The sequence below is a fragment of the Wenzhouxiangella sp. YN9 genome (genome assembly GCF_056324165.1).
The window spans coordinates 56,174-171,516 of sequence record NZ_JBJNIP010000115.1 but is presented as its reverse complement, the minus strand read 5'-3'; the positions used below and the strand labels follow the sequence as shown (position 1 = coordinate 171,516).

96 protein-coding genes, 2 tRNA genes and 1 riboswitch (2 of these 99 running past the window's edge) are annotated in these 115,343 nt (G+C 64.3%); of the genes, 47 read left to right on the top strand and 51 right to left on the bottom strand.

All coding sequences use genetic code 11. The features are described 5' to 3' along the window. From ACEWQ0_RS12785 to ACEWQ0_RS12770, 4 genes are all read right to left on the bottom strand, one after another. Positions 1–1,175, bottom strand: the 5' portion of a protein-coding gene (locus ACEWQ0_RS12785; protein ID WP_476485519.1) for an SLC13 family permease. 664 nt of this gene lie to the left of the window's left edge; only the first 1,175 of its 1,839 coding nucleotides appear in the window; it begins with the start codon at positions 1,173–1,175; its stop codon lies off the left edge, out of view. A 100-nt stretch (positions 1,176–1,275) separates the two neighbouring features. Then, complete coding sequence (locus ACEWQ0_RS12780) at positions 1,276–3,660, bottom strand: serine/threonine protein kinase (protein ID WP_476485518.1); 2,385 nt, start codon at positions 3,658–3,660, stop codon at positions 1,276–1,278. A gap of 98 nt (positions 3,661–3,758) precedes the next feature. Continuing rightward, positions 3,759–5,567, bottom strand: coding sequence for a diguanylate cyclase (locus ACEWQ0_RS12775; protein ID WP_476485517.1), 1,809 nt, complete (start codon positions 5,565–5,567; stop codon positions 3,759–3,761). A 203-nt stretch (positions 5,568–5,770) separates the two neighbouring features. Beyond that, positions 5,771–5,847 (bottom strand) — tRNA-Arg (locus tag ACEWQ0_RS12770). Positions 5,848–5,966: 119 nt separating this feature from the next. Between ACEWQ0_RS12770 and ACEWQ0_RS12765 the strand changes: the two genes are divergently transcribed. Together ACEWQ0_RS12765 and ACEWQ0_RS12760 are read left to right on the top strand one after the other, a co-directional pair. Next, positions 5,967–6,380, top strand: coding sequence for a hypothetical protein (locus ACEWQ0_RS12765; protein ID WP_476485516.1), 414 nt, complete (start codon positions 5,967–5,969; stop codon positions 6,378–6,380). Positions 6,381–6,449: 69 nt separating this feature from the next. Then, positions 6,450–6,959, top strand: coding sequence for a c-type cytochrome (locus tag ACEWQ0_RS12760; protein ID WP_476481417.1), 510 nt, complete (start codon positions 6,450–6,452; stop codon positions 6,957–6,959). Here the strand turns inward: ACEWQ0_RS12760 and ACEWQ0_RS12755 are convergent. Further along, positions 6,935–7,543 carry an acyl carrier protein phosphodiesterase gene (locus tag ACEWQ0_RS12755; protein WP_476481418.1) on the bottom strand — a complete coding sequence of 203 codons (609 nt, stop codon included), beginning with the start codon at positions 7,541–7,543 and terminating at the stop codon, positions 6,935–6,937. The two genes, ACEWQ0_RS12760 and ACEWQ0_RS12755, sit on opposite strands and share 25 nt — an antisense overlap. Before the next feature lie 139 nt (positions 7,544–7,682). On the opposite strand from ACEWQ0_RS12755, the gene ACEWQ0_RS12750 reads away from it, so the two are divergent. Both ACEWQ0_RS12750 and zapE read left to right on the top strand, forming a co-directional pair. Next, complete coding sequence (locus tag ACEWQ0_RS12750; protein WP_476481419.1) at positions 7,683–8,342, top strand: alpha/beta hydrolase; 660 nt, start codon at positions 7,683–7,685, stop codon at positions 8,340–8,342. Positions 8,343–8,395: 53 nt separating this feature from the next. Then, positions 8,396–9,484, top strand: a complete 1,089-nt coding sequence (zapE, locus tag ACEWQ0_RS12745) for a cell division protein ZapE (RefSeq protein ID WP_476481420.1) — start codon at positions 8,396–8,398, stop codon at positions 9,482–9,484. A gap of 221 nt (positions 9,485–9,705) precedes the next feature. Here zapE and ACEWQ0_RS12740 read toward each other — a convergent pair whose 3' ends face one another. Beyond that, positions 9,706–10,257, bottom strand: a complete 552-nt coding sequence (locus ACEWQ0_RS12740; protein WP_476481421.1) for a TetR/AcrR family transcriptional regulator — start codon at positions 10,255–10,257, stop codon at positions 9,706–9,708. A gap of 162 nt (positions 10,258–10,419) precedes the next feature. Here ACEWQ0_RS12740 and ACEWQ0_RS12735 point away from each other — a divergent pair, with 162 nt between their 5' ends. From ACEWQ0_RS12735 to ACEWQ0_RS12725, 3 genes are all read left to right on the top strand, one after another. Then, a complete protein-coding gene (locus ACEWQ0_RS12735) occupies positions 10,420–11,298 on the top strand; it encodes an alpha/beta fold hydrolase (RefSeq protein WP_476481422.1) in 879 nt (292 codons plus the stop codon). Between the two features lies 1 nt (position 11,299). Then, entirely contained in the window at positions 11,300–13,783 is a 2,484-nt protein-coding gene (locus tag ACEWQ0_RS12730; RefSeq protein WP_476481423.1) for an acyl-CoA dehydrogenase, read from the top strand. A gap of 70 nt (positions 13,784–13,853) precedes the next feature. Beyond that, positions 13,854–14,078: riboswitch (cobalamin riboswitch) on the top strand. A gap of 114 nt (positions 14,079–14,192) precedes the next feature. After that, the gene (locus ACEWQ0_RS12725) at positions 14,193–15,971 is read left to right on the top strand and encodes a TonB-dependent receptor domain-containing protein (RefSeq protein WP_476485515.1); all 1,779 of its coding nucleotides are present in this window, start codon (positions 14,193–14,195) and stop codon (positions 15,969–15,971) included. 312 nt (positions 15,972–16,283) lie between these two features. Here the strand turns inward: ACEWQ0_RS12725 and ACEWQ0_RS12720 are convergent, their stop codons facing one another. The 5 genes from ACEWQ0_RS12720 to ACEWQ0_RS12700 form a co-directional block, all read right to left on the bottom strand. Next, a complete protein-coding gene (locus ACEWQ0_RS12720) occupies positions 16,284–17,093 on the bottom strand; it encodes an ABC transporter permease (RefSeq protein WP_476485514.1) in 810 nt (269 codons plus the stop codon). Next, positions 17,086–18,192 carry an ABC transporter substrate-binding protein gene (locus ACEWQ0_RS12715; RefSeq protein ID WP_476485587.1) on the bottom strand — a complete coding sequence of 369 codons (1,107 nt, stop codon included), beginning with the start codon at positions 18,190–18,192 and terminating at the stop codon, positions 17,086–17,088. Before ACEWQ0_RS12715 ends, ACEWQ0_RS12720 begins: the two co-directional genes overlap by 8 nt. A 120-nt stretch (positions 18,193–18,312) precedes the next feature. Then, on the bottom strand, positions 18,313–19,131 hold the full coding sequence (locus ACEWQ0_RS12710) for an ABC transporter ATP-binding protein (RefSeq protein WP_476481427.1): 819 nt from the start codon (positions 19,129–19,131) through the stop codon (positions 18,313–18,315). Positions 19,132–19,159: 28 nt separating this feature from the next. Continuing rightward, complete coding sequence (locus tag ACEWQ0_RS12705) at positions 19,160–20,266, bottom strand: acyl-CoA dehydrogenase family protein (RefSeq protein WP_476481428.1); 1,107 nt, start codon at positions 20,264–20,266, stop codon at positions 19,160–19,162. A gap of 12 nt (positions 20,267–20,278) precedes the next feature. After that, positions 20,279–20,827, bottom strand: a complete 549-nt coding sequence (locus ACEWQ0_RS12700) for a carboxymuconolactone decarboxylase family protein (RefSeq protein ID WP_476481429.1) — start codon at positions 20,825–20,827, stop codon at positions 20,279–20,281. A 274-nt stretch (positions 20,828–21,101) separates the two neighbouring features. Between ACEWQ0_RS12700 and ACEWQ0_RS12695 the strand changes: the two genes are divergently transcribed. Continuing rightward, on the top strand, positions 21,102–21,464 hold the full coding sequence (locus tag ACEWQ0_RS12695) for a SpoIIAA family protein (protein WP_476481430.1): 363 nt from the start codon (positions 21,102–21,104) through the stop codon (positions 21,462–21,464). 24 nt (positions 21,465–21,488) lie between these two features. Here the strand turns inward: ACEWQ0_RS12695 and sufT are convergent, their stop codons facing one another. The 3 genes from sufT to ACEWQ0_RS12680 all read right to left on the bottom strand — a co-directional run bounded on the left by sufT (position 21,489) and on the right by ACEWQ0_RS12680 (position 24,631). Continuing rightward, positions 21,489–22,040: a putative Fe-S cluster assembly protein SufT gene (gene sufT, locus ACEWQ0_RS12690; protein ID WP_476481431.1), complete on the bottom strand. Its 552-nt coding sequence runs from the start codon at positions 22,038–22,040 to the stop codon at positions 21,489–21,491. A gap of 222 nt (positions 22,041–22,262) precedes the next feature. Then, entirely contained in the window at positions 22,263–24,173 is a 1,911-nt protein-coding gene (locus tag ACEWQ0_RS12685; protein WP_476485513.1) for a M1 family metallopeptidase, read from the bottom strand. A 119-nt stretch (positions 24,174–24,292) separates the two neighbouring features. Beyond that, positions 24,293–24,631: a P-II family nitrogen regulator gene (locus ACEWQ0_RS12680; RefSeq protein ID WP_476481433.1), complete on the bottom strand. Its 339-nt coding sequence runs from the start codon at positions 24,629–24,631 to the stop codon at positions 24,293–24,295. Positions 24,632–24,812: 181 nt separating this feature from the next. Here ACEWQ0_RS12680 and ACEWQ0_RS12675 point away from each other — a divergent pair, with 181 nt between their 5' ends. Then, the gene (locus ACEWQ0_RS12675) at positions 24,813–25,049 is read left to right on the top strand and encodes an accessory factor UbiK family protein (RefSeq protein WP_476481434.1); all 237 of its coding nucleotides are present in this window, start codon (positions 24,813–24,815) and stop codon (positions 25,047–25,049) included. 766 nt (positions 25,050–25,815) lie between these two features. On the opposite strand, the gene ACEWQ0_RS12670 is transcribed toward ACEWQ0_RS12675, so the two are convergent. The 5 genes from ACEWQ0_RS12670 to gshB form a co-directional block, all read right to left on the bottom strand. Beyond that, positions 25,816–26,712: an aspartate carbamoyltransferase catalytic subunit gene (locus ACEWQ0_RS12670; RefSeq protein WP_476485512.1), complete on the bottom strand. Its 897-nt coding sequence runs from the start codon at positions 26,710–26,712 to the stop codon at positions 25,816–25,818. Continuing rightward, positions 26,709–27,146: a Holliday junction resolvase RuvX gene (ruvX, locus tag ACEWQ0_RS12665; protein WP_476481436.1), complete on the bottom strand. Its 438-nt coding sequence runs from the start codon at positions 27,144–27,146 to the stop codon at positions 26,709–26,711. The genes ACEWQ0_RS12670 and ruvX overlap by 4 nt, the downstream gene beginning before the upstream one ends. Further along, complete coding sequence (locus tag ACEWQ0_RS12660; RefSeq protein ID WP_476481437.1) at positions 27,139–27,702, bottom strand: YqgE/AlgH family protein; 564 nt, start codon at positions 27,700–27,702, stop codon at positions 27,139–27,141. The genes ruvX and ACEWQ0_RS12660 overlap by 8 nt, the downstream gene beginning before the upstream one ends. Positions 27,703–27,771: 69 nt before the next feature. Beyond that, the gene (locus ACEWQ0_RS12655; protein ID WP_476485511.1) at positions 27,772–28,641 is read right to left on the bottom strand and encodes an energy transducer TonB; all 870 of its coding nucleotides are present in this window, start codon (positions 28,639–28,641) and stop codon (positions 27,772–27,774) included. Next, positions 28,638–29,576 (bottom strand): glutathione synthase, encoded by a 939-nt coding sequence (gene gshB / locus ACEWQ0_RS12650; protein WP_476485510.1) that lies wholly within the window; start codon positions 29,574–29,576, stop codon positions 28,638–28,640. The genes ACEWQ0_RS12655 and gshB overlap by 4 nt, the downstream gene beginning before the upstream one ends. A gap of 186 nt (positions 29,577–29,762) precedes the next feature. On the opposite strand from gshB, the gene ACEWQ0_RS12645 reads away from it, so the two are divergent. The 5 genes from ACEWQ0_RS12645 to ACEWQ0_RS12625 all read left to right on the top strand — a co-directional run bounded on the left by ACEWQ0_RS12645 (position 29,763) and on the right by ACEWQ0_RS12625 (position 39,148). Beyond that, positions 29,763–30,194: a response regulator gene (locus tag ACEWQ0_RS12645; RefSeq protein WP_476481440.1), complete on the top strand. Its 432-nt coding sequence runs from the start codon at positions 29,763–29,765 to the stop codon at positions 30,192–30,194. A 31-nt stretch (positions 30,195–30,225) separates the two neighbouring features. Beyond that, positions 30,226–30,804 (top strand): chemotaxis protein CheW, encoded by a 579-nt coding sequence (locus ACEWQ0_RS12640; RefSeq protein ID WP_476481441.1) that lies wholly within the window; start codon positions 30,226–30,228, stop codon positions 30,802–30,804. A gap of 160 nt (positions 30,805–30,964) precedes the next feature. After that, positions 30,965–33,004, top strand: a complete 2,040-nt coding sequence (locus tag ACEWQ0_RS12635) for a methyl-accepting chemotaxis protein (protein WP_476481442.1) — start codon at positions 30,965–30,967, stop codon at positions 33,002–33,004. 97 nt (positions 33,005–33,101) lie between these two features. Beyond that, the gene (locus tag ACEWQ0_RS12630) at positions 33,102–38,666 is read left to right on the top strand and encodes a hybrid sensor histidine kinase/response regulator (protein ID WP_476485509.1); all 5,565 of its coding nucleotides are present in this window, start codon (positions 33,102–33,104) and stop codon (positions 38,664–38,666) included. An 8-nt stretch (positions 38,667–38,674) separates the two neighbouring features. Then, positions 38,675–39,148: a chemotaxis protein CheW gene (locus tag ACEWQ0_RS12625; protein WP_476481444.1), complete on the top strand. Its 474-nt coding sequence runs from the start codon at positions 38,675–38,677 to the stop codon at positions 39,146–39,148. A gap of 145 nt (positions 39,149–39,293) precedes the next feature. Here the strand turns inward: ACEWQ0_RS12625 and accC are convergent, their stop codons facing one another. The 6 genes from accC to cutA form a co-directional block, all read right to left on the bottom strand. Next, positions 39,294–40,640, bottom strand: a complete 1,347-nt coding sequence (gene accC / locus ACEWQ0_RS12620; RefSeq protein ID WP_476485508.1) for an acetyl-CoA carboxylase biotin carboxylase subunit — start codon at positions 40,638–40,640, stop codon at positions 39,294–39,296. Between the two features lie 6 nt (positions 40,641–40,646). Further along, a complete protein-coding gene (accB, locus tag ACEWQ0_RS12615; RefSeq protein WP_476481446.1) occupies positions 40,647–41,129 on the bottom strand; it encodes an acetyl-CoA carboxylase biotin carboxyl carrier protein in 483 nt (160 codons plus the stop codon). A gap of 3 nt (positions 41,130–41,132) precedes the next feature. Beyond that, positions 41,133–41,579, bottom strand: a complete 447-nt coding sequence (gene aroQ / locus ACEWQ0_RS12610) for a type II 3-dehydroquinate dehydratase (RefSeq protein WP_476481447.1) — start codon at positions 41,577–41,579, stop codon at positions 41,133–41,135. A 149-nt stretch (positions 41,580–41,728) separates the two neighbouring features. Further along, the gene (locus ACEWQ0_RS12605; RefSeq protein WP_476485507.1) at positions 41,729–42,268 is read right to left on the bottom strand and encodes a TlpA family protein disulfide reductase; all 540 of its coding nucleotides are present in this window, start codon (positions 42,266–42,268) and stop codon (positions 41,729–41,731) included. After that, on the bottom strand, positions 42,265–44,604 hold the full coding sequence (locus ACEWQ0_RS12600; protein ID WP_476485506.1) for a protein-disulfide reductase DsbD: 2,340 nt from the start codon (positions 44,602–44,604) through the stop codon (positions 42,265–42,267). Before ACEWQ0_RS12600 ends, ACEWQ0_RS12605 begins: the two co-directional genes overlap by 4 nt. Next, on the bottom strand, positions 44,580–44,900 hold the full coding sequence (gene cutA, locus ACEWQ0_RS12595) for a divalent-cation tolerance protein CutA (protein ID WP_476481450.1): 321 nt from the start codon (positions 44,898–44,900) through the stop codon (positions 44,580–44,582). The genes ACEWQ0_RS12600 and cutA overlap by 25 nt, the downstream gene beginning before the upstream one ends. Positions 44,901–45,178: 278 nt before the next feature. On the opposite strand from cutA, the gene groES reads away from it, so the two are divergent. From groES to nfi, 4 genes are all read left to right on the top strand, one after another. After that, the gene (gene groES / locus ACEWQ0_RS12590) at positions 45,179–45,469 is read left to right on the top strand and encodes a co-chaperone GroES (RefSeq protein ID WP_476481451.1); all 291 of its coding nucleotides are present in this window, start codon (positions 45,179–45,181) and stop codon (positions 45,467–45,469) included. A 59-nt stretch (positions 45,470–45,528) separates the two neighbouring features. Continuing rightward, entirely contained in the window at positions 45,529–47,184 is a 1,656-nt protein-coding gene (groL, locus tag ACEWQ0_RS12585; RefSeq protein ID WP_476485505.1) for a chaperonin GroEL, read from the top strand. A gap of 367 nt (positions 47,185–47,551) precedes the next feature. Further along, positions 47,552–50,110: a bifunctional [glutamate--ammonia ligase]-adenylyl-L-tyrosine phosphorylase/[glutamate--ammonia-ligase] adenylyltransferase gene (gene glnE / locus ACEWQ0_RS12580; protein ID WP_476485504.1), complete on the top strand. Its 2,559-nt coding sequence runs from the start codon at positions 47,552–47,554 to the stop codon at positions 50,108–50,110. Further along, positions 50,111–50,776 carry a deoxyribonuclease V gene (gene nfi, locus ACEWQ0_RS12575; RefSeq protein ID WP_476481454.1) on the top strand — a complete coding sequence of 222 codons (666 nt, stop codon included), beginning with the start codon at positions 50,111–50,113 and terminating at the stop codon, positions 50,774–50,776. A 101-nt stretch (positions 50,777–50,877) separates the two neighbouring features. Here nfi and gcvH read toward each other — a convergent pair whose 3' ends face one another. Next, positions 50,878–51,267, bottom strand: a complete 390-nt coding sequence (gene gcvH / locus ACEWQ0_RS12570; RefSeq protein ID WP_476485503.1) for a glycine cleavage system protein GcvH — start codon at positions 51,265–51,267, stop codon at positions 50,878–50,880. Then, a complete protein-coding gene (locus ACEWQ0_RS12565) occupies positions 51,264–51,752 on the bottom strand; it encodes a MerC domain-containing protein (protein WP_476481456.1) in 489 nt (162 codons plus the stop codon). The genes gcvH and ACEWQ0_RS12565 overlap by 4 nt, the downstream gene beginning before the upstream one ends. A gap of 141 nt (positions 51,753–51,893) precedes the next feature. On the opposite strand from ACEWQ0_RS12565, the gene mnmC1 reads away from it, so the two are divergent. Both mnmC1 and ACEWQ0_RS12555 read left to right on the top strand, forming a co-directional pair. After that, on the top strand, positions 51,894–53,783 hold the full coding sequence (gene mnmC1 / locus ACEWQ0_RS12560; protein ID WP_476485502.1) for an FAD-dependent 5-carboxymethylaminomethyl-2-thiouridine(34) oxidoreductase MnmC1: 1,890 nt from the start codon (positions 51,894–51,896) through the stop codon (positions 53,781–53,783). A gap of 34 nt (positions 53,784–53,817) precedes the next feature. Next, positions 53,818–54,015 carry a hypothetical protein gene (locus tag ACEWQ0_RS12555; protein ID WP_476485501.1) on the top strand — a complete coding sequence of 66 codons (198 nt, stop codon included), beginning with the start codon at positions 53,818–53,820 and terminating at the stop codon, positions 54,013–54,015. A 26-nt stretch (positions 54,016–54,041) separates the two neighbouring features. Here the strand turns inward: ACEWQ0_RS12555 and ACEWQ0_RS12550 are convergent. Next, positions 54,042–54,117: transfer RNA gene (locus ACEWQ0_RS12550), tRNA-Thr, on the bottom strand. 197 nt (positions 54,118–54,314) lie between these two features. Here ACEWQ0_RS12550 and ACEWQ0_RS12545 point away from each other — a divergent pair. The 4 genes from ACEWQ0_RS12545 to ACEWQ0_RS12530 are packed head-to-tail and all read left to right on the top strand — an operon-like array spanning position 54,315 to position 57,224. Continuing rightward, a complete protein-coding gene (locus ACEWQ0_RS12545) occupies positions 54,315–54,734 on the top strand; it encodes a YbaN family protein (RefSeq protein WP_476482200.1) in 420 nt (139 codons plus the stop codon). Beyond that, positions 54,716–55,921 carry an NnrS family protein gene (locus ACEWQ0_RS12540; protein ID WP_476485500.1) on the top strand — a complete coding sequence of 402 codons (1,206 nt, stop codon included), beginning with the start codon at positions 54,716–54,718 and terminating at the stop codon, positions 55,919–55,921. Before ACEWQ0_RS12545 ends, ACEWQ0_RS12540 begins: the two co-directional genes overlap by 19 nt. Positions 55,922–55,931: 10 nt before the next feature. After that, entirely contained in the window at positions 55,932–56,375 is a 444-nt protein-coding gene (locus tag ACEWQ0_RS12535) for an RrF2 family transcriptional regulator (protein ID WP_476482202.1), read from the top strand. Between the two features lie 57 nt (positions 56,376–56,432). Next, positions 56,433–57,224, top strand: coding sequence for a TatD family hydrolase (locus tag ACEWQ0_RS12530; protein ID WP_476482203.1), 792 nt, complete (start codon positions 56,433–56,435; stop codon positions 57,222–57,224). A gap of 72 nt (positions 57,225–57,296) precedes the next feature. Here ACEWQ0_RS12530 and ACEWQ0_RS12525 read toward each other — a convergent pair whose 3' ends face one another. From ACEWQ0_RS12525 to polA, 4 genes are all read right to left on the bottom strand, one after another. After that, entirely contained in the window at positions 57,297–58,424 is a 1,128-nt protein-coding gene (locus tag ACEWQ0_RS12525; RefSeq protein WP_476482204.1) for an acyl-CoA desaturase, read from the bottom strand. Positions 58,425–58,535: 111 nt separating this feature from the next. After that, entirely contained in the window at positions 58,536–58,913 is a 378-nt protein-coding gene (locus ACEWQ0_RS12520) for a DUF4870 domain-containing protein (protein ID WP_476485499.1), read from the bottom strand. Positions 58,914–59,072: 159 nt separating this feature from the next. Next, positions 59,073–60,431, bottom strand: coding sequence for a bifunctional UDP-N-acetylglucosamine diphosphorylase/glucosamine-1-phosphate N-acetyltransferase GlmU (gene glmU, locus ACEWQ0_RS12515; RefSeq protein ID WP_476482206.1), 1,359 nt, complete (start codon positions 60,429–60,431; stop codon positions 59,073–59,075). Positions 60,432–60,849: 418 nt separating this feature from the next. Continuing rightward, positions 60,850–63,537, bottom strand: a complete 2,688-nt coding sequence (polA, locus tag ACEWQ0_RS12510) for a DNA polymerase I (RefSeq protein ID WP_476485498.1) — start codon at positions 63,535–63,537, stop codon at positions 60,850–60,852. 90 nt (positions 63,538–63,627) lie between these two features. Between polA and ACEWQ0_RS12505 the strand changes: the two genes are divergently transcribed. Beyond that, a complete protein-coding gene (locus ACEWQ0_RS12505; RefSeq protein ID WP_476482208.1) occupies positions 63,628–64,035 on the top strand; it encodes a DUF2782 domain-containing protein in 408 nt (135 codons plus the stop codon). 7 nt (positions 64,036–64,042) lie between these two features. On the opposite strand, the gene rsmA is transcribed toward ACEWQ0_RS12505, so the two are convergent. The 5 genes from rsmA to ACEWQ0_RS12480 are packed head-to-tail and all read right to left on the bottom strand — an operon-like array spanning position 64,043 to position 70,462. Continuing rightward, positions 64,043–64,861, bottom strand: a complete 819-nt coding sequence (gene rsmA, locus ACEWQ0_RS12500) for a 16S rRNA (adenine(1518)-N(6)/adenine(1519)-N(6))-dimethyltransferase RsmA (RefSeq protein WP_476482209.1) — start codon at positions 64,859–64,861, stop codon at positions 64,043–64,045. Beyond that, complete coding sequence (gene pdxA / locus ACEWQ0_RS12495; RefSeq protein ID WP_476482210.1) at positions 64,842–65,822, bottom strand: 4-hydroxythreonine-4-phosphate dehydrogenase PdxA; 981 nt, start codon at positions 65,820–65,822, stop codon at positions 64,842–64,844. The genes rsmA and pdxA overlap by 20 nt, the downstream gene beginning before the upstream one ends. 11 nt (positions 65,823–65,833) lie before the next feature. Further along, entirely contained in the window at positions 65,834–67,147 is a 1,314-nt protein-coding gene (locus ACEWQ0_RS12490) for a peptidylprolyl isomerase (RefSeq protein WP_476482211.1), read from the bottom strand. A gap of 33 nt (positions 67,148–67,180) precedes the next feature. Beyond that, positions 67,181–69,349: an LPS-assembly protein LptD gene (locus ACEWQ0_RS12485; protein WP_476485497.1), complete on the bottom strand. Its 2,169-nt coding sequence runs from the start codon at positions 69,347–69,349 to the stop codon at positions 67,181–67,183. Positions 69,350–69,403: 54 nt separating this feature from the next. Next, the gene (locus tag ACEWQ0_RS12480; RefSeq protein WP_476482213.1) at positions 69,404–70,462 is read right to left on the bottom strand and encodes an aminopeptidase; all 1,059 of its coding nucleotides are present in this window, start codon (positions 70,460–70,462) and stop codon (positions 69,404–69,406) included. Between ACEWQ0_RS12480 and ACEWQ0_RS12475 the strand changes: the two genes are divergently transcribed. Beyond that, positions 70,434–71,171, top strand: a complete 738-nt coding sequence (locus ACEWQ0_RS12475; RefSeq protein ID WP_476482214.1) for a class I SAM-dependent methyltransferase — start codon at positions 70,434–70,436, stop codon at positions 71,169–71,171. The genes ACEWQ0_RS12480 and ACEWQ0_RS12475 overlap by 29 nt on opposite strands. Here ACEWQ0_RS12475 and ACEWQ0_RS12470 read toward each other — a convergent pair. Beyond that, the gene (locus ACEWQ0_RS12470; RefSeq protein ID WP_476482215.1) at positions 71,165–71,686 is read right to left on the bottom strand and encodes a GNAT family N-acetyltransferase; all 522 of its coding nucleotides are present in this window, start codon (positions 71,684–71,686) and stop codon (positions 71,165–71,167) included. The two genes, ACEWQ0_RS12475 and ACEWQ0_RS12470, sit on opposite strands and share 7 nt — an antisense overlap. Positions 71,687–71,930: 244 nt before the next feature. Here ACEWQ0_RS12470 and ACEWQ0_RS12465 point away from each other — a divergent pair, with 244 nt between their 5' ends. From ACEWQ0_RS12465 to ACEWQ0_RS12420, 10 genes are all read left to right on the top strand, one after another. Then, on the top strand, positions 71,931–72,932 hold the full coding sequence (locus ACEWQ0_RS12465) for a CsgG/HfaB family protein (protein WP_476485496.1): 1,002 nt from the start codon (positions 71,931–71,933) through the stop codon (positions 72,930–72,932). 457 nt (positions 72,933–73,389) lie between these two features. Beyond that, positions 73,390–74,814 carry an RNA polymerase factor sigma-54 gene (locus ACEWQ0_RS12460; RefSeq protein ID WP_476485495.1) on the top strand — a complete coding sequence of 475 codons (1,425 nt, stop codon included), beginning with the start codon at positions 73,390–73,392 and terminating at the stop codon, positions 74,812–74,814. A gap of 90 nt (positions 74,815–74,904) precedes the next feature. Then, entirely contained in the window at positions 74,905–75,225 is a 321-nt protein-coding gene (hpf, locus tag ACEWQ0_RS12455; protein WP_476482218.1) for a ribosome hibernation-promoting factor, HPF/YfiA family, read from the top strand. Positions 75,226–75,260: 35 nt separating this feature from the next. Continuing rightward, a complete protein-coding gene (locus ACEWQ0_RS12450) occupies positions 75,261–75,731 on the top strand; it encodes a PTS sugar transporter subunit IIA (RefSeq protein WP_476482219.1) in 471 nt (156 codons plus the stop codon). Continuing rightward, entirely contained in the window at positions 75,728–76,669 is a 942-nt protein-coding gene (gene hprK / locus ACEWQ0_RS12445) for an HPr(Ser) kinase/phosphatase (protein WP_476485494.1), read from the top strand. Before ACEWQ0_RS12450 ends, hprK begins: the two co-directional genes overlap by 4 nt. Continuing rightward, positions 76,666–77,526, top strand: a complete 861-nt coding sequence (gene rapZ, locus ACEWQ0_RS12440) for an RNase adapter RapZ (protein ID WP_476485493.1) — start codon at positions 76,666–76,668, stop codon at positions 77,524–77,526. Before hprK ends, rapZ begins: the two co-directional genes overlap by 4 nt. Next, a complete protein-coding gene (locus tag ACEWQ0_RS12435) occupies positions 77,523–77,900 on the top strand; it encodes a PTS sugar transporter subunit IIA (RefSeq protein WP_476482222.1) in 378 nt (125 codons plus the stop codon). Before rapZ ends, ACEWQ0_RS12435 begins: the two co-directional genes overlap by 4 nt. Beyond that, positions 77,897–78,166 (top strand): HPr family phosphocarrier protein, encoded by a 270-nt coding sequence (locus ACEWQ0_RS12430; protein WP_476482223.1) that lies wholly within the window; start codon positions 77,897–77,899, stop codon positions 78,164–78,166. The genes ACEWQ0_RS12435 and ACEWQ0_RS12430 overlap by 4 nt, the downstream gene beginning before the upstream one ends. After that, entirely contained in the window at positions 78,163–79,908 is a 1,746-nt protein-coding gene (ptsP, locus tag ACEWQ0_RS12425; RefSeq protein WP_476482224.1) for a phosphoenolpyruvate--protein phosphotransferase, read from the top strand. Before ACEWQ0_RS12430 ends, ptsP begins: the two co-directional genes overlap by 4 nt. Positions 79,909–79,914: 6 nt before the next feature. Then, positions 79,915–82,242 carry a glycosyltransferase gene (locus tag ACEWQ0_RS12420; protein WP_476485492.1) on the top strand — a complete coding sequence of 776 codons (2,328 nt, stop codon included), beginning with the start codon at positions 79,915–79,917 and terminating at the stop codon, positions 82,240–82,242. A gap of 595 nt (positions 82,243–82,837) precedes the next feature. Here the strand turns inward: ACEWQ0_RS12420 and tsaB are convergent. The 4 genes from tsaB to ACEWQ0_RS12400 all read right to left on the bottom strand — a co-directional run bounded on the left by tsaB (position 82,838) and on the right by ACEWQ0_RS12400 (position 88,331). Then, positions 82,838–83,494 (bottom strand): tRNA (adenosine(37)-N6)-threonylcarbamoyltransferase complex dimerization subunit type 1 TsaB, encoded by a 657-nt coding sequence (gene tsaB, locus ACEWQ0_RS12415; protein WP_476485491.1) that lies wholly within the window; start codon positions 83,492–83,494, stop codon positions 82,838–82,840. Continuing rightward, positions 83,491–85,398 carry an ATP-dependent DNA helicase gene (locus ACEWQ0_RS12410; RefSeq protein WP_476485490.1) on the bottom strand — a complete coding sequence of 636 codons (1,908 nt, stop codon included), beginning with the start codon at positions 85,396–85,398 and terminating at the stop codon, positions 83,491–83,493. Before ACEWQ0_RS12410 ends, tsaB begins: the two co-directional genes overlap by 4 nt. Before the next feature lie 31 nt (positions 85,399–85,429). Beyond that, positions 85,430–85,960 carry a tetratricopeptide repeat protein gene (locus tag ACEWQ0_RS12405; RefSeq protein WP_476485489.1) on the bottom strand — a complete coding sequence of 177 codons (531 nt, stop codon included), beginning with the start codon at positions 85,958–85,960 and terminating at the stop codon, positions 85,430–85,432. A gap of 79 nt (positions 85,961–86,039) precedes the next feature. Further along, positions 86,040–88,331 (bottom strand): transglycosylase domain-containing protein, encoded by a 2,292-nt coding sequence (locus tag ACEWQ0_RS12400; RefSeq protein WP_476485488.1) that lies wholly within the window; start codon positions 88,329–88,331, stop codon positions 86,040–86,042. Between the two features lie 143 nt (positions 88,332–88,474). On the opposite strand from ACEWQ0_RS12400, the gene ACEWQ0_RS12395 reads away from it, so the two are divergent. Continuing rightward, positions 88,475–92,872: a glycosyltransferase gene (locus ACEWQ0_RS12395; RefSeq protein WP_476485487.1), complete on the top strand. Its 4,398-nt coding sequence runs from the start codon at positions 88,475–88,477 to the stop codon at positions 92,870–92,872. A gap of 96 nt (positions 92,873–92,968) precedes the next feature. On the opposite strand, the gene ACEWQ0_RS12390 is transcribed toward ACEWQ0_RS12395, so the two are convergent. The 3 genes from ACEWQ0_RS12390 to hrpA all read right to left on the bottom strand — a co-directional run bounded on the left by ACEWQ0_RS12390 (position 92,969) and on the right by hrpA (position 101,152). Then, positions 92,969–95,128: a RelA/SpoT family protein gene (locus ACEWQ0_RS12390; RefSeq protein ID WP_476485486.1), complete on the bottom strand. Its 2,160-nt coding sequence runs from the start codon at positions 95,126–95,128 to the stop codon at positions 92,969–92,971. Between the two features lie 172 nt (positions 95,129–95,300). Beyond that, a complete protein-coding gene (locus ACEWQ0_RS12385) occupies positions 95,301–97,160 on the bottom strand; it encodes an Ig-like domain-containing protein (RefSeq protein WP_476485485.1) in 1,860 nt (619 codons plus the stop codon). A 137-nt stretch (positions 97,161–97,297) separates the two neighbouring features. Beyond that, positions 97,298–101,152, bottom strand: a complete 3,855-nt coding sequence (gene hrpA, locus ACEWQ0_RS12380; RefSeq protein WP_476485484.1) for an ATP-dependent RNA helicase HrpA — start codon at positions 101,150–101,152, stop codon at positions 97,298–97,300. Between the two features lie 312 nt (positions 101,153–101,464). Between hrpA and ACEWQ0_RS12375 the strand changes: the two genes are divergently transcribed. Then, positions 101,465–102,487 (top strand): threonine aldolase family protein, encoded by a 1,023-nt coding sequence (locus ACEWQ0_RS12375; protein WP_476482234.1) that lies wholly within the window; start codon positions 101,465–101,467, stop codon positions 102,485–102,487. 24 nt (positions 102,488–102,511) lie between these two features. Here ACEWQ0_RS12375 and ACEWQ0_RS12370 read toward each other — a convergent pair whose 3' ends face one another. Together ACEWQ0_RS12370 and ACEWQ0_RS12365 are read right to left on the bottom strand one after the other, a co-directional pair. Further along, positions 102,512–102,808: a type II toxin-antitoxin system RelE/ParE family toxin gene (locus ACEWQ0_RS12370; protein ID WP_476485483.1), complete on the bottom strand. Its 297-nt coding sequence runs from the start codon at positions 102,806–102,808 to the stop codon at positions 102,512–102,514. 4 nt (positions 102,809–102,812) lie between these two features. Further along, positions 102,813–103,064 (bottom strand): type II toxin-antitoxin system ParD family antitoxin, encoded by a 252-nt coding sequence (locus ACEWQ0_RS12365; RefSeq protein ID WP_476482236.1) that lies wholly within the window; start codon positions 103,062–103,064, stop codon positions 102,813–102,815. Between the two features lie 94 nt (positions 103,065–103,158). Between ACEWQ0_RS12365 and ACEWQ0_RS12360 the strand changes: the two genes are divergently transcribed. Further along, on the top strand, positions 103,159–104,019 hold the full coding sequence (locus tag ACEWQ0_RS12360) for an alpha/beta hydrolase family protein (protein ID WP_476482237.1): 861 nt from the start codon (positions 103,159–103,161) through the stop codon (positions 104,017–104,019). Here ACEWQ0_RS12360 and ACEWQ0_RS12355 read toward each other — a convergent pair. After that, positions 104,016–105,908, bottom strand: coding sequence for an acetyl-CoA hydrolase/transferase C-terminal domain-containing protein (locus ACEWQ0_RS12355; protein ID WP_476482238.1), 1,893 nt, complete (start codon positions 105,906–105,908; stop codon positions 104,016–104,018). The genes ACEWQ0_RS12360 and ACEWQ0_RS12355 overlap by 4 nt on opposite strands. Before the next feature lie 162 nt (positions 105,909–106,070). Here ACEWQ0_RS12355 and ACEWQ0_RS12350 point away from each other — a divergent pair, with 162 nt between their 5' ends. Next, the gene (locus ACEWQ0_RS12350; protein WP_476482239.1) at positions 106,071–106,433 is read left to right on the top strand and encodes a SirB2 family protein; all 363 of its coding nucleotides are present in this window, start codon (positions 106,071–106,073) and stop codon (positions 106,431–106,433) included. Positions 106,434–106,583: 150 nt separating this feature from the next. Here the strand turns inward: ACEWQ0_RS12350 and ACEWQ0_RS12345 are convergent, their stop codons facing one another. The 3 genes from ACEWQ0_RS12345 to ACEWQ0_RS12335 are packed head-to-tail and all read right to left on the bottom strand — an operon-like array spanning position 106,584 to position 109,116. Continuing rightward, positions 106,584–107,471: a hypothetical protein gene (locus ACEWQ0_RS12345; RefSeq protein WP_476482240.1), complete on the bottom strand. Its 888-nt coding sequence runs from the start codon at positions 107,469–107,471 to the stop codon at positions 106,584–106,586. Positions 107,472–107,516: 45 nt separating this feature from the next. Continuing rightward, positions 107,517–108,368: a DUF6502 family protein gene (locus ACEWQ0_RS12340; protein WP_476485482.1), complete on the bottom strand. Its 852-nt coding sequence runs from the start codon at positions 108,366–108,368 to the stop codon at positions 107,517–107,519. A gap of 1 nt (position 108,369) precedes the next feature. Continuing rightward, complete coding sequence (locus ACEWQ0_RS12335) at positions 108,370–109,116, bottom strand: EAL domain-containing protein (RefSeq protein ID WP_476482242.1); 747 nt, start codon at positions 109,114–109,116, stop codon at positions 108,370–108,372. A 204-nt stretch (positions 109,117–109,320) separates the two neighbouring features. On the opposite strand from ACEWQ0_RS12335, the gene ACEWQ0_RS12330 reads away from it, so the two are divergent. The 7 genes from ACEWQ0_RS12330 to ACEWQ0_RS12300 form a co-directional block, all read left to right on the top strand. Beyond that, complete coding sequence (locus tag ACEWQ0_RS12330) at positions 109,321–111,117, top strand: ABC transporter substrate-binding protein (RefSeq protein ID WP_476485481.1); 1,797 nt, start codon at positions 109,321–109,323, stop codon at positions 111,115–111,117. Positions 111,118–111,119: 2 nt separating this feature from the next. Continuing rightward, positions 111,120–112,076 carry an ABC transporter permease gene (locus tag ACEWQ0_RS12325; RefSeq protein WP_476485480.1) on the top strand — a complete coding sequence of 319 codons (957 nt, stop codon included), beginning with the start codon at positions 111,120–111,122 and terminating at the stop codon, positions 112,074–112,076. Further along, positions 112,073–112,966, top strand: coding sequence for an ABC transporter permease (locus tag ACEWQ0_RS12320; RefSeq protein ID WP_476482245.1), 894 nt, complete (start codon positions 112,073–112,075; stop codon positions 112,964–112,966). The genes ACEWQ0_RS12325 and ACEWQ0_RS12320 overlap by 4 nt, the downstream gene beginning before the upstream one ends. Positions 112,967–112,975: 9 nt before the next feature. Continuing rightward, positions 112,976–113,476 carry a hypothetical protein gene (locus tag ACEWQ0_RS12315; protein WP_476482246.1) on the top strand — a complete coding sequence of 167 codons (501 nt, stop codon included), beginning with the start codon at positions 112,976–112,978 and terminating at the stop codon, positions 113,474–113,476. A gap of 14 nt (positions 113,477–113,490) precedes the next feature. Further along, positions 113,491–114,522 (top strand): FAD:protein FMN transferase, encoded by a 1,032-nt coding sequence (locus ACEWQ0_RS12310; protein WP_476482247.1) that lies wholly within the window; start codon positions 113,491–113,493, stop codon positions 114,520–114,522. Between the two features lie 80 nt (positions 114,523–114,602). Beyond that, positions 114,603–114,977 (top strand): MAPEG family protein, encoded by a 375-nt coding sequence (locus ACEWQ0_RS12305; protein ID WP_476482248.1) that lies wholly within the window; start codon positions 114,603–114,605, stop codon positions 114,975–114,977. A 98-nt stretch (positions 114,978–115,075) separates the two neighbouring features. Continuing rightward, positions 115,076–115,343: the start of a YkvA family protein gene (locus ACEWQ0_RS12300; RefSeq protein ID WP_476482249.1), read on the top strand. 299 nt of this gene lie beyond the right edge of the window; the window shows 268 of its 567 coding nt (coding positions 1–268); the start codon lies at positions 115,076–115,078; its stop codon lies beyond the right edge, outside the window.

The following is a 115,343-nucleotide window of genomic DNA, read 5'->3' as shown; positions in this document are numbered from 1 at the left end:
TGGCTGACCAGACAGTCGCCTACCTGCAGCACCTCTTCGCGCAGATCCTCGGTAATGATCTCGTTGCGGCGGTTGATGGCCAGCACGGAAATACCGAAGCGCGAGCGCAGCTGCGCCTCACCGATGGTCTGGCCGATCAGGCGGGCGCCCGGCGGCACCACCACTTCCGAAATGCCGGCGCGGGTGGGATTGAACAGGTTGCCGAAAGTGCGCAGGCGTGGCTGCAGCCGCAGGTTGTTGGCCAGGGCGAATTCGCCCACCTGTTCACGCGTGCCCATCACACCGAGCACGGTTCCGACCCAGATCATTTCATCGGACGGCGGCGCCAGCCGCGGGCTGTCGGTATTCTGGATGGCCAGCATCAGCGGGGCACCGTCCAGGGTTTCGGCCTCGGCCATGCGCATGCCCACCAGCGGCGAATCCACGGTCACGAGCATTTCGTAGATGTCGCCCTCGAGGCCGTAGACTTCCTTGAAATAGCTCTTGGTGCGCGCCGGCGAGGCCGGCTTCTTCTCCCTGGGCCTGGGCAGCAGCGCGGCCCCGAAGACCAGAAAGTAAAGCAGTGTCGCCACCATCAGTGCCAGCCCGATCAGGGTGACGTCAAACAGCCCGAAAGGCTTGACCGCCTCCGCGCCCGGCGGCAGCGATCGATTCGACGTCTCGATCAGATCGTTTAGCAGAATCAACGGCGAAGAACCCACCATGGTCAGCGTGCCGCCGACAATCGTGGCAAAGCCCATCGGCATCAGCAGGCGCGACAGCGGCAGATCCAGGCGCGCAGAAATCCGGCTGACCACCGGCATGAACAGCACGGTGACCCCGACATTCTGCAAAAAACCCGAGGTTGCGCCCACCGTTGCCGAAAGCAGCGTTCGGATGCGCGACTCGCTCGGCCCGCCAAGCTTGACGATAAACGACGAGACCAGGTTCATGACTCCGGTTCGATCCAGGCCTGCGCCCAGAATCATGACCGCAATGATCGCAATCACCGCGTTGGAGGCAAAGCCGGAAAACAGCTGCTCGCCCGGCACCAGCCCCAGCAGGCCCACCAGTACCATCACGCAGATTGCCGCCACATCCAGCCGGACAAGCTCGGTGACAAACAGGAAAACGGTCAGCCCCAGCAGCACCAGTACCAGCACCATGTCGCCGCTGAGAGTCAGGCCGTTGTTCATTACGTGCGTTCTTCTCCGTGGAATGCAGTTGGGTGTTGCTCCGTGGCGTTTACCTTACCCGAAGGCCACCCGAATTGCGCGCATTGTCATCGCATTCAGCTCACCGGCCGCGCGTTTGTCCGCGCAAGCGCGCCAGTTCCTGCCTGAGCGCGGCAGCACGCTTGGCCCGACCCATGGCCGCATGCACCTCGGCCAGGGACTCCATGGCCTGCAAGCGCCGGAAAAAGTCCTCGCCCATCATCTCGCCGAGTCGATCAACGGCAATCTGCAGGTGCTCGCCGGCAGCGACCATGTCGCCGGCAGCCAGCTCGCTCTGGCCCAGGCCCAGATAGACCAGGCCGTGAAACAGATGCGACTCCGGAAAAACGCCGCCGCCGTCGAGCGCAAGCCGATGCATGGCCAGCGCCTGTTCAACGCGGCCAAGCTCGCGATAGACATTGCCCAGGTTGTAGGTAAAGGCAACCGACTGCGGATGATTCATCCCGTAGCGCTCGATCGCAAGCTCGCGGGCGCGCTCATAAAAAGGCAGTGATGCCTCGACCCGTTCAGCCCCGCCCTGCTGGCGGATCGCACCGGCCAGATTGCCGTAGACAACGATCATCTGCGGATGGTCCTTGCCGTACAGGCGCTGCCCCTCCTCAAGGCTCTCGCGCAACACTTGTTCGGCCTCGGCATAGCGCTCTTGCCTGAGCAGCAGCACGCCGCGGCTGTTGAGCAGACCGCTGAGCCGGCCCCGGGCGGCGGGGTCATCGCGTGCGCGAACGGCCGCCAGCGCCGCCTCCAGCCAGCGGTTGGCCTCGTCGAGTTCGTGCATCTCGGACCACGCCTGGCTCATTTGCGACAAGGCGGCGACATGAATGGCTTGCAGCTCCGGTGCCGGTTCAGAGCCGATTTGCGCCAGCACTTCGCGGTAGATTTCGATCGCCTCGCGGTAGCGCCCCTGGTCGTAGCGCAGGCTGCCCTGAATGGTTTTCAGGTTCAGCCAGTCTGCCGTGCTGTCCTGTTGGTGCGCAACGGCCAGGGCGTCGTCCAGCCGGGCCTCGGCCAGATCGAGCCGGGCCTCGCTGAGGTCGACCACGCTCAGCTCGGCGGCGGCATCCAGATAGATCGTCGGCGCCTGCCGGCGATCGATCAGCTCGAGCACGCGCTCGACGTGCGCGCGGGCGCGCTTGTTCTGACCGAGGCTGGCGTAGACCTTGCCGATGGTCAGCTCGATTTCCGCACGAATCCGGGGCTGGCCGGCCAGCTCGCTGCGCACGCGCTCGGCCGCATCGGCGAGCACGCGATCAAGTACCGGCGTCGGCTGACCGGCAGCAGTCTGCGGCTCGATCGAAGAAAGCATGCGCGTCGTGAAAGCTGCAATCTGCTCGGCCCGATCAGCCTGGGCACGCGCTTCGAGCAAGCCCCAGATCGCCACCACCAGCCCGGCCACCAGCGCCAGCGACACCAGCGAGGCCGCCGAGACCGCCAGGGCGTTGCGGGCCATGAACTTGCGCCAGCGATAGGCGCGCGTGGCCGGTACGGCCTCCACCACCTCATTGGCCAGATAGCGCCGCAGATCTCTGGCCAGTGCCGCCGCCGATTCGTAGCGATCATCACGGTCAGGCGCCAGCGCGCGGGCCAGAATCCAGCGCAGCTCGCGCGGCAGGTGGCCGGCCTCGGACAGAGCCGGCCCGGCAGGGTCGCGGGCCGAATTTCCGCTGACAGTCGAAGCAACCAGCCCCTTGCGGATGGCCGCGAGCGCTGAGGCGTGGTCGGCCGACGGCGGGCGCTGTCGGGTCAGAAGTTCGAACAGAAGAACGCCAAGCGAATAGACATCGGTACGTGTGTCAACTTGCGCGGCGGGCCCTGCGAGCATCTCAGGGCTCATGTAGCCGCGCGTACCGGCGCGATCAGTGGTATCCGAGCGCGAACGACCAGCCCGCTCGACGATGCCCGTGGCAACGCCAAAGTCGATGATCCGGGGCATGGAGGCATCGTCAACGCGAACAACCAGCACGTTGCCCGGCTTGATATCGCGGTGGATCACGCCCTGCTGGTGAGCATGCTGAACACCGCCACAGACCCGCACGAACAATTCCAGCCGCTGCTTCGTCGACAGCCCGTGGCGCTCGGCATGCTCGATGATGGGTTCACCGCGAACCCACTCCATCGCGAACCAGGGCCGTCCATCATCAGCAGTGCCGGCATCAAAAACCTGGGCAATGGCCGGATGATGCATACGCGCAAGCATCTGCCGCTCGACCTCGAACATCGCACCCCGCGTGCCGCCGGCACGACGCGCACACAACAGCTTCAGCGCCACATTGCGCTGTACCGGCTCGAGCTGCTCGGCCAGATACACTGTCCCCATGCCACCACGGCCGAGCTCCCGGAGCAGTCGATACGGCCCGATACGTTCCGGCATACCGTCGCCGGGTACGGCCGCACTTGCCTGACCCTCGACGACGGTTCGATCATCTTCCGGCGGTATTTGCCCGCTCATTGCGGAGCCCCTTGCTTGGACAACAGTACAGAGCTAGCACGCACTCTCACCTCAAACCCCAAAAGGCCAGAGATCCTGGCCTCACGGTCCCGACCGGCTCAAGCGATGACTTCTCCTGCCGACACCACCTGGTTCTTGCCGCGCGCCTTGCCAGCGTACATCGCATCATCAGCCCGTTTGATCAGTTCGGCAAGGCTTGCTCCAGGCTCTATTTCGGTAACGCCGAAAGTCAGGGTCATCAACAGTGGCCCCCCGTTGACCTGCGGCGGAGAATCGCCCAGCGCCCGGCGGAGTTTCTCGGACACGTGAAGCGCACCCTCTTCGCGCGTTCCAGTCAGCAGAAGCAAAAACTCTTCCCCACCCCAACGAGCTGCCAGATCGACGCTACGCAGGTGTCGCTGGACCACCCCAGCCACGTGCACAAGCACCTGGTCGCCCGCCTGGTGTCCCAGCGTGTCATTTATGCGCTTGAAGCTGTCAATATCCGCCAGGATCAATGACGCCGGTTCGTTGTGTTCATTGCGTCGGTGGATGGCACGGTTGATGTGCTCGGTCATGTCGCGGCGGTTGCCAAGGCCGGTCAGCGGATCCGTTCGGGCGGCCCTGTCAAGCGCATGCGATACTCGACGGCCGAGACGATAGCGGTTGTACACCAAGCCCAGTATCAGCAGTAATAGCACGACCAAAATGATCGAGGCAGTACTGATCAGCTGCTGCCGCCGGGCGCGCTGCTCGGAGACTTCAGTGCGCGCTCGCTGCAGCGCCAGCTCACGTTCGAGCTGCTCGGCGCGAAAAGCCTGCTGCAGCTGCTCCACGCGGGCAGCGAGATCCTCCTTCGCCTGGGCATCGCTGAGCAGAATGAGACGCTCCTGGGTACGAAAAGCCGACTCGAAGTCACCCTGATGCTGGTAGACGTCGATCCGCTGCCAGAGAATTGATTGAAGTGCGCTCAGACTGCCCCCGGGGATGATTGACTCAGCCTCGTCAAGCATCTCCAGCGCCCTCTCCGGGCGATCGAGCATGGTCATGGCCCGGGCGCCGGTCAGCAGGGACTTGACCACGCCATTGGTATCGCCCACTTCTCGCCGCAGTCTCAGCGATCGGCGGTGATGATCCAGAGCCTCCCGGACACGATCAAGATGAATCAGGGCCCGCGCGATATTGTCTTCGGCATAGGCAATGCCACGGCGGTTGCCGAGTCGCTCGAACAACCCGAGCGCGCGACGGTTGTATTCCAGATTGGCCTGATGCTCTTTCCGTGCGCGCTCGTGTTCACCGGCCCGGGAGTGATCCTCGGCAATACGCGCCGCCAGGGCACCGAGGTTGACCAGTGTGCCGGCCACGCCTTCCTTCCGGCCGATCTTCTCGAAGCCCGTCAACGCCTGCCGATGATACTCGCGTGCCTCTTCCCAGTTGCTCATGGAATTGTGCAGGTTGCCGATGTTGCCCGCTGCCCGGGCGGCGCCCAGGGCGTCGCCGGCAGCCTGGCTCTGTTCCAGCGCAACAAGGTAATGTTCCAGCGCGCGATCGAAGACACCGGCTTCCCAGTAGATGACGCCGGCCGTGCGGCGCACCGTAGCAACCTGGACAGGATCATCGATCCGGTCACTCAGGACGAGCGCGGTCTCCACGGCCTTGATTGCCGCATCAATTCGTCCCAGGATATGCAGATTGGACGCGACTGCGGAGTGAACCAGCGCACGCCCTCCAGGACATTGCAGCCCGACCTGATCCATCTGGCGCAGCAGCTCACGCCCCTGCTCCACACCGGCGGCAGCGTCATGATCGCGCATGGTGCGGATCGACTCGGCCTGCTCCAGAACCCCGGCGCAATCCAGGGCGCGGGCCGGAACGGCCTGCATCAAGCCGAACACCGGCAGGGCCACAAACAGGAATCTGAAAATCATGTCGCGAGTATAGCGACTTGATATCGGGATAAGAATGCCCAAGAGTGCGCTGCTCAGTGCCGCGCGGCAGGATGGCTGTCGCTGCGCTCCAGCGATTGTGCGCTGCGCGCACAATGCGAACCTGACTTGTCATGTGCCGCAGGTTCGAATGCGCCGTGGGCAGGACGGTGGCTGTTTGAGCGGAAACGGCTTCGATTGAAAACTGGCGCGCCCGGCAGGATTCGAACCTGCGGCCTTCGGCTTCGGAAACCGACACTCTATCCACCTGAGCTACGGGCGCGTGCAGCGCTTTATTGTAACCGAAAACCGCGATTTTTCTCACTCCGGGTCGCGTTACGGCCGCGCGCCGCGGCGTCGGGTACACTGGCGGCACGTCAGCATCCGGAAAACAGCTTGTTCATGCGCACTCCAGTCGCGGTCACCTCGGGCCTGGTCGTTGCGGTCATTCTGATCGAATCGATATCAGCGGGTCTGACCGTGCTGCTGCCGGCATCGACGCTGTATGTGCAGGCCGGCGACGGCTTTGTCCCCCCGGTGGTGTGGCCGCTGCTGCCGATACCGGCGCTGATCTGGCTTGTCGGCAGCCTGGCTGGCGGGACCATGGCGGCAGCAGCCGCACCGCAGGCAGCCTGGGGGCTGGCCGTGGGCGTCCTGCTGGCGCTGCCGGCCATACTGCTGGTGGGGCTGATCAGCCCGGGCAACTCCATGGCCCTGCTGGCCGGCGTGTTGCCCGTGGCCGGCGCAGCGGCCGGAACCGCCCTCAGCGTACGGCTGAGGCAGGCGCCTGCAAGCACCGCCAAACAGACGGTATAATCGCGTTTTTCCCGGGGTCCGTCATGCGGGCCGTATTGTATTTTCAGTCAATCGTGAGGTCCGTCCGGCGTGTCCGAGCAACATGATCGTCAATTCATCCAAACGTTCAGCGTGGTGGTGGCCGCGCTGACCGCTTTCATGGTGGTCATCATCATTCTGGCACTGGTGATTCACTACTACGCCTACGAGCCCGACCAGAGCACCGCGCGTCAGGCCGCGGTGGATGAGCGCCTGCAACCCGTAGCCGGCGTGTATGCCGGTGAAACCGGGCGCGCGGCCGCTCAGGCCGCGGCCGAAGAAGCCGCCGCCAGTGCCGAGGCCGAAGTCGCTTTCGACGGCTCGACCGACGGCCAGATGATCTACTCCCGGGTCTGCTCGACCTGCCACGACACCGGCGCGGCCGGAGCACCCAAGCTCGAAGCCGGCGACTGGAGCGACCGCCTGGACAAGGGTCGCGAGACGCTGCTGACGCACGCCATCGAGGGCTTCAACGCCATGCCGGCGCGCGGCGGCCGTTCGGATCTCAGTGATGAGCAGGTCACCGCCTCGGTTGACTACATGCTCGACCAGGTGCAGTAGAGCTGCTTGCGGTCTTCGCGGGCGCGGGCCTGAAGATCGGGAAACAACGTCAGAAACGCGGCTTCGATGGCGCGGTCGTGCGCATCGAGCAACCGGACCCCGGCGGCCAGCGGCCAGCGCCGCCCGTGGCGGTAAGCCAGTAGCGAGAACGTTTTTTCCAGCATGGCGCGCTCGCCGTAACGCTGCCACAGGCGCTGAGCGCGTGCCCAATGACTGAAACGCACCAGCCGCGGCGGCAGCTGCGCCTGATGACGAGCCAGCAGCTCGTCGATCTCGGCGGCCAGTTGTTTCAACCCGGTGGGCCCGAAGCGCGACCAGTGCCGGCTCAGCATGTAATCGAACAGCACATCGAAGATCACGCCGCCATAGCGACGCCACGGCGGCTCGAGACGCTCGAGCAGGCCGATGACTGCGGGATGGGCATCGCTGAAGGAATCGATCCGCCGGTGCAGCTCGACCCCTGCTGCCCAGCTGGGAGGCAGATCTTCCAGGGCCTGGCGTCCCTTGACGTGATCGCCCAGAAACGCTCCCAGGCGCAGGCCTTCATCAGAGCCGGCGAGCACCACATGGGCGAGATGATTCATGCCAGACGCGGAATGGACGGGTGAGTTATGATGATGCCCCCGCGGCGGGCACTCAGGCAAGTTTCAGCGGCACGTCCCGATCACTGAAATGGCGCTGTGGGGCCCGCAAACAGCGCTGGCAACTGTCAAGGACACCTCAATGGATACCAATCCGGGCGAGTTTCCGACCGAATCCGCCGAATTCTTCATCACCGGCCCGGCCGGCAGGATCGAGTGCCTGGCCGATGTGCCCGAAGCCGGCGAGGAACGCCCGGCCACAGCCATTCTCTGCCACCCGCACCCACAGCACGGCGGCACCCTGCGCAACAAGGTGGTGACCATCATGGAGCGCAGCCTGCGCGAGCTGGGGCTGCGTACCGTGCGCTTCAACTTTCGTGGCGTCGGCGACAGCGAAGGCGAGTTCGACGACGGCGAGGGCGAAGTCGACGACCTGTTGGCGGTGCTGGACTGGCTGCGCACGACCCGGCCCGACGACGACCTCTGGTTGGGCGGCTTTTCGTTCGGCTCCTACATTGCGCTGAAAGTCGCCCAGGATCAGCCGGTTCGCCAGCTGATTTCAATTGCACCGCCGGTCGAGCGCTACGGCTTTGCCGAGTTGCAGGCCCCCGACTGCCCGTGGCTGGTGGTGCAGGGCGACGAAGACGAGGTTGTCTCGCCCGAGGCGGTCTATGACTGGGCCGAAAAACTCGGACAGGACGCCAACCTGGTGGTCATGGAAGGCACCGGGCACTTCTTCCACCGCCGCCTGATGGACCTGCGCGGCCTGATCAAGAACCATGTCCGGCCCAACCTGCCCTGAGCGAGACGGCAGCGCAGCAATCAGCGTCACCCCCGGGGCACACTGAACAGCCAATGATTCAAGACGGTCCACTGGCCCGCTATCGGGCGCTCGTCGATGGCGGCGAGCTCAAGTCCGACGCCGCGCAGCAAGCCATTGCCCAGGCGCTGGAGCAGCGTCATGCGGCGTTGCTCGCGCGACCGGCACGCTGGATCGACCGGCGCCGCCGGCGCCATCGGCCGGTGCGCGGGCTTTATCTGCACGGCCGGGTCGGCCGCGGCAAGACGCTGCTGATGGACCTTTTCGCCGACAGCCTGAAAGCCACTGACGTCCCGGTCTGGCGCATCCACTTTCACCGCTTCATGGATCATGTCCACGCTGCGCTGCGCAAGCGAGATCGCCAGCGCGATCCCTTGCCGGCCATTGCCGGCGAGATCGCCACACGCTGTCGGGTGTTGTGCTTCGACGAATTCCATGTCAGCGACATCGCCGACGCCATGCTGCTGGGCGGCCTGCTCGAGACCCTGTTCGAACGCGGCCTGTGCCTGGTGGCAACCAGCAACACCGCCCCGCGCGAGCTGTATGCCGAGGGCCTGCAGCGCCGGCGCTTCATTCCCGCCATTGAAGCCATCGAGCGACACTGCGAGGTCGTTCACCTGCAGGCGGCCACCGATTACCGGCTGCGCGAACTGGTGCGCCAACAGATCTATTACCACCCCATCGACGATGAGGCCAGAGCCGCCATGCGCGAGCGCTTTGCCGCCCTGGCCCGCGGCGAGCGCGTCCAGACCCGCCCGCTCACGGTGCGCGGCCGGTCCATTCAACCGCTGCGCCGCGCCGGGCCGGTGGTCTGGTTCGACTTTCAGACCCTGTGCGAGGGCGCGCGCTCCAGCGGTGACTACATCGACCTGGCGCGGCGCTTCGACACCGTGTTCGTCAGTGAGGTGCCGGTCATGGTCGAGCGCGACAACGACGCCGCGCGGCGTTTCATTCACCTGGTCGACGAATGCTACGACCGCTCGGTCAAGCTGATCGTCTCCGCTGCAGCGCCGCCACAACAGCTCTACACCGGCGAGCAGCTCGCCGCCCCCTTCGAGCGCACCACCTCACGCCTGATCGAGATGCAGAGCCACGACTATCTGGAACGGGAACACCGACCGTGATGGTTGGCTGGTTGGCTGGTTGGCTGGTTGGCTGGTTGGCTGGTTGGCTGGTTGGCTGGTTAGCTGGTTAGCTGGTTAGCTGGTTAGCTGGTTAGCTGGTTAGCTGGTTAGCTGGTTAGCTGGTTAGCTGGTTCAGCAAGCATATCCGCCAATACCATCCTCGCGCGGCGAAGCCGCCCCGCAACGACATCAGACGTCGAACCAGCCAACCAGCAAACCCATCAGTCTTCGATCAAGGCCTCAATGACATGCTGCACATAACTATCGAACTCGGGCTCATCCTTGTCGGGCACCAGACCCTGGGCCTGGAGCTGCAGATAACCGACGTAAGAGGAATACATCAGATGGGCGCGGTGGCGGGCCGGGCATTCACCCAGACCCAGCTCTTCCAGGGCGGCGGCCAGATACTTGATGCGGCGCTCCGTTACCCGCCGCAGCACCGGCCCGATGGCGGGATGATCGGGGCTGGCGCAGAGGGCGGCATACACCCGGTGGGTGAGCGTCTGCCGACTGGTGCGCCAGACAAAATCGGCCAACCGTTCGGCCGGCGCACTGGCGGTACTCAACGACAGCTTCAGGTGCTGGCGATCCTGCCGCTCCCAGCGCTCGACCGCCCGCACCAACAGCTCGTCGCGGCCCGGAAAGTGCCAGTAGAAGCTTCCCTTGGTAATGCCCAGACGGCGCGCCAGGGGCTCGACCCGCAGTGCGGCCATCCCTTTTTCGGCAATCAGCGCCAATGCCGCCTGCTCCCAGTCAGCCGGCGTCAGGGGCAATTTGTCGCCCGTACTGCGATCTGTACTTGATTTGACCATGATGATCCGCGATGGTACCCCTTCCAGCGTTCGGAAGTGACCGCAAGCTCTTGTGTGCCGGCCAGACCGAACCAATATGACATTGCATTGACTAATGAACAGGGTAAACCCATACTCTGCCGTATGGAAGCTGTGCGTAAACTCAACGACGACATTCGCCGCCGCCAGATATGGACCGATGACGGCATCCGGCTGAGCCTGCGCTATTATGGCGACGACCGTGCGCCCTGTGTGCTCATGGCGCACGGCTTCGGCCAGACACAATACGCTTGGGAAAGTACCGGACGCCAGCTGGCCGCTGCCGGCTGGCAGGCGGTCAGCTATGACGCGCGCGGTCACGGTGAGAGCGATCGCGCACCCAGTGGCGAGTACGATTTCGAGCAGTTCATCGAAGACTTCCGCCGGGTGTGCGCATCCCTGCCCAACCGGCCAGCGGTCATCGGCGCCTCGATGGGCGGCCTCACGGCACTGCTTGCCCACTCGGAAAAACCCAAGGTGGATCTGGCCGCGCTGGTGCTGGTCGACATCGCGCCGCGCTGGGATGACAGCGGCGTGGAGGCCATGCTGGCGTTCATGCGCCAGAATCCCCGGGGTTTCGAAACCCTTGATGACGCCATCGAGGCCGTCGGTGGCTTCCTGCCGCACCGCAAGCGCAACGGTTCCAGCGACGGGCTGACGCGCAACCTGCGTCAGGGGCGCGACGGACGCTGGTACTGGCACTGGGATCCGGCCATGCTGGCGCTGGCCGAGAAGAGCAGCAACCTCCAGTCACGGCTCAAGTCGGCTTCGCGCAGACTCAAGATTCCCACTCTGCTGGTGGCCGGCGGCCAAAGCGAAATCATTGGCCAGGAACACATCGAAGAGTTTCTCAAGCTGGCACCGCACGCCGAGCAGGCCACCGTGGAAGAAGCCTCACACACGCTGGCCGGAGATCGCAACGACCATTTCATGGGCGCCGTCACGCCGTTCCTCAAGCGGCAGGCCACCCAGGGAGCAAGCTGATATGACCCTGTTTCTTTTCCTGCTAGCCCTGCTCGTTGCGGGGCTGGCCTGCGCCTATTTTCGTGCTTCGATCAACACCTGGGCCATCGTCACCGGCCTGGTGGGCCTGGGCTTCACCATTGCCGGCGAGCCCGGCTGGATCTCGCTGATCATCTTCTGGGTGCTGTTCATTCCCGTGGCCGCCGTGCTCGTCAACCGCGGCTGGCGGCGCGAGCTGCTCACCCGAGCAGCGATGGACGCCTTTGGCACCATGACCCCGCAGATTTCAGAAACCGAGCAGGCCGCCCTGGACGCCGGCACGGTCGGGTTCGAAGGCGAATTGTTCGCCGGCAATCCGCGCTGGAGCCGCTTTGTCAAGAAGCCGCTGCATGAGCTGAGCACCGAAGAACAGGCTTTCGTCGATGGGCCGGTGCAGGAGCTGTGCGACATGCTCGACGAATGGGAAAACACCCACTACCGCGCCGGCGTATCCGAACAGGCCTGGGACCATATGCGCAAGCACGGCTTCTTCGGCATGATCATTCCGAAGGAGTTCGGCGGCCTGGGCTTCTCGGCCACCGCCCACCGCGCCGTGCTCGAGAAAGTGGCCGGTGTGTCGCCGATGGTCGGCTCGATCGTGGCCGTACCCAACTCCCTGGGCCCGGCCGAACTGCTGCTGCACTACGGCAGCGACGAGCAGAAAAACCACTACCTCCCGCGCCTGGCCTCGGGCGAAGAAATTCCCTGTTTCGGCCTGACCAGCACGGTCGCCGGTTCAGATGCCACCTCGATTGCCGACTACGGGGTGGTCTGCAAGGGTAACTACAAGGGTGAGGAAGTCCTCGGCATCAAGCTCAACTTCGAAAAGCGCTACATCACGCTCGCCCCAGTAGCAACCGTGGTCGGCCTGGCCTTCCGTTTGTACGATCCCGACGGCCTGATTGGCGATCGCGAGGACATCGGCATTTCCGTGGCGCTCCTGCCGGCTGACACCGAGGGCGTTGACATCGGCCGGCGCCACATGCCGCTCAACGTGCCCTTCCCCAACGGCCCGATCCGCGGCAAGGACGTGTTCATACCGCTCGACCACCTGCTGGGCGGCGTCGAGCACGCCGGCAACGGCTGGCGCATGGTCATCGAGTCGCTGTCGGTCGGTCGCGCCATCTCGCTGCCGTCATCAACCTCCGGCGGCTCCAAGGCCGCGGCGCTGGTCACTGGCGCCTACGCGCGCATCCGCAAGCAGTTCAACCTGCCCATCGGCCGCTTTGAAGGTATCGAGGAGGCGCTGGCCCGCATTGCCGGCCACACCTATGCGATCAGCGCGCTGTCGCGCCAGACCGCCTCGGCCATCGACGATGGCGAGCGCCCGTCCGTACCCGGCGCCATTGCCAAATACCACGCCACCGAATACGGGCGCGACATTGTCAAGGATGCCATGGACATCCACGGCGGCAAGGGCATCATTCTGGGCCCGAAGAATTATCTGGGCCGCGCCTGGCAGGGCGCGCCGATCTGGATCACGGTCGAAGGCGCGAACATCCTCACGCGCTCGCTGATGATCTTCGGCCAGGGCGCCATCCGCTGCCATCCCTACGTGCTCAAGGAGCTCAAGGCGCTCGAGATCGAAGACGAAGACGAGCGCCTGATCGAATTCGACAAACTGCTGTTCAGCCATGTTGGCCATTCGATCTCGAACGCCGTGCGCGCGTTCGTGCTGGGCCTGAGCTTTGCCCGCTTTGCGGTCGTCCCCGGCGACCGGCGCACCCGCAAGTACTACCGCAAGCTCAGCCGCTACAGCGCCGCCTTTGCCTTCCTGGCGGATATCGCCATGCTCACTTACGGCGGCAAGCTGAAAATGAAGGAGAAAATCTCCGGACGGCTGGGCGACGCCCTGAGCCATCTCTACATCTGCTCGTCCATGCTGCGTCGCTTCGAACACGACGGCCGCCCGGCCGCCGATCAGCCGATCCTGGCCTGGGCCTTTCACGACGCCATCTTCAAGATTCAACAGGCCATGTACGGCGTGGTCGACAACTACCCCATGGCTTGGGCGCGCCCGTTTCTGCGCCTGATCATCTTCCCCTTCGGCCGTGTCGAGCGTCCGCCCAACGACCGCCTGGGGCACAAGGTCGCCGCGCTGCTGCTGTCACCATCCGAGACGCGCGACCGCCTGGCCCGCGGCATCTACAAGACCAATCGTGAAGGCCACTGGCTGGGCGTGCTCGAAGCACTGCTGCCGGATGTGATCGCAGCCGAACCGGTCGAGCGCAAGTTCTCCAAGGCGCTGCGGGCAGGCGAAATCGAGGGCTACACCTTCGAGCAGCAGCTCGAACAGGCTCGCGACAAGAAGCTGCTTGCCGACAAGGAGATCGAAGTGCTCACCGACCTGCGCAAGCGCGTCCTCGAAGTGATCAGCGTCGACGACTTCGATCTGGCCGAACTGCAGGCCGGCCTGACCGACAAGTGCGAGGCCATCCGCGACCAGCACGAAACCGACGCCAGCTGAGGCCTGCCAGTCCGCGTCACCGCTTACCGGCCCCACACCGGTGCCGGCACTGCGTTATAATCCTGATCGCCGGTCGGCGCTGCCGCCGGCTTTCTTTTTGCCAAATCGCAGTGAGTTTTCGGGAAGCCGGTGCAAGTCCGGAACTGCCCCCGCAACTGTAACCGGCATTGACGCGCAGGCGTTGATGTTGCTGGATAAATCCACTCCGCCGAAAGGAATGGGGGAAGGATCCAGCCTGGGCCCGCCACAGCCGGCCACCGGAAGTCAGGAGACCGGGCTCGCTGCATCAGTCTGAACTTCCGGGTTGCGGCGGGCGACCGGTGTCGACGACAGTCATTTTCCTTCGCTGTCGGTGGCGCTGCCCTGCCACCCACCCGGCTTGATGCGCGGGTGAGCGCAAGGAGCACACATGCAACGCACCACCTTGAGCGTGCTGGCGAGCGCCGGCATGCTGATCTCGAGCGGCCTTTCTGCCGCCGACTCAACCTTTGATGGCGATACCGTCCAGGTCACGGCGACGCGAACGCAGCAGTCGATCGACGCCTCTCTGGCGGCTGTTTCCGTGATCACTCGTGACGACATCGAGCGCATACAGGCGCCGGATCTGCTGGAGCTGCTGCGGCTTCAGGCCGGCATCGACGTCGCCCGCAGCGGCGGCCCCGGGGGGCAAACCAGCCTGTTCATGCGCGGGAGCAACTCCAACCACGTGCTCGTGCTCGTCGACGGCGTGCGCGTGAGCGCAGCGGGTTCAGGCGGCTTCACCTGGGAGATTCTCGATCCGTCCATCATCGAGCGCATCGAAATCGTGCGCGGGCCGCGCGCGGCGCGCTGGGGCTCGGACGCCATCGGGGGCGTCATTCAGATCTTCACCCGCCTGCCCGATGGCGGCGGCGCACGCGCCGCCTACGGTCGCTATGATGATCGACAGCTGGCCGCGCAGGTCGGCAACGGATTCATCGGCTTCAACGCTTCGGCTCGTCGCACCAACGGTTTCTCGGCCCAGAATCCCTCCGGCCCCTCCTATGACCCCGACAATGACGGTTTCGAAAACCTGAGCTTCAGCGCCCGCGGCGACCACCCGCTCGGTGACGGCCAGCTCAACTGGTCAGCGCGTGCCGCCAGCGGTGACGTCGAGTTTGATCAGGGCGAAACCGATTTCCTCAACTACGCCCTGAGCGGCAGCTACCGACGGGCCACCCGCGGCCCGTGGACGTGGGAAGGCTCGGCCGCCTTCTATCACGACAACATGGAAACCGATAACGGCTTCAGCATCGCAGACGCCGTCACCCGCCGTGTGCAGGCCGGCTTTCAGGCCGAACGCGGCGTCGGCAGCGGCACCTGGCTGCTCGGCGTCGATGCCTGGCAGGTCGATGGCGACACCGACGACTCATTCGACGAAAGCCGCGACAACGTCGGCATCTGGACCGGCCTGGACGGCGGCGACCGACAGCTTTCATGGGAGGCCGCCCTGCGCGCCGACCACGACAGCCAGTTCGGCTCGGCGCTGACCGGCAACCTGGCCGGCGGCTGGCGCTTCACCGAAAGCCTGCGGCTTTCGGCCAGCCTGGGCCGGGCCTTCCGCGCGCCGACCTTCAGCCAGCTGTACTCGCCCGGATTTGCCGGCCAGTACGCGGGCAACCCCGACCTTGACCCTGAAACCTCGCTCAGCGGCGAAGTCGGCCTGGACTGGTCCGGCCCGGGTGGCCACGGCCTGAGCCTGAGCCTGTACCAGAGTGAAATCGACGACCTGATTGCCTTCACCGGCGTCGACTTCGAGGCCGTCAACGTCGAAAAGGCACGCATCCGCGGCGCCGAGCTGGGCTACCGTTGGACCACCCGCCAGTGGCGGGCAGAATCCAACCTGACCTGGCAAGATGCCGTCAACCGCTCTCAGCACACCGACCTGCTCCGGCGCGCCGACTTCAAGGGTTCGCTGACCCTCGATCGCACCTTCACCAACGGCGGCTGGATCGGCGGCGAAGTCGTCCACGTCGGCAAGCGCCCGGACTTCGGCGTCGAACTGCCCAGCCACACCCTCGTCCACCTGCGCGCCGGCTGGCCGCTGGGCGCGGGCCTGAGCCTGGAAGGCAGAATCGAGAACCTGACCGACAAGAAGTACGAACCGATCGCCGGCTACAACGCCGCCCGCCGCGCCGCCTTCGTGGCCGTTCGCTGGCAGACGCCTTAGCATATTCGCTACCGGCGACGACAGAACCCGCCGAGCTCAGCTCGGCGGGTTGCAAGGCGCCACGCACCTCGATTAAAGACCCCATCAAAAGAACCCGACTCATCGTACAACCCCAGGCGAGCTACGATCCTGGTGAACGATCAACCGATTGGGTTCGATGACCAGCCATCGCTGATGCGGATGATGCCGCTCAAAGGCTTGCTCAGCATGTCGATCGGCTGACCCCCACGACCTGTCGCACCGGAACGCTGCGGAAAAGGTTCGCTTGGATGGCCGAGTACAACTCGGGTCAGGCAACGCTGAGCAAAGCGCTCAGTCCTCGTCACCGTGCGTCCACATGCGATGCAGTTGCTGTACGGAGGCGTCCAGAAGAAATCCGAGCGCGCCGATCAGAACAATGACTGCCATGAGTTCCGAGTAAGCCATGCGGTCCCGGGTGTCCAGAATGAAGTAACCCAGGCCGGAGCTGACCCCCAGCATTTCGCAGGGAATCAACAGGATCCAGGTCATGCCGATGGCCACGCGCACTCCGGTCAGTACGTGCCCCCGTATACCCGGCATCACGACCCGTACGAGAGCTTCCCACCGCGTGGCGCTCAGGCTGCGGGTGAGCATCAGCCACTGAGGGTCGAGCTGGCGCACACCGGCCGCTGTATTGATGATCATTGGCCATACCGCAGTAGCGGTAAGCAGGAAGTACACAGGCGCGTCGCCGATCCCGAATACCATCACTGCAATCGGCATCCACGACAGCGGCGAAATCATCCGCAGAAACTGGAACGCACTGCCGGTCATTCTGTCTGCAACCCTTGACAGCCCGATCAGAATGCCGATGGGCATTCCAATAGCCAGCGCGGCCAACAGGCTCAAGAGAACGCGGCGCAGGCTTGCGCAAATATCGGTCGTCAGTTCATTTCTTGCCAGCAAGCTGTAAAGACTGCCAAGGGCATCACCGGGTGCCAGCATGGCAGCCAGAGGGAGATCTTGCTGGAGCAGTCGTACACCGATCGACCAGAGCCCGAGCAGAACACACAGGCCCGCCAGGCTCAAACCAATATTCAGGCTGTTCTCCGGTAACGCAGAATCACTTCCCGGCCCATTGGCTGTTACGGAGTCAGGCATCAATGATTTCCGTTCGGGTAAACGACTCCGGCTGGTCGAACACCTTCATGCCGCCGACGCGGCCGATCGCATGCTTGACGAAACGATCGTCGACAAGGTCTTGTGCCGCGAACTCGGGCGCCAAGTTCGTGAGGAAATCCCGCTTGCCTTCCACGTAGGTTTCCTTGAGCATTTCAATCATGCGCTCTGTATAGCTGGGATAGGGGTAAGGCTGGAAGTCAATGCGGTGAGAGTCCCACTCCCCGTGGCGAATGGCCCCGGTGGATGCATGGAACGCGTTGTCCTCTGGTGACGGCGCCAGCACCTTGGCCAGAACCTCCTCCGTATGCGGCATATATCTCTGCGCGCCGGCGCGCGACAGAAGGCGAGCGCTTTCCTTCCTGTTTTCCCGAACCCAGGCCTGAGCCTCGACAATGCCGTTGACCACTTTCTGTGACCACTTGCTGCGGGCCTCAAGATCATGCTCGTGCATCATGACCACGCAGCAGGCGTGCTCTTTCCATACGTCCCCGGTAAATCTCAGCACCCGGCCGATGTTTCGGACTTCACTCAGGGCGACAAACGGCTCAGCCACAATATAGCCGGCCACCCGGCCAGTAGCCATGGCGGGCAACATGTCTGAAGGCGCCATCACCACAAGTTTTACCTGCTGGTCACCGGGAGTGCCTTCGCCGATCGGCTCAAGCCCCTCTTTCTTGAACAGATACTGAAGAATGATGTTGTGGATGGAGTACCAGAAAGGAATCGCAATCGTGGTGCCACCAAGATCCTTGATCTCTTTGTAGTTGCCATCTGCCGCCACCGCCAGGGAGGAACCATCCACGTGGTTCCAGGCAACAACCCTTGACGGGGATTTGCTGCCGTAACGGGCATAAACGCTCATCGGAGAAAGCATATGCACCACGTTTACCCGACCACTCAGAAAGGCCTCCACAAGCTGCGCCCAGCTGCGGAACATGCGGGGTTGCTCCACTTTCAGCCCCTGCGCCTGCCAGAGTTGATTCTGGTGGGTGATCAGCAACGGGGCCGCATCGGTAATCGGCAGATAACCCACGCGCACAGGCGCTGAGGGCTCAGCCGCCAGAGCCGAGCTCAGCATGCTCAGCAACGGTGCCGCTCCCGCGGCTGTAAACAGGGCCGACAGCTTGAGAATCCGCCGGCGTGAATGCGAGATGGTGTCTGTCATGGTTCGGAATCCGGCATGTTCATGAAATGTGCGTTATCCGGGGACAGCCTGCAGGCGGTCTCGAGTGCCGTGCTGTTGATCGAAGCGCCCGCGGCCCAGTGCGGTGACGATCTCGCGGCGGCTGCGGACCAATACGGGATTGCTGCCGTCCCGGCTGTGGCCACTCAGATCCCATGTGCCGGCAACGCACACTGGCTGGCCTCCCAGAAGCACTACGCGATCGGCAACATGCAGTGCTTCATCAATGTTGTGCGTTACCAGAATGGCGGCTGTGCCATGGTTTTGGGTGACGCTCAGCAGTAGCTGCTGCATTTGGCTGCGGGTGACTGCATCCAGTGCACTGAAAGGCTCGTCCAGCAGCAGAACCTCCGGCTGCCGGGCCAGGCAGCGCGCCAGGGCACCACGCTGGGCCATGCCGCCAGACAGAGCCGCCGGGTAAGCGGCCGCAGCATGTTCAAGGCCGACTTCTTCCAGGGCAGACTGGACCCGCTCACGCTTTTCCTGCTTGCTGATTCGCTGCTGCCGCTTGAAATTCAGGCCAAATGCCACATTGGCCTCCAGGTTCAGCCAGGGCAGCAGGCACGGATCCTGAAACATCAACCCGATGCGCGGGTGTGGGCCGTTCAATTCCTTTTCGCCCATCATCACCTGGCCATGATCCGGCCGGCGCAGGCCCGCCAGGACCCGCAGCAATGATGACTTTCCGGATCCGCTGGAGCCCAGTACGGCAAGTACTTCACCGGCTTTCAGTCGCAGCGATAAATCACGCAGCACGGGCTGGGCCTCGCGCTTGTGGCGATAGCTCAGTGAGACGGCTCGGGCCTCGAGAACATTGGCAGCGGCAACAGCCATGATGGAACTCCGTAAGCCGTGGCGGCAATCACGCGCAGGCTCGTGCATTTTCAATGTCGTGAATCTCTTTGCGCAGGTGTTTCAGTGCCGGCGTTACGATGCCGACAAATACCGCCTCGCGCAGATGGCGTTGCGCTGCATCGCGCATGAGATACCCTCGAGCGCCGGCATGCAGTACAGCGGAGTTGGCTGCCCGCAATGTCAGCTCAGAGACGGCCGCGCGCAATCTCAGTGCATCCAGCACCCGGGCATTGCCCTGTCCGGCCAGGGCGGCCTGTTTCAGGGCCTGATCATAGAGATCATTTCTGTCAGCCCGGATTTCCGATTCCTGATCACTCAGAAACCGGTTAACCCCTGAGTGGATGGCGTTGCTTTCATGTATCCGCTGCAGGCAGCCAGCCACTACACCCAGCCCGATTCCGCACTGACCAATGATGAATCCGGGCTTGATGCGCTGCATGAAACCCTCGAACTGGTCCGGATGGGCAATGACCTGATCCGCTTCGATGCCCAGCTCCCGGAATTGAATGCTGCAGGTTGCCGTACCCTGCATGCCCGAAAAATCCGGGCAGGGGCGAAGATCGAGACATTTGCTGTCGCCTGCGGCCAGGAACATCGCGTAACCGCCCGTGTCGACCTCTGCGCTTACAATCAGTAGATTGCTGCGGTCGATATTGGAGACCCAGGGCAGCCTTCCGCGCACGGTGTAGCCGCTGGGTGTCGACTCGGCCTTCAAATGCATACGTTCCATGCCAGCAAGATGCTTTATGGTGTTGGACATACCGGTTCCCGACAGATCCCTGCCGGAGGCAACGCGGGCAAGATAGCGCCTGCGCGTTGCTTCAACCCGGGCATGCTGCAAGTACCAGGCGCAGGCGCTCTGGCACCAGGCAAGAAACGCCGTGGCGCCGCAATACCGGCCCACCAATGCGATGGCCTGGAACTGACGGGCCAGGTCTACGGAGGGGTCTTCACCGGCGTTGGAGCCAAAGCCTCCTCGCTCCCCCAGGGAGCGCAGAAACTCCCGTGGGTAGACGCCATCGCGGTCAATTTTGCCGGCCAGCTTTTTCAGCTCGGCCCCGGCAAGTGTCCGGATTGACCCCAGCCATTGATCAGGTGCTGCGTTCGTTTTCATGATCGGCCCCGTTCAATCGAGCGCAAAGGGCTGAAGCTCAGGGTTGATCGGCGTTCTTGCCAGATTGTTGGCGTAGTTGCAGAGCGTGGCCAGACTCACCCCGAGAACAACGTCGAGTGCGTTCTGCTGGTTGTACCCCGCAGCAAAAAAGGCCTCCAGCTCGTCATCTGAGACCTGACCCCTCTGAGCCATGATCTGCAGCGTAAATGTGGCCAGCGCATTCAGCTTTTCATCGGGCAAGGTATCTGCGTTGCGGAGGGCCTCGAGCAAGGGCGTCTGCATGTCGAGGGCTTTCTGGGCGATTCTTGTATGTCCCGCCACGCAGAACCCGCATTCATTGGTCACGGCAGCGGTGATTTGAACAACTTCCCTTTCAACACCGGACAAGCTGTTGCGGCAGTTAATCTTGCCTGCTGTCTGGTAGGTTTCAATTGCCTCTGGCGAGCTTGCGAGCACACCCAGCAAGTTGGGGACAAAACCGCTGTCTTTCTGCGCAGCCTCCAGCCGCTGGGCAGACCTCTGTGGTGCGGTTTCGATCGTCTGAATGACTAAACGGCTCATGCATCCTCCCGCGACGGGATAAAACCAAGGAAGGTGGACTGTAAAACAATGAACCGTAACGACAAAAGACTGATATCGAATATGTATATCCCTTCCCGCTCGTTGGTTATTGTTATCAACCCGGCAGCGCCACCCTTGACGAAGGCCGCGGGACGCTTGACGGGGGGTCACAATCAGCGAGCGGCGCGGATTGATCTAAACGATCCGGCGCGCGGCCTGTCCAAGCCATCAGGCAAGATCGAAGCAACATCGCTCACCACAGCGGGAGAACGCCATGATGCGCTACACCGAAGATCCGGCCCACGAAACCGTCGAACTGGTCGTCGAAGGCAGGGTCACGGAACAGGACTTCGAGCAGGTCGCCGGCCGCCTGGAGGCATTCATCGAGGCGCACGGCAAGATCAAGGTGCTCGAGGTACTCGAGAGCTTCAAGGGCTTCGATGCCGCCGTGCTCGGCAAGGGCATCCTGTTCGACATCAAGCACATCAGGAACATCAGCCACTGCGCCGTCGTCAGCGACTCGGGCTGGATCGGCCCGCTCACGCGTGCCGTCGGCGCCGTCGTGAGCTGCGAGATCAAGGTTTTCGGGCACGACCAGATCGACCAGGCCCGAACCTGGCTGCGCGAGGTCGATTAGCCTGGCGGGGACACCGCCCGCTTATTAGAACATCCCGGTCTCGAGCCGTGCTTCCTCGCTCATCATGTGCTGGCTCCAGGGCGGGTCGAAGACCAGGCGGACGTTGACCTGGTCGATGGTGGGAATGCGCTTCAGCCGCTCTTCGACGTCGGCGACGATGAACTCGCCCATGCCGCAGCCGGGCGCGGTCAGGGTCATTTCGATGGCCACGTGTCGATGCTCATCGTCGATCTTTTCGACGTCGCACTCGTAGATCAGGCCCAGATCAAGCACGTTGATGGGAATTTCAGGGTCGTAGACGGTCTTGAGCTGGCTGATGACCAGCTCCTCGAAATCCTCGTCTTTGGCGTTTTCGGGCACCTGCGGGGGCGGCGGCGGCTCCTTGCCGATGGCGTCGGCATCGTCGCCGGCCAGCCGGAACAGCCGGCCGTCAACGTAGATGGTGAAGCTGCCGCCCAGCTGCTGGGTGATATAGCCCACCGTGCCGGCGGGCATGTCCACCGGCACCCCATCGGGCACCATGATCAACTCGCAGTCGCGCTCGAATTTTACCGGTGTGTAGGAATTGCCGAACATCACTCACCCAATACAGGATTGATTTGGTCCCTATTATATCGGGATATTCAGGATGGCTTGCAATAGATAGCGGCAATCGAAGAGAAACCACGGAAGACACGGCAGGGTCTCGCCCATCGGCCGCCTTGAGCGCTGCAAGCTTCCGGCGATCCGCCGAAGCAAACGGCTTCGGATTTTCCGGTCCGTGTGCTTCCGTATCTTCCGTGGATTCAATGTTCAGGCTCAGTCCCGAGCAATCTCCAACGCGCGCTCGCTGGCCTGGCGCGTGAGCGGATGGTAGCCGGGCCGGGCACGTTGGTAGACGTCAATGGCCCACTCCCGGCCCCAGTCGCTGTCAGCCAGAGCGCCGTAGAGCGGGCGGGTGAACTTGTTGCGCCCGACGTTCAAGAGGAAGGCCTCGAGGCGCTCGATGCCCGGTTCGTACTGCGTCTCTATGGTGCGCATCAGCCACTGGAACAGGATTTCGTAGTTGCCGGCAGCGGTCAGCTCGAAGGCGGCATCGAGCCTGGCCATGCGCTCGGCGTCGAGCTTGTCTTCTAGACCGGTGAGGAAGTGCAGCCACTGGTAGACCGACCATTCATCGCCCGGCAGGTCCTGAGCGGCAACCTCGTGGTCGAGCCAGCGCTGGCGCCAGTCATCAACCTGCTCGAAGGCGTCCGACTCCGGTGCGACGGCGTAATCGGGCAGCCCGCCCTGGTAGAGCCACTGATCGACTTCTTCCATGCTCAGCTCATCGGCATGCTTTGCCACCAGGTTTTCCTGCAGGTAGCCGCGGAAGGTTGCAGTCGTGATCGACTGGAAGGCGAAGTGGTCGAAGTAGGCCTGCAGGAAACTGTCGATGGCCGCGCGCCCGACACGCTGCTCGATCCACTCGAGAAAGAAACGACCCTTGCCGTAAGGCACACCGGTGAGCGCCTGCTCCGGATCCTTGCCGTCAACATCCAGCACCAGGCTGCCCATGCTGTCATCGGTATGCTCAAGCTCTTCGGTCAGGTCCTCCCACTCCAGAACAGCGAGCTGACGCTCGACTTCCTTGCCATAGAGCGCCTCCATGATGCGCGACTCGATATAGACAGTGAAGCCCTCGTTGAGCCATAGATCCCGCCAGGCGGCGTTGGTGACCAGGTTGCCCGACCACGAGTGCGCCAGCTCATGCGCGACCAGGCCAAGCAGGCTGCCGTCGCCGGCAATGATGGTTGGCGTGATGAAGTTCAGGCGCGGATTTTCCATTCCTCCGAAGGGAAAGCTCGGCGGCAGTATCAGCAGGTCGTAGCGACCCCAGCGGTATTCGCCATAGAGATCGACACCGATATCGACCATTTGCTCGAGCACGTCGAATTCGGCTTTGGCAGCCTCGAGCAGCTGCGGCTCGGCGTAGACGCCGGTGCGCGGACCGGTTTCAGCGAATTCGAGATCACCGATGGCAATGGCCATCAGGTAGGAAGGCACCGGCTGCGGCATGTGGAACTGATACTCACCGCGATCGTTCTTTTCCGAGGGATTGCCGGCCGCACCCATGACGGCCATCAGCTCTTCGGGCACGCGAATGGTGGCATCGTAGGTGTAGCGCACGGCTGGCGTGTCCTGCAGCGGAACCCAGGTGCGCGCGTAATGCGGCTGGCTCTGGGAGAACATGAACGGCTTGCCCGAGCTCGTCTGTTCGCCGCTGAGCCACTGCAGCCCGAAGGCCTCGGGTGAGCTGGCGTAGTCGATGCGCACCTCATCGACCCCCTCGGGAAGGAGGATGACCAGGGGCTGACCCAGATCGCCGCGCGTCTCCGTGTCGGCCAGGCGCCAGGTCAGCGGCTGATGGTTGCCCCCGCCTGCAGGCGCGGTCACGTCGCGGATTTCCAGCCCGCGGGTGTCGAGCACCAGGCGCGGATGCTCCGGGTCGGTGCGCTCGAGCTCGAGCACGACCTGCCCCGACAGGCTGTGCGCCTCCATATCGGCCTTCAGGTCCAGGCGCAGGTGCGCGATACGCACCTGCTCGTACTCGGCAAAACTGTGCGGATCGGCTCCGATTTTTACCTGCCATTGTTCAGCGGGCTCGAGCGGCGCATCGGAGTCATTCTGACCACAGGCCGCAAGCGCCAGCAGCGCGGCGGCCGCAATAGTCCATACGGGCATTTTCATATTGGCTGTTCTCACTTGGCAGGTGCCTGTCGGCCATTCGGAGCCGCCGGCCACAGCCGGCTGCCCACGGCTCTCGGCACGTTATCAGTCCACGGGTCTATCGGTTGCTGCGGCAATGATTACAACGCATCATCACCCTCTTCACCGGTACGGATGCGCACCGTGCGCTCCAGCGCGGTGACGAAGATCTTGCCGTCGCCGATACGGCCCGACGCGGCGGTCTCGACGATGGTCTCGACCACGCGCTCGGCAGCGTCGTCCGGCACGGCAATCTCGAGTTTGAGCTTGGGCAGGAAATCGACCACGTATTCGGCGCCCCGATAAAGCTCGGTGTGCCCCTTCTGGCGCCCGAAACCCTTGACCTCCGAAACCGTCATGCCGGTCACACCCACCTCGCCCAGTGCGTCACGCACGTCGTCGAGCTTGAAGGGCTTGATGATGGCGGTAATGAGCTTCATCGTTTCGCCTGGGATTTTCGGGAACCATGATGACAAGAGATTAACGCAGATTGCGACAGCGTGCATGCGCCGGAATCATCCGGTCCCGGCGGCGGTGAACCGGTTGCATCGATCGACCCGGACCGCCCATTCCGGTTTCAATCTGCGCTAGTCTGCAGTTTCAAGAACTCAAGGATGCCTCATGCGCCCCGACTTTCAGACCCTTGACGAAATCACCCGCCGGCTGGCGGCTGCCGTGCCCAGGGAAGTGCGCAGCGCCCGCGCCGAACTGGAAGAGCAGTTTCGCGCCGTACTCGAATCCGCCTTCGACCGCATGGATCTGGTCACGCGCGAGGAATTCGAGATTCAGAAGAAGGTGCTGGCACGGACGCGAGAGAAGCTCGAGGCGCTCGAGAAACAACTCGAGGACGATTCCTAGACTGAATTCGCGTCGCTGACGGGCCGGGTATCGGTTGTGGTCACCCGGCTGCGGCGGGTGCCGCCCTGTACCGGCGTTTCTCTTCTATCGGGACGCTTCGTGCATCGAAGACGTCGATGAGGCGGGCGTCACCGGGCAATGAGCAAGCCCTGACAAGTCAAAGGCGTTCCGTCCGCCTGATTGGCAGGCTGTTGGCGGGCTTGGCAATAGTCGTCCGTCAGGGACGTGGCCCCGATCGATGCAGGCCACCATCACAACCCCGCAATGCCTTGGGCGCAGACGGCAGGTCGCGGTTACGTCCGCGACGGACGAGGTAGCGGACCGGCACCAACGCAAGCAACGCGTGGCCGGAGCCGCCGCGTCGCTACGCCCATCCATGGCCCGCCGATCGAAGGCGGGCCGCCGGTCTGTCGGCTTCGTTCCATATATTGCGAACGCCACCGGATCCTCCGACGGAATTTTGGCGAAGGCAGCGCCGCGAAGGGGCCAGCCCGCACAGCAAGCCAGTCCTAAAACAATCGAGCGTGAGACGTTGACCTTGAAGAGCGCTTCTTGGTTACTTTTTCGCTCTGGAAAAAGTAACCCACCATCAGCCTGCGAAGCAGGCGGGCGGAACGCCTTTGACTTGTCGAAACCCGCACTGCAAGCGGGAATCACCAGCCATCGCAAGGCGCCGCGTGACATGCTGCGCAGCGCATCAGCCCGCGACGCAGGCCGGGCGGAACGAATGACGCCGGCACAAACAAACCCGACGGCCAAGTCGCCGTCAGCCGAACAGCCACTCGAAAATCGCCATCCGGGCAAACACCCCCATCCTCACCTGTTCGAGGATCAGCGAGCGCCGGCCGTCAGCCACCGCGGCATCGATTTCCATGCCGCGGTTGATCGGCCCCGGGTGCATCACCAGGCAGCCCGGCGCGGCCTGTGCCAGGCGGGCTTCGGTCAGGCCCCAGTCGGCAAAATAGGCCTCGCGCTCTGGCCAGCCGGCACGATCCATGCGCTCGTGCTGAACGCGCAGCATCATGATCACGTCGGCACCGCTCACGGCTTCGCTGAGCTTGTCGTGCAGGCTCGCCACGGCAACCGGCGGGCTGTCGGGCAGCATTGCGCGTGGCCCGGCCAGGCGGATTTCGGCCGCGCCCAGACGCTGCCACAGCTGTATGCCGGAACCGGCCACCCGCGAGTGACGAACGTCGCCGACGATCGCGAACTTCAGCCCGGCCGGATCAAGGCCGCGGGAACGCAGCGTGGCTGCATCCAGCAGAGCCTGGCTGGGATGTGCATGATGGCCGTCACCGGCATTGATCAGATGCAGGCCCGCCGCGGTCGCGGCCAGCTGCGCGACGCGGTGGCTTTCGGGGTGGCGCAGAACGACGGCGTCAATCCCCATGGCCGCCAGCGTGGCCGCGGTATCTTCCAGGGTCTCGCCCTTGGTGGTCGAGGAATGCTCGAGCTCGATGTTGACTGCGCCCATGCCCAGACGGCGCGCTGCCAATTCGAACGAGACGCGAGTGCGGGTGCTGGGCTCGTAGAACAGGTTGGCCACCGTGGCATGAAGCCGCCGCACCTCAGCGCCGCGTGACAGGGCACAGGCGCGCTCGAGAATGCGCTCGATATCGTCGTCGGCCAGACGATCAATGGCAAGCAAGTGCCTGTTTCTCAAGGATGCTCCCCCATCCAGGATTCGAGAATCACGGTGGCGGCGACGCTGTCGAGGCGTTTGGCGTCGCTGCGCCGGGCACGCCCCTGTTGTCGGCGGCCGGCGTGGCGCTCGGCCGCGGCGTGTGAACTCAGGCGCTCGTCCTGAAAGCTGATTTCGGCATGCGGATACTGCGCCTGCAGGTCGGCGCCAAAATCCCGCACCCGTCGGCTCATGTCCGACTCGCTGCCGTCACCGGCCAGCGGCAGCCCGAGCACGATGCGTGTTGGCCGCCACTGGCGGATGACTGCGTCGAGCTGCTGCAACAACCCGTCGTTGCTGCGATAGCGAATGGGATCGAGCGGGCGCGCAGACCCGGTCAGGCGATGACCGACGGCCACCCCCACGGTGCGCTGGCCGAAGTCGATTCCCAGCAGCGCAGCGGCTGCGTCAGGCATGCCCGCCGGCGGGTTGCAGCGTGGCCACGTCGATGCCCAGCCGCGCCACGGCTTCTTCCCAGCGCTGCTCGGCCGGCAGGTCGAAAATGACCTCGGCATTCGCCATCACGTTGAGCCAGGCGTTCTGGCGCATTTCTTCCTCGAGCTGCCCGGACTCCCAACCGGCATAGCCCAGGGCCACCAGGAACTTCTCCGGCCCCTCGCCTTCGGAAATGGCCTCAAGCACGTCTCGTGAGGTGGTCACGCAGATGCCTTCGCCGACATCGACGGTGGCTTCCCAGCTGCGATCGTCGCTGTGCAGAACGAACCCGCGCTCGGGATGGACCGGGCCGCCGACGTAGACCGGCTGATTGGCCAGCTGCGCATCCTCGCAGCTGAGCCCCAGCTGCTCGAGCACGTCTTCGAGCACATAGTCGGAGGCGCGGTTGATGGTAATGCCCAGCGCGCCTTCTTCATTGTGCTGGCACATCAGCGTCACGCCGCGCATGAAGTTGGGGTCTTCCATGCCCGGCATGGCAATCAGGAATTGATGTTCAAGGTAACTCACGGCTTTCATTCTACCAGTGGATCCAGCAGCCGATATGGGGACGAAAGCGGCGAAAACCCGAAAACGCCGCTGCGCGGCTCATTCGCCGTGCAGCACGCCGGCACTGGAAAACTGCCAAGTGCGCGTAATGGTGAGCAAATCGGCCTCTTCCCGGATTTCCGCCGGCAGCGGTGCAAAGGGCGCAGACAGGCGCACGATGCGCACCGCGGCGGCGTCGAGCACATCATGCCCGGAGGAGCGCAGGACGCGAATCCGGCCAACGCTGCCGTCCTCGAAAACATCCACGCTGAGCACCAGCGCCCCGGCCAGATTCTCGCGTCGCGCACGCGCAGGATAATTGAGGTTGCCCACGCGCTCTACCTTGGAGACCCACGAGCGCATGTAGCCGGCATAAAGATGCTCACGCGTATTCGCCGAGACGAACTTGCGTCGCGGTCGCTCGGGATAGTCGACGGCGTCACTGAAGCGCTCGGTCGAACTGCGCGCGATCGAGCGCGACTGCTCGATGAGTTCGCTGGTCGAGACCTCGACCTCCGGATCGCTCTCGGTTTGCTCCCGGATCGGGTTGGCCCGCTGTTCGTGCTCAACCTGCACAACCTCATCGACCTGCTCGGGTTGCGCCTGCGCAGCCGCGTCGCTGGCCTCCTGGTCCAGCGGCGCTGTTTCCTCCTCGCGGCTGGTGGCCATCGGCTCGGCAGGCCGATCGACCTCTTCAGCCGTGCCGCCGCCGCGCTGACTTGCTGCGGCAAGAAAGTCGGCTTCGTCGGGCGCTTCCTCGGTGGCCCATTCCACCAGCACGACATCCAGGCTGCTGGGCACGCTGTCAGGCTTGCTGCCGAGAAACTCGAAGTGCACCAGCCCGATAATGGCCGCGTGCAGGCCCACCGCCACGGCTGCAGCAATGGCCAGCGAGTCGCTGCCCCGAGGCGCTGAGCGCGCTGCCGTCATGGGTCGACTGCATCGAACAGGTCACCGATGATGTTGATTCCGAACTGGGCATCGAGCTCTCTGACACAGGTCGGTGAAGTGACGTTGATCTCGGTAAGCCGGTCGCCAATGATGTCGAGCCCGGCAAATTCAATGCCGTGCTCGAGCAGCACCGGCCCCACGGTCTCGGCAATCGCTCGGTCGGCGGGCTCCAGCGGCCGCCCCTCACCCCGACCCCCGCGCGCCAGATTGCCGCGAAAATCGCCTTTTCCGGGAATGCGCGCCAGCAGCTTGTCCACGGGCTGGCCGTGCACGATCAGCACGCGCTTGTCGCCTTCGGAAATGGCCGGCAGAAACTCCTGAGCCATGGCCATCCGCCGGCCATTGTCGGTCAGGGTTTCGATGACGACGTTGAGATTGCGCTCATCACGATCGACCAGAAAAATGCTCTTGCCGCCCATGCCATCAAGCGGTTTGAGCACCGCACGACCGGTCCGGCCGACAAAATCGCGCAGCGTGGCGGCATCAGCGCTGACCAGGGTTTGCGGAATCAGCTCGGGGAAGCGCGCAATGGCCAGCTTCTCGTTGAAATCACGCAGGGCCTGGGGACGGTTGACCACCAGCGCACCGGCGGCCTCGGCCTGCCCGAGCAGGTAGGTGGCAAACAGATAGTTGTCATCCACCGGCGGATCGGTGCGCATCAGTACCAGGTCATCCGGACCCAGCGGTCGATCGACCGACTCGCCCAGCGCATACCAATCCTCGGGATCGTCTGCGACGCGCACCGCGCGCATTCGCGCACGACATTCAGCGCCGTCAAGATACAGCTCCGTTACGCCCAGATACCACAGTTGATAACCGCGGCGCTGCCCCTCGAGCAGCATCGCCAGCGATGTGTCCTTGGCCACTGTGATGGCCGCTATGTCGTCCATTACCACGACGAGGTTCTTGCGCATGTATGCTCCGTTGCGTCAGACTGGCCCGGCACGACGGCCCGGGTGGTCGCTCTCAGAAACCGGGAAACATCTGTAATCCCATGGACTTCTGTGACACAATTCTACTGGATTGGCAAATTCGCCGAAGATAGACTAACCTAGCCGTCAAAATCCACAGGTGTATCCGTCAGCGGCATCAGGCAGACCATGAGCGCAGATCAAAACAGCGACAGCGGAGAAGACATGACAGCCGATCTCAGCGGCCTCAAGATCATGCTGATCGACGACAGCCGAACCATTCGGCGCTCGGCTGAAACCATGCTCAGCAAGGAAGGCTGCGAGGTGATCACCGCCAACGACGGCTTCGAGGCGCTGGCGCTGATCCACAAGCACGAGCCGGATCTGATTTTCGTCGACATCATGATGCCCCGTCTCGATGGCTACCAGACCTGCGCGATCATCAAGAACAACGCGCGTTTCAAGAACGTGCCGGTGGTCATGCTGACCAGCAAGGACGGGCTGTTCGACAAGGCCCGCGGGCGTATTGTCGGCTCTGACCATTATCTGACCAAACCGTTCACGCGCGATGAGCTCCTTGCCGCCGTGCGCCAGCAGCGTGAACGCGCCGCAGCGGCCTGACGACGACGGCCAGAGGAATTCGAGAGGGACAATGCAAGGGGACCAGCAGCTCGCGACCAAAACGGAATCAGGCCGCCTTTCCCTGTTCGCGCGCCTGGCCGACTATGAGCGTCGCAGTCTCGAACACGACGTTGGCGAATCCGCGCGCCAGCAACAGATCAGCAACTGGGACGGCGTGGTCTTTCGTCTTGGTGATTACTATCTGACCTGCCGCATCAACCAGATCGATGAAATCATCGCCTTCCCGTCCTACACCCTGATCCCCGGCGCCAAGGAGTGGCTGCTGGGCCTGGCCAACGTGCGCGGCAACCTGGCGCCCGTTTCCGATCTCGGCTGGTTCCTGTTCGGCAGCCGCACGCCGGTGACCAATCGCACGCGGCTGATCATTACTCGTATTCAGGGTCGCCTGGCCGGCCTGGTAGTTGACGAAGTCTTCGGCCAGCGACATTTCCATACCGACGATCTCAAAAGCGCGACCGAGTGGGACGACACCGCCCTGGCGGGGCTGGTCGCGCAGCAATTCGAAACCAGTGAACGCAAGTGGGGGGTGCTCAGGCTCGATGAACTCCAGGCCAACCAGGAGTTCATCAACGGCGCCCGGGAAGAGTGAAGCAAAGGGACAGAACCAACGTGCATGAATCATTCAGCAATCCGTCGAGCCCGCGGCGATACGCCCGGGTATTGACGCGAGCCACAGCAGATGGACACGGCATTCGGCGGTATCGCCTGGCCACCGGATGCCCCAGCGTATTACAAGATGAGGTGAAGGCATGAGCAGCGCCGCGACACAATCCACACAGCAGCGACTTTCTCCAGCGCAGGCACTCCTGTTCATTCTGCTGGTCGCCCTTCTGGGCCTGGTCGCCTACAACTTTTATCTCCTCAACCAGCGCAATACCCAGGAGACCCAGTATCTGGGGTTGACCACCGAGATTCAGGTGCGCGCACAGCAGCTGGCAAAGGCTGCCGGGGAGGCCGCCGTCGGCAACTTCGAAGCCTTCGATGAGCTCGGCAACACGCGCAACATCATCGACGAGTCGATCAGCACGCTGCGAAACGGCAATCCCGAAACCGAACTGCCGCCCTCGCCGGCGCGCGTTGACACGCCGCTGTCGAGGCTCGAAGCGACCTGGTCAGGCATCGACGCCAACGCCTCGGCGATTCTCGGCCGCTCGGATCTGGTGGTCGAACTGGCCGAAGCGGCAACCACGTTCAACAGCAACATTCCGCGCCTGCAGGCGCAGTCCGACGAAGTGGTCCGCCACATGATCGAGACCGGCGCCCCGACCGTTCAGATTTACGTCGCCAGCCGCCAGCTGGCGCTGGCCGACCGCATGTTGCGGCGCGTCAACACCATTCTTGCCGGCGGGCAGTCGGCCATCGCCGCAGCCGATGCCTTCAGCCGCGACGCCAGCCTGTTCAATCGCGTGCTGCAGGGGCTGATCAACGGTGACGAGGATCTCGGACTGCCGGCCGTGCGCAACAGCCGCGTACTCGAGGCGCTCGCCGAAGTGGTGCCGATTTTCGATGAGGTCCGGCTCGACGTCGATACCATCCTGACCGCCTCGACCGACCTGTTCGAGGTGCGCGACGCCGCCGACGAAATCTTCCTGGACGCCGAAGTCCTGACCGACCAGACGCGCGAACTGGCCGACGAATATGCCAACCTGGGTGAAGGCGTCCTCTGGCCCTCACTGCTGGCCGGGCTGGCGATTGCGGCCGCCGCCCTGCTGATCCTGTTCCTGATCGGCGCCAGCGCCTACTTCCAGCAGCGCCGGGCGGCGCGACAGACGGCCGAAGTCAACCAGAGAAACCAGGAGGCCATCCTCCGCCTGCTCGACGAAATGTCATCGCTCGCCGATGGTGACCTGACCGTACAGGCCACCGTCACCGAGGACGTCACCGGCGCCATCGCCGACTCGGTCAACTATGCCGTGGAGGCCCTGCGCGACCTGGTCTCGGGCGTCAACACCACCGCTCAGCAGGTGGCGGCCCAGGCGCAGGAAACGCGGGCCACCACCACTCAGCTGGCCGAGGCCAGTGAGCACCAGGCGCAGGAAATCCGCTCGGCCACCGAAACCATCAACGAAATGGCCCAGTCCTTTGACGACATGGCCCAGCGTTCCAGCCAATCAGCCGACGTGGCGCAGAATTCGGTCGAAATCGCCAACCGCGGCGCCGACATGGTGCGCCAGACGATTTCGGGCATGGACAGCATTCGCGACCAGATTCAGGAAACCTCGAAGCGAATCAAGCGCCTGGGCGAGTCCTCGCAGGAAATTGGCGACATTGTCGAGCTGATCAACGGCATTTCCGAGCAGACCAACGTGCTCGCGCTCAACGCCGCCATTCAGGCCGCATCAGCCGGCGGTGCCGGTCGCGGTTTTGCGGTGGTTGCCGACGAAGTGCAGCGACTGGCCGAGCGCGCTACCAACGCCACGCGGCGAATCGAGGCGCTGGTGCAGACCATTCAGGCCGACACCTCCGAGGCGGTCACCTCGATGGAGCAGACCACTTCTCAGGTGGTGTCGGGTGCCCGACTGGCCGAGGATGCCGGTGAGGCGCTCGAGTCGATTGAAAACGTGTCGAACGACCTCGCCGGACTGATTAACGAAATCTCCAAACAGGCGCAGCAGGAGTCCCGGAACGCCACCCGTATCGCCGAGATGATGAACTCGATTCGAGACATTTCCATCCAGACGACCGAAGGGACCGGCCAGACCGCCAGATCGGTGGCCAACCTTGCCGAGCTGGTGCGCGAGCTTCGCGACTCGGTGGCCGACTTCACGCTGCCCGAAGACGAAGACTGATTGACCGCTTCCTGCCGCGGGCGCCGGGCGCCCGCGCGGGCGGCGGCACCTGGAGTACGATTCAAATGCGTTGCAGCCTGCTGAACAATTCGCCGACATGAGCAACTCTGGCACCCACCAGTCCCTGCAGTGGACGCGTCCGCTGATCGACGAGCTCGGCCAGGAAATTCTCCAGGCGGTGGAGCACTGGAGCGCGGCCGGCACGGATCGCAGCCCCTCCGACCTCGACGGCGCCATCGAGGCCGCCCGACGCATTGCCGGCAGCCTCTCGGTGCTCGAATTCCACAGCGGCGAGCTGCTCGGCGAAGCGATGGCCGAAGCGCTCGAGGCCATCCGCAAGGATGACTTCGGGCGTGAAGAAGAAGCGCTGAACGCCCTGATGGAGGCCTGCGCCACCCTGCCCGACTACCTGGACTACCTTGCCAGCACCCATCGCGACGCACCGCTGGTGCTGCTGCCAACGGTCAACAGCCTGCGCACCACCGTGGGCGCCAGGCCGCTCGACGAATCCGAGTTCTTTACGCCCGCCGTCGATCATGTCGAACTGCCCGCGGGCAGCGACGCAACGCCCGCCGGCGAACTGCGACGCAGCCTGCAGCAGGCGCTGGGCGTCTTTCTGGTCAACAATCAGGACCAGCACTCGCTCGAGGAACTGACTCGCATTGGCCTGGCCATGCGCGATCACTCCGGGCTGGCAGCCTCGGCCCGGCGCGCCGGCTGGGCCGCGGCTGCGGTCTCGGCCTCGCTCAAGGTCGGCGACCTGGAAAGCAGCCCGACCCTGGCGCGGCAATACGCCCGCCTGGACGCCCTGCTCAAGAGCCTGGCCGACGGCGCAGACAATGTTGACGAGGCTGCCGACGCACTGTGTCGCGCCTTCCTGTTCAACCTGGCCATCAACCGCCCGGCCAATGACACGGCGCGCGAAGCGTGGAACGCTTTCAGCCTGGACGAGCACGCGCCGGAAGCGGCCAGCCAGGCGCGTGCTTTCCTCGCCGGGCGCAATCGCGCCCTGTTCGCGGCGGTCACCCAGGCTGCACGCGAAGACCTGGCTCAGATCAAGGACACCCTGGGCACCCAGCTCGAGCGCTCCACCGATCCGGACCTGCTGGAAAAGCAGACCGAACTGCTGGGCTCGGTGGGCGAATCCCTGGCCATGCTCGGTCTCGACCGGCTGGCGCGACGCATCCGCACACAGGCCGAACACCTCTCCCGGCTGGAATCCGATGCCGACGACCCGGCCCTGCTCAACGTCGCGCGCGAACTGCTGGTGGTCGAATCCCAGCTTGAAGAAAACCTTGGCCTGGTTGAAACCGAAGCCGAGAGCGCCGAAGACGAACAGGATCTCTCCGGCACCCTGCTGCCGGCCTCGGAATGGCGCCGGGTTCTGCGGCAGATGTTTCATGAGGCCGGAGAGGACCTTTCCCACGCCAAGAGCCAGCTGGACGCGCTCAACCGCGGCAAGGCCGAACCCTCGGCCGCCGGCGAGGCGGGCGAAATGCTCGACCGCATTGCGCGTGTGCTCTACATGGCCGAACTCGAAGACGGCGCCGACATGCTTGCGGCGGCGACCGCGCTGATCGCCGCCCAGCTGATCGAAGCCGATGAACCCGCCAGCGGCCAGCTGGAAATTCTGGCCGAGGCGCTGACCATCCTGGAGTTCTACTTCGACGCTCACACCCGGCTGGACGAAAACGGCCGGCGTTACTTTGCCAACACCCGCCAGCAGCTCGAAGAGCTGGGTTACTGGCCCGGCAGCGCCGGCACTGACAGCGTCGCGCCGGCCGCCGAACACGACGAGGTCACCGAAGCGGCGCCGGCTGCGGAAACCGCCGACCGGGGCGAGGAGACGCTCGATACGGAAGCTGCAGCCACGGCAGAGGCACCGCCTGAAAGCGCCGAGGCGGTCGATGGCGAACCGGACGATACCGAGAAGACCCCCGAGATCGAGCCGGGCCAGGTCGATGACGGGCCGGACTTCAACATCGAAGCCGACTTCCAGGTTGAAAGCGACTTCGACTTCTCCGCCGACCTGATCGCCGAAACCGGCCAACAGGGCGCGCCGGTGCCGATCGACGACGCAGCCGAGGCAGCGCCGCCGGCACCCCAGCCCGAAGACATACCCGAGCAAGAGCACGGGGAAAGCCCGGCCGCCAGCGACGATTTCGGCATGGACGACTTCGACATTGTCGAAATCTTCCTGGAAGAGTTCGATCAGGAGCTCGAAACGCTCGAACAGATGCTGCCGAAGTGGCGCCAGAGTCCGGACGACAACGACACGCTGACGACCATTCGCCGATCCTTCCACTCTCTCAAGGGTTCGGGCCGGATGGCCGGCGCGGAGGAAATCGGCGAGTTTTCCTGGCAGATGGAAAGCCTGCTCAACCGCGTGCTCGACGGCCAGCTCGAGCCCGAACCGGCAGTGATGGATTTCATTGCCGCAGCGATGGACATGCTGCCAAGCATGCGCGCACGGCTTTCCGGCGAAGGCGAGCAGATCCATGACGAAGCCGCCTGCGCCAAGCTGGCCGAAAGCGCCGAGCAGGTTGCCTCCGGCGAGGTCTCACCAAGTGCCGCGGCGGCTGCGGCCGCAAACGCCGAGCTCGAAGGCCTGGATCCGACCCTCATCGAGCTGATGGTCAAGGAGCTGTCGGAAAATCTCGAAACCCTGGATCAGTGGGTCGAACAAGCCCGACAGGCCGACTCACCGGGCAGCATCGACGACAGCCTTGTGCGTGCCGTTCACACCATGAAAGGCACCATGCGTCTGGCGCCCATTGGCGATGAAAACGACAGCGCCCAGATTTTCGAACAGTACCTGGAAGAACTGGCGCATTCCGGCGAAGCCCCCGACGAGGCCGGCTTCACTGCGATCCTGGCCTGTCAGGCGCTGTTTCAGAAGCGCCTGGACCGCCTTCAGGGCGAACAGGTGGCCGACAGCGAATTCGATACCGAAGCGCTCTCGACCGAGCTGCGTCGCCTGCATGGCCTGGCCTATCGCGACCGGACGGAACCGACCTGGCCGCCCGAGGCGCTCGCCACCGAAGACGAGGAAGACGTATTTGCCGAGCCGGTCGGCGATGCGCCAGATGCATTCGACGAAACCGAACCCGGCGACGACGCCCCGGAGCCGGCTGCAGCAGTCGATGGCGAAGACGGGCCGGAACACGCCGACGAAACGCAGGAACCCGGCTTCGTGGACGAGCCCGCTGCGGAACAGCCCGAGCCCGAGCCCGAGCCCGAGCCCGAGCCCGAGCCCGAGCCCGAGCCAGAGCCAGAGCCAGAGCCAGAGCCAGAGCCAGAGCCAGAGCCAGAGCCAGAGCCAGAGCCCGAGCCCGAGCCAGAGCTGGCCGAGGATCCGTACGCCAATCTCAACGAGGACCTGCTCGAAGCGTTCATGGAAGAGGCTGAGGAAATTCTCGAGCGCTCCGACGAAACCCTGCAGCAATGGCGCGAGGCACCCGAAGACAAGGCGCTGGTCACCAGCCTGCAGCGCGATCTCCACACCATCAAGGGCAGCGGCCGCATGGTCGGGCTCGATCAGATCGGCTCGGTCGCCCATGCAATGGAAGAGCTGCTCGAAGGCATTGCCGCCGGCCTGCACCGAGCGACAACGGATCGCATCGACGCACTCGAAACCGGCTGTGATCACCTGCACGGCATGGTCGAGGCGGTCAAGAATCGCGAAGCGATGCCGGCTGCCCCCAGCGACGGGCTGCTGCCGGGACAGGACGACGAGATCGACGAGGTAGAGATCCTGCCCGAAGCCGTGCAGGAGCCGGTGGCAGAGGCCGGCGATGCGGCCGGAGAAGACCAGACCGCACGCTCGGAGACGCTGCGCGTGCCGGCCAACCTGGTGGACAACCTGGTCAACTTTGCCGGCGAAATCAGCATTTTCCGCTCGCGTCTGGAAGAGCAGGTCAACGTCTTCCGCAACAACGTGGCGGAAGTCGACGAAACCGTCATTCGACTCCGGGACCAGCTGCGCAAGCTTGAAATCGAAACCGAAGCACAGATTCTGGCGCGCTACGAGCGCGAGCACGGACCCACCGACGAAGCCTTCGATCCGCTCGAGCTCGATCGCTATTCCACCATTCAGCAGCTCTCTCGCGCCCTGGGTGAATCGGTCAACGACCTTACCAGCCTGACGACCATCCTCGACGACGCCACGCGGCAGTCGGAAACGCTGCTGATGCAGCAGTCGCGCGTCAACACCGAACTGCAGGAAGGGCTGATGCAGGCGCGCATGGTGGCCTTCAACACCTTGCTGCCGCGGCTGCGCCGCGTGGTACGCAACGCCGGTCGCGAGCTTGACAAGCAGGTGCATCTGGCCGTGGATATCGAAGGCGACGGCGAGCTCGACCGCTCGGTACTCGATCGGATCACCGCTCCGCTGGAGCATTTGCTGCGCAACGCCGTCTCGCACGGCATCGAACGGCCGCAGGAGCGCCGCGACAGGGACAAGCCCGAAAGCGGCACCATCCACATCGATGTCAGCCGCGAGGCGACCGAGCTGGTACTGCGCGTCAGCGACGATGGCGCCGGCCTGGATCTGGACGCCATCCGTGAGCGCGGGATCAGTCAGGGCCTGCTGGCCGCGGCCGAAAACACCGGCGAACGCGAGCTGGCCCAGCTGATCTTCCGCCCCGGCTTCAGCACCGCCGAACAGGTCAGCGAACTGGCCGGGCGCGGCATCGGCATGGACGTGGTCGCCAACGAAGTCCGTCAGATCGGCGGCAGTGTTCGCGCCGAGACAACCGCGGGTCAGGGAGCGCAGTTCACCATCCGCATCCCGCTGTCGCTGACGGTCATGCAGGCCATTATCGTGCGCGTGGCCGATCGCCAGTTTGCCATTCCGCTGCAGGCGGTGCGCGGCGTGACCCGAATGCTCAGCTCCGAATGGGAGCACCAGGTGCACTCCAGCGATCCGCACCAGGAGTACGCCGGCGACCCGTACCCTCTCATCGAGCTGGAAACCCAGCTCGGCTTCGACGTCGAAGAGCTTTCCGAAGGCACCCTGTCGCTGCTGATGATCGAGGCCGGCGAACACCGCGCTGCCCTGCGCGTCAGCGAGCTGCAGGGTCATCGCGAAATTGTCATCAAGCCCGTCGGCCCGCAGATCAGCTCGATTACCGGCATTCTCGGCGGTACGATCAGCGGCGATGGTCAGGTCATACCGATTCTCGACATGGGGCCGCTCATTCGCCGCGCTTTCGAGAAGAACCTGCTGCCCGGGCACGAAGCCGAATATGCGCGCGCCGAGCGCGCCGAGGAAGTCAAGCGCACGCCGCTGGTCATGGTGGTCGATGACTCCATCACCATGCGCCGCGTGACCGCCCGCGTGCTTGAACACCGCGGCCTGGAGGTAATGACCGCCCGTGACGGTCTGGATGCGGTAGAAGCGATGTTCGAGCGCGTTCCCGACCTGATTCTGCTCGACATCGAAATGCCGCGCATGGACGGTTACGAGCTGGCCACCCATGTACGCAACGACCCGCGCCTGAAGCACCTTCCAATGGTGATGATCACCTCGCGAAGCGGCGAGAAACATCGCCAGCACGCCCGAGATCTGGGCGTCAACGGCTATCTGACCAAACCCTATCGGGAGGCAGACCTCGTCGAAGAAGTCTTCGACCAGCTCCGGATGCCCGTGCCGCAAGGATAGAAGCGAACATGTCCGACATCGAAATACGCAGCGTGATGGTCCCGGTGACGGGAGCCGACCTTCTGTTGCCCAACGCCACCGTCGCCGAAATGGTCGGTTATACCGAGCCCGACCCCATTCCCCAGGCGGTCGATTGGGTGCTGGGAACCATCCTGTGGCACGGCTGGCAGGTGCCGGTCATCAGCTTCTCCCGCCTGATCGAGACGGCCGACGGCGAAGCGCTCGAGTCCGCGCGTATCTGTATTCTCAAGACTCTGATCGATACCGACCGCATGCCCTACATGGCAATCGTCACGCAGGGCCACCCCAGCCTGGTAACGATCACCGAAGACAACTTCGAAGAAACGCATACCGAGTCGAATCCGATCGCAGTCGCCGGCCACGCCCAGGTTGAAGGCCGCGACGCAGTCATCCCGGATCTCGACCGCCTGGGCCATCTGGTTGCTCACGCCGCTTTCGGAGCGTTACCGCTCACGAGTTGAAAGTGTGAAGTGTGAAGTGTGAAGTAAAGCAGTAGCCTAGTGCTGATCAGTTGGGGTGCTGTCTGGAATTCAGCCTCTTCCCACCCGATAAAGAAATCCCTCACTTAACACTTAACACTTCACACTTAAAACTTCACACTTAAAACTATCTTTCAAGCAGCTTCTCCAGATAGTGGATATTCGTCCCGCCTTCGCGAAAGCCGGGATCCTCCATCAGTCGCTGATGCAGCGGAATATTGGTGACCACCCCGCGCAGCACGATCTCGTCCAGGGCCACGCGCATGCGCTCGATTGCTGCATCGCGGGTTTCGCCAAAGGTGATCAGCTTGCCGATCATCGAATCGTAGTTGGGCGGCACCTTGTAGCCGTCGTAGATGTGTGAATCGACACGCACGCCGGGCCCGCCCGGAGCATGAAAAGCGCTGATGGTGCCCGGCTGGGGAATGAATTTTTCGGGATCTTCGGCGTTGATGCGGCATTCGACCGCATGCCCCTGGATGCACACATCTTCCTGCGCGAATGGCAGCGGCTCGCCGACAGCGGCGAGGATCTGCGCGCGGATCAGATCCAGCCCGGTGATGGCCTCGGTGACCGGGTGTTCGACCTGAATACGCGTGTTCATCTCGATGAAGTAGAACTCGCCGTCTTCGTAGAGAAACTCGAAGGTACCTGCGCCAAGGTAGCCAATGCGTCGGCAGGCGTCGGTGCAGATCCGACCGATGCGCTCACGCTCTTCGGCTGTAATTCCCGGTGCGGGTGCCTCCTCGATGACCTTCTGGTGGCGTCGCTGCATCGAGCAGTCACGTTCACCCAGATGCACGGCATTGCCGTGGCTGTCGGCCAGCACCTGCACCTCGATGTGGCGGGGATTGGTCAGGAACTTTTCCATGTAGACCGTCGGGTCACCGAAACCCAGACGAGCTTCCTGGCGCGTGAGGCTGATCGACTTGATCAGGTCGTCGGGGTGTTCGACCACGCGCATGCCCCGTCCGCCGCCGCCGGCAGCCGCCTTGATCAGTACCGGATAGCCGATCTCGTCGGCCAGCTTGCGGGTGCGACGGTCATCATTGCCCAGCGGGCCGTTGGAGCCAGGCACGCAGGGAACGCCGGCCTGACGCATGGCATTGATGGCCGACACCTTGTCGCCCATCAGGCGAATCGTTTCCGCGCGTGGCCCGATAAACGTAAAGCCGGACTCTTCCACCCGCTCGGCAAAATCCGGATTCTCCGCCAGGAAGCCGTAACCGGGATGCACGGCCTCGGCATCGGCGACTTCCATGGCGGCAATGATCGCCGGCACGTTCAGATAGCTCTGGTTGGCAGGCGCCGGACCGATACAGACCGATTCGTCGGCCATGCCCACGTGCTTGAGGTTGCGATCCACCGTGGAATGAACGGCCACCGTGCGGATCCCCATGGCGTGACAGGCGCGCAGAATGCGCAGCGCAATTTCGCCGCGGTTGGCGATGAGTACCTTCTTGAATGGTGCCATGATGCCTCAGGCCTTGCGGATCACAAACAGGGGTTCATCGAACTCCACCGGCTGGCCGTCCTCGACCAGTACGGCAACCACCTCGCCGCTGAACTCGGCTTCGATCTGGTTGAACATCTTCATCGCCTCGATCAGGCACAGCGTGTCACCGGACGACACTTTGCTTCCTGTCCGAACGAAAGGATCGGATTCGGGGTTGGGTGCAGAGTAGAAGGTTCCGACCATCGGCGAGCGCACCACCTCGCCTTCAGGCAGGGCTTCCTCCGCCTCGGCGGGCGGGCTGCCGCCGGCGTCGGCCGCGGCCGGCTGGGGCACGGCTGCCGCCGCCGGCTGAGGCGCGGAAACCGGAATCTGCTGCACGGGCTGGGCAGGCTGCGGCGCCGGGTGGCGAATGAGCCGAACCGATTCCTCGCCCTCGTGAATCTCGATTTCTCCCAGCTCGGATTGCTCGAGCAGCTCGATCAGTTTCTTGATTTTTCTCAGGTCCATATACTATTCCGAAGCCTTGATCTTGTTGATGACAGCCTGCAGCGCCAGGACGTACGATTCGGCGCCAAACCCGACGATGACGCCCTCCGCCAGATCGCTGCAATAAGAGCGATGCCGAAATGGTTCGCGGCCGTGCGGATTACTCAGGTGAACCTCGACGAACGGCACCGCCACGGCTGCCAGCGCATCGCGGATGGCGACCGAGGTATGCGTGAATGCGGCCGGGTTGATCAGTATCCAGTCCGTGCCGTCGGCGGCCGCGGCCTGAATGCGCTCGACCAGCTCATGCTCGGCGTTTGACTGAAACGTTTGCAGCGCGACCCCATGATCCGCGGCCAGGCGCATCAGCCTCTCGTCGATAGCGGTCAGCGTCGTCGTCCCATAGACCTCGGGCTCGCGCTGCCCGAGCAAGTTCAGATTGGGTCCGTGAACGACGAGAACGGCACTCATGCCGACTCCTGAGCGTGCTAAAGAATGGCGAGTGTGCCGCATGGTGGAGGAATTGTCCACACGTTCGATGAAGATGGGCGAAGATACGGTGGCGAATGGTGGGGTGAGTGTGAAGTGTGAAGTGGGGAGTGGGGGTTGTCCGGGTTGTTTCAATCCAGGTTTGGTGCCAGCGCCTCCTCGAGCTCTGCGGCCGTCACCTCGCCGAAGTGGCGCCAGCGCACGATGCCGTCGGCGTCGACCAGCACGGTATAGGGCATGGCACCAACGCTGTTGCCCCAATCGCTTTGCACGTCCAGGACCTCATCTGGATCGGCCAGTATGGTGTAGTCGATGCCGAGTTCGTCGACAAAACGGCCGACCGCTTCAGGGTCGTCCAGGGCGATACCGACCACCGCAAGCGCGTCGGCATGGCGTTGGCTGGCGTCCTGAAGCACGGGCATTTCGCGCCGGCAGGGCGCGCACCAGGTGGCCCAGAAATTGACCAGCATCGCGCGGCCTGCGAAGCGCTGGGCAGCGACGCGCTCACCATCGAGGGCCGGCAGATTGAAGCCGGGATGCGGCTCCCCGAGCGCCAGTTCCGATTCGGGTCCGCTGGCGGGTGCCGGCGCGCGGTTGGTCCACCATGCCAGCGCCGTGCCCAGCAAAAAGCCCAGCACGATCACGGAAGCCCACAGCCGCCAGCCAGTCATTGCGACCCCCCCCGGCGCGCGCGCGACCGCCCGGCGACCTCGTCGAGCAGGGGCAGGAAGTCCTGCGGCGAAAGAAAGCCGAACATGCGGTAGTCGGCCAACTCCTCACCGTCGGCGAAGAACAGATAGGCCGGAGGGCCGAACAAGTCGAAGTGTTGCAGCATCGCCTTGTGGTCATCGTCATAGGCGGTGATATCGGCCTTGAGCAAGGTGAAATCGTTCAGGCGCGCGGCCACCTCCGGATCGGGAAAGGTCCGGCGCTCCATGCGCACGCAGTCAACGCACCAGTCGGCATAGAAATCCAGAAAGACCGGGCCATCGGCGGCGGCCACCGCAGCTTGCAGCTGATCGAGCGAGTCGACCTCGCGAAAGCTCGGTGTCTGCGCCACCGCCGCCCCGCCGCCGGAGCCCGCCAGGTGATGCAGCGGACGAACCCAGTCGCGCCCGCCCGAAAGCGCGCCGGCAAACTGGGCGATACCGACGATCAGCAGCATCACGCCCAGCGCCTGCCACAGCTTGCGCCAGCCGCCGGCACTGGGGTCCAGGCGCGTAAGGGCGCCCAGATAGACACCGCAGCCAATGGCCAGCGCACCCCACAGCAGCATGATGACCGCGCCCGGCAACACCCGCTCGAGCATCCAGACGGCCAGCGCCAGCAGGCCGACGCCGAACACTGCCTTGACCGCGTTCATCCAGCCGCCGGCGCGCGGCAGCAGCTTGCCGGCCGAAGTACCCCACACCACCAGCGGAATGCCCATGCCGATGGCCATGGCAAACAGCGCCAGACCACCCAGCACGGCGTCGCCCGTCTGGCCGATGTAGATCAGTGCTCCCATGAGTGCCGGCGCAACGCAGGGCCCGACAATCAGCGCCGACAGCGCACCCATGATCGCCGCCCCGAGCAGGGTGCCGCCCTCGGCACGATTGGATACCTCGTTGAGCCGCGTCTGCAGGCTGGAGGGCAGCTGCAGTTCATAGAAGCCGAACATGCCCAGCGCAAGCACGACAAACAACGCGGCGAATGTGATCAGGATGGCCGGGTGCTGGAAAACCGCCTGCAGATTCTGGCCGAACAACCCGGCGACCACGCCGAACAGGGTATAGACCAGCGCCATGGCCAACACATAGACCAGCGACAGGCGGAAGGCCCGGCCCGTGGTCATGCGCTCGCCCTCGCCGGCGATCAGCCCCGACAGGATCGGCACCATGGGGAAGACGCAGGGCGTGAACGCCAGCAGCAGGCCGGCGATCAGGAACAGCCCCATGGCAACGAGCGGCCGCCCGTCCAGAGCGGCCGCCAGACGATCCTGCTCGGAGCTTGGCAGAACAACCTCTGCCACCTCCTCACTGACCTCGGCCGGGGCGCTGCCCGTGGCTGACGCCGCGCCCGTCGAAGTGGTTTGCGCCGGTGGCAGCACAAGCGCGATGTCGCGGGTCATCGGCGGATAGCAGATACCCTCGTCTAGGCAGCCCTGAAAGCTGGCATGCAGGGTGACTTCACGCTCGCCGTCGACGGCACGGGAGAGCTCGAGCGGGATTTCGACGTCCCCGAAGTAGACGCGAGTGTTGCCAAAATACTCATCCGTCTGGGGCTCGCCCGGCGGCAGCTCGCTGGCGCGCACGGACACCTCGGAATCATCGATTTCGAAGGCGAACGACTCGCGGTAGAGATAGTAATCCGGTTGTGCCGTGGCCCGCACCAGAACGGTATGCGGACCGCCGGCAATCGCTTCGATCCGGAAAGCCTCCTCGGCGGGCAGCGCCTGGCGCTGTTTTCCCAGCAGCGAGTCCAGCGCATTGCCGGTACCACTCTGGCTGCCGAACGCCGACGACAAATCAGCGCCTGATGTCGATGCCGCCGGCCGATCCGGCAAGCGCAAGTTCACCTGCTGGCGGTGCGGCGGATAGCAGACCCCCACATCGGCGCACCCCTGAAAGGCAACGCTGGCCTGCACCATCGCGTTGGCAGGCGGGTCTTCCAGCGGCACGCGCACGGTGACGGCGTTGCGGTAGGTTTCGGTCTCGCCGAAGAACTCGTCGACCTGGGGCGCTCCCGGCGGAATCAAGGGATCGCCGAGGACGGTACCCTGACCGCTTGCTGCCACATCGAAGGCATGGCGATAGAGGTAATAGTCGTTGGCGATATCCCAGTGCAGAATCAGGGAGTCGCCGTCGACACTCGCCTCGAGGGCAAACGCCTCCTCGACCGGCAGAAGATCATCGGGGTTTATCTGAGACAGGCCCGGCAGTGACCAAAGACCGACCAGCAGCAGGGCCAGGCCGGCACGGCCGACGCCTGACATTCCGGTGATCATTGCACCCAGTCTCGAATCCATTGCAGATAGCCTTCCAGTCCGTCACTGACCGGCACGACCAGCAGCTCGGGCACATCGTAGGGATGATGCGCCACCAGCTGCTGCTCGAGAGCACTCACCCTTGCCCGGGTCGTCTTGATGGTCAGTGGAATCTCGCTTGCGCGCTCGATCCGACCCTGCCAGGGGTAGGTCGAGGTCACGCCCGATCCGGCCGAAACACAGGCGGCCAGCTTCTGTTCGACCAGCATTGCCGAAAGACGTTCAGCCGTTTCGCGGTCGGGGCATGTTGTCAGTACGAGGCAGATATCGTCGCTCATGATCAATCCGGTTTCCTGATGCGTTGAAGTCGGTTGCAAGCCCGCATTCCAACAGCCTGCCATTATTGCCAAGAAAATGTGCGACCACATCCGACTCGGAGCCTTGAAATGCAGACCGCCGGACTCCATTTGGCAAACGTGTCGGCGCGGTCGCGGCAGAACCTTGTTTCTGCTGCCAAGCGCCCCAAGTCAGGCCAGGTCCGCCGGTGAGGTCTCGACCGACCCGGCAGTCAGGCCATCAACCATTAACAATCGCTTAAGTCAAGGGAGAAAAACCCATGAAACTGCGTCCTTTGCATGATCGCGTCATCGTCAAGCGCGTTGAAGAAGAGCGCACCACCCCCGGCGGAATCGTGATTCCCGACAGCGCCACCGAAAAACCGATTCGCGGCGAAGTGCTTGCTGTCGGCAACGGCAAGATCCTGGAAAACGGAGAAAAACGCGCGCTGGATGTGAAGGTGGGCGACACGGTGCTGTTCGGCAAGTACTCCGGCACCGAGGTCAAGGTCGACGAAGACGAGCTGCTGGTGATGCGTGAAGACGACGTCATGGCAGTGATCGAGTCCTGAACCACGCCACCCGCATAACCTGATATCCCAAAGACTCAAGATTCAGAGGAAACAAGATCATGAGCGCCAAAGAAGTCAAATTTTCCGAAGAAGCCCGCAACAAGATCCTGCGCGGCGTTGATGTGCTGGCTCACGCAGTCAGCGTGACGCTGGGTCCGAAGGGCCGCAACGTCGTGCTCGAAAAGAGCTTCGGTGCCCCGACCATGACCAAGGACGGCGTGTCCGTGGCCAAGGAAATCGAGCTCGAAGACAAGTTCGAGAACATGGGTGCACAGATGGTCAAGGAAGTTGCTTCCCAGACCTCCGACACCGCCGGTGACGGCACCACCACGGCCACCGTGCTGGCCCACTCGATGCTGCGCGAAGGCCACAAGGCTGTTGCCGCCGGCATGAACCCGATGGACCTCAAGCGCGGCATCGATCAGGCCGTGCGTGCCGCCGTCGACGAGCTGGCCAAGCTGTCCACCCCCTGCGACACCGACAAATCCATCGCCCAGGTCGGCACCATTTCGGCCAACAGCGATGAAGAAATCGGCAAGATCATCGCCGAGGCCATGGGCAAGGTCGGCAAGGAAGGCGTGATCACGGTCGAAGAAGGCCAGTCGCTGGACAACGAACTGTCGGTTGTCGAAGGCATGCAGTTCGACCGCGGCTACCTGTCGCCGTACTTCGTCACCGACCAGCAGGCCATGCAGGTCGAGCTGGAAAACCCCTACATCCTGCTGCACGACAAGAAGATCTCCAACGTGCGCGATCTGCTGCCGATCCTCGAAGGCGCGGCCAAGCAGTCACGCAGCCTGTTGATCTGCGCCGAAGACATCGAAGGCGAAGCGCTGGCCACCCTGGTGGTCAACAACCTGCGCGGCACGGTCAAGGTTGCTGCCGTCAAGGCGCCCGGCTTCGGCGATCGCCGCAAGGCCATGCTCGAAGACATGGCGGTGCTGACCGGCGGCCAGGTGATTTCCGAGGACGTCGGCATGAGCCTCGAGAAGACCACCATCGACCAGCTCGGTTCGGCCAAGAAGGTCCAGATCGACAAGGACAACACCACCGTGATTGACGGTGCCGGCGATGCCGCAGCGATCGAAAGCCGGGTCGGCCAGATCCGTGCCCAGATCGAGGACGCCAGCTCCGACTACGATCGCGAAAAGCTGCAGGAACGCGTAGCCAAGCTGGCCGGCGGTGTCGCCGTGATCAAGGTTGGTGCCGCTACCGAAGTCGAGATGAAGGAGAAGAAGGCGCGCGTCGAAGACGCACTGCACGCGACCCGTGCGGCTGTTGAAGAAGGTGTCGTTCCCGGCGGCGGTACCGCCCTGGTGCGTGCCCGCAACGCCATTGCCGAACTCACCGGCGACAACGCAGATCAGCGCGTCGGCATCAAGATCGCCCTGCGCGCCATGGAAGAGCCGCTGCGCAAGATCGTTTCCAACTCCGGCGGCGAGCCCTCGGTCATTCTGGCTCAGGTCTCCGACGGCGAAGGCAACTACGGCTACAACGCCGCCAGCGGCGAGTTCGTCGACATGATCGACGCCGGCATTCTCGACCCGACCAAGGTGACGCGCTCTGCCCTGCAGAACGCTGCCTCGGTCGCCGGCCTGATGATCACCACCGAAGCGGCCGTTGCCGAAATCCCGCAGAAGGATGAAGGCGGTGCCCCGGACATGGGTGGCATGGGCGGTATGGGTGGCATGGGCGGTATGGGCGGCATGATGTAAGCACGCCCGCTCAAAAGCCCATGGCTGCCTGTAGCCAGCAGCCTGTTCGAAAAGCCCCGGCCTCCGCGCCGGGGCTTTTTGTTGGTCCGGCCTCAAAGCAGGTTGCATTCAGGGCTCCAGGAATGGCCCGAATCAAGGCGTCGCTCGCCGGGAAGGGTCATTCCCTTTCCAAGAGCGACAACGCCGCTGTAGTGAGCCTGCAGCAAGTTCCGATAACGCGGTTTGTCGACAGGCACAGCGCGGCTGAATGCAACCTGCTTTGATGCCGAGTCGATATTTGCAGGCCGGGCAGATCGGAGTAAAGTGGCGCCTGCGCCTGCGCGCCTTGCCGGCTGCGGGCGCAGACGGTCCAACCAGTCGATCTCCCATGCACAGACCCCTGCAATCCATCGATATCGACACGCTGCGCTCGCACTGCCGCTTTGCGGCCGAGGCCTGGCGGCGCTTTGCCGATGCGCCGCATCCCGAGCGCCCCGCAATGCGCCCGGACGCCGGCGCGCTGGCCGCCGACCCCGCCGCCGCCCTGCGCCGTTACAGGCAGTTGCAGTCGATCCATATCCTCTGGCGCGACCTCACCGGCGAAGCCGATATCGCGGAGACCGGCCGTGCTCTGTCCGCGCTGGCACGCGAGTGCATCGAAGGAGCCCTGTCCGCGGCCGAGGCTCGCATCGCCGATCGCCACGGCTGGCTCGAAAATGCACAAGGCGAGCGTGAGCGACTGATCGTTTTCGGGCTCGGCAAGCTCGGCGGCGACGAGCTCAACTTCAACTCTGACGTCGACCTGGTGTTTGCACATGCCGCACGTGGCCGCAGCAGCGGCCCCCGCCGACTCGATGCTGCTCAGTGGATGCAACGCGTGGCACGCGAGCTCATCGGGCTGCTCGATCGCGTCGACGCCAACGGTCGGGCCTGGATTGTCGACACCCGCCTGCGACCGTTTGGCGAATCCGGTGCGCTGGTGTGGTCAGTGTCCGCCATGGAACAGTACTTTGTCAGCGAAGGTCGCGCCTGGGAGCGCTATGCATGGATGAAGGCCGCGCCGGCGGGGGGCGATCTTGCCGCTGGACGCGCCTTGATCGAGGCCCTGCAGCCGTTCATCTACCGACGCTATCTCGACTACGGTATCTTCGAGAATCTGCGTGACCTGCACCGACGCATCGGCGCCAGCGCCCGCAAGCATCGTGGTCGTCAGGACATCAAGCGTGGACGCGGCGGCATCCGCGAGCTGGAGTTTCTGGTCCAGAGCCTGCAGATTCTGCGCGGCGGTCGCGAACGCCGGCTGCGCCCTACCGGTTTTCTGCCCGCCCTGGATGCCTGCATCGGCCTGGGCTTGATGCCCGCCGATGATGGCCGCGCGCTGCGTCAGGCTTATGGGTTCCTGCGCATTCTTGAAAACCGACTGCAGGCCATGACTGCTCGCCAGGGCCATGAACTGCCCGCACAGGAGCGCGAGCGGCTGAAGCTCGCCGAACTGATGGGCTTGACGCACTGGGACCGCCTGCGACCGGAGCTGGAGGCCTGTCGCAAGCTCGTCAATCATCACTTCAGCGAGCGCTTCCGCGATCCTGATGCCGGCGCGGACGAGGCCGATGGGCGCTGGCCGCCGGATGCCGACACCGGCAAGCGCCTGAGCGCCGCCGGCTTCCGGCGGCCCGACGATGCCGCCGAGCTCCTGCACCGCTGTCATGCCCGCCTGCAGCGACAGCCACTGAGTGCCGAAGGCCGCCAGCGACTGGAGCGGCTGATGCCGAACCTGATCGAGGCGGTTGCGCATCAGCAGCCCCCCGACACCAGCCTGCCTGACCTGCTGCGCCTGATCGATCAGATCTCGCGCCGGTCAGCCTATCTGGCTCTGCTGCGCGAGCGTCCGGAAACGCTCGAGCGGCTGGTGCGGGTCTTCCATCTCAGCCAGCGAATCGCGGAGTGGATCATCGCCGCGCCACAGCTTATCGATGATCTGCTCGATCCCATCAACGGCTTCGAGCTGCCGGCCGCACCCACGCCCGATCCCGATGATCGCGAAGCCAGTCTCTGGGCGCTGTCGCGCTGGCGGCAGGCAGGCTTTCTGCGCACCGCCCTGGCCGAGCTGGACGGGCGCCTGAACGGCGTTGATGGCGGGCGCCAGTTGAGCCGCATGGCCGCCGTCATCATTGAGCAAACCCTGAAATTGTGCGGCCGCGGCCAGTCCGACGACCTTGCGGTCATCGGCTACGGCAATCTGGGGGCCGCTCAACTGCACTTCGAATCCGATCTCGATCTGGTCTTCCTGCACCGCGCCGGCGAGGCGCCGCGACGCGTGGTACAGCGGCTGGTCAGCGCTTTGCAGATGCCTCTGCCCGGCGGCAAGCTTTTCGCAATCGATACTCGCCTGCGGCCCAACGGCCGCGCCGGCCTGCTGGTGTCGACCCTGGAGAGCTTTGCCGATTACCAGCGCAACAAGGCCTGGACCTGGGAGCATCAGGCGCTTGTTCGCGCGCGCTGGGTCGCCGGCAGTCCGGCGCTGCAAACGGCATTCGAAACCACGCGCGCGCAGGTACTTGCGCAACAGCGTGACCAGCGCTCGACCGCCGCCGATCTGGCCGACATGCGCTCGCGTCAGCTGCGCCAGCGCCGTGAGTCGCCCCTGCGACGGGCTCTGACCGATCTGCAGTTTCTGGCCGAACTCGGCGTGCTCACGCAGGCCAGCCGGCACCCTGACCTGCTGACACCGCGCGACACCGGTTCCCAGTTCGAGGCCCTGGCCGACGCAGAGTGGATGGACGCCGATCTGGCCCGGTCTCTGGCCGCCGACTGGCGAGAGCTGGTCGAGCGTCGCCATCTGGACTGGCTGCGGCGCGAACCTGCCTCCGTCGACCAGGAGCACATCCGCAGGCGCATCGACGCTGCCTGGGCCGATCATTTTGGCCAGACTCCGGGGGGAAGATAGATGGCTTCAGGTATTGACGGGCGAGCCCTGATGGCGCGTCAGCGCGAGCTGGCGGGGCAGGTGATCGCGCGCGACGACCTGCGCCTGCCGCCTCGATTGGTGGCCGGTGTGGATGCCGGATTCCCCGATGACGGCCGCACAACGCGGGCGGCGGCCGTCCTGATGCGTTATCCGGAGCTGGAGCTGATCGACGAGGTGGTCTTCGAGCAGCCCACGGAACTGCCCTATATCCCGGGCCTGCTTTCGTTCCGCGAACTGCCAGCGGTGCTCGGCGCACTCGAGCGCCTGTCCACCCGGCCCGATCTGGTGTTGTGTGACGGCCAGGGCCGCGCACACCCGCGCCGATTCGGCATTGCCTGTCATCTGGGCGTGACGGCCGGCCTGGCCACTATCGGCGTCGGCAAGAGCCGTCTGTGCGGACAACATGAAGCCCCGGGCCCGAAGAAAGGCAGCGCCGTCGATCTGCTCGACGACGGCGAGGTGATCGGCCGGGTCGTGCGCTCGCGCGATGGCGTGCGACCGCTGTATGTGTCCATCGGACACCGCATCAGCCTGGAAACAGCCGTTGCCCTGGTGCTCGCCTGCACGCCCCGCTATCGCCTGCCTGAACCGGTCAGACGCGCCGACCGCCTTGCCAGCCAGCACCGGCAGGTCAAGCGTTCGTAAAGCGATCAGATTCCGCAACAGCGGTCGGTGACAGGCATCCATTCGACGGGCGGCTGCAGGCCGTCGCCCGCCGCGTGCGCAGGCGTTCTTGTGGCGACAGCTCAGTCTTCGTCGATGCTTTCCTTGTACGCCTCGGCGTCCATCAGCTCATCGAGCTCGGCGGGATCATCCAGCCTGATGGAAAACAGCCAGCCGTCGCCATAAGGATCGTTGTTGACGATTTCGGGTGAATCGTCCAGCGAGTCATTGACCACCACAACCTCTCCGGACACGGGGCTGTATATGTCGGAGGCCGCCTTGACGGATTCGACGACCGCGCTGGCGTCGCCGCGACTGAAAGTATCGCCCTCTTCGGGCAGCTCGACGAAGACCAGGTCACCCAGCTGTTCCTGCGCATGGTCACTGATACCAACCTTGACCACGCCTTCTTCTTCCTGACTGACCCACTCGTGGCTTTCTGCATAGCGCAGATCGGAAGGAATATCGCTCATGAATCTGTCCCTTGAAAGTTCAGCCTGATTCTATCAGCTTGGGCCCGCGGGTAATGACCCGCGACAGCCGGGCGCAAGCAGAAGCGTCGGCGCCGACGCAGATTGAACCAGTGGCCGATGATCAGCGTCAGGCCGCCCGCAGAAGTCAGGCCCGAAGCCGCAAGGGGCGACAGCACCGCGCCCTCGAGAATGGCCGCGACCAGCACCAGGCCGAGGCCCAGCAGGCCCACCAGCAGCAGCCCCCGGCTGCCGTGGCTACGATACCCCAGCCAGAAAGCACCAATGCTCAACGGCAGGATCGGCAGCAGCAGCAGGCGATGAAATAGATGACTGCCAAAAATGCCCAGAGACATGAATGGCGCCAGCACAATCGCCAGACTGAGAATCAGGCACTGCACCAGACAGACGGCTGACACGCAAATACCCGCCCGATCCAGCAGATTGGCGCGTGGGGCGCGTTCGGTTGTTTTGAAAACGACGGCCATGGCTCACTGCTCCAGCAACACGAACGATATGATATAACATTTGTGATGGCCTTGTCTTTTTCTCAGCTTGTTTTCTTGGGTTACACGGCATTACTACCGCAGCCGCGGCCATAGAATGTCGGTTTTGTTCCGGCCGCAATCATGACCGACTTCATCCTGCCCCCGCTGGCGACGGCAAACATCGACTGGCAAGACGACACACCGTTTGCAGGCGGCTATGACGACAGCTATTTCATGCCCGGTCGCGGCGTGGCCGAAAGCCGGGCGGTTTTCATCGAGGCGAGCATGCTGCCGCAACGCTTTGCCAGCCTGCCCGATGATGCCCTGTTCCTGATCGGTGAAACCGGCTTCGGCACCGGACTCAACGCCTTGCTGACCACCCTCTGCTTCGAACGGCATGCGCCGCCTGCAGCCCGGCTGCACTATTACTCCGCCGAGCTCCATCCTCTTTCCAGGGCCGATCTGGGCCGCGCCATTTCGCACTGGCCGGAGCTGGCCGCTCCGGCGCAAGAGCTGCTGCGGGCCTGGCCGCCACCGGCCCCGGGATTTCACCGCATCCAGCTGAATGAGCGCGTCGAGCTGACCCTGATGTTCGGTGATGCCCTGACGCTGTGGTCAGCCGGACCCCAGCAGGTCGACGCCTGGTTTCTGGACGGCTTCGCGCCCGCGCGCAACCCCGGCATGTGGCACCAGGATCTGTTCGACGCCCTCGCCTTACGCTCCCGGCCGGGCGCAACCGTCGCCACCTTCACCGCCGCCGGGCACGTTCGACGCGGCCTGGCGGCGGCGGGCTTCGAGGTCGAGCGCCACGCCGGCTTTGCCGGCAAGCGCCACCGGCTGACCGCCCGCCAGCCGGGTCGCTGGAGAGCACAGCGAAAAACATCCGGACAGGCTCTGGTCGTGGGCGCCGGGTTCGCGGGCTGCACCACCGCCCGAGCGCTGGCGCAACGCGGCTGGTCAGTCAAGGTAATCGACCCCTCCCTGGCCAGCCTGGCCGGCGCCACCCTCTCACCGCTGGCGGCGGTGCTCTACACCACCGCAAGCCATCACCTCAACGCCCAGAACCGTTTTCATCTGGGTGCATTGCTGCATGCACAGCGCTGGCTGCACCGGCACGGCTTCCCGGAAAACGAGCACCAGGGACGACTCGACGGGCTCATCCAGCACCTGGTCGAGCCGCGATTGGCCGACAAGACTCGCAAGGCCATGGCCAGCGGCGCCTGGCCTCCCGAGCTGCTGGCACCCTGCGGCGAAGATCAGGTCAGGATCGAAGGGGCAGGCGCCATCCGTCCCCAAGCCTGGTGTCGCTTCTTGCTTGATCATCCGAGCATTGCCACAAGCGCCGAGCGGGTGGCCGTCATCGACAGCGGCGACAACGCCCGCGTGACACTCACTTCAGGCGGCGTGCTCGAAAGTGACGCCCTTGTCATCTGCACCGCCGGCGCGACCACGAGCTTCGATGGCCTGGGTTGGCTGCCGCTGCGAACCGTGCGCGGGCAGGTCACCTTCTGCCGGGCCACCGCGGCCAGCATGCAGTGGCAACAGGCCCACTGTCATACCGGCTACCTCACGCCGGCCTTCGATGGCGTGCACTGCATCGGCGCCACTTTTGACCGCGAACGCCAGAAAGCCCTCATCGACCATGCCGATGATCAGGCCAACCTGGCCGAGCTGGAGCACGGTGCGCCAGAACTCTGGCAGGCGCTTGGTGGCAAACACATCGAGGTGGTCGGTCAACATGCCGGTCTTCGCTGCCAGCCAGCCGACCCGCTGCCCCTGGTCGGCCCGCGACCGCAGCCCGAGCACAATCCGCACACGCTTGACGAAAGCGTCTGGCTCAACATCGCCCATGGCTCGAAAGGACTCACACACACGCCGCTGTGCGCCGACATCATTGCCGACCGCCTCTCCGGCCACCCGCTGGCCACTGACCACCACGTCGTCGCCTCACTTGCCCCCGAACGCTTCATAGAACGCCGCCGTCGACGCGATCCTGATTGGCGGCCCGGTACCGGCAATGATCGGAACTGAGCCCGTTCAGGGCAATGCTTGTTGGAACCACGGATTGCGCTGCTTCACACAGAATGCCCAAGCCATCGAAAGGCGATGGTGCCGGCTGAGAGATGGCAGCGGCCGCTACGCGGCCTGGCCCTTCGGGCTGTCGCTGCGCTCCAGCGAGCTCGCGGCTGCGCCGCTCGGTTCGAACTCGATTGTCGATTGTCGGGAGTTCGAATACGACTCCGGCCAGCGCAAGGAGGCCTGAAAAGTGTCCGGGCTGTTGGAAGGAAATGGTGCCGGCTGAGAGATTCGAACTCCCGACCTACTGATTACAAATCAGCCGCTCTACCAACTGAGCTAAGCCGGCAACAGGGGTTGGTGAATCGTCAACCACGGTTGAGCGCACAATTCTAATCGTTCCGGCGGCGGGGTGGGCAACAAAAAGCGGCGAAAGGCGCTTTCGGGATGGCAGGTCCCGGCCTGGCTGCATGCCGAAAGCACCGGCAGGCACCGGCCAGCAAAGCGACGATGACAGCCACAGCGGCAAAAAGGTATACTTGATGCATGATCAGGCTCGGCAGACCAATACCACGCTGGATATGGCTATCGCTGACCTGGGCCGCGATCGGCCTGGGTGCGGCCGGGGCGGTGCTGCCGGTACTGCCAACAACGCCGTTTCTGCTGTTTGCCCTGTGGTCAGGATCGCGTGCCAGCCCGCGACTGCGTTTTCGTCTCTACCGGCACCCGCGCTACGGTGCCACGCTTCGCGCCTGGCAGCGCCACGGCGTCATACCGGTGCGGGCCAAGTGCCTGGCTGGGGCTCTGATGGCAACAAGCGCCATCTCACTGTGGCTGCTCGGCGCAAGGCCTGCATTGCTGGCCGGCGTAATGATTCTGTTCCTCTTCGTGCTGACTTTCATACTGACCCGTCCATCGCGGGTCAACCACGTCCGGACTGCAACCAGATGCCAACCCGTACCCTGACTGCTACGCTGAAAATCGAGTCGGCCCTCTGGGCCTGTCCTTTTCGCCCTTTTTTCCTGGCGGCCTCGGGCTACGCCATGCTGGCGGTCGTAGGCTGGCTGGGTGTCTTGCTGCTGGGCTGGCCGCTGGCCGGCGACTACTCGCCGCTGCAGTGGCACAGCCACGAAATGCTGTTCGGCATGGTCGGCGCAGCGATCGCCGGATTCTTGCTCACCGCCATGTGCAACTGGACCGGGGCGCAGCCACTGTCGGGCCGCGGCCTGCAGTTGCTGTTCGGCCTGTGGCTGGCCGGGCGCGTCGCCTTGTGGCTGTCAGCGCTGCTGCCGGCCGGGCTGGTTGCGCTGATCGACGTGGCCTTTTTTGCCGCCGTGGCGGTTTACGCCGGGCGCGTGATCATCGGCTCGGGCAATTACCGCAACCTGCCTCTGGTTGCGGTGGTTTCCGCCCTGGCTCTTGCCAACCTGCTGTTCCATGCCGGCTGGCTGGCGCATGAACCTGCCCTGGTACGGCGCGTCGAGCTCGGTACGGTGGGCCTGATCGCTGTGCTCATCATCATCATCGGCGGACGAATCACTCCGGCTTTCACGCGCAACTGGATGCTGCGCCAGCAGATGTCGCCCGAGCAGGTGCGCAGCTGGCCGCTGGTGGAAACGGCGAGCATCACTTCGGCGGCCTTGCTGGTGCTGAGCCTGCTCGCCGGCGCCCCGGCGTTGGTGCTGGCCGGGCTCGCCGGCCTGGCGGGCATTGCCAACGCCGTCCGCGTGATCGGCTGGCAAGGCTGGCGCGCAAGAAGCGATGCTCTGGTCTGGATTCTCCATGTCGGTTACGCGTGGATTCCGCTGGGCCTAATCCTGATGGCCTTCAGCCTCGGTGCCGGCACGCCCTCCTCCACCGCGTGGATGCACGCGCTGGGACCCGGCGCCATGGGGGTGATGATCATGGGCGTGATGACACGCGTTGCCCTGGGGCACACCGGACGCCCGCTGGAGCTGCCGAAAGGCGCAGTTGCCACCTACGTTCTGATTCTGACGGCAGCGCTCGTTCGGCTCGCCACTGCCCTGGGCTGGCTGCCCTGGCGCGGCGGCGTCATGGTCACCACCACGGCCTGGTGCGCCGCCTTCGCACTGTTTCTCTGGCTCTATCTGCCCATTCTCACAAGCCCGCGCGCCGACGGGCGGCCCGGTTGAGCGCCTTGCCATGCGCCTGACTCATCATGCCGACCTGTCGTTGCGGGTGTTGATGCATCTGGCCGTGACCGGCGAGCGGCGCGTCACCATTCAGGAAATCTCCGACGCCTTCTCGATTTCTCGCAACCACCTGATGAAGGTGGTGCACAAGCTCGCGCTCAATGGCTATGTCAAGTCCACCCGGGGCAGCGGCGGCGGCATTCAGCTGGCGCGAAAGCCGGACGCCATCAATGTGGGCGAGGTCATCTGCGACATGGAGCCGGACTTCGGCCTGGTCGAGTGCTTCCGCCCGGACAATCGTTGTGTCATCACGCCGGCCTGCCGCTTGCCGCGGATGCTCGATGAGGCCCTGCAAGCGTTTCTCGACACCCTGAGGCAATACACTCTGGCTGATCTGGTGACGCCGAAAGTCGCCCCGCAGATGGCCAGCCTGCTCAAGATTCGACTGGACTGAGCGCACCCGCGGTCGTCAGCCACAGCTGCCGACGGCAAGCGGCTACAATCGCTCGCCATGGAACTCATTGATATTGGCTGCAACCTGACTCACGAGTCGTTTGACGCCGACCGGCAGGCCGTCATCGAGGCTGCACAGGCCGAGGGCGTGAGCCGGATGATTGTCACCGGCGCCACTGAATCGGCCAGCGTGGCCGCCTGCCGACTGGCCGAAGAATGGCCCGGCGTGCTCTACGCCACTGCCGGCATCCACCCGCACTATGTCGGCGAGCTCAGTCGCGACAGCCTGAGCGTGATCGCCGAGCTGCACCGTCACGCGGCCGTGGTGGCCGTTGGCGAATGCGGGCTCGACTACTTTCGTGATTTCTCACCCCGCCCGGCGCAGCGCCGTGCGTTCGAAAAACAGCTCGAGCTGGCCGCCGACTGCGGCAAGCCGGTTTTCCTGCATCAGCGCGAAGCGCACGATGACTTCATCGCGATCTTGCGTGAATTCCGCCCGCACCTGAGCGCAGCGGTCGTGCACTGTTTTACCGATACGCGGGAGGCCATGCTCGAATACCTGGAGCTGGACTGCCATATCGGCATCACCGGCTGGATCTGCGACGAGCGCCGTGGCCATCACCTCAAGGAGTTCGTACATGAGGTCCCGACCGATCGCCTGATGATCGAAACCGACGCGCCCTACCTCAAGCCGCGCAACATGCGCCCACGCGTCAAGACGCGCCGCAACGAGCCGCGTTGGCTGCCCTGGGTTGCCGGCACCGTCGCCGCCTGCCGCGGCGTGAGCCCGGATCAACTGGCGAAGGAAACGACGGCTACTGCGGAACGCTTTTTCGGCCTGGAGAGCTGAATACCCGGCGATGGGGCGGCAAAGCCGCCCTCGACCTCACGCAGAACCCCGCACCGCCAGTCACGCCAATCACTACGCCGCCGCCGCGGCGCGCTGGATGGTGGCCAGACGCCGGGTCTGCATCTTGAGGCGGTATTCAAGCTCACGATAGCGCGTGGACAGTTCGGTGCGACGCCACTTGTCGCGAATCGCGGCCTTGCCCGCGGCGACGCGTTCGGCCTGAACGGCCTGCCACTGCGCAATCGTCTCCTTGAACTGCTGGTACTCGTGCTCGATGGTTTCTGACCAGCTCCTCGCGCGGGGATCACCGGCGATGCGTTCCTGCAGCTCTTGGAACTGAACCTGAAGGCGCGCACGGCGAATCTTGAAGCGCGGCGTGCGTCGCAGCTCATGCGCCAGGCCCACCCAGGAGGAAGCGGCAATCAGCCACTTGCCCGGGTCAAACTGCCACCAGCGAATGCCGTTGCGGTAATCGGCCTGAAAGGCATGGTGAAAATTATGGTAGCCCTCGCCCCAGGTCAGCAACGCGACAATACTGCTGTCGCGCGCGGTATTGCCGAGGTTGTGCTCACGCTTGCCGAGCGTGTGCGCCAGCGAGTTGATGAAAAAGGTGCAGTGCTGCGAGAACGCCACGCGGAAGGCACCGGCGAGCAGCACCATGCCGACGATATCGCCAACCATCCAGCCCAGCAGCAACGGCAGACCGAGGTTCATGAACCAGGTCAGCGGCCAATAATAACGGTGCTGCCACATCACGATCGGGTCGCGCTCGAGGTCGCGAACCTGATCGAAATTGATTTCGCTGGTCGGCCACTTGCGCAGCATCCAGCCCATGTGTGCGTGCCAGAATCCGGCCGTGATCGAGTACGGATCACGCTCGGCATCGTCAACATGACGATGATGCACGCGGTGGCGCGCCGCCCAGACAAGAATCGAATTCTGCAGGGACTGGGCGCCAAAGATGGCAAAGAACAGTCGCAGCGGCCAAGCGGCCTTGTACGTGCGGTGCGACCACAGGCGGTGGTAGCCGGCGGTGATGGACAGGCCGCTGAGCACCCAGAAAATGCCGGCGAACAACCAGGTCCAGCCACTGAAGCCGTGAAGCACCAGCCACACCGGCGCGGCAATGAAACCCAGCACGGCGATGGCGATGAAAAAGACGAGGTTTTCGTAAACCAGGGCAGGTTTTTTTGCAGTCATTGTCATTGATTTCCCGGCACCGTCATCAGCAGAACCGCAGGGGTTCGTCCGACCAGCACCTTGTTCATTACTCGAGTCAAAGCCGTTTGAATAACGCTACTTGAAGCGACCTTACTTGAAAAACTTGATTGAAAGCGGATAGGGCCAGATTTCGCCTTCGGAGGCCTTGACGCCACCGATGATGGGAAAGACCAGGCTCACCAGCGCCAGGGCTGCCAACAGCAGAAAACCAATCCCGACGATCATCAGAATCATGCTGGCAATGGCATAAATCACCGCGCTGATCATCCAGTTGAATACCACGTGTCCGTGCGGCTCCAGGCCCGGCAGGCTGTCCTTTTTCAGAATGTAGATCACGATGGGGACAATCAGACCGGCCATCGGCACGATCAGCCCTGAGAGCACCGACAGATGCAGGATCATCGCCCAGGTACTGGTTTCCTTGTCCTGCGCTCCGGGGGCGGCCTCCGGAGAGTGTTCCTCGGTCATTGTTCTGACTCCTTCACGGCTTTTCAAGTTCAAATCGTCCAGCCTGTGCCTGGCGGCAGTCGCGGCTGACGCCGCGAACCGGCTTCGATGTTTCGAGTCTAGCACTTCCGGTCCCGCCTGCGCACCGGCCAGGCCCGACATGCCGGTCTCTGGATGGCGTCATTTCCCGTCTTTGGCCTGCGGGCGCTTCCACTCCGGAAGGCTGCGCTGCTGAGCACGGGCCAGCGTAAGCTGCTGCGCCGGCGCGTCTGCGGAGATGACGCTGCCGGCGCCGATGGTCGCACCACGACCGATGTTCACCGGAGCCACCAGCGCCGAGTTGGAGCCGATGAAAGCGCTCTCACCGATCACCGTGAGGTGCTTGTTGGCGCCGTCGTAGTTACAGGTGATGGTGCCGGCGCCGATGTTGGCTTGCGCGCCGATCTCGGCATCGCCGATGTAGCTCAGATGCGAGGCCTTCGCGCCAGCGGCCAGCCGGGCTTGCTTGATCTCGACGAAATTGCCCACTTTTACGCCGGCGGCCAGCTCCGTACCGGGCCGCAGCCGTGCAAACGGGCCGATCGAGCAGGCGCCGGTGGTGCGCACGCCCTCAAGCACGCTCATCGGCTCCACCCGGGTGCCGGCGGCCAGGTCACAGTCACGGATCACGCAGCCGGGTCCGATCGTCACCCCGTCGCCGAAATGATTGCGGCCTTCGAGCACCACGTTGACGTCGATACTCACATCGCGGCCGGCTTCGAGCGTGCCGCGCAGCTGCACGCTGTCGGGGTCGAGCAGGGTAACGCCGGCGGTCAGCAGGCTTGCGCGGGCGCGGCGCTGGAACACGCCCTCGAGCGCTGCCAGCTGGGCGCGGTCATTGGCGCCCAGCAGCTCGTCGGCGTCAGCGGCCACGATCGCCTCGACACTGCAGCCGGCGCGGGCGGCGACGCCAATACAATCGGTGAGATAGTACTCGCCCTGGGCGTTGTCGTCGCCGATGCGATCGAGCCAGGCAGACAGCCGGCCGGCGCGGGCACAAAGCACGCCACTGTTGACTTCATTGATGCGTCGCTCTTCGTCGCTGGCGTCTTTTTCTTCCCGAATGGCGGTGACGCGACCCTCGGTACGGACAATCCGACCATAGCCGGCGGGATCGTCGGCGATGAAGCTCAGCACCGCCAGATCGGCCGATGAAGCAAGCAGTGCGGCGAGCGTCTCGGTGCCAATCAACGGCATGTCGCCGGGCAGAATCAGCACCCGGGCGTGCGCATCGATCTCGGGCAGCGCCTGCAAAGCGGCGTGCCCGGTGCCGCGGCGCTCGGCCTGCAGCACCCATTCCAGCGCCTGCCCCTCCAGCGCGGCCCTGACCTGCTCGGCACCGGCGCCCACCACGACACGAATCGCAGCGGGCTCGAGCGCGCCGGCGGCGTCAACCAGATGCTGCAACATCGGCCGCCCGCCTACCGGCTGCAGCACCTTGGGACGGGCCGAATTCATCCGCTTGCCCTCGCCGGCAGCAAGAATGATCACTTCAAGCATCAGGAAAGCCCTCTATCGCAAAGCAAACCGCCAGTATATCGCCGCGGTTCGGGGCTCGGGACGCGCGCGAGACAAACCGCAGTGAAAGAAATCGATCGAGCACGTAGCTGCCGGTGGCCGCCGGAGCCAAGGGGTGAAGTTTTCCTCTGCACAGAATTCCGGGAAATCGTCGGAGGGCATGACGATTCCGGAATAAAAAAGGCCCCGGGCGAGGGAGGACCCGGGGCCTGTAGTCGGATCCGGTTTGGGGACTGTAACCGAATCCAATGGGTCCGCCTAGGGAGGGAAGCGGACCCCACCATGCGCATGGTGACTGAATAGACCAGGGCATCCGGGTAAAAGTTCCGGAAATTCACCTGAATTCATGAATAATTTCGTTCTTCGGCTTTTCCGGGCGTCGGCAATCGCCTGAGAGCCCCTAATGAGCGGATTCCCAGCTCGATCCGCTGTTGGCTTCGACCAGCAGCTCGACGTCCAGTTCGGCTGCATTCTGCATGCGCTCGATCACGCCTTCACGCACGCGCTCGAGGGCTTTGGCGTGCACTTCCAGTATCAGTTCGTCGTGCACCTGCATGACCAGCCTTGCGGGCACGTTTTCGGCCCGGATCCAGGCATCCACATCAATCATGGCGCGCTTGATGATGTCAGCCGCCGTGCCCTGCATGGGGGCGTTGATGGCAGCGCGCTCGGCGGCCTGACGGCGCTGGTTGTTGCGCGAGCGAATCTCATCGGCCCACAGGCGTCGGCCGAACAGCGTTTCCACATAGCCCTGCTCGCGCGCGCGCTCGCGAATGTCGTCCATGAAGGTGCGCACGCCCGGATAGCGGTCGAAATAGCGATCGATGTATTCCTGAGCCTGGTTGCGCGTGAGCTCGAGCTGGCGCGACAAGCCCCAGGCGCTCATGCCGTACATCAGGCCGAAATTGATCGCCTTGGCCGCGCGCCGCTGGCTGTCGTCGACCTTGTCGATGGCCAGTCCGAAGACCTCGGCGGCGGTCGCCCGGTGAATGTCCTCGCCGTCGGCAAAGGCTTTCAGCAGCCGCGCATCACCCGACAGATGCGCCATGATGCGCAGCTCGACCTGAGAATAGTCGGCCGCCAGCAGCACGCTGCCTTGCGGCGCGATAAAGGCCTTGCGGATACGCCGACCTTCGCTGGTGCGAATCGGGATGTTCTGCAGATTGGGATCGGCCGACGACAGGCGCCCGGTCGCAGTCACAGCCTGGTGGTAGTGTGTGTGCACCCGGCCGGTGCGCGGATGGATGCGCTCGGGCAGGCGGTCGGTATAGGTATTCTTGAGCTTGGCCAGGCCACGCTGCTCCAGGATCAGCCTGGGCAGTTCGTGGTTCTCGTGGGCCAACTCCTGGAGCACGTCTTCGGCCGTCGACGGCTGACCCTTGGGCGTTTTGCGCTTGACCGGCAAACCGAGCTTTTCGAACAGGATTTCCTGCAGCTGCTTGGGCGAGCCCAGATTGAACTCCTGACCGGCCTCGTTGAAAGCGGCCTCGGCCAGCTGGTCCAGCCGCTGTTCGATCTTGCGGCTCTGTGTGCGCAGCACGTCGGCATCCAGCGCCACGCCGGTGCGCTCCATGCGCGCCAGCACCGGAATCAGCGGAATCTCCAGCTCGGAATAGATGCGCGCCGGCCCGTCCAGACTTTCAAGCCGGGGCCAGAGGTGGTGATGCAACGCCAGGGTGACATCGGCATCCTCACCGGCGTAGCCGGCGGCGGTCGCGACGGGCACCTGATCGAAGGTGACCTGCTTTTTCCCCTTGCCGGCCACGTCTTCATACGGCGTCGTTCGACGCCCGAGATAGCGGGCAGCCAGAGAATCCATGTCGTGGCGCGTGGCCGTCGAATGCAGGCAGTAGGATTGCAGCATGGTGTCGTGGCGGATGCCGCCGAGCCGGATTCCGGCGCGCTCGAGCACGTTGAGATCGTATTTGAGGTGCTGGCCGACCTTGGGCCGCTCGTCACTCTCGATGACGCCACGCAGGGCTTCGATGGCTTCTGCGGCGGTGAACTCGTTGCTCTGATCGGCATGCGCCAGCGGCACATACCAGGCCTTGCCGACCTCGACGGCAAACGAGAAGCCGACCAGATCCGCATTCAACGGCTCCAGGCTGGTGGTCTCGGTGTCGAAGGCAATCAGCTCGGCTGCCTCCAGCACCTCCACCAGCGCCTGCAGCTGCTTGCGCGTGGTGACGGTCTCGACTTCCAGATCACCGCCGGCGCCCGTCCCTTCGGCCTCGCCATCGATGTATTGCTTCAGCCAAGAAGAAAACCCGAAGCGCTTGAGCAGCTCGACCATCCGCTCGCGGTCGGGCTCTCGACGCTCGAGCATCTCGCGGCCGCCGTCGAGCTCGACGGAATCGCGCAGCTCGACCAGCTCGCGCGAGAGCCTGAGCTGCTCCAGACCGGAGCGCAGGTTTTCACCAACCTTGCCGCCGATCTCTTCGGCATGCTCGATCACGCCGTCGAGATCGCCATACTGCTTGAGCCACTTGACCGCCGTCTTCGGGCCGACCTTGTCTACGCCGGGGATATTGTCGGAGCTGTCGCCCATCAGCGCCAGCAAGTCGCCGACCAGCGCCGGGCCAACGCCGAACCGCTGTTCGACCGCCTCGGGGTCGTAGCGCTTGTCCTGCATGGTGTCTTCGAGCGTCACCCCGTCGGTTACCAGCTGGGCCAGATCCTTGTCGCCGGATGAAATCAGCACCTCACGCCCGTCCTCGCGCGCCTGCCGCGCGAGAGTGGCAATCACGTCGTCGGCTTCCACTTCCTCGATCACCAGCCGCGGCAGGCCCATCGCATCGATCAGCTCGTGCAGCGGCTCGATCTGGCTTCTGAGCTCGTCGGGCATCGGCGGCCGATTGGCCTTGTATTCGGCATAGGTGGCGTGGCGGAAGGTCTTTCCGGGCGCATCGAAAATAACCGCGACCTGCCCCGGCTGGTACTGCTCGAGCATGCGCCGCAGCATGTTGGCGACGCCGAAAACGGCGCCGGTAGGCTGCCCGTCGGCGCTGGTCAGGCTGGGCAGGGCATGGAAAGCGCGGTAAAGGTAGGAAGACCCGTCAACCAGACACACTGGAGCTTGTTTGGACATGCTCGGCAATTCCGTGAAACGTGGCCGCCCATCATAACGCTCGCGGTGCAGCAGCCAGCGCGCGCGTGCTGAATCAACGGGGTCACAGCCATGTCTTTGCTAGACTGGGAGGCAGTCACTCTGGAGCACTCCACCATGCTGCGTCCTGTTCTGCTTGTTTTTGCGATCACGCTGATGATGGCTCCAATTCCGGCGCTGTCTCAGAACGAGCCACCGCCGTCGGATGCGCCACCGCCACCACCGATTCGCGAGCCGCTGCCGCCCAAGGTGCAGGATCCGGACGAGCAGATCCAGCCGCAGGTGGTCATTCGCCGCGAAGACGACCGCATCGTCGAGGAGTACAGCTCCGGCGGCCAGGTCTACATGATCAAGGTCACGCCGCTCGAAGGCGGGCCTTCCTATTATTTGATCGACGACGACGGTGACGGCCAGCTCGAGAGCCGGCACGAACACATGGCACCGGTCAAGCCCGCCTACTGGAAGATTGCCGAGTGGTGAGCAGGGTTCAGCCGCCGCCCAGCCGGTTTGCCAAAGCCAGGTACTGATACAGCGAGAGCGTCTCGGCCCGGGCCTTCGGGTCGACTCCCGCCGCCGCAATCGCCGCCTCGTCCAGGCCCCCCTTCAGGGCGTTGCGCAGGGTCTTGCGACGCTGGCCGAAGGCGCGGCGGACAACTTCTTCGAGCTGCGGCAGCCGGGCAAGGGTTTCGGCGTCAAGCCGCTTCGGCACCAGGCGCACAATGGCCGAATCCACCTTCGGTGGGGGCCGGAATGCGCCCGGCGGCACGTTGAACAGGCGCTCGGTCCGGCAGTGAAAAGCCGCCATCACCGACAGGCGGCCGTATTGTTTCGATCCGGGGCCGGCCACCAGGCGATCGACCACTTCCTTTTGCAGCATGAAGTGCATGTCGCTGATCGAATCGCGCCACTGGAACAGGTGAAACATGATCGGCGTGGAAATGTTGTAGGGCAGGTTGCCCACCACCCGCAATCCTGACGCTGGCGCCGCGAGAGTGGCCGCATCGACTTGCAGCACATCGGCCTGAAGGACCGCCAATCTCTCGGGAAATTCCAGACGCTCGGGCAGTGTCGCGGCCAGATCGCGATCAAGCTCGATGGCGGTCACGCGCGCACCGGCCTCCAGCAGCGGCCGGGTAAGCACGCCTTCACCCGGGCCGATCTCGATGATGGTGTCGTCCTCGCCGGGCCTGATGGCGGCAACCAACCGGGCTATAACGCCGGGGTCGTGAAGAAAATGCTGGCCGAAGCGCTTGCGCGGCCGATGCGGCTTGATCACGGCAGCGCCATCAGCGAGCGGTCCGGCCATCCGGCCGCCGCATGCCGCGCGCCTGGCTGATGGCGGCGTTCAGGCTGCCGGAGTCGGCTCTGCCGGTGCCGGCCAGATCAAAGGCCGTGCCGTGATCGACCGAGGTGCGTATGAACGGCAGCCCCAGGGTCACGTTGACGGCATGGCCAAAACCGATGTGCTTGAGCACCGGCAGGCCCTGATCGTGATACATCGCCAGCACGGCGTCGAACGTGCGCAGGCGATCGGGCACGAAGGCGGTATCGGCAGGCAGCGGTCCGGTCAGGGCCATGCGCCGGCCAAGTCTCGCCATCAGCGGCTCGATGATTTCGATCTCTTCGCGCCCCAGATGCCCGCCCTCGCCGGCGTGCGGATTGAGACCGAGCACGGCAATATCGGGAGCGGCCAGACCGAACTGGTTGCGCAGCCCTTGATGCAGGATCTCGAGCGTCTGGCCGAGGCTGTCGCTGGTAACCGCCGCAGGCACGTCGGCCAGCGGCAGATGAGTGGTGGCCAGCGCCACCCGCACCCGCCCGGCAACCAGCAGCATGACCACCCGCGCCACCCCGGCTTCAGCAGCAAGAAACTCGGTATGGCCGCTGAATGCCACTCCGGCTTCGTTGATGACCCCCTTGTGCACGGGCCCGGTCACCAGGCCGTGAACGCGCCCGGCCTGGCAGTGGCGCACCGCCGTTCGCAGGCATTCGAGCACGTACTGGGCATTGGCCGGGTCGGGGTGCCCGGGCCGGACCGGTTGCCGGAGCGCAACGGGCAGACAGCGAATGCCGCCGGTGGCGCCGGAGTCGACCGAGCTCAGCTCGTGTACCGCGGTGTCCAGGCCCAGCCGTTCGACAGTCCGGCGCAGCAAATCGGGATCAGCCACCAGGACCAGGCCCGGATCCATCAGCGCGACCCGACAGGCCAGTTCCGGCCCGATCCCGGCGGGCTCACCCGGCGTGAGAATGAGCTGCTCGAGCGCCATCGATGCCGCGACTACAGGCGAATCTCGACGAACGATTCATTGCGCATCTCGCGCATGAAGCGATCCAGCTCTTCCTGGGATTTCTGCTCTCTGAGCATTTCCCGCGCCTGAGCGCGCCGGATGTCTTCACCGCGGTCGGTCTGGCGCACGTCAAGCAGCTTGATCAGGTGCCAGCCCTGCGCGCTCTGAAACGGCTCGCTCAATTCACCGGGCTCGAGTGTCTCCACTACCTGCTGAATATGCCGCCCCTCGCTGCCGGGAGGAAACCACTCCATCATGCCGCCGATGTTGGCGGTCGACGAGTCATCGGAGTACTCCCGCGCCAGCTTGGCAAAGTCCTCGCCCTGCTCGACTCGCTGCCTGAGATCCTGAATTTCCTCGCGCGCCTGCTCGGGCGTGAGCAGCTCCGACGGGCTGATCAGCAAATGGCGCGCACGATACTCCTCGACCATCATGGCGCCGGCCTCGCGCACATCGCGAATCTTGAGAATGACAAAGCCTGCCGGCGTGCGCAACGGCTCGGTCACCTGACCGGGCTGCGTGCCCTCGATGGCTTCGGCAAACACCCTGGGCAGAGCGCTGGCGCTACGCCAGCCGACATCGCCGCCCTCCAGTGCGTCCGGCGCCTGGGAGTAGCTGATGGCAGCCGCGGAGAAGGCCATGCCTTCATCGAGCTGATCATAAATCTGCGCAATTCGCGACTCGGCCTGACGCACCTCGGCGGGCGAGGCCGATTCCGGCACGGTAATGACGATCTGCGACAGCAGGTATTCCTGCCCGCTGAAGCGTTCGGATGCGAGCATGATGTCGACTTCGGTCTCGCTGATCTCGTCCATCGACTCGACAATGCGCTGCTGCATGCGCGAAACCATGATCTCGTTGCGAATTTCACGGCGAAACTCGGAAAAGTCGATGCCGTCGGACTCCAGTGCATCGCGCAGCTCGGTGAGGGAAAGCCGGTTCTGCTGGGCCACCCGATTGAGCGCATTATCGACATCCGCATCGGAGACGCGAATGCCGCCCTGCTCGGCGCGCTGCAGCTGCAGGCGCTGTACGATCAGGCGCTCGAGCACCTGCTCTTCCATGACGCTGCGCGGCGGCAGATTTTCGCCCCGGGCCCTGACCTGTTGCTCGATCGTCTCGATCGCCTCGTCGAGCTCGCTTTGCAAAATGACGTCTTCTTCAACCAACGCCACGATGCGATCGATGGTCTCGCTTTTGCTCCCGCCCTGATTCTCGGTTGCATCCTGAGCGAAGGCCGGCAGCGGCACCAGCAGCGCCAGCAGCGCCAGCACGGTCAGGGTTTGAGTCTTTGCCTGTTTCATTACGGTTCCGGTTGTCTTTGGAAGAAAATCGGGTCAGCGCCACAGCGCATCGGAAAACAGCTGGTAGGGGGCACGGCCAACGCTGCCCAGGCCCTTGAGCTCCAGCTCCAGGAAAAATGCCGTGCGCTTGTCCGATTCGCGGTTGCGCACCCATTCGCGCGCGGTCAGTCGCAGCGACCAGCAGCAGCTGTCGTATTCCAGCCCGCCGAGCATTTCCAGTGTCTCATTTTCCTCGAACGAATAAGTCACACGGCCAATCAGGTTCAACTGCCCGGTTACCGGGTAACGAAAGCGCAGATCCGCCTGGTCGACCCGGTCGCGGCGAAAACGATAACCCAGGGCCAATTGCCGCGCATCCCGACCCTGCCAGTTGAGACCCAAACGCGCAACTTCGGTTTCACTGGCTTCGTCATCCCACTGCAGCCCGGCCTGAAGCGCCAGCCGACGCGCCGGCCGCCAGGTCATTTCGGCCACCGTCGCAGAGCGGCCGCGGGTTTCGACGGCCTGGTCATCAAGCTGCACGCGCAGGTCGCGAAAATAGACGATCTGGCCAACGCTGGCCTCCAGGCGGCTGAAGCCGTCTTCGGCATCGAGCAGGCGAGAGGTCAGCGCCAGCGTGAGCTGATTGGCATCGCCCTGGCGGTCAGGGCCGCTGAAGCGGTTGTAGTGAAACAGCTGGCTGAATCCGAAGGTCAGATCACGGGTGTCGAAATCCGGATAGTGCGCCTGCTCCCGATACGGCACGTACAGATAATACAGCCGCGGCTCCAGGGTCTGGACGCGTCCGCTGCCCAGCCTGCGCTCGAAGGTCAGCCCGGCATCGACGGTGGTGATCGGCAGGGTTCGATCGAGGCTGGATTGCATGCCGTGGTCGAGCTGATAGGCCGTGGAGCGCAGCCCCACGGCCGGGCGCACGTGCCAGCCGGGCCGAACCAGATCGTAGTGCAGGCGCGGAAACAGATCGACACGCGTTCCGGTCACGCCTACATCGCGATCGAAGTACACCGCTTCGGCATCGAGCGAGAAGCGCAGGTTGCCGGGCATCGGCCGGTCCACGTCGAGCAGCGCCCGCGGCAGGCGCCGGTAGGGCTCGCGCCCGGGGCCGACGGACTCATCGAGCACCTGAAAGGTATCGGCCAGCAGGTCCAGCGCCCAGTAGCGCCCGGTGCCGCGCAGGCTCACCGAAGAACGCAGAAACTGAATCGCCGAATCGTTCAGGTTGCTGCCCAGATCGATGAAGTAATTTTCGTCGCTGGCGCGCTGCAGGTCCGCGCGTGCCGACCAGCCCGGCGCGGGCCTGATGCGGTAGTCGAACTGGCCATAATAACGACTGTTCCCGGTTCTGCGGTCATCGGGCAGCCACTCCATGCGAAATTCACCGGCCTGGCTCGGCGTGAGAAAACGATGCTCCAGCCCGAGGATCGGCCCGCGTTTTTCAATCCAGCGGCCGGTAATGGTGGCGTCCTGGTTGGGGGCAATATTCCAATACCAGGGCACGGACAGATCGAAGCCGTCATTGGCCGAGTAACCGAAGCCGGGATAGAGAAAGCCGCTCTTGCGGCTGTCATCGAGCGGAAAACTCAGCCACGGCGTATACAGCAGCGGAAAGCCCTTGAAGCTCAGGCGGGCGTTGCGGGCCCGGCCGACGCCGGCCTCCAGATCCATGTCCACGCTGGAGGCCTCCAGCCGCCAATCGGGCTGCTCTGGCGGGCATGTGGTGAAGCCAAAGCTCTCCAGGCGCGCATTTTCCGGGCTCTCCAGGGCGACCGAGGCGGCCGAGCCGTGCGCTGTCGTTCCGGGAATGGCGTAATGAACTTGTTCAAAACGGCCGGACCGGCTGCGTGTTTCATAGACGGCACGCTCGGCATCGACATTGAGCCGCGGATCGCTGTAGCGCAGCCAGCCGGGTATGCGCACCCGCCCACTGTCGGGTTCATAGATGAGCTCATCGGTTTCGAGCTGCTGGTGCCCCTGCTGCAGCCGCACGCTGTCGCGGAAGCGCACCTGTTCCTGGCGGCTGGCGTCCAGGCGCCCGGCGTGAATATCCGTGACCCCGAGCGGCGCATCCTGCGAGACCTCGGGAATACGCAGCGGCGCCGGCGGCGGACAAGCCATGGCCGCGCCGACCTGCTCCGCCCCGGGCGCGGGAGCCTGGGCCAGCGCCAGTGCGATTACGGCAGACAGCAGTTGAATCGAATACAAGTCGGGTCGGCGTTGCGAGATAGCCGGTTAAGTTTGCACATCCTTGGCCATTGTTCAATGGCTTGCGCCAAGAAATTCCGCACGCCGGGAAGAATCTCCCCGCGCCAGATAACGTGCGTGAGCGTACAGGCAGCTCAAGTGGGCGTAACACTCGGTTTGAAAATGCGACTGGAAAGCTGCGACGCCGGACTCATAGGTGGCCAGCATCGCCAGATGTGCATTGTTGATGTCACGCGCCTGCCAGGCCCGGATCCGGGCACTGTCGTGGCGCCGGACCAGCTCACTGAGCCGGGCATCGAGTCGCTCGAACTCACGCCGCTTGATTCGGGCCAGTCTTTCCCGATCAGTGGTCCCCGCATAGCCATCGGCCAGGCGCTGACGGGCAGCCAGCAGCAGCTCGTTGAGCTGCCGATTCAGCCGCTGATCCGTCTGCCATCGCTGCAGACCCTCGTCAGCGCCACGATGCGCCAGCCAGCGCCGGGTGCCCACACGGGCGACAAAAGTTGCGAAGGCCTCGCTAAAGGCGGCATCACCGCGCACATAAAGCAGCTCATGGGCAAGCTCGTGAAAAATCAGCTCGGCCAGGGCCGGGTCGGGCAGCGCAAGCATGCTCTCGAGCACCGGATCGGCAAACCAGCCCAGCGTCGAGTAAGCCGTGGCCGGGTAGACCGCCACGTCGAAACCACCCGCCTCCAGCCGCGCCGCCAGCTCGGCTGCCTGCCGATGGCGAAAGAATCCGCGGTAGGCGACACAGCCGACCAGTGGATAACACCAGGTTCGGGGCCGCACCGAATGGCGCGGCGCCGCCACCACGTTCCACAGCGGCGCCCGGCGCCCGAGATCGGCGTAAAGGGTGTAGCTGCCGCTGTCTGGCAGCCCCAGCTCGCGCGTTGCGAAATCACGTATGTCGAGTACCGTGCGCAAGCGCTCGGCGAGGGCGGGTGGAGTGGCCGGATCGGCCAGCAATTGTGCGATATCCTCGCGCTTGGTCAGAACCTCGATCTGGCCGCGGGCGGCCTGGCCGTACCAGGCCATCGTGGCACAGCCGGCCAGCCCCGGCAGCCACAGCAACAGGAGCAGAAACTTGAGCGACGAGTGGTATCTGGACGACAACTTCTGGCGCAACTTCGGTTCACTGATGTTCAACGCAGACACTTTCGCGCGCGGCCGGCAGGAAGTCCAGCAGCTGCTCGAACTGCTGGGCGATCCGCCCGCAACCGTCCTTGATCTGGGCTGCGGCCCGGGCCGACACGCCCTGCCGCTGGCCGATGCCGGCCTGAAAGTCACTGCCGTCGACACCAGCCCGTCGCTGCTGCAACAGCTTGCCGCCGGCCGCGGGCAGCGTGATATCGAGCTCGTCGAAGCCGACATGCGCGAATTCGAGCGCCCGCAGGCCTTCGACCTGATCGTCGTGATGTGGACAAGCTTTGGCTATTTCACCGCCGAAGCCGATCACCGGCGCGTGCTCGACCGCATTCGCGCCAGCCTGGCGCCGGGCGGCCGGCTGATACTTGACCTGGTGGGCCTGGAGTATCTCTGCCGCAACCTGCAGCCGGTGCACCTGACCGAATACGACGACGGGCGCCTTCTGATCGAGCGCCCCGCCCTGGTCGAAGACATGACGCGGCTGGAAAACGAGTGGCTGCTGATCGACGGCGATCGCGTACATCGCCACGAGTTCTCGCATCGCGTCTGGTCGGCGGGCGAAATCGGCAGCCTGCTGCGGTCATCCGGCTTCAGTATCGAGGCAAACTGGGGCGACTACGACGGCGAACCCTATGACCTCGATGCAGAAAGGCTGATCGTTGTAGCCGGTCATTGAAACCGGATCCTGTAGAGCGCAATCGGTTCGTTATCGCGGCGCGAAATCGTCCGGCGTGCATTCATGATGCGCTCGAAGCGCAGGCCCAGCCTTGCGGCCACGACCTTGGAGGCAATGTTGGGTGGATCGATGACAGCGACCAGGCTGGAAAGCCCCATGACATGACGCGCATACTCGACATAAGCGCTGGCCGCTTCGGTTGCGAACCCCCGGCCCCAGTAGTCCTTCCAGACCCACCAGCCAAGCTCGAAATCGCCGTTGTCGAGCTGCTGCATGCCAACCACGCCGATGACCTCGCCGCTGGCCTTGAGCGCCGTGGCGCCAAAACACACGCCGTGCTGCGTCAGGTGGCGGCGCTGGCGCTCCAGCATCTGATCGATGGCCTCATCGGACCAGGTCTGCCCCCGGGTGACGTAGCGCATCATTTCGGCGTCTCTGGCCATGCGCGCCAGCGCCGGGCGATCCTCGCGGCGCCATGGCCGAATGATCAAGCGCTCGGTTTCCAGCGTCGTCATGCAGCAGTTCTCCAGCAGTCGGGCCCGTCCAGCGCTGGACGGGATATCAAGAGGGTACCACCCGGCTTGGCGCTGGCGAACGCCTCACCCTCGGACTAAAATGCAAGGCTCGGTCGAACTCGTGCAGAGCCTGTCCGGATTCGGACCGGCATTTCGTTATTGGGGTACACGCTCAATACATCCTGCCCGCAGGTGCAGCTGCATGACGGGGCAAAAGATACGGATCATTTCAGGAGGAGACACCATGAAATTCAAATTGATTGCCGGCCTGTGCGCACTGGGCTTGCTGACCGGCTGCCCCGCTGCGGGCACGACCACACAGGTGCGTAACAGCGGCTCCGGGCCCAGCATCGGCGAAGCACGCGCGGCAGATTACAACGGCCCGCAGGCGCGCATTGCCGTGGCCCGCTTCGAAAACAAGGCCAGCAACTCCGGCCGCTGGTGGAACCAGTCCATCGGCGACGGCATGGCCGACATGCTGACCACCGCGCTGTTCAATTCGGGGCGCTTCATCGTGCTCGAGCGACAGGCCGTGGACGACATTCTGGCCGAGCAGGACTTCGGCGCCAGCGGGCGCGTGCGCCAGGACACCGCTGCCGCCATTGGCGAGGTTGAAGGCGCCGAGCTGCTGGTGGTTGCCGCGGTGACCGAGTTTTCCGAAAACGCCAGCGGCAGAAGCGGCTCCTTCGGCGGCAGCCGCATCGGCAAGGTCGTCGGCAGCATCGCCGGCGGTTCAAGCAGTGCCCACATGGCCATCGACCTGCGCATCATCGACACGACCACCAGCCGTGTACTGGCCGCCACCAGCGTCCAGGGCGAAGCCAAGGACTTCGATATCGGCGGCGCCCTGGCCGGCTACACCGGCCGACACTCGCTGGGTGGCTCGCTGTCCGCCTGGGAAAACACGCCGCGCGAAAAGGCGCTGCGCCAGGTCATCGGCAAGTCGGTCGAAGAGATCGTGCGCCGCACGCCGCAGCGCTATTACCGCGAAGGCGGCAGTCAGTCGGCCGGCTATCAGGCCAGCAACACCGGCAGCGGTGGCGGCGGCACCGGCGAGCGCGTAGTCATCACCGCCAATTCGCTCAACGTGCGCTCCGGACCCAACGGTGAAAGCCCGGTGCAGTTCAGCCTCACCTCCGGCGCCATGGCCAACGTGCTGACACGCGCCGGCGACTGGATCCAGATCCAGGACAGCCAGGGACGCACCGGCTGGGTGGCTTCCGAATACACGCTCAGCGTTCAGTAACCGCCCCTGGCGGCGCCGCATTGCACGGCTCTGAGAAAGGCCCCGCCCGGCATCGGGCGGGGCCTTTTTTCTGCCATCAGGCAACGCCCCGGACGCCGCCTGAAATCAAAGCCGAAGGCGTTCCGCCCGGCTTGCGGTGTGAACGCTTTGAGCAGGTATTTCTCCCGGCGCAAGAGAGCCGAAAAGGCACGAAAGGATGCGCTTGAAAGTCAACGCCGGAATCCCGCGATCCGGTATTGCAGAGCTCGCAGCAAGAAGCAGCGGACTCCTTCGGGGAGCGGGCTTTACTGCGGCTTTTGATCAGTGCCGTATCGCGGTCCGGAACCGCTCCTGCAGAGGCTGGCGCCAGTGCTCGGCTGCAAAGGCCGGCAGCAGAGGCAACCCGCCATGAGCGGCCATCCAGGCCGCTGCTCCGAGCAAGTGGCCCGATTCTTGCCCGTGGCGTAGAATCGAAGGCATGAGACAGGGAGCAGGCCTCCAGCTCAAGCTGGGTCAAAAACTCAAACTGGCACCGCAGCTGCGGCAGGCCATCGCGTTGCTGCAGCTCAACCGGGTCGAGCTGCGGCAGACCATCCGCGAGGCGCTCAACACCAACCCCATGCTCGAACGTGCCGACGAGCCGCTTGACGATGATGATATCGGCGAGGAGACCGGCAGCGAAGAACGCGACGAAATCGAGCTCGACTACGGCGACGACTACGGTTTCGACGACCTGCCGGAAGGCTATTCCGTCGGCGCCGGCCCGGCACCCGATTACGACGAATTCATCAGCGACCGGGCCGATGAATCGCTGCAGCAGCACCTGCTGTGGCAGGTCAATCTGGCGGGCATGAGCGAAACCGACGAGGCCATTGCGCGGGCCATCGTCTACGCTCTGGACGAAGACGGCTATCTCCAGGACGATCTGGCCACCCTGCGAAGCTCGCTGGCACCCGAGTACCTGGTCAGCATCGAGGAGGTCGCCGCCGTCCTCGAACGTGTGCAGCGCTTCGAGCCCCTTGGCGTGGCCAGCCGCAGCGTGGGCGAAAGCCTGCTGCTGCAGCTTAAAGCCATGTCATCGAGCACCCCGGCGCTTGGCCTGGCCTGTCACCTGGTTGAACGGCATCTGGATGCGCTCGGAAAGCAGGATATTCGCGCCCTGGTTCGCGCTACCGGCATGACCGAGAGCGAAATTCAGGCCGCACTGGCGGTCATTCGACGCTGCAACCCGCACCCCTGCGCCCGCTTTGGTCGCGAGGATGAAAACTACATCGTCCCCGATGTCTACATTCACCCTGCCGAAGACGGCTGGCGGGTCACGCTCAATCCCGACAACGACCCGGGCCTGCGGCTCAACGGCGTGTACCTCAAGCTGGCGCGGCAGGCGCGGGGCGCGGACAAGGAGTACCTGAGAGATCAGCTTCAAGAGGCGCGCTGGCTGATCAGCGGGCTGGAGATGCGCAATCAGACCCTGCAGGCCGTCGCCGGCGCCATCGCCGAACGCCAGCATAACTTCTTCAGCCAGGGCGAGGCCGGGCTCGAACCCCTGCTGCAGCGTGAAGTCGCCGAGGCGATCGATGTTCACGAATCCACCGTATCGCGGGCGACGACCGAAAAGTACGTGCATACGCCGCGCGGAACTTTCGAGCTGAAGTATTTCTTCTCGACGGGAATAGACACTCAGGACGGCCAGCAAGTGGCCGCCACCGCGGTCAAGGCACAGCTGAGAAAGCTGATCGGAGAAGAGATCCCGAACAAGCCACTGTCGGATCAGGCGCTGGCCGACCAGCTGGCCGGAAACGGCATCAAACTGGCGCGGCGAACGGTAGCCAAATACCGTGAGCAGCTGGGCATTCCCGGCTCGGCCCAGCGCCGGCGAACGGCACGGCTACATGCGAATTGAACGCCGCCATGGACTATCATTGCCGGACTGCCGGGTTGATAACATGGGCTTTGGCAACAAGGACTTGAGCAAACCTGAAGGAGCGAGTCGATGCAGATCGAAGTCACTGGACACAACATTGAAGTCACCCAGGCCCTGAAAGCCTACATTACCGAAAAGAGTGAGCGTCTCGAGCGTCATTTCGAAAACCTCATCTCGGGTCACTTCGTGTTGCGTCTCGAGAAGCTCGAGCACATTGCCGAGGGCACCGTCATGGTCGGCGGACGCACCAATCCGCTGCACGCGGAGGCGCAATCGGAAGACATGTATGCCGCCATTGACCTGCTGATGGACAGGCTCGACCGCCAGGTCCGCCGACACAAGGATAAGGTCACCTCACACCGCAGTTCGCCACCGGCTGAAGCCGAGTAGCGCGCTGCGCTGATCAAAGGAAGGGGTTCGAACTCATGCAGCTTGTTGACGTGCTCTCCGCCGAACGCATTGCAGTCGACATCTCCGCTTCGAGCAAGAAGAGTCTGCTGGAGAAGGTGGCCCGCCTGCTGGCTGCTGCTCCCGGCAGCGCCAGTACGCGAGATATTTTCGACAGTCTCTGCCAGCGCGAGCGGCTGGGATCGACCGGGTTGGGGCACGGCGTGGCCATACCGCATGGCCGCGTCGATAACCAGAACGACGTGTCCGGCGCCATGGTCCGACTCAAGAGTCCGATCGATTTCGATGCCCCCGACCACGAAAAGGTCGATCTGTTCTTTGCCCTGGCGGTGCCCGAGCAATGTACGGACACGCACCTGCGCCTGCTGGCCGAGATGGCAGAACGACTCGGCCGCGCTTCACAGCGCGACGCGCTGCGAAGCACCGACGACCCCGACGAGCTGCTGCGTCTGTTGTCCACCAGTCCGGCCGATGTCGCGGCGCAATGACCCAGCGCATCACCCCGGCCGAACTCTATGACCAGTTTGCCGACCGCCTCGACCTGCGCTGGGTCAGCGGCAAGGCGGAAGCCGGCAGGCGCGAACTCGAACCCACCGGCTTTCATTCGCGCCCTTCCCTGGTCGGGTTTCTGACCCCGATTCATTCCACCCGCATCCAGGTCATCGGGCGCGAGGAGCTCGACTGGCTCGATGGCCTGCCCGCGCGTGCGCGCTGGCGAACGCTTGCCCGGATCATGGGCGACGAGCCGGCGGCAATCATCGTGGCCAACGGTCTGGAAGTAGCAGACGATCTGGCCCGGCTTGCAGAAGAGAACGACACACCGCTGCTGACCTCCAGCCAGAATGACTGGGAGCTGGTCGACTTCCTCGAATACCAGATTTCACGCCGCCTTGCCGCTCGCGAGACCCGGCACGGTGTGTTCATGGAGATCTTTACCATCGGCGTGCTGATTACCGGCGAATCGGGCACCGGCAAGAGCGAATTGGCGCTGGAGCTGCTCACGCGCGGCCACCGCCTGATTGCCGATGACGCACCCGAGTTTACCCAGCTCACCCCGGACATCATCGAAGGCTCCTGCCCGCCGGTGCTCAAGGAGTGCCTGGAAGTCCGCGGCCTGGGCATCCTCAATATCCGCCGCATGTTCGGAGATACTGCCGTCAAGGCCAGCAAGTATCTGCGGCTGATCATTCACCTGCACCTGCCGCAAAGCGGCGACAGCGAACCCGACCGCTTGCAGGGCAATGCTTCACAACACCAGGTGCTCGACCTCAAGATCCCGCAGATCAACCTGCCGGTTCTGGCCGGGCGCAACATGGCAATCATCGCCGAGGCTGCGGTACGCGACTTCATGCTGCGCATGAAGGGCTTCGATGCCGCCGCCGAGTTTGTCGAACGCCACGGGAGGCTATTGGCTGACAAGCAATGAACAGTCCATTGATCATCGTTTCCGGCTTGTCGGGCAGCGGCAAGACCGTTGCCCTGCAAGCGCTCGAAGACCTGGGTTATTACTGTGTGGACAACCTGCCCGGCGCGTTGCTTCCCGAGCTGGCACGCGAGGTGCGCAACCAGCCCGGGCGCTATCCCAGAGTGGCGATGGGCATCGACGCACGCAGCGGCCCGGAAGGCCTCGAGCGTCTGCCCGAGCTGCTGGATTCGCTGCCCGGCGATCGGCCATTCGAGCTGCTCTACCTCGACACCGACAAGAAAGTGCTGGTGCGCCGGTTCAGCGAAACCCGGCGCCGGCATCCGCTGAGCGATCTCGGCGGCGTCGAAACCGCGATCGAAGCCGAACGCAAGCTGCTGGCCCCCATTCGCGACAAGGCCGACTGGATCATCGACACCTCCGAAAGCAACATCCATCAGCTTCGGCGGCAGGTCTGGCGCGCTATCGGGGTGACCCGAAACGAACCCGTGCAATCGCTGGTGCTCGAGTCCTTCGCCTTCAAAAAGGGCGTGCCCCGCGACGTCGACATGGTGTTCGACGCCCGCTGCCTGCCCAATCCACACTGGCAACCGGGCCTGCGCGCGCACACCGGGCTGGAATCACAGGTGCGTGACTATCTGGAGTCGCATCCCATCGTCGACGAGTTCTGCGATGATCTTCTGGCTTTCATCCGGCGCTGGTTTCCGGCCCTGGCCGAAGACCAGCGCAGCCTGGTGACCGTGGCCATTGGCTGCACCGGCGGCCAGCACCGCTCGGTCTACGCGGTCGAGCGCATCGCACGTGAATTGCGCAAGGACGAACTGCGTGTGCTGGTCAGCCATCGGGAGCTGGAGCAATGACCGGCATTGTCGTGGTCACCCACGCCGCCTTGGGCGAAGCCGTCCGTCACGAGGCGGAGAACATTCTCGGCTACGCGCTGCCGGTGGTCACCGTGGCGGTCAGCTACCGCACGCAAATCGAAGCCACGCTCAAGCATCTGCGCGAGACCTTTGCGCGCAGCGCCGATGCCCAGGGCCTGCTGGTAATAACCGACCTGCCCGGCGCCACCCCGCACAACCTGGCCACTCAGGCGGCACAGGCCATGGGCTACCCGGTGGTTTCCGGATTGAATCTGCCCATGCTGCTGAAGGTCACCAACCACGCCGACAATCCCCCGGCCGAACTTGCTCAACTGGCGGTCGCCGGTGGCACCCAGGGCGTCGTGCAGTCATGAAGACCGTCGAACTGGAGCTGATCAACCGGCTTGGCCTGCATGCCCGCGCCGCCAGCAAGCTGGTGCAGACCGCCTCCGGTTTCGACAGCCAGATCTGGCTGAGTCATGGCGACAAGCGCGTCAACGCCAAGTCCATCATGGGCGTGCTTCTGCTGGCCGCACCCTGTGGCAGTCAACTGACGCTGGAGGTCGACGGCGCCGATCAGGACAGCGCCGCTGACGCCATCGCGCAGCTCGTCTCCAATCGTTTCGGAGAGGGCGAGTGAGCCTGGCGCTGACCGGCATCGGAGTCACGGCCGGCATTGCACTGGGCCGAGTGCATCGGCTCACGCCCGGCGAGCTGGCCCTGCCCGAGTATCGCCTCGAAGCCGACGCCGTGGAGGCGGAAATTGACCGTATTCGGCGGGCCGTCAAACGCGGCAACGCCTTTCTCGAAGGCGTGCTCGAGCGCATTGGCGAGTCCGGTGGTGAAACCGCGCGGGAACTGCTGGAAGCGCATCGCCTGATCCTGCACGACCCGATGCTGGTCGAGTCGGCCTGCGAGCGCATCCGCAACAATCGCGTCAACGCCGAGTGGGCGCTGGCACGACAGGCCGACGAGCTGCAGGAGCAGTTCCGGCGCCTTGACGACGAATACCTGGCGCTGCGTCGCGAGGACCTCGAACAGGTCGTCAATCTGATCCAGCGCGAACTGGCCGAGCAGCCCCCGGCACTCCTCAACGCCCAGGTACCGCATCAGCTCAGCGACACGATTCTGATCTCGACCGAACTGACGCCGGCGGACCTGACCATCCTGAGCCAGCGGCGGGTCGCCGGCCTGGTTACCGAGCACGGCGGCCCCTGGTCGCACACGGCCATCCTCGCTCGCAGCCTGGAAATTCCCATGATCGTGGGTGTGCACCACGCCCTCGAGCTGCTCGACGAGGGCGAGCGCCTGGTGCTGGACGGTCATTACGGCGCCGTGCTGGTCAACCCCGACGACAGCCTGCAGCGCCACTATGCCGACAAACAGGCGGCCAGCGAGCGTCATCGCGGCGAACTCAAACGCTTCATCTCCCGACCCGCGCGTACGGCCGACGGCAAGTCCTTCCAGATTTACGGCAACGCCGAACTGCCGATCGAATTCGAGCGCTGCATGCATACCGGCGTCGCCGGTATCGGGCTGATGCGAACCGAGTATCTTTTTCTCGACGAGCACATGCCCGATGAGGAGGCGCAGTACCGCGCCTACCGCGATGCCATCCAAGCCATGGGCGGCAAGCCGGTCACTATCCGCACGCTCGACGCCGGGGGCGACAAGCTGCCCGACGCGCTGGCGCTCACCCAGGGCGCCAATCCCGCCCTGGGCCTGCGCGGCTTGCGCCTGTCGCTGTCGGTTACCGATCTGTTCCGAGCGCAGCTGCGCGCCATTCTGCGCGCCTCGACCGAAGGCTCACCGGTGCGCATCCTGCTGCCGATGCTGACCAACGTGGACGAAATCGCCCAGGCCCGCCAGCTGATCGCCGAATGCCGGGAGGCCCTGCGCGCCGAAGGCCTGGCCATCGATCCGGAGCTGCCGGTCGGGGGCATGATCGAAACGCCGGCGGCCGCGCTCAACGTCGATGCCATGGCCACTGCGCTGGACTTTCTGTCCATCGGCACCAACGACCTGATCCAGTACGTGCTGGGCATCGATCGCCAGGACGAGCTGGTCAGCTACCTTCACGATCCGGCCCATCCGGCCCTGGTCGAGCTGATCGGCCGGATCGTCGAAGCGGGTCGGCGGCATGACCTCGAAGTGACCGTCTGCGGCGAGCTGGCCGGCGACGAGCGCGCCGCCCGGTTGCTGCTGGGGCTGGGCGTGACCAACTTCAGCATGCCGCCGGCGCGCGTGGCCGCGGTCAAGAAGAGCCTGATCGAGGCCAGTGCGGATCGCTGCGAACAGATCGTCGAGCGCTTTCTCGCCGACGGCAGCCAGCGCGGCGCGGAGCTGCTCGAAACACTCTGGCATTCCGGCGGGGCTCGATAAGACTTCATGCGCATTCTCTACCTGACCCTGGAGCCGCCGCTGGATCCCGAGCACGTAGCGACTGGCAACCAGCTGCGCGCGGCAATGCTCAGCGAAACGCTTTCCGCCGCCGGCCACGAGATCATCCAGCGACACAACCCGGAATGGACACACTCGGCCCTCGGAAGGTGCATTCACAAGATACGTCCGGACGTGCTTGTGCTCGGTTACTGGCAGCTCGCCGAGCGCCTGCCCGACAAACTCGACCAGGCGGTCGTGATCGACTGCATCGCGCCGCGTCCGCTGGAAGAGCACTTTGTCGATCCGCTCACCACCCGGCCAATGATCGCGCGCTACGTGCAAGCGCTCTCCCGGGCGGATCTGATCCTGGTCGGCAACGCCCGCCAGCGCATCCTGCTGGCCGGCTGGCTGCTGGCTGCCGGTGAGGATCTGCGCGGACATGTACCGATCATCGAAGTGCCGCTGGCCGTCAAGGCGCCGCAAAACGCACGAGAGTATCGCCACAAGCCGCTGCGTCTGGTCGCCGGCGGCCAGGACTGGCCCTGGCGCGACGGCTCGGCCTGGCTGGCCGACCTGGCAGCGGCGCAGGCGCCCGGCGAGCTCGAGCTGCATCATTTCGGAAGCGTTGAGACCGGCATCGACGCGATTGGGCACGGCATGCGTTCATGGCGACAATGGCAGAACTTTCTCGACACGCGGGCACATATCGGCGTCGAGCTGGCCAAGGCCAACTTCGAGCGCGAGCTGGCGCAGCCCTTTCGAATCGCCTCGTTCCTGCAGGCCGGCCTGCCGCTGCTGATCAACGACTACCTGCCGCTCGCCGCGCTGGTGCGCGAATACAACGCCGGCTGGGTGGTCGACTCGCGCCGGGGCGCCCGGGAGGCCGTCATCGAGGCGCTGGCGCACCCCGAGACCTGGCACGACAAGGCCCGCGGCGCCCATCGCCTGGCCCGCGAACGTTTCAGCCCGAGCGCCTGCAGCCGTCCGCTCCTCGACTGGCTCGAAACACCCGGCGGGCAGCCGAGGCGCTTCAGTCCGGCGGCCGGTGCCGGCCCGACAGTATCGCGACCGGCGCCCGGGCGTGCCGGCCTGATCGCAAGGCGGCTGCTACACCCCGTTCGCCGGATGGTGGAAGGCAACGGCGTGGTCGTGATCACCCGCCCGGACCTGTTCCCGACCGACCACGGCGCCGCGGTCAAGATCATTGAAACCGCGCGCGGCCTGGCCGGCCTTGAGCGACCCGTCGCCATCGTCACCGCCGAGCGCAGTCGATACTGGCGGGTGACGCCCGATGACATCACCGCGCATCCTTTGCCGTGGTGGCTGCGCGCGCTGGCCATGCCGAAGATTCTCAGCCACGCCATCCACCGCCTGCGGGGCCTGCCAGCCAGCAACGCCTTTCTCTACTGGCCGCTCTATGATCCCGGCTACGGCCTGCGCGCCGCCTGGGTGGGCCGCCATATTGGTGCCTCGTTGGCGCTGGCCGAATTTCCCGGCTATGCCCAGTCGGCCCGCATCTGCCGCCTGCTCAACGGCGGTCACGCCGTGCTTGCCGAACACAACGTGGAGTATCAGCGCCTGGCCGACCAGCTGCCCGACCTGTCGGCGCGCGCCGTCGAAACCCTGAAAGCGAGCGAAGTGAAGCTGGCCAACAGCATGGACGCGGTCGTCTGCGTTTCCGACCGCGACCGTGCCCGACTGATCGCCGACGGCCTGTGCCGGGGCCGACAGATGACCATCCCCCACGGCGTCGACCTGCCTGCTTTCGATACTGCGCAACCCGCCGACCTCGCCGCCATATTCGGCCTTGATCCGACTCGACCCGTGCTGGTTTATCACGGCACATTTTCCTACCCGCCCAACCGCCAGGCGCTGATCACGCTGGTCGAAGAACTGCTGCCGCGCCTGGAACAGCTGGGCCAGCGCGTCCAGATTCTGGCCATCGGCCGCGAGGCACCGCCGGGCATCGACCACCCGGACGTCTGCCTGCCCGGCAGCCTCGACGAGCTGGCGCCGACGCTCAAGGCCTGTGATCTGGCCGTGGTGCCGCTGAGCTCCGGCGGCGGCACGCGCATGAAGATCCTCGACTACTTCGCCGCCGGCCTGGCCGTGATCAGCACCAGCAAGGGCTGCGAGGGCCTGCCCGTCACCGACAGCGAGCAACTGTTGATCCGCGACGACTGGGACGATTTTGCCCGAGCCGTGGCCGGGCTGCTGGAAAACACCGACCACCGCCGCGCCCTGAGCGAATCGGGCCACGCAATGGCGCGCTCGCTGAGCTGGCAGGAAATCGCCGGACGCTACGACCGGCTGTTCCGCAAGCTGGCGGATTGAGCGCTCCGACCACGGCGAAGGTCGTCCGTCGCGGATGTAACCGCGACCCACTTCAGCGGTCAACGTCAAACCGCACGCGAACGAGCGGCGTAGGTCGGCGTTACATCGCCGACGGACGACGTCAGCGGGCCTGACCACGCATGCGCCACGTGTGTTCAAGGTTGAAATGTCGTCCGTCGCGGATGTAACCGCGACCTACTTCAGCAGTCAACGTCAAAGCGCCGGCGAACGAAGCGTAGGTCGGCGTTACATCGCCGACGGATGACGTCAGCGGGCCTGACCACGCATGCGCTACGTGTGTTCAAGGTTGAAATGTCGTCCGTCGCGGATGTAACCGCGACCTACTTCAGCAGTCAACGTCAAACCGCCGGCGAACGAAGCGTAGGTCGGCGTTACATCGCCGACGGACAACGTCAGCGGGCCTGACCACGCATGCGCTACGTGTGTTCAAGGTTGAAATGTCGTCCGTCACGGATGTAACCGCGACCCACTTCAGCGGTCCACGTCAAACCGCACGCGAACGAGCGGCGTAGGTCGGCGTTACATCGCCGACGGACAACGTCAGCGGGTCTGACCACGCGTGCTGAAAACTGTCTCACCCCGTCACTTCATCGCGCACGTACTTCGGTTCCAGCTCCCAGGCGGGAACCGGCTCGACCGAGTCGGCCAGGGCCAGCACGCTGCGGGCGTCCGGCCAGGTCTGCGGTTGTTTTTCCACGGTCTTTCCGGCCAGCACCGGCTCGAGCTCATCGGCGTAACTCGACAGACCCGAACCCGCGGCCAGCCACGGGCCGTCATGGGGCAGCGTCAGTGCGGCCGGGGCCACGACCACTTCCGGGCCAACCGACCTGTGCTCCCCGTTTCGTCCTTCGAAGAACCCGGCGTAGACCTCCGACATGCGCGCGTCGAGCACGGCGAGGACGTGGCCGGCGCGGGCCTGCGGATCGGCGGCGCGCGCCAGGGTGGCCAGGGTGGAGACGGCATGAATCGGCAGCTCGTGGCCCAGCGCAATGCCCTGGGCCACGCCCAGGCCGATGCGCAGGCTGGTAAAGCCGCCGGGCCCGCGCGAGACCGCCAGCGCGTCGAGATCAGCGAAGCCGATGCCGCGCCCGGCGAGCAGCTCGCGAATCCAGGGAATCAGCAGCTCGGCGTGGCGGCGCGGCGCGAGCTCCTCGCGCACGCTCATCTCGCCGTCGACCTCCAGGGTCACGGAGCAGAAATCGGTTGCCGTCTCGATCCCCAGCCGGATCATGCTGCCAACCTCTCGCGCAGGAACTCGGCCGCCTCGGCGGCGCTGTGGGCCCGGGTCATCGGCGGCAGGCTCTTGAGGAACAGCCGCCCGTAGGGTTTTTGCGTGATGCGCGGATCGCCCAGCACCAGCGCGCCGAAATCGTTCCACTGGCGAATCAGCCGCCCGGCGCCCTGCTTGAGCGCCAGCACCGCCTGCGGCAGCTGCACGGTGGTGAACGGATTCTCGCCGCCCTCGCGCACGGCCTTGAGCGTGGCCTCGAGTACCGGATCATCCGGGGCGGCGAAAGGCAGCTTGTCGATCACCACGATGCTCAGTGCCTGGCCCGGCACGTCCACGCCTTCCCAGAAGCTGGCCGCGCCCAGCAACAGACTATTGGGCGTGCTGCGAAAACGCTCGAGCAGGACGTGCCGCGGCGCGTCTTCCTGGATCAGCAGGTTGAAGTCGCTGTGCGCTCGCAGCCACTGCGCGGCGCGCCTGAGGGCGCGATGCGCGGTAAACAGCAGAAAACCCCTGCCCCCGGCGGCGCGCAGCAGCGGCATGACGGCTTCGAGCAGCCGCTCGGTATGGGCCGGATCGCGCGGCTCGGGCAGGTTTTCGGGAATCCACAGCCGCGTCTGGTTCGGGTAGTCGAAGGGACTGTCGACGACCAGCTCCTCGGCCGACTCGAGACCGAGCCGGCGGGTGAAATGCTCGAAGCGGCCGTTGACCGCCAGGGTCGCGGAGGTCATCACCCAGGTCGCGGGCACGCGCTCGCGCAGCTCGGTCAGGGGTGCTGCTACATCCAGCGGCGTGAGGTTGAGCTGGAAACGGCCGCGGCGCGAGCTGAACCAGCGCACGTAGCCTTCCCTGCCTTCCAGAAAGGCGTGCAGACCGTCGTGCAGGGTCACCGCACGCTCCGCGCAGTTGCCCAGGTCGCGCGTGCGCTCGGCCAGCGGGTCGAGGGCGCGGGCCAGGTCGTTGAGCGCGCGTGAAAGCGCCTGAAACTCGTTCAGGCGGTTGCGCAACGCCGAATACTCGCCGCGGGCGGGCAGGTCGGCGCTGGCGCTCACGGCCTGCTCGAGCGCCGCGCGCAGGTTGGCCACGGGCGCCTGTAGCAGCTTCAGGCTGCCCGCGGCGCCAGCGCTGGCAGCCAGAGTGTCGCGGGTGAGCTCGCGCACCTGCCAGGCGCTCAGGCCGCGCGAGAAAAAGCGCATGGCCGTGTCCGGCACCTGGTGGGCCTCGTCGATCACGACCGTCTCGGCGCCGGGCAACACCTCGCCGAAGCCGGTCTGCTTGAGCGCCATGTCGGCAAACAGCAGATGATGGTTGACCACCACAACGTCGGCCTCCTGGGCGCGGCGCCGGGCGTGAACCAGATGGCAATCGGACAGAAACGGGCAGTCGCTGCCCAGGCAGTTGTCTTGAGTCGAGGTTACCAGCGGCCACACCCGCGAGGACGCTGGAATATCGTCAATCTCGCTGATCTCGCCGCTGTTGGTGTAACCGGCCCAGCGCTGTACGGTGTGCAGTTCGGGCATGACATCCTCGAACAGCTCCGGCTCAGCGACATGACGCTCGAGGCGGTGCAGGCACAGGTAGTTTGCCCGCCCCTTGAGCAGCGCGATCTTGCGCTCCACGCCGAGCGCCTTGAGGGCCAGCGGCAGATCACGTCGAAAGAGCTGGTCCTGCAGGTTGAGCGTGCCGGTGGAAATGATCGTGCGCTCCCCGCGCAGCAGCACGGGCACCAGATAGGCCAGGGTCTTGCCGGTGCCGGTCGCTGCCTCGGCGACCAGATCCTGACCGCTGTCAAGGCAGCGATCGATGGTCTCGGCCAGTCCGAGCTGCCCCGCACGCGGTCGAAAGGCCGGCAGTGCCCTCGACAGGGCGCCGTCGGCAGCGAACAGGGTCGCCAGGGAGGCGCTCATCAAGCGGTCATCATCGCGGCACGGGCCACGATCAGAAGCGTTCCGGTGGTTCGAGCGGGCAGATCTCGACGCGCTCGCGGGCCTGAGCGGCCGCGACCAACGCGCCGCTGCGCTCGCGCGCCAGAGCCATGGTGCGCCAGTTGCGCCGGCAGATATCGCCGACCTGCGGCCCCAGTTCCCAGGAGCGGGTGGCGTAATTTTCCGCCTGTTCCCAGTCGCCGCGCGAGAGCTGCAGCTCGGCCATGCGCTGCAGCAGCTCGGGGTCGCGATCCTCGATGCGCAGGGCGCGCTCGAGCAGCGACTCGGCACGCTCGAAATCGCCTTCCGAACGGGCTGCCTCGGCGGCCTGTTCAAGCTCGCGCACGGCCGGATTGCGCAGCGGATAGACCTGCAGGCCGCGCGACTCCTCGCCGCCGGCGGGTGCGCGCACCTGCTCGGCCACTTCCGGGTCGTCCAGGGTCGGCTGCCAGGGCGCACAGGCGGCCAGAATCAGGGCCGAGAGGAGAACCAGCCCGGGCGCTGATACAACGTGAATCGAAATACGGGATGCTGTTGCGGTCATCGGCTTGTGGCAAGCATCGTGTGGGCACCGCACCAATGGTACAGGGAATCGCCCGGGCTCTGAACCGCACAAACCCGCGTCAGCGCCCGAACGGCCAGCGTCCACGCTTTTCCACGCAATCGGAAAGTGCTGTCGGCTGGCTGCCGGCAATGAACGGGATCGCCACCGCTCCCTCGCAGTGCTCGGCAGCCAGGCGGGCGTTGGGCCAGTCGATCCAGAACCACTCGATGCTGTCGGGCCGGCCCGGGCGCACCTCGCGCGTGGGCAGTTTGTCGAACAGCGCGGCCCAGACCGGCAGCGCCGTGCTCGCACCGCCGACGCCGGCGGGCTGGTTGTCGTCGCGGCCGGCCCAGACCACGCCCAGCCAGTCGCTGGTGTAGCCCACGAACCAGGCGTCGCGCTGGTCGTTGGTGGTGCCGGTCTTGCCGCGCACGCCAGGATCATGCCGCAGCAGCCGGGGCAGCGAACGTGCCGTGCCATGGGTCACCACTCGTCGCAGGGCAAAGTCGAGCAGGGCCAGGGCTTCGCGCTGCGGCAGCGGTTTGAGACGAAGCGGATAGCGCGCGATGGTCTCGCCGTCGCTGTCCACCACTTCGCGCACGGCCCGCAGCGGCGCGCTGTAACCCTCCGAAGCAATGGGCTGGTAGAGCTGGGCGACCTGCAGCGGAGTGAGGCTCACGGCACCGAGAAAAGCGGCCGGATGTGCCTCGCGCCCGGGTGCCACCCCAAGCTGGCGCATCAGCTGAAACAGGGCATCGACGCCCACGGCCAGGCCGATGCGCACGCTGGCCTGGTTGTAGGAGCGCGCCAGCGCCTCGAGCAGCGGCACCGTGCCGTGGCTGACGTGATCATGATTGACCGGCTGCCAGGCCTCCGAACCGGGAATATCGACCGTCAACGGTTCATCTTCGACCGGCGTGACCAAGGTGAATGCGTCGGCTCGGGCCAGGGCCAGCAGATAGGTCAGCGGCTTGATCACCGAACCCACCGGACGGCGTGCGTCCAGCGCACGGTTGAATCCGCGCCTTCCGGATGCACGATCACCCACCAGCGCGCGCAGCTCGCCGTCACCCGGCTCGAGCAGAACAATGGCGCCCTGCAGCGAATCGGGCTCGCGCTCGACTCGCGCCAGCCCGTTGGCCAGCGCGGCCTCGGCGCGGCGCTGTGCCGAGGGCGACAGCGTGGTGAACACCCGCAAGCCCTTGCCGCGCAGATCACGCTCGCGGTAGTCGGCCCGCAGCTGCCGCCCGACCAGGTCCATGAAGGCACCGTATTGACTGGCGCCGGAGCGCAGCGACGGGCGCAGCCCCAGCCCGGCCTGCTGCTGGCGGCGCAGGTTGTTTTCGTCGATCAGGCCGGTTTCGTGAAACATGGTCAGAACGAGATCGCGTCGAGCCCGGGCACGCTCTGGATTACGCAGCGGGTGATACCAGGAGGCGCCGCGCGCCATGCCCACCAGCAAGGCGATCTGGCCGGCATCGAGCGCTTCCACCGGCTGGCCGAAATAGTATTCTGCGGCGCGTCCGAAACCGTGAATGCCGCGGCGGCCGTCCTGGCCCATGTAAACCTCGTTGAGCCAGGCCTCGAGAATCTCGGCCTTGGAAAACCGCTGCTCCAGGCTGATGGCCATGGTCGCCTCGTTGAACTTGCGCAGCAGGTTGCGCTCGGGCGAGAGAAACAGGTTCTTGACCAGCTGCTGAGTGATCGTGCTGCCACCCTGCACCACCTTGCCGGCGCGGAAATTGGCCCACATCGCGCGCGCCAGGCCCCAGACATCAAGCCCGAAATGATGCTTGAAGCGGCGATCTTCGACCGCCTGCGCTCCTGCGACCAGCAAGGGCGGGTACTCTTCGATGGCCAGCGGCGTGCGCACGCGGTCGTCAAGCGGCAGAATGCGCCCCAGCTCGGCGGGCGGCAGCCGCAGGATCGTGGTCTCACCGAGCAGCTCAATGCGCCCGCCTTGCAGCCGCAGCGAGGCGCGCTGAGGAGCCTGACGTCCGTCGGGGAAGTCGAAAGCCGGCAGGTGCAGATCGAGGCGCTGACCGTCAACCCGGAAACGCCCGGGACGGTCGGCCGCACCGGAGCGCAACCCCGCGGCTTCCAGCTCGACCAGCAAATCCCGACGCGAAAACAGAAGCCCGTCGTGCAGCTCCAGCGGGCGAGCGTAAACGCGGCTGGCCTCGGTCAGGTGGCGGTCGGCAAAACGCAGTGACACCTCGCGATCGAGCCACCACACCCACGGTCCGAGTAGGCCCAGCGACAGGCCCAGCACGAACAGCATCGGGCGCAGCAGCCAGCGAAGCCAGCGGCGGCTGCCGGTTTTCTTCTTGCGGGAACGTGCTTTACGGCTGCGCCGCGGCTTGCCGGCCATACGCGAGATGACAGAAGTCCATGGGTGAACGATAATTGCCCGTTTGCGGCGACGCATTTGCCGCAACGGGCCCGACCGGCGCAAACGGTTCGGGGCAGTATACCGTCCGATTATGCATCTGGAAAATTTCTCAAGGCCAATTGGTGACTGACGCAAACAGTCCATTCAGCGATCGTGCCCTGGTTGTCGTCCTGACCGAACCCGGCCGGATGGTCGAGCCAGCATGGCTTGCAAACCTGCAGCGGCATTTTCCTGGTGAGATCGTCGCCAGCGAAGGCGGGTTGGTGCCTGACAGCCTGGGCGTCCTGCCCGGCAGCCGGGGGCCGTGGTGGCACTGGCTTGACAGCATCGAGGCCCGGCACCGTGAACACGGCATTGTTCTGGTGGCACCGGGCCTGATACTGCCCGAACATTTTTCTCGCCGCCTCGACCACGCCCTGGCCTCAGCAGACTGCCCGCCGCTTCTTGGCCTGCCGGGCAACCACCAGCCCGGGCTCGACCCGGCGGCTGGCCTTGCGCTCACAGCCGAAGCCAACATTGATGCTCTCGTCAACGCCGCCTCCGAGCTGCGTTTCTCGCTGATCCGGCTGCACCCTGAACGACTGGCCGTGATTGCGCCAGGGCAAGCTGATGCAGCCATCGAATTGGCCAATCAAGGGCACTGCTGGCTGTATGACGGCTTGTGGCTGGAGGATCCGCATGCCGAAAGCGCTGACGAAATCGACGCGCCGGACCGGCGCGCAGCAATGGGCCATCTGTGCGCGGCTCTCGAGCGGCTGGGGGAAGAAGACACGATCGATTCCCTGCCCCTGCTCGGATTCGATCAGCGCCCGGTCGAGCTGCACATCAGCCACGACTGGGGCGGTGGTGTCGCCCGCTGGATCGACGATCTGGCAGCCGCCGACGAAACCCACCACCACCTGGTGCTTTCCGCCAGCGGCCGAACCGACGGCGTCGTCCACGGCCAGTGGCTCAAGCTCTACGCCGCCGGCCCCGGCCGCGGTTGTATCCGGCAATGGACCCTGGCGCCAGCCATTACCGGGACGGATATCGAGCACCCGCAATATTGCGACATACTCGATGCGGTGATCCGTCGCTATGGCGTCGGCCGCGTGGTCGTGTCTTCGCTGATCGGCCATGGCCTGGATGCGCTGGCCACCGGCCTGCCGACCATCCAGATGCTGCATGACTACTATCCGGCCTGGCCGGCACTCGACCACGACCCCTTTGCCTGGCTCGGGGCCGACGGCGCAATCGACCTTGATGCCGCGATTGCCGACTCCGGCGTCGACTTCCTGTTTGCCGACCGTGACGCCGATGCCTGGCGACGCCTGGCGGCGGCATGGCTGAAGGCCGTCACTCAAAACGACGTGTCCCTGGCCGCCCCAACGGAACAAGTGCTCGAGCGCTGGCGGCGGCTGCTGGACGATCCGCTGGCTGCCGCCCACGTGATTCCCCACGGTTTCAGCGGCTGGCCCGCCGAGGTGCCGCAGATCAAGCCACGCGGATTAGCCGACGACCGACTCAATCTGGTCGTCGTCGGCCGCCTTTCTCCGGGCAAGGGGCTGGGCCTGCTTGACGCCGCGCTGGACGGGCTGCGCCAATATACCCGCATCACCCTGCTGGGCTGCGGTCGACACGGCATGCGCTTTTTCGGCCGCCCCGATGTCGACATCGTGCTCGACTACCGCCACGAAGACCTCCCAGTACACCTGGCGAGAATCGGCGCTCAGGCCGCGCTGTTTTTATCCACGGTAGCCGAAACCTGGAACTATGTGCTCAGCGAGACCCGTGCCCTTGGCCTGGTGCCGCTGGCCACGCGTACCGGCAGCTTCATCGAACGGATCAGCCACGAGGTCGACGGCCTGCTGTTCGAGCCGAATGCGCAAGCCCTGACGCAAACGATCCGATCGCTGGCAGAAAACCCCGAGCAGCTGACCGCACTGCGCAAAAACCTGCCGAAAGAGCCCCCGGTGACCAAGGCGCTGATTTCCATCAATGACCTCGCGCCCCGGCGTCAGGTCGGGCTGCGGGCTGCGGCCACCAGCTCCGGCATCGAGATGCAAGCCGCCGCCCGCGCCGCCGAGCTGGCCGATCTCCGGCATGAGCACACGGCGCTGCGCGCCCGGGTCGAGACGCTCGACGATGAGCTGCAGAGCCGGGCCGATTGGGCCCGCAAGCAGGAGCGGCTGGCCAACGAGCGCACGCAGTGGGCCAGGAAGCTTGAAGGTGAGGTGGAAAGCCACAAACGGCAAGTTGCCGAAACCATCGAACGCAGCGAAGCCGAACTGGAGCAGGTCCGCAGCAGTGCCGAGGCGCGGATCGACCATCTGGATCGAGAACTCCAGACCATCTTCGCCAGCCGCTCCTGGCGCATCACCCGACCGATGCGCGTGGTCAATCGCGTAGCTGCCAATGCGCTGCGCCGGCGCGTCTACAACCCATTGCGCTGGCCGCGCCTGCTGGCGAGGCTGGTTCACAATCTGCGGCTTTACGGCGCGCGCGGCACGCTGGAACTGATGCAACAGGGCATTCACCCGGGCGCGCAGCCGCCGACTGCGATCGAAACGGTCGAACCACCGGTCGAGGAACTGTATCCGGTCTCGTTCGAGTCGGCAGATGATCCCCTGGTCAGCATCATCGTGCCGGTTTTCAACAAGGTGCACTACACCTCGGCCTGCCTCAATTCACTGGCCGATCGCGCCGGTCGGCACGCCTGCGAGGTGATCGTCGTGGACGACTGCTCCAGCGATGGCACCGCCGACTATCTGGCCCAGTGCCGCGGTCTGAGAGCACTGCGCAACGACACCAACAGCGGCTTCATCGCCAGCTGCAACGCCGGTGCCGAGAGCGCTCGCGGGCAGTATCTGGTATTTCTCAACAACGACACGACGGTCACCTCCGGCTGGCTCGAAGCCCTGGTAGATACCTTTTCTGCGTTTCCCGACGTCGGCATTGTCGGCGCGCGCCTGGTCTACCCCGACGGGCGCCTGCAGGAAGCCGGCGGCATCATATTCAGCGACGGCTCGGGCTGGAACTACGGCCGCGGCAACCAGCCCGAACGCCCCGAATACAGCTTCGCCTGCGAGGCCGACTACGTCTCGGGCGCCTGCCTGGGTATCGAGCGTGAACTGTTCGAACGACTGGGCGGCTTCGACAAACACTACACGCCGGCGTACTACGAAGACACCGACCTGTGCTTCCGTGTGCGCGAGGAGGGCCTGCGGGTGATCTACCAGCCTGCCTGCACCATCGTCCATCACGAAGGCATCAGCTCGGGCACCGACGAGTCCTCGGGCACCAAGCGCTATCAGGCGGTCAACCGCGAGAAATTCCTGGAACGCTGGCGACCGCAGCTGAAACAACAACCCGCGCCAGTCCCTGGCCCCGAAGCGGTCGAGGCCGTTGATCGGGCGCGTCATCACCGCAACCGCGGCCACGTTCTGGTCATCGACGCGACCACGCCCGAGCCCGACAAGGATTCCGGATCGATGCGCATGGTGGCCATGCTCACCATCCTGCGCGACCTGGGCTACCGGGTCAGCTTCATGCCGGAAAATCTCGCCTGGGTGGCGCGCTACACACGCGAGCTGCAGATAATCGGCATCGAAGTGCTGCACCACCCCTGGGCCACGAGCATCGACGACTGGCTGGCCGAGCACGGCGCACGCCTGGATCAAGTGATCGTCAGCCGGCACTATGTGCTCAGCCCTCTGCTGCCAAGCATCAAGCGCCACTGCCCCAACGCGGCGCTGGCCTTCGACACCGTCGACCTGCATTTTCTGCGCGAGGAGCGCATGGCCGAAATTGCCGGCGACGACCAGGCCGCGCGCACGGCGCGCAGGACTCGCCAGGCTGAACTTGCGCTGATCGAAAAGACCGACGCCACGCTGGTGGTCAGCCCGGTCGAGCAGGCCCTGCTTCAGGAGCTGGCGCCTGGTGCCCGTATCCGGGTGCTGTCCAACATTCACCGCATTCACGGCCGCCGCCGCGGCTGGGCCCGGCGGCGCGATCTGGTCTTCGTCGGCGGCTTCCAGCATCCACCCAACCTGGACGCCGCCGAGTGGCTGATCGGCGAGATCATGCCCCTGGTGCGGCGCAGCATTCCCGAGGCGCGGCTGCACATCATCGGCAGCCGCATGCCCGAGGGGCTGCGCGAGCGCCGAAGCGACGGCGTGATCATGCACGGTTACGTGGCCGACCTCACGCCTTACCTGGAGACCAGCCGGCTGTCGATCGCGCCGCTACGTTATGGCGCCGGCGTGAAAGGCAAGGTCAACCAGGCCATGGCCTGGGGCCTGCCGGTGGTGGCCACCACCTGCGCCGCCGAAGGCATGTATCTGGAACACGGCGAAGACGTGCTCATTGCCGACACCACCGAGGCTTTTGCCGCAGCCGTGGTGCGCGCCTACAACGACGAGGCGCTGTGGATGAAGCTTTCCGACGGCGGCCTGGCCAACGTCGAAAAGCACTTCAGCTTTGATGCCGCCAGGCGGGCAATCGTCGAGCTGATGGGCGCCGGGGATCGGAAAAACCTTTGAAACGCAAAGACGCCAGGAAAAAATAAACAAAGTTAACCACGGTTTTTACTTCGCGTCTTGGCGTCTTGGCGTCTTGGCGTTTACAGGATTTTCCCACTAACGAAGCCGGCGGGCGTCGGTGACGCTGGGAATGGTCTGCAGGCGGTTGAGCAAAGTGGTGAGCTGGTCGAAGTCTTCGACCTGAACGGTCAGTCTGATATCCACTTCGTCGCTGGTCTCGGCGTGCTGGGCGTTCATGCCGGTGACGTTGACTTTCTCGGCGGCCAGCAGGGTGCCGATGTCCTTGATCAGTTCACGACGATCCCAGGCGTGGACGACAATCCGTGACGGATAGCGATTGCGCAGCCGGCGGGTCCACTGCACTTCGAGCACGCGCTCGGGCTGCTCGCCCTGCAGCGTGAGGAACTGCCGACAATCCTGCCGGTGGATGCTCACGCCCCGCCCGCGGGTGATGTAGCCAGCAATATCGTCGCCGGGAACCGGCTGACAGCAGCGCGCCATCTGGTGGATCAGGCTGCCGACGCCTTCGATACGCACATCGTCGTCATCGCCGCGCGCCACCGGCTCGCGCTGCAGCGGTATGCCCTTGCGTTCCCTGCGTTCACGCTCGTGGAGACGCTCGACTGCCCGGGCAACCTGGGTTGCCGTCACATCGCCGGCACCAACGCTGACATACAGTTCTTCGATACGGGTGGCGTTGAATTTGCCTTTCACGCGAGCCGCTTCGCCGGGTTCCAGGTCCAGGCGGCGGAACTCGCTTTCGAGCGCCTGCCGTCCGGCCGCCAGGTTTTCCTCCTGGTTGGCCTGCCGGAACCAGTGGCGAACCTTGGAGCGCGCCCGCGCCGTGCCAATGTAGCCCAGGTCCGGAATCAGCCAATCGCGGGAAGGGCGCGGCTCTTTCGCGGTCAGAATCTCGACGCGATCGCCGTTGCGCAGGCAATAGGTCAGCGGCACGATGCGGCCATTGACCTTGGCGCCGCGGCAGCGATGCCCGATCTCGGTATGGATCAGGTAGGCAAAATCCAGCGGCGTTGCTCCGGCGGAGAGATCGCGCACTTCTCCGGCCGGAGTCAGAACGTAGACTCGATCCTCGGTGGTGAGATTGCTGAAACCCTCGAGCAGGGCCTCGTCATCATCCTCGCTGCCCTGACCTTCAAGCAGCTGGCGCATCGCGCCGATGCGCCTTTCCATCGCCTCATCACGCGCACCGCCTTCCTTGTAGCGCCAGTGGGCGGCCACGCCCAGCTCGGCATGGCGATGCATGTCGTGCGTGCGAATCTGCACTTCCACGACCCGGCCGCTGCTGGTGTTCACGGCCGTGTGCAGCGACTGATACAGGTTGGCCTTGGGGTTGGTGATGTAGTCATCGAACTCGCTCGGCACGGGCTGCCAGCGCGTGTGCACCAGCCCCAGCACGGCGTAGCACTGCTCTACGGTATCAACCAGCACGCGCACGGCGCGCACGTCGAACAGCTCATGGAAGTCCAGGCCCTTGCGCTGCATCTTGCGCCAGATGGAGTAGATGTGCTTGACCCGGCCGCTGACCTCTCCGTCCATCTCCGAGGCCGCGAGCAGCGCACGCAGGCGTTCCATGAACTCGTCGATGAAGGCTTCACGATCAGCGCGCCTTTCGGCCACCATGCGGCTGATACTGCGGTAGGCTTCGGGCTCGAGATAGCGGAAGGCCAGGTCCTCGAGCTCCCACTTGAACTGCCATATCCCCAGGCGATTGGCCAAGGGCGCGTGGATCATCTGCGTTTCGCGCGCAATTTGCCGCTGCGCGGCCTCGTCAGCGGCGCGCGCGGCATGCAATCGCGCAATCTGCCAGGCCAGCGCGATCACCACCACACGCACGTCGGCCACCAGCGCCATCAGCAGCTGGCGCAAGCCTTCGGCGCGGGTCTGATCGTCGGGCAGGTAGGTGCGGCCGAAGAAGGTCAGCGTACGGAGCTGGTCGAGAAGAGCGGAGACTTCTTCAGAGCAATCGGCAGGGAGCCGAGGATCCTCATTGCCGCCCTCGAGCACCAGGGGCAGCAGGATCGTGGCCTCGACCACGGCCTGTTCGGGCGCGATGCGCTCCAGCGCCCGCAGCGCTCGATGCACCAGAGCCAGGGCCTGGCCAGCATCGCCGCCAGCCGCTTCAGCCAGGTGATCGATCAGCCCGCGCAGGCGCTCGGGCGACCAATCTGCCGACAGGGCGTGGTCGTCAATCCAGCGATCGAGAGGCTGTCGCTGAATGAGAGTAGTGCCGCTCACGGAGGAATGGCCTTCTGGCAATTCGATTAGAAAAGCATAGTCTATTCTGAATCAAGCCAAACTGGCTGATTCAAACTGATACGGGGAGCCCTTCAATCCCCCTGTATCCCTTGCTTTCGCCCTCGCAGCTCGATTTCGGCCGAAAACTTCAAGCCGATGTACAACCAAGCAGTTACTGGGGATCTACGTCAAACCGGTCGCTGGTTTTCCCGAAAAACCCGGTTACGGAACCCTGCGCCTGGAGGCGGTGATCTACGCCGATATCGGAAGTTCCGAGGGTCACGGTGAAAGTGACCTCCCCGTTTGTTACGCCAACACTGGCAATGTATTGGGGTTGACCTCCGTTTGGCCAGAAATTCAAGGTTACAAATGTGCCTTGATCATCACTGACCGGATGACCACTGGTATCTACCACTTGCAACGTGACGTCGAAGGGAACCCCTGCAATGACGGGGTTCGGAGGCGGAAGAGTGAATTCCAGACCAGCGGGTTCACCGGCTTCGAATTCGACTGTAGCGGTAGCTGTGCCGACCCCAGCAACGGAGAAAACCGGCTCAAAAACGCCTACTATGCCAGACGACGCCTTGAAGATCGCTTTGCCGTCGATATCAGTAAACTCACTGGGCGGGAGGCCTGTCAAACCGTCATCGTCGCTGACTTCAACCAGAGTTGAATCGACAGCGTTTCCATACTGGTCCTGAACCAGAATCTGAACCTCAATCTCGGCGTCTCCATTAGCCTCTGCGGATGAAATAGCCTCGTGAAGGTAAAAAGTATCTGGATCGCCAGGGAGAATAGTAACAGTGCCGCTAGCACTGTAACTACCGGAAGTGAACGAAATCGTGTAATCACCTGTGTACTTGGCAGTCGCGGTAAAGTTCACTTCTCCGTTCGGGTCACTGGTTCCAGAGGTGGCCGACGTGACCGTCAAGCCACCCGCGTTGTCGAGTGAAACCAACTCGTTGGGTACCGGGTTACCGACGGAATCGAGAACGGTCACCGTGACTTGCGCATCGTCGGAAGTCACGCCCGTCGTGGCGAAGGAATCGGCACTCGCTGAAGCGTTCGACACACTCAGCCCCGCTGACTGACCGATCACGGTCATCTCGGCGATGTCGACGGCGAACGGCACGTCGGACAGGAACGAATTGGAGACCGTACCGGCGTGCAGCTTGATCACTTCGCCAATCTGCGATGCGGCATCGACCGTGCGCTGGATGTTGAAAGTCAGCTCGCCGTCGGGCGGCATGTCGATGCCGCCGGTGTTCATCTCCTCTACGCGCAGGGAACCGGTGCCGGGGTTCGGGCACTGAGCTGGAACATCACCTGTTGACTTGCACTCCCAATCTCCGGCAGTCAGGCCGGCGTCATAGACGGCCATGTTTTCGGGAAACAACTCTTGCAAGGCAACCCGCTGCAGGCTGACGGAACCGGTATTTTCCAGCACGAGTTTGTAATCGATGGGCTCGCCGGGGGTAACGAAAGCAGGCACGTCCTGAAATTTCAGGCTCACTCCACGATCAGGCTCGAAGCGGTCCTTGTTGATGATATCGGCATTGTTCAACGGGCTTTCCATACCGAGCAGTCCAAAGATGTTGCCGGAACGGAAAAAGCAATGCTGATCGGCGGCGGGCTGCACCCGGAGGGTTGACGCCGAAAGCACGTAGTCAGCAGACACACCAAGATCGAAGTTGTCGATGATCACGTGACCGTTGGGATCAGTCGTCCGGACCGATGTCGCCGACTGCGGACTACCCAGATCAAAGCAGAACAGCGGCTCATCGTAGTCTCCTGAAGACACGGTACCGGCGGAGAACTCAACCCTTCCGTTCATGAAATTATAGAGCAGCAAATTGCCTTGGGCAGTCTCTCGGATGAGCGGGACGACAGCAAGATTCTGGCCGCCGTCGACGAGTAGCGAAATCGTGCTGGAGACGCGCGAATTAGCCTGAGCCAGGGTAAACGTACTGGCTGCGAGGGCGATGATCGCGACCGCCTTGATCGCGTAATTCCGTAGTTTGAAAGCTGTCACAATCCGTGTCTTCCCGCTGTTACGCATATGTCCGCCACCATTGTAGCGATTTCAAGTGCAAAATGACCATCCCGAGGTCATAAAAGTTCCGTTAATTCAGTCTTTTCCGGCATTCTCTGAGAAACATATCACGCATCCTACCTCGCTTCGACCTTACATTTCGACCAGGCCTCGGCCAGGCGCTTGCTTGAGGTCCTTTCTGCCGTGCCCAACTCCTGTGCGAAAATCTGCACGCGGTACTCCTCCACCAGCCAGCGGTAGCGATCGAGCGCGGGCGTGTACCAGCCTTCGGCCAGCCGTTCGAGGTAGCGCTGCCACCACGGGGCAACCTGGTCCATGCGCTGGCGATCACGCACCGGATCGAGCTCCAGCGCTTCCAGGCGTTGTTCCATCGCCGCCAGGTAGCGCGGATAGTGGGCCAGTCGTTCGGCGTCGATATCGGCCGGAAATCCGGCGTACATCAAATCGTCGAGCTGGCTGCGCATGTCGGCCACTGCAGCCGGCACGGCCTGTTCCAGGCTGCCAAGCCACATCGACAGGGCGTGCCACTTCCCAAGACACTGATCGGCAGTTTTTGCCAGCTCAGCGTATTTGCCAAGCAGTTCCTGACGGGCGGCCGCGACCAGCCGATCAAAGGCCGCCGGGTCGCGTACCGACCCGGTGTAATCGAGAAAGCTGCGCAGAGCCAGGTTTCGCAGCGCTTCGGCGAAGTCGCCCGGACTCTCCACCCGCGTCCAGGCCAGCTGGGCCTCGCGCGAGAGACCGTGGTTCTTCTGCAGGTACTTCCATTTGTCAGCGAGGGCTTCGCGCAGCAGCACCAGCAGGCCGTCGTGGTGGGCGAGCTGCGCTTCGTCTTCGCTGTCAAACAATCGGACGCCGGCGCGGGTTTCCTGGTCGACCAGCGCCGGCCAGGCGCGGTGACCGCCGCGGGTGGTGATGATTTCCGGCAGCTCGGGAAAGTCCGACGGCGTCAAGCCATCCTGCTGCCACTGCCCGGCCTGGCGCTCCATGAACTCGCGCCGGGCCCGATCGCTGAAGCGATCGATCAATTCACCCAGGTCGCGGCTTTCGCCCAGCACCTTGCCGCCCTCACCACGCACGCGCACCAGAAAATGCAGGTATCTCGGCAGCTTGTCGAGCTTGAATTCGCCCGGGTCGACGTGCATGCCCGACATCCGCGCCAGCTGCTCGGCCAGCCGCTCGAGCAAGGGCCCGTCGGGCTCACCCAGGGCCTCGATTGCCGCGCGGGCGTATTCGGCTGCCGGCACCAGCGAGCGCCGCTTCGACTTGGGCAGGCTGGCGATCAGGGCGGTGACCTTTTCTTCGAGCAGCCCCGGCACCAGCCACTGCAGCCGCCCGGCATCAAGCCGATTGAGCAGATGCAGCGGGCAATCCAGCGTGACGCCGTCGCGCTCGCTGGCGGGATCAAAGTGGTAGTTCAGGCGAAAGCGCTCCGGTCCGATCGGCAGGTGCTCGGGGAAGGCCTCCTGCCCGGCCAGCGGTGCTTCGTCGCGCAACAGCGTGGCGCGATCGTAGAGCAGCTGCTGGCGCTGGCTTTCGTCGAGCCGCTCGTACCAGCGCGCAAAGGCTTTGGTTGTGAATATGTCGGCCGGCAGCCGCTCGGCGAAAAAGCTCTCCAGCTCAGCCTCGGCGGCCAACACGTCGCGCCGGCGGCGCTTGTGCTCGTGCTCGGCCAGCTCGCGCCGAAGCTCCGCGTTGCGCTTGAGAAACTCTGCCTTCGAGTGAATTTCACCACGCACCAGGGCGTGCCGAATGAACACCGCATGCGCCGTTTTCGGGTCGTGCGGGCCATAGTGCGTGCGCCGTTTCTCGACCAGAACCAGGCCATGCAGACTGACCTGTTCATAACCCATCACCCGCCCGGAGCGCTTGTCCCAATACGGGTCGAACACCCGGTGCTTGAGCAGATGGGCGCCCTGCTCTTCCAGCCAGCGGGGCTGCACCGGTGCGGCCATGCGGGCATACGGGCGGGCAGTTTCCACCAGCTCGGCCGCCATGATCCAGCCAGGATTGCGCTTCGCCAGCACGGAGCCGGGGAAGATGCGGAATTTGTGGCCGCGCGCGCCTTGGTATTCACCGGCTTCCTGATGCTGACCGACCAGGCCCAGCAGGCCGGCAAGCAAACTGCGATGCACCGCCTCCGGCTCGGCGGCGCCGACCTTGCCAGGCCGCCAGCGCTCCTCACGCGCGATCTCTCTGAGCTGGCCGTGAAGCTGGCCCCACTCATGCAGACGCTGCGGCGCCAGAAAGTGCTTTCTGGCCAGGTTGTCGGCCTGGCTGCGAGAGTTTTCCGAGCGCGCCTGCTGCCACCACTGCCAGAGTTTCAGCAGGGTAAGAAAGTCCGAGCCCTGAACGACAAACTGCTGATGCGCCTGATCGGCGGCCTGCTGCTGGTCCAGCGGTCGATCGCGCACGTCAGCTACCGACAGCCCGGCCACAAGCACCAGTACTTCGGCCAGGGCGCCGCGGCGCTCGGCCTCGATCAGCATGCGGCCGTGACGCGCATCCACCGGCAGGCGAGCAAGCTGGTGGCCGAGCTGGCTCAGGCGCTGAATCTGATCAGCTTGATCCTGGTCGACGGCGCCCAGCTCCAGCAGCGTCTGACGCGCTTCGGCAATCAGGCGCCTGGGCGGGGCGTCGATGAACGGAAAGTCTTCAGGATCACCCAGGCCCAGCGCCAGCATCTCAAGCAGCACGCCGACCAGGCCGGCGCGCTGGATTTCGGGCTCGGTGAACTCTGGTCGGGCGAGAAAGTCGGCCTCATCGAACAGGCGGATGCAGGTGCCCGGCGCGACCCGCCCGCAGCGCCCGGCGCGCTGATTGCAGGAGGCCTGGGAGACCGGCTCGACCGGCAACCGAAGCACTTTGGAATGAGCCGCATAGCGCGAAATCCGGGCCAGACCCGAATCGATCACGAAACGGATACCGGGAACGGTCAACGAGGTTTCCGCCACGTTGGTAGCGAGCACGATCCGGCGCCCGGCGCCGCGTTTGAAGATGCGATCCTGCTGGCCGGCCGGCAGGCGCGCATACAGCGGCAGCACCTCGGTATGCGACAGGTTGGCGCGCTTGAGGGCGCGCGCGGCCTGGAAGATTTCACGCTCGCCGGGCAGAAACACCAGAATATCGCCGCGCGAATCGATGCGGCTGACCGTCTGGACCGCCCGCTGCACCTGCTGGGGCAGGCTCTCGCCCTCGGCCGCATCCTGATACTGAATATCGACCGGGTAGCCGCGGCCTTCGACCGTGATCACCGGCGCATCGTCAAAGTGCTCGGCGAAGCGTTCGGTGTCGATGGTCGCCGAGGTGATGATGATCTTGAGGTCGGGCCGCCGCCGCGTCAGGCGCTTGAGGTAGCCGAGCAGGAAGTCGATATTGAGGCTGCGCTCGTGGGCCTCGTCGATGATGAGGGTGTCGTAGGCATCGAGCAGGCGATTGTGATGAATCTCGGCCAGCAGAATGCCGTCGGTCATAAACTTGATGTAGCTCTGCTCGGAGACCCGATCGGTGAAGCGGACCTGAAAACCGACCGCCTGACCGAGCTCGGTGCCCAATTCCTCGGCCACGCGGCGCGCTACCGAACGCGCGGCGATCCGCCGGGGCTGGGTACAGCCCACCAGCCCGCGCACGCCGCGACCGGCCTCCAGACACAGCCTGGGCAGCTGGGTGGATTTGCCCGAACCGGTCTCGCCGGCAACGATCACCACCTGATTTTCACGAATCGCCTCCACGATCCGGTCGGCATGGGCCGAGATCGGCAGATCCGGCGCTTCGCCTGTATCCGGTCGCGCCTCGGCCCGCTGCTCACGCCGCGCGGTAGAGCCCTGCAGACGCTTCTCGTATTCCATGATCAGCCGCTGGCGCTTATCCGCCGGGCCGCGGAAGCGGACAAGCTGGCGATGCCGGCGCTTGAGCCAGCCGACATCACGTTGCATGACGGATTCGGGATCGAAAGTAGGGATTTCGCTCATCGGGGATATTGTCGGGAATTCGGCGGGGAGTTTGTTTGCTGGTTTGCTGGTTTGCTGGTTTGCTGGTTTGCTGGTTTGCTGGTTTGCTGGTTTGCTGGTTTGCTGGTTAGCTGGTTAGCTGGTTAGCTGGTTAGCTGGTTAGCTGGTTAGCTGGTTAGCTGGTTAGCTGGTTAGCTGGTTAGCTGGTTAGCTGGTTAGCTGGTTAGCTGGTTAGCAATGATTTTGCGGTGAGGCTGGCATAATGCAAATGACGCAGAGCTGATCCGAGCACAACTAGCCAACTAGCCAACCAGCGAACCAGCTAACTGAGCAATGAATTTCACAAGCGACAACGAGGCGCCGGCGCATCCGGCGATGATCGAGGCGATTTCGCAAGCCAACCAGGGCTTCGCCACCGCCTACGCCAACGATCGTTACAGCCAGCAGCTGGATCAGCGCTTCTCCGAAGTTTTCGATATCGATTGTCACGTGCTGCCGATTGCCACCGGCACAGCGGCCAACAGCGTAGCCATCGCCGAACTGAGCCCGCCCTGGGGCGCGGTGCTGTGTCATGAGCTCGCGCATATCCACAACGACGAAAACGGCGCGCCGGAGTTCTTCTCGGCCGGCGCCAAACTGATGCCGCTGCCGGGCGACAACGGCAGGCTCAACCCAGCAGCGGTGGCGGCCGCAATTGACCGCGCCGGCGCTCACGGCGTCCACAACGTCAAGCCTGCGGTGGTGTCGATCACCCAGGCGACGGAATGCGGCACGGTCTACCGGCCCGAGTCCATCCGCGACATTGCCGCAGCCACGCATGAGCGCGGGCTGCATCTGCACATGGATGGTGCGCGCTTTGCCAACGCGGTGCACCACCTCGGCTGCCATCCGGCCGAAATCACCTGGAAGGCCGGCGTGGACGTACTCAGCTTCGGCGTGACCAAGAACGGGGCCTTGGCCGCCGAAGCGATCATCGTGTTCGGGCATCCAGAATGGCTGGAAGGCATGCAGCGAAGGCGCAAGCGCGCCGGCCATCTGCTCTCGAAAATGCGCTACGTTTCGGCCCAGTTGCTGGCCATGCTCGAAGATGATCTCTGGCTGCAGCTGGCCGGCACCGCCAATGGCCGCGCCGCCGCGCTGGCGCAAGGCATCGAAGCCAGTCCACGCGCCTCACTCCACTGGCCGGTGGAGTCCAACGAAGTCTTCATGCGGGCCGCGCCCGATAAACTGACCGCGCTCAAGGACAGGGGGTTCCGGTTCCACATCTGGCCCGGCCACGACGATCTGGCACGCCTGGTGTGCTCCTGGGCCACGAGCGAGCGGCAGGTAGCGCAATTGATCGAAGCGCTTGGCTAGTGGGTCCATCAAAGATAGCGGGCTCTAATCCAGAAGCCTTTCAGGCGCATCCATGTCCTCGTGCAACACACGAACGGCGAGCACGCTTGGCTGAAAGACTTGATAGAAAACAGCGTGATGCTCGACCTGCAACCTGCGATATCCGGGGAGGACGTGCTCGTAGTTCGTGCCAAGCGACGGATGTTCGACAAGATGTTTCATTCCCCTCTCCAACTGATCCAGGTATTCATCCGCCTGATCAGCACCCCACTCCTGACAGGTATACATCCATATTCCGATGAGGTCCGATTCCGCCTTCGGTGTGATGTTGAGCTTGAGCACTCACTCAGTCCGTCTTCATTCGCTTGCGGCCGGCCGCCTTGATGGCGGATAGATCAAGCGGTTTGGGTTGTCCGCTTGATTCACCCTCAGTGAGGGCCTGCCTGAGCATGGCAAGATGTTCCTTGGCCTGCTGATCCCTTCGGATGAGATCGCGGATATACTCACTGTCATTGCCAAAATGACCGCTTTCAATCCGGCTTTTCACCCAGTCGTCTTGTTGCTCGGTCAGCGTGATGGTTTTCCGGTGCATGCTCATGGCTGGTGCTCCTGACGCGACAAAAGTATGATAATATCATACCGCTTGCTCGCGCCGAATCAATGCCCTCGTTCCTGCCGCCCAACTTGTCGCTATGCCGCACAACCAACCCGTCGTACCCGTCGAGACCCCCGACGGCCATCAATTCGAACTGATCCACGTTGCCGCCGAGCAGCCGCGCCAAACGCTGCTGTTCCTGCCCGGAATGGGTCTGAGCGCGCGCTTGTTCATCCCCTTTGCCCGTGCGCTGGCCAATATCGGCATCACCGTGTTTCTCCATGAATGGCGCGGCAACGGCTCGTCGAGCATGCGCGCCTCGAGGCAGTGTGACTGGGGCTACCGCGAGCTTCTGAACGACATTGCCCTGGCCCGAAGCGCCGTCGCCGAGCGCACTGGTGGCAGCTACCTGTTGGGCGGCCACAGCCTGGGCGCGCAGTTAACCTGCATGAGCGCCGCCGCCGACTCGCGGGGACTCCGTGGCCTGATCATTCTTGCCGGCGGCTCGCCCTACTGGCGCAGTTTTCCCGGCTGGCATCAGGCAATGATGGCGGCGACCATGTTCGCCTTTCCGGCCCTGGGCGCGCTGTTTGGCTACTACCCCGGCAAGCGCGTGGGCTTTGGCGGCAACGAGGCGCGCGGCGTGATGGCCGACTGGGGACGCAGTGCCCGCTCCGGGCGCTATCGACCACGGGGCCTCGATATCGACCTGGAGGCGCGCTTCAGCGAGCTGAAGCTGCCAACGCTGACGCTACGCATGGCCGACGACTGGCTGGTGCCGCAAGGCTCCCTTGACTGGCTGATCGGCAAGCTCAGCGGATGCGATATCTCCACGCGGGTGATCGAGTCCGACGCGGACGCACAAACAGCGGACCACTACGCGTGGATGCAAAGACCGGAAGCCGCCACACGGGTGATCAACGAGTGGCTCTCAGAGGCACAATTCCGAGTTCTTTAATTTTCTGCCAGCATTGCGGCAACGAGTCGGGCATGGATTCGCTCCTTCAGTGACGAGGGTGCGGCCAGGCCCAGGCGCTCGAGCTCGTCGGGGTAGTCGTCGGGCCGCCCGCGCAACAGCGCTCGCAGCAGTGCTGGCTTGCTGCCGGACAAGCGTTTGAGGCGCTTGAGCGCGGGAATCAGGCGCTGCTCGACCGGGGTGAAGTCGCTGCCGAAGGGGTAATCGGGAAACAGTGGACCATGGTCTGCGAGCGCGCTTGCCAGCTTGCCCGGCGTGTTCCGGCGCGCCGCCGCCGGCACCTGCCAGTCGGGGTCGAGCTTGCCGGCCTGCTTTGCCTGCTCGACCAATCCATCCTGAAAGCGGGCGTCCATGATGCCAACCATCCGCTTGATGCACTCCTCGTCGGTCTTGCCGCGCAAGTCGGCCACCCCGTACTCGGTCACCACCAGATCGCGAAGGTGGCGGGGAATGGTGGTGTGCGGGTATTCCCAGACGATATTGGACACGACGCGCCCGCCGCTGCCGGTTCGCGTTGCCCGCACCATCAACGCCGAGCGCCCGTCGCGCATGGCGTGCGCCATGGCAACGAAGTTGTACTGGCCGCCAACGCCAGAAACCACCCGATGATCCGACAGGCCATCGGAAACCGCCGCCCCGGTGGCCGTGACCATCATGCAGGTGTTGATGAAGCAGGCGTGACGGCGCTGCTCGACTTCCAGCGCTTCCGATCCGCCATAGAGCTGATTGATGCGACCGACGCCGTGCATCCGGAATCGCGGCCGCTCGTCGTCGTCGAGATTCTGGAGAAAACGATAGAACGCCTCACTGCCGAGAAAAAAGCCGCCGTCCATGATGGCGCCGCTGCCTGCCTGCTCGACGGTCTCGCCGGCGTTGACTCGCTGCTGCAGCTCGAGATCGTCGAATACTTCGCGGGCAAGAATGCCGGCGCGATAGAGGTGCATGAAACCATCCATGAACATCTCGCTGGCCCCGTAAAGCCCCTCGCCGAAGGCGTCCAGATGCTCGAACCCGGCCCCCGGGGCATCGAGAGATGCAACCACCTGGCGATACACGGCATTGTCGCGGTGGCGATGAATCATGGCGTTGACCAGCGCGTCACTGAGCGAGCCGATGCCGATCTGCAGCGTGCCGCCGTCTGCCTGCAGCCGCGAGGCATGCACTCCCACGGCATGATCCTGCAGGGACACCCGATTGCGGGGCACGGCGAACAGTCTCTGTCGCGGATCCTCGTCAAGGATGGCGTCAAAATAGTCCGCTGCTACCACGGCATCGCCGTACAGGAAAGGAAGATCAGGATGGACCTGCGCTATTGCCATCCAGGGCCAGTCGGCCTCGTCGTGCAGGCGCTTGACAACGTCCAGCGTGACGTCGGGGTTGCACGACAGGCTGTAGCGATCGTCTTCCGGGCCGGCTACCAGCTGCAGCAGCACATTGATGCCGCGGTCGATGAGATCGCGGGCAACGTGAGTGTAGTTGGAGGATATATAGTGACGTTGCATCGCTGGATACCCCAGCGCCGCGCCGGACTGGAAGTAGAATTCCGTGATCCGGATGTTCTCGGGCACGCGGCCGGCGCGCTGGTCGCGGACGTAGTCCAGGCGCGGATAATCACTGCCGAACAGACGCTCCACGATCGGATCCATCAGCCGTTTTTCCAGCCAATGGGATGACTCCGGCGGGTCGAGGGACAGCGCGGTGACGATTTCAAGCTCGAGCTCCGGGTCCCGCACGGCGCGCCGGTAAAGCGTATTGACCAGACGATTGGGTTTGCCCAGCGCCAGCGGCAGGCCAACGACAAGCCGCCGGCCGACGCGCTGGATAACGCGATCAATCGCCTCTTCGTAACCTGCCGCGCCGCGGTGACTCATGCTGATGCGCCTTGTCTGGGATTTCTACTGCGCCATCGACGGCACCGATGGCTCGATCGGGCATTATCGCCGCAGCACCGGCTATTGAGAATAGCCCGCGCCCACCGGGGAGCACATTCGCATAAAATGCATCCTCTGCGCACTTTTGACCCGAACGGATCGATGAGCTACTACCCTCTGCTGAAGAACATCCATATTCTGCTGGCGCTGACCAGCGGCATCGGCTTTGCCCTGCGCGGTTTCATCCGCCTGGTGCTGCGCCGCCCGCTGACACAGCGTGTCTGGAAGATTGCGCCGCACATCGTCGATACGCTACTGCTGGCCTCCGGCATCACCATCTGGATGATCGTCGGATGGCCGCTGATGTCGTGGCTGGGCGCCAAGCTGTTGCTGGTGGTCGCCTACATCTTCACCGGCGTGCTGGCCTTCAGAGCCCGACAGCACACGCGCTCGGTCGGACTTTATCTGCTGGCACTGTGCATGTTTCTCGGCATCGTTTCACTGGCTCTGTACAAGCCCTTCTGATCGGCGCGTCAGCCCGGAACAGGCAAAAAAAGCCCCGGCAGAGCCGGGGCAGGCCAACAACGCACGAGTCGTCAACGGGAAGGGGAAGACTGACGACTCAAGCGCCCATTGGAAACGAAGATCTTGGCTGATTGCACCGCGCTGTTGGCGTCAAGGGATGACAATCGCGCCGCTGGCTGCCGATACCGTCCTGTCGCTGGCTGAAAAGCCGGTTGGCACCTCTTGCCGACCGGGCAGGGCCGCCACAACATGCTCTTCCAGACCAGCAGCGGATAGGCGGTTGACGACAACGCTGGCGCCCGAGGCATCCACTGCAACCTCGGCAACCCCCCATGGCGATAGGCCGCGGCATGCGCCGACCTGCTCACCGGCACCGCCGCTGCCAGAGCCGTGATACTGCAGTGAGGCTCGCGCACAGGCAGCAGCATCGCCAGCAGAGCCACTGCCCGAGCCATGATAGAGAGGCTCTCCCGCAACCGGCTGGCATTCACTCTGGCCGCTGTTGCTGGACCCGCTGCCCGAGCCGTGATACTGCAGGCTGGCGGATTCGCAACCGACACGCTCACCGGACGAACCGCTTCCCGAGCCATGGTAGTGCTTGGCAATGGGCTCACAAGCGTCTGCACCCTGACTTTCCTTGCCGCTACCGGAACCGTGGTAGTCAAGGTCGTTGCCGCCGCAGCCGGCCTCTCCGGCGACAGCGCGGTCGGCGCCAGCGATCACGGCTGCGAAGTTGCGTTCGAAATGCCCGTTGGATACCACGCGATACAGCGGGACCATGTAATAGCCGTCGGCCACGCTTTCAGCCTGGCCGACATAGACACCACTACTGTCGTGAAGTGATACCACAAGGCCGGAGTCACTCTGGCTGAGCGTGATGCCCGCATCACTCTGAGCAAAGGCCAGTCCGTGGAGCATCAAAAAAAACAGCGCAAACAAGGCGAGCTTCGGCATCAGCGATGCGCCGGCTTCATCCTGTTCGATGCCTGTACCCGACTTCTGTATTCCCGTTCCCGATTTTTGAATCAAACGCAGCATGACTCTCTCCTTTGGGCAACGTGCCCAGCGTGTTATTCATGGCAATCAAAGGGGGCGGCGATCAGTATCTTCCCAGTAATACCAACCCACGCCGACGGAACAATCGATATCCTGAGCCGGGTCGGATTCTTCCTTTTCGAGGCGTTTCTCCACCTCGCGAATGTGCTTGAGCAGGAGCTCGCGCATTTCCTGCCTCAGAACCCCCAGACGGCTGGCCGGGATGCGCATTGACCATCGGTCCTGCTGGAGCCAGGGTGCGCGACCATCTTCCGTGTCGGACGTGTTGTGGACTACCGCCCTCCCGAGCCGATTGAATGCAAAGCTGCCGGCCTCGATTGCCGACTTCTTTGACCGTGGAACCAGCATGTAAGACCGATCGAGCAATCGCACGTGGGTTCCCGATTCGTTCAGCTCCACGTTGCCTGCGTCCAGCAAGCGCTCCAGCGCCGTCTGCGGCGTCACGGCTCGGCCGGCGGCACGGCTGACCAGTCTCTGGAACGTGCCGTGCGGCCCATGCACCAACAAAGAAGCAGGCTCGCCCAGTTCAGCACTCTGGAAGTCCTCGTCGGTAACCCAGGTTTCAAGAATGGCCGCCTCCGAACAAACATCCGGCGGGGTGTACTGACGTTCGGGTGTTTCTTCGTATGCCTTGATTGCCCGCCCGTCCATACCGCAAAGCAGGGCCAGGGCTGATCGCGTCACCCTCTGATCAGGCGACTCCTTCTCGAGGTGCGCCCTTGCTTCCTGCACATAGACTTCACGAACAAGGTTGACCAGCGCGGAACACGAGACTCTGCCGACGGCAAATCGAATGACCGGCCTGACCATCCGCGCCATCGCCTCCATCAGCCAGTTGATGTCTTCTGTTGCGCCGGTCTTCTCGACAACCTGACCCATCTCAGATCTCCAGTATTTGCGGTTTCTGGAAGTGATAGCCCTGGCCATAGTGCATACCCAGGGACTTGAGCGCTTCCACCTGCGCGGGCGTCTCCACCCCTTCGGCAATGACTCGCGCCCCCAGGCCACGGCCCAGGGTTGCGATGCTGTCGACCACGGCGCGGCGATTGCTGTCCAGATGCACGCCTCCGGTCACGTCGCGATCAACCTTGAGCAAATCGACAATGCCGGCCGCACACAGGTCAAAACAGTTGATGCGACAGCCAAAGTCATCCAGCGCAACCAGAACACCTGCCTGACGCAGGCGCTGCGCATTGGCGACCAGGGTGCTTTTTTCCCGGCTGCTCCCGAACTCGACCAGCTCCAGACAGATCGAGTGCTCCAGCTGGCGGGCACGGCCCTGACAGTCCAGCACCATCTGCACAAATCGGGAATTGATCAGGGACTCGGGGTGCGTATTGATGCTGACGCGCATCGGCTGCCCCTGCTCCAGCTGCCAGGACACCACGCGCTGGAACACCTCGAGGTCGGTATACACCGGCAAGCGCTCGCGATACAGCAAATCTATGAAGTCGCTCGGAGCCCAGTCACGGTAGGCCCCGCGCGGCCGGACCAAGGCCTCGTACCAGGGCAAGGCCTGCCCGAAGTCGTCATCCAGACTCCCCAGGGCGTGGATGCCGTGAGCGGCGAACGTACAGAATTCGGCAGTGGCTTGCGGCAGTGCGCCCTGGGCTGTTTGCGCATTCACTGGCTCCCCCTTTTCTGTCGTTTGCCATTAATGGTGAATGACAATATCGGCAACCAGCGTCATTTGCAACTCCTTTTGCAAAATATTTCTGCCGCACTTGTGGCCGGTGACGTGACTCCGCTAATGTTGTGCGCGCAGCCGGCCCGGCGTTCGGGTGCAGCGGCTGCCACCAGGCCATTTGGGAAAACCACTCAGGACCGCTCGATGCCATTCATTCGTCTGGCCATATTGCTACTTGCCGTCATCCTGGCCGGCGGCTGCCAGCCAGCCGGCCAGGACGATCAGCCCCCGGCAAAAATCTATCGCCATGCAATCGACGGCGCGCCGAGTTCACTGGATCCGGCCCACGCCGACAACGTCTATGCCGCCACGCTGGCCAGCAATCTTTTCGACACGCTATATCGCTACAAATATCTCGAGCGGCCCTATCAGCTCACGCCCAACCTGGCCCGGGATCTGCCCGAAATCTCCGCTGATGGCCTGACCTACCGCATTCACCTGCGAACTGATGTGCGATTCATTGATGACCCGGCCTTTCCTCAGGGGCAAGGGCGTGCGGTGATCGCCGAGGACGTCGTCTATTCGCTCAAGCGTCACTTTCTGGCGGTCACGCGTTCACGCGGGGACTGGCTGTGGCGCGACCGCATTGTCGGCCTCGATGGGAAACGAGCACTGAGCAGCCCGGACCAGCTCGTGCCCGGTCTGCGAACGGAGGGACGCCACACTGTCGTCATCGAGCTGACACGCCCCTACCCACAGTTCACCCACACGCTGGCCACTGCACTGGCGGCGATCGTGCCGCGCGAGGCCGTGGAACACTACGGAGAAGCTTTCGGCACGCACCCGGTGGGCTCGGGTCCGTTCAAACTGGAACGCTTTGATGAATCCATGGCGGTGCTGCAGCCCAACCCGCACTTTGACCGCGGTGCAGTCGACCTGGCAGCTGAAGGCCATGATCCCGAACGCCACGCCGCATATGATCTGGAAGCGATCGATGGCCGTGACTACCCACTACTCGACCGCCTGGAGATTCACTTCATTACCGAGCCGACAACCCGTTGGAGCAGCTTTCGTTCAAGCCGCGGCGTGGATCTGGTCATGGTGCCGCCGGAAATGGCCGAGCGTGTACTCGACAGCCGCAGCCCGCCCCGGTTTCGACCCGATCTGCGCAAGCGCTATTACAGTAGCGCCACGCCGGAGGCCGGCTTCGTGTTCTACGGGTTCAACCTGGGCAACCCGGCCATCGGTTATCACCCCGACCCCGAGCGCCAGCGCCGCAACCGCGAGCTGCGCTGCGCCATGCGTGAGGCCTTCGACTGGTCGGCGCGCAATGAAACCTTCTATCACGGCCTGGGCGAAACCTTTCCGGGCGTGATTCCGCCGCTGCTGGCTGCGCATGACCCCGTAGCCAGACGTGACTCTCTGGCCCACCATCCGGAACGGGCACGCAAACGTCTGCAGTCGTCCGGCTGGCAAGATGAGGCGTTGCCGGAGTTCGTTTACGGGCTGGAATCAAGCATCCAGCAGCGCCAGATGTTCGAACAGTTCCGGGGCTGGATGCAGGCTGTCGGCATCCCCGGCAATCATTTCAGACCACGGAGCTTCGCCAGCTTTGGCGAGTACGCACGAGCCATCGGCGGCCGCCAGCTCGATCTTTTCCTGATGGGCTGGACGCTGGCTTATCCGGATGCGCAATATGCACTGCAGCTGTTCTATGGCCCCAATGCCGCTCCCGGCGCCAACAGCAGCAACTACAACAACCCCGAATACGACCGCCTGTTCGAAAAGGCCGCCACCCTGCCGGCCGGAGACGATCGCCGGGCGCTTTACAGGCGCATGAACCGCATGATCATCGACGATTGCGCCATCATCGGGTCACTTTCGCGCACCCGCCTTCACCTGTGGAAGCGCCACGTGCGGATGCTGCCGGATCGGGAAATCCTGGGCGGTTATTTCCTGCGCTTTGTCGATGTCGATGTCGACGCTGACGTCGACCATTGACGATGCCGCCCGAAACGCCGGGAAGGACCCTCGTGCGGCGGCTGGCCAGCGGCGTCACGCTGCTTCTCGGCGTTACTCTGCTGAGCTTTACCCTGGTCGTGTATTTCGGACCAGACCCGGCCTGGGAGCAGCTGGGGCGCAACCCCACCGCTGAACAGATTGCCCAGGTCCGCCACCAGCTCGGGCAGGATCGCTCTTTCCTGTTGCGCTACGCGGATTACCTCGGCCGACTGGCACGACTGGACCTCGGCCACAGCTTTGCCAGTGGCGAACCGGTCGGCCATCTCCTGCTTCGAACCGCTGTGGTATCCATCCTGCTGCTGCTGCCGGGATTCGTTGTCGGCATCGTGCTTGCCCTGCTGCTGGCACTGGTGGCCGCCTGGCGCCCCGGCAGCATCCTTGATCGCTTTTGCGCGCTGCTGGCTGCCGCCGGAATGAGCCTGTCGCTGGTCATCATCGTCATAGGCATGCAGGCCATTTTCGGCGTCTGGCTGGACTGGTTTCCGGTTCGCGGCTGGCGTGTGCATGGCCCGCTGAGCTATCTCCATCATGTCACTGTGCCCAGCCTGAGCCTGATTGCCGCCAGCCTGGGATACAACCTGCGTTTTTTCCATGCCATCTTCCGGCAGACCCTGACCGAGGCTCCGGTGCGCACCGCCCTGGCCTGCGGCCTGCCTGCCCGACGCATCTTCAGCGGCTTTGTGCTGCGGGCCGCCGCCCCACCGATCCTTACCCGCATTCTTGTCGCCGCGCCCCTGATCCTGATCTCGGGAAGCCTGATCATCGAGACTCACTTCGGCATACCAGGCCTTGGGAGCCTGACCTGGAAAGCGATGATGTCGGGTGACCAGCCAGTGCTCATGGCCGTGGTCAGCCTGTCGGCAATTCTGTTTGTGCTGGCTCTGGTAGCCACCGATACGCTGACCGGCCTGCTCGACCCAAGGGTTCGGGCAGCATGAACGCCGTGCGCAGCATGACGCGCAACCCAATAAGCGGCGAGCGCCTTGCCGTTGCTGTTGCTCTCGTCATTGTCACCGGCTACCTGCTGCTTGCTGCCGGCGTATGGCTGGGGTTGTGGGGCGGCAATTGGGCCGCCATCAGCGGCAACATGTACGAGCCGCCTTCTGCGCAGCACTGGCTGGGCACCAACCGGCTGGGCCAGGACCTGCTCGAACGCCTGCTCGCCGGTGCAGCGACCGCATTCCGGGTCGGTATCTCGGTGGCGATCGTCAGCGTCACCTCAGGTGCGGTGCTCGGTGGCCTGGCCGGATACGCCCGCAGCCGCCTGATCGACGAGGCGGTGACCTGGCTGATCGGCACCGTCGATGCGGTGCCCTTCTACCTGTTCGTTGTCGCCATGGCCCATGCCATGCAAGGCTGGCCCGGCGCCGTGTATCTGGCCATGGTGATGAGTTTCTGGACGTTGACAGCCCGCCTGGTGCGCACCGAAACCCGCAGACTGCGGCAGCGCGAATTCGTTCTGGCCGCACGGGCAAGCGGGCTCAGGCCTGCCCGAGTACTGTTCCGGCACGTGCTGCCCCACCTGACGCCGCTGCTGCTGGTGCAGCTGTCCCTGGTCTTCGTTGCCGCCATCAAGGCCGAAGTGGTACTCAGTTTTCTCGGTCTGGGGCTGCAGGATCACATCAGCTGGGGCATCATGATTGCGGAGGCTTCCCAGGAGATCCTGGCCGGCCATTACATGAATTTCATTGCCGCCTCAGTGGCGCTGTTCCTCCTGGTCGGGTCGGTCAACCGCCTGGTCGACCGGTTTGAACAGACACTGGATCCGAAACAGCGACACAGACCGGACAAGCGGCTGCGCGGACACGCCAGGGACCATCATCGCTAAGGGACATCCATGAGCCGACCATTGCAAGCACCCGCACCGCACAGGACGCCATATCTACGCGGCCTGCAGCTGGCACTGCTTTCCCTGATTGTGTGCGCCTGTACCGGCGGGGTGCGCGAAATCAAGGGCGAAGCGCCGCTGGTGTCACTCGGCCGGCTCGAGCTGCAAGCCGAACGCCTCACGCTCGACCTGGCGATCCGCAACCTCAACGACCAATCATTCGAGCTGAGCGCGGTCTCGCTGAAGGTTCTGCTCGATGAAGACCCTCTGGCCCGCGGCCGGCACGAAATCCCTCTGCACGTTTCAGCGCGCGGGCGCGAAGTGCTGCACCTTCCCATGACCGCCACCCGAGCCGGCCTGGAGCGGCTCGAGCAGCTGGCCGCCGGCGAAGTGCAACAGCTGCCGTGGTCGCTGGAAGCCACACTGTTTTTCGTCGACGCGCGCGAGCACAAGACCATGACGACAGGCTGGCTGCATCGCGTGCCCGGGCAGCCCGGGCGGTTCCGCTAGCGCCGGTAACTCCGTTGCGCACCGCTCTTGCCCTGCTGACGTTGGCCGGCCTGCTGCTGGCATGCAGCCGACCACCCGAGCTGGTGCAGCATCACCTGGCGGTTTTCGGCACCGAGGTCAGCATAACGCTCCCGGCAGATCAGGACTCCGGGCCGGCCGTCGCCCGTGTGGATCGTGAGCTACAGCGCATGCATCGCGACTGGCACGCCTGGGAGCCCGGGCAGCTCGTGCAGATCAATCAGGCCATTGCCGCGGGCCGCTGCGCCGACCTGCCCGAAGACGTCGCCGCGGTGATCAAGCGGGCCGGCGAGCTCGAGCGTCGCTCCCGCGGCCTGTTCAACCCGGCAATCGGTCGACTGCTCGAACTGTGGGGGTTCCATGCCAGCGAACTGCCCCGCGGCCCGCCGCCGGCAGAAGCAGACATTGCCGACCTGGTATCGCGCGCACCGAGCATGCGCCAGCTGCACATTCGCGACGGCCGCCTGTGCAGCGACAATCGTGCGGTGCAGCTCGATTTCGGCGGCTATATCAAGGGCGTCGCCGTCGAGCGCGCGCTCAAGCTGCTGGCCGAATCCGGCCTCGAGCACGCCATCGTCAACGCCGGCGGCGACCTCGGCGTCATCGGGCGACGTGGTCGACGCTCATGGCAAGCGGCGGTGCAGCACCCCGACGGCCACAGCGGCCACCATGCTGCCGTGCTGGAAGTCCATGACGGCGAGTTCGTGTTCACCTCCGGCAACTATCGCCGCTACCGCCAGGGTGCCGGCATTCGCCACGGCCATATCATCGATCCGCGTGATGGTTACCCGGCCGATGCCGTCAGTTCGGTCAGCCTGATTGCCGAAGACGGCGGCCTGGCCGATGCGGCGGCCACCGCGCTGGCGGTGGCCGGCAATGGAGAATGGCGCGAAATTGCCGCGGCCCTCGGGATCGATCGGGTGATGCGAATCAAGGCCGACGGCAGCGTCGAGCTGACCCCGCAAATGGCCGCCCGAGTGCAGTGGCGTGAACGGCCGAACAGAATCAAGCGAATCTCGACGCGGTAATACGACAGCCTCAACGGCCTCGACGACGATACCGCCACGGCGGTTCATGTAGACTGAAGCACAATCTCGGGAGCCCGATCATGACCATAGCCTTCTGGTGCGTACTCATTGCCGGCCTGATGCCGCTGGTGCTCGCCGGCGTCGCCAAGGCCGGTGACCGGTCCTTCAACAACCGCCGCCCGCGCGACTGGTATCAGAACACCACCGGCTACAGAAAACGGGCCTGGTGGGCGCAGCAGAATACGCATGAGGCGTTGCCGCTGTTTGCCGCCGCGGTGCTGATCGCCCACCTGGCCAATGGCACCCAGGCGGTGATCGATGCGCTGGCGGTGGGTTTCATCGCATTCCGACTGGCCTACGCCATTTGCTACCTGGCCGACATCCACCTGGCGCGTTCGTTGATGTGGCTGGGCGGCATGCTGTGCTGCATCGGCCTGTTCATTGCCGCAATTTGAAGCCCGCCGAAGCGCGGTTGCCATTGACTGCAAGCACCGCGCGCTCTAGGCTATGGCGTTCGGCCCACCGCTGTCGCAAGGAATCTTAGGGACCCCCCATGAGCCTCAGAATCACTCTCGATTTTTCCGAAAAGGACCTCGAACGCTTTCGCGATATGGCCAACAAGGCCGTGGAAAACACGCGAGCAACGAAACCTGAACAGATCATTGCTGCCGCGCGCCAACTTCTGGACGAAGCCTCGAGCCAGGGGCAGAGCAGTGAATTCGTTCGCAGCCGCCTGGACACGCTGCGGCTTCTCATCGACATGATCGAAGACGAAGGCTGGGGCATGAAAGAAGTGGGCCGCCAGCGCGTGCTGGCCGCTC

Excerpts from the sequence above, each read along its gene's own strand:
- ACEWQ0_RS12780 (WP_476485518.1), bottom strand. The coding sequence starts at position 3,660 with ATGAGCGGGCAAATACCGCCGGAAGATGATCGAACCGTCGTCGAGGGT.
- ACEWQ0_RS12775 (WP_476485517.1), bottom strand. The coding sequence starts at position 5,567 with ATGATTTTCAGATTCCTGTTTGTGGCCCTGCCGGTGTTCGGCTTGATG.
- ACEWQ0_RS12765 (WP_476485516.1), top strand. The coding sequence starts at position 5,967 with ATGCGCACTCCAGTCGCGGTCACCTCGGGCCTGGTCGTTGCGGTCATT.
- ACEWQ0_RS12755 (WP_476481418.1), bottom strand. The coding sequence starts at position 7,543 with ATGAATCATCTCGCCCATGTGGTGCTCGCCGGCTCTGATGAAGGCCTG.
- ACEWQ0_RS12750 (WP_476481419.1), top strand. The coding sequence starts at position 7,683 with ATGGATACCAATCCGGGCGAGTTTCCGACCGAATCCGCCGAATTCTTC.
- zapE (WP_476481420.1), top strand. The coding sequence starts at position 8,396 with ATGATTCAAGACGGTCCACTGGCCCGCTATCGGGCGCTCGTCGATGGC.
- ACEWQ0_RS12735 (WP_476481422.1), top strand. The coding sequence starts at position 10,420 with ATGGAAGCTGTGCGTAAACTCAACGACGACATTCGCCGCCGCCAGATA.
- ACEWQ0_RS12730 (WP_476481423.1), top strand. The coding sequence starts at position 11,300 with ATGACCCTGTTTCTTTTCCTGCTAGCCCTGCTCGTTGCGGGGCTGGCC.
- ACEWQ0_RS12725 (WP_476485515.1), top strand. The coding sequence starts at position 14,193 with ATGCAACGCACCACCTTGAGCGTGCTGGCGAGCGCCGGCATGCTGATC.
- ACEWQ0_RS12720 (WP_476485514.1), bottom strand. The coding sequence starts at position 17,093 with ATGCCTGACTCCGTAACAGCCAATGGGCCGGGAAGTGATTCTGCGTTA.
- ACEWQ0_RS12715 (WP_476485587.1), bottom strand. The coding sequence starts at position 18,192 with ATGCTGAGCTCGGCTCTGGCGGCTGAGCCCTCAGCGCCTGTGCGCGTG.
- ACEWQ0_RS12710 (WP_476481427.1), bottom strand. The coding sequence starts at position 19,131 with ATGGCTGTTGCCGCTGCCAATGTTCTCGAGGCCCGAGCCGTCTCACTG.
- ACEWQ0_RS12705 (WP_476481428.1), bottom strand. The coding sequence starts at position 20,266 with ATGAAAACGAACGCAGCACCTGATCAATGGCTGGGGTCAATCCGGACA.
- ACEWQ0_RS12700 (WP_476481429.1), bottom strand. The coding sequence starts at position 20,827 with ATGAGCCGTTTAGTCATTCAGACGATCGAAACCGCACCACAGAGGTCT.
- ACEWQ0_RS12695 (WP_476481430.1), top strand. The coding sequence starts at position 21,102 with ATGATGCGCTACACCGAAGATCCGGCCCACGAAACCGTCGAACTGGTC.
- sufT (WP_476481431.1), bottom strand. The coding sequence starts at position 22,040 with ATGTTCGGCAATTCCTACACACCGGTAAAATTCGAGCGCGACTGCGAG.
- ACEWQ0_RS12685 (WP_476485513.1), bottom strand. The coding sequence starts at position 24,173 with ATGAAAATGCCCGTATGGACTATTGCGGCCGCCGCGCTGCTGGCGCTT.
- ACEWQ0_RS12680 (WP_476481433.1), bottom strand. The coding sequence starts at position 24,631 with ATGAAGCTCATTACCGCCATCATCAAGCCCTTCAAGCTCGACGACGTG.
- ACEWQ0_RS12675 (WP_476481434.1), top strand. The coding sequence starts at position 24,813 with ATGCGCCCCGACTTTCAGACCCTTGACGAAATCACCCGCCGGCTGGCG.
- ruvX (WP_476481436.1), bottom strand. The coding sequence starts at position 27,146 with ATGCCTGACGCAGCCGCTGCGCTGCTGGGAATCGACTTCGGCCAGCGC.
- ACEWQ0_RS12660 (WP_476481437.1), bottom strand. The coding sequence starts at position 27,702 with ATGAAAGCCGTGAGTTACCTTGAACATCAATTCCTGATTGCCATGCCG.
- ACEWQ0_RS12655 (WP_476485511.1), bottom strand. The coding sequence starts at position 28,641 with ATGACGGCAGCGCGCTCAGCGCCTCGGGGCAGCGACTCGCTGGCCATT.
- gshB (WP_476485510.1), bottom strand. The coding sequence starts at position 29,576 with ATGCGCAAGAACCTCGTCGTGGTAATGGACGACATAGCGGCCATCACA.
- ACEWQ0_RS12645 (WP_476481440.1), top strand. The coding sequence starts at position 29,763 with ATGAGCGCAGATCAAAACAGCGACAGCGGAGAAGACATGACAGCCGAT.
- ACEWQ0_RS12640 (WP_476481441.1), top strand. The coding sequence starts at position 30,226 with ATGCAAGGGGACCAGCAGCTCGCGACCAAAACGGAATCAGGCCGCCTT.
- ACEWQ0_RS12635 (WP_476481442.1), top strand. The coding sequence starts at position 30,965 with ATGAGCAGCGCCGCGACACAATCCACACAGCAGCGACTTTCTCCAGCG.
- ACEWQ0_RS12630 (WP_476485509.1), top strand. The coding sequence starts at position 33,102 with ATGAGCAACTCTGGCACCCACCAGTCCCTGCAGTGGACGCGTCCGCTG.
- ACEWQ0_RS12625 (WP_476481444.1), top strand. The coding sequence starts at position 38,675 with ATGTCCGACATCGAAATACGCAGCGTGATGGTCCCGGTGACGGGAGCC.
- accC (WP_476485508.1), bottom strand. The coding sequence starts at position 40,640 with ATGGCACCATTCAAGAAGGTACTCATCGCCAACCGCGGCGAAATTGCG.
- accB (WP_476481446.1), bottom strand. The coding sequence starts at position 41,129 with ATGGACCTGAGAAAAATCAAGAAACTGATCGAGCTGCTCGAGCAATCC.
- aroQ (WP_476481447.1), bottom strand. The coding sequence starts at position 41,579 with ATGAGTGCCGTTCTCGTCGTTCACGGACCCAATCTGAACTTGCTCGGG.
- ACEWQ0_RS12605 (WP_476485507.1), bottom strand. The coding sequence starts at position 42,268 with ATGACTGGCTGGCGGCTGTGGGCTTCCGTGATCGTGCTGGGCTTTTTG.
- ACEWQ0_RS12600 (WP_476485506.1), bottom strand. The coding sequence starts at position 44,604 with ATGGATTCGAGACTGGGTGCAATGATCACCGGAATGTCAGGCGTCGGC.
- cutA (WP_476481450.1), bottom strand. The coding sequence starts at position 44,900 with ATGAGCGACGATATCTGCCTCGTACTGACAACATGCCCCGACCGCGAA.
- groES (WP_476481451.1), top strand. The coding sequence starts at position 45,179 with ATGAAACTGCGTCCTTTGCATGATCGCGTCATCGTCAAGCGCGTTGAA.
- groL (WP_476485505.1), top strand. The coding sequence starts at position 45,529 with ATGAGCGCCAAAGAAGTCAAATTTTCCGAAGAAGCCCGCAACAAGATC.
- glnE (WP_476485504.1), top strand. The coding sequence starts at position 47,552 with ATGCACAGACCCCTGCAATCCATCGATATCGACACGCTGCGCTCGCAC.
- nfi (WP_476481454.1), top strand. The coding sequence starts at position 50,111 with ATGGCTTCAGGTATTGACGGGCGAGCCCTGATGGCGCGTCAGCGCGAG.
- gcvH (WP_476485503.1), bottom strand. The coding sequence starts at position 51,267 with ATGAGCGATATTCCTTCCGATCTGCGCTATGCAGAAAGCCACGAGTGG.
- ACEWQ0_RS12565 (WP_476481456.1), bottom strand. The coding sequence starts at position 51,752 with ATGGCCGTCGTTTTCAAAACAACCGAACGCGCCCCACGCGCCAATCTG.
- mnmC1 (WP_476485502.1), top strand. The coding sequence starts at position 51,894 with ATGACCGACTTCATCCTGCCCCCGCTGGCGACGGCAAACATCGACTGG.
- ACEWQ0_RS12545 (WP_476482200.1), top strand. The coding sequence starts at position 54,315 with ATGATCAGGCTCGGCAGACCAATACCACGCTGGATATGGCTATCGCTG.
- ACEWQ0_RS12540 (WP_476485500.1), top strand. The coding sequence starts at position 54,716 with ATGCCAACCCGTACCCTGACTGCTACGCTGAAAATCGAGTCGGCCCTC.
- ACEWQ0_RS12535 (WP_476482202.1), top strand. The coding sequence starts at position 55,932 with ATGCGCCTGACTCATCATGCCGACCTGTCGTTGCGGGTGTTGATGCAT.
- ACEWQ0_RS12530 (WP_476482203.1), top strand. The coding sequence starts at position 56,433 with ATGGAACTCATTGATATTGGCTGCAACCTGACTCACGAGTCGTTTGAC.
- ACEWQ0_RS12525 (WP_476482204.1), bottom strand. The coding sequence starts at position 58,424 with ATGACTGCAAAAAAACCTGCCCTGGTTTACGAAAACCTCGTCTTTTTC.
- ACEWQ0_RS12520 (WP_476485499.1), bottom strand. The coding sequence starts at position 58,913 with ATGACCGAGGAACACTCTCCGGAGGCCGCCCCCGGAGCGCAGGACAAG.
- glmU (WP_476482206.1), bottom strand. The coding sequence starts at position 60,431 with ATGCTTGAAGTGATCATTCTTGCTGCCGGCGAGGGCAAGCGGATGAAT.
- polA (WP_476485498.1), bottom strand. The coding sequence starts at position 63,537 with ATGTCCAAACAAGCTCCAGTGTGTCTGGTTGACGGGTCTTCCTACCTT.
- ACEWQ0_RS12505 (WP_476482208.1), top strand. The coding sequence starts at position 63,628 with ATGTCTTTGCTAGACTGGGAGGCAGTCACTCTGGAGCACTCCACCATG.
- rsmA (WP_476482209.1), bottom strand. The coding sequence starts at position 64,861 with ATGGCCGGACCGCTCGCTGATGGCGCTGCCGTGATCAAGCCGCATCGG.
- pdxA (WP_476482210.1), bottom strand. The coding sequence starts at position 65,822 with ATGGCGCTCGAGCAGCTCATTCTCACGCCGGGTGAGCCCGCCGGGATC.
- ACEWQ0_RS12490 (WP_476482211.1), bottom strand. The coding sequence starts at position 67,147 with ATGAAACAGGCAAAGACTCAAACCCTGACCGTGCTGGCGCTGCTGGCG.
- ACEWQ0_RS12470 (WP_476482215.1), bottom strand. The coding sequence starts at position 71,686 with ATGACGACGCTGGAAACCGAGCGCTTGATCATTCGGCCATGGCGCCGC.
- ACEWQ0_RS12465 (WP_476485496.1), top strand. The coding sequence starts at position 71,931 with ATGAAATTCAAATTGATTGCCGGCCTGTGCGCACTGGGCTTGCTGACC.
- ACEWQ0_RS12460 (WP_476485495.1), top strand. The coding sequence starts at position 73,390 with ATGAGACAGGGAGCAGGCCTCCAGCTCAAGCTGGGTCAAAAACTCAAA.
- hpf (WP_476482218.1), top strand. The coding sequence starts at position 74,905 with ATGCAGATCGAAGTCACTGGACACAACATTGAAGTCACCCAGGCCCTG.
- ACEWQ0_RS12450 (WP_476482219.1), top strand. The coding sequence starts at position 75,261 with ATGCAGCTTGTTGACGTGCTCTCCGCCGAACGCATTGCAGTCGACATC.
- hprK (WP_476485494.1), top strand. The coding sequence starts at position 75,728 with ATGACCCAGCGCATCACCCCGGCCGAACTCTATGACCAGTTTGCCGAC.
- rapZ (WP_476485493.1), top strand. The coding sequence starts at position 76,666 with ATGAACAGTCCATTGATCATCGTTTCCGGCTTGTCGGGCAGCGGCAAG.
- ACEWQ0_RS12435 (WP_476482222.1), top strand. The coding sequence starts at position 77,523 with ATGACCGGCATTGTCGTGGTCACCCACGCCGCCTTGGGCGAAGCCGTC.
- ACEWQ0_RS12430 (WP_476482223.1), top strand. The coding sequence starts at position 77,897 with ATGAAGACCGTCGAACTGGAGCTGATCAACCGGCTTGGCCTGCATGCC.
- ACEWQ0_RS12420 (WP_476485492.1), top strand. The coding sequence starts at position 79,915 with ATGCGCATTCTCTACCTGACCCTGGAGCCGCCGCTGGATCCCGAGCAC.
- tsaB (WP_476485491.1), bottom strand. The coding sequence starts at position 83,494 with ATGATCCGGCTGGGGATCGAGACGGCAACCGATTTCTGCTCCGTGACC.
- ACEWQ0_RS12410 (WP_476485490.1), bottom strand. The coding sequence starts at position 85,398 with ATGAGCGCCTCCCTGGCGACCCTGTTCGCTGCCGACGGCGCCCTGTCG.
- ACEWQ0_RS12405 (WP_476485489.1), bottom strand. The coding sequence starts at position 85,960 with ATGACCGCAACAGCATCCCGTATTTCGATTCACGTTGTATCAGCGCCC.
- ACEWQ0_RS12400 (WP_476485488.1), bottom strand. The coding sequence starts at position 88,331 with ATGGCCGGCAAGCCGCGGCGCAGCCGTAAAGCACGTTCCCGCAAGAAG.
- hrpA (WP_476485484.1), bottom strand. The coding sequence starts at position 101,152 with ATGAGCGAAATCCCTACTTTCGATCCCGAATCCGTCATGCAACGTGAT.
- ACEWQ0_RS12375 (WP_476482234.1), top strand. The coding sequence starts at position 101,465 with ATGAATTTCACAAGCGACAACGAGGCGCCGGCGCATCCGGCGATGATC.
- ACEWQ0_RS12365 (WP_476482236.1), bottom strand. The coding sequence starts at position 103,064 with ATGAGCATGCACCGGAAAACCATCACGCTGACCGAGCAACAAGACGAC.
- ACEWQ0_RS12360 (WP_476482237.1), top strand. The coding sequence starts at position 103,159 with ATGCCGCACAACCAACCCGTCGTACCCGTCGAGACCCCCGACGGCCAT.
- ACEWQ0_RS12355 (WP_476482238.1), bottom strand. The coding sequence starts at position 105,908 with ATGAGTCACCGCGGCGCGGCAGGTTACGAAGAGGCGATTGATCGCGTT.
- ACEWQ0_RS12350 (WP_476482239.1), top strand. The coding sequence starts at position 106,071 with ATGAGCTACTACCCTCTGCTGAAGAACATCCATATTCTGCTGGCGCTG.
- ACEWQ0_RS12345 (WP_476482240.1), bottom strand. The coding sequence starts at position 107,471 with ATGCTGCGTTTGATTCAAAAATCGGGAACGGGAATACAGAAGTCGGGT.
- ACEWQ0_RS12340 (WP_476485482.1), bottom strand. The coding sequence starts at position 108,368 with ATGGGTCAGGTTGTCGAGAAGACCGGCGCAACAGAAGACATCAACTGG.
- ACEWQ0_RS12330 (WP_476485481.1), top strand. The coding sequence starts at position 109,321 with ATGCCATTCATTCGTCTGGCCATATTGCTACTTGCCGTCATCCTGGCC.
- ACEWQ0_RS12325 (WP_476485480.1), top strand. The coding sequence starts at position 111,120 with ATGCCGCCCGAAACGCCGGGAAGGACCCTCGTGCGGCGGCTGGCCAGC.
- ACEWQ0_RS12320 (WP_476482245.1), top strand. The coding sequence starts at position 112,073 with ATGAACGCCGTGCGCAGCATGACGCGCAACCCAATAAGCGGCGAGCGC.
- ACEWQ0_RS12315 (WP_476482246.1), top strand. The coding sequence starts at position 112,976 with ATGAGCCGACCATTGCAAGCACCCGCACCGCACAGGACGCCATATCTA.
- ACEWQ0_RS12305 (WP_476482248.1), top strand. The coding sequence starts at position 114,603 with ATGACCATAGCCTTCTGGTGCGTACTCATTGCCGGCCTGATGCCGCTG.